The following is a 108895-nucleotide window of genomic DNA, read 5'->3' as shown; positions in this document are numbered from 1 at the left end:
GGCATGTTCCTGCAGAACGTCATGGTGATGGCGCGCGCGCAAGGCCTGCACACGTGCCCGCAGGCGGCCTGGAACCCGTTCGCGAAGATCATCCTGCCGCACATCGGCGCGGGTCCGGAGGAGATGCTGGTCTGCGGCATGGCGCTGGGCTACGCCGACGTGTCCCACAAGGTCAACACCTTCTACACGCCGCGCGCGCCGGTCGAGGAATTCACGCGCTGGCTCGATTAGGGGCTGGGGCCCTACGCCTGGTCGCGCGAGGGCGAGTCGTCCAGTTCCACGTCGCGGTTGCGATCCTCGAACTGCCGTACCTGGCGCTCGGCCTCGTCGCGGGCGATGCCATGGCGCTGCTGGATGCGGCCCAGCAACTGGTCGCGCTTTCCGGCGATCACGTCCAGGTCGTCGTCGGTGAGCTGGCCCCACCGTTCCTTGATCCGGCCCTTGACCTGTTTCCACTGGCCGCGCAGGCGATCGGTATTCATGGCGTCACTCTAGGAGCAGTCGAGCAGGCAGCGCCGTAGGCGCGTCACCCATCCGTCAGCCGGACGGGTCGCGCGTGCCCCGATAATCAGCCCAAGCACAACAGAAAAAGACGGAGACAACCTTGACCCTGGCCGGCATTCCCCTGGATTTCGTGTTGTTCGCCCTGACGCTGCTCGGGGTCGCGCTGTTCCACAACCAGACGCTGTATGTGGCGCTGATCGGCCTGGCGACCATCACGCTGTACAAGCTCGGCTTGGGCGACTTCGCCGGCGTGCCCGGCGTGGCGGGCCTCGCCGGGCTGCTGAAGCACGAGTGGGTGACGCTCGCGAACCTGCTGGGGCTGCTGCTGGGCTTCGCCTTGCTGGCGGACCACTTCGAGAAGAGCGGCGTGCCGACCCTGCTGCCCAACGTGCTGCCCGATGACTGGAAAGGCGGCTTCATGCTGCTGGTCATCGTCTTCGTGATCTCGAGCTTCTTGGACAACATCGCGGCCGCGATGATCGGCGGCGCGATGGCGCATGTCCTCTTCCGGGGCAAGGTCCACGTCGGTTTCCTGGCGGGCATCGTCGCGGCCAGCAACGCGGGCGGCTCGGGCAGCGTGGTCGGCGACACGACCACCACGATGATGTGGATCGCGGGCGTGCCGCCCATCGAGGTGCTGGAGGCCTACATCGCCGCGGTCGTCGCCGTCGCGATCTTCGGGGTCATCGCCGCCAAGCAGCAGCACCGGCTGCAGCCGATCATGAAGGATGACCCGGTCGACGCCTTCCTCGAGGCGCCGCGCCTGTGGATCGTGGCGATCATCCTCGTCACCGCGCTGGCCGCCAACGTGTTCTTCAACATCAAGGCACCCGAGGTGCTCGACCACTGGCCGGTGATCGGCATCGCCGTGTGGGTCGCGATCTTCGCGACCGCGCCCTGGCGCAAACCGACCTGGAACCTGCTGCCGGGCGCGCTCCGGGGAAGCATCTTCCTGCTCTCGCTGGTCACCTGCGCGGCGATGATGCCGGTGAAGGCACTGCCGGCCGCATCGTGGCAGACCGCGTTCGGGCTCGGGTTCGTGAGCGCCGTGTTCGACAACATCCCGCTCACCGCGCTGGCGCTGCACCAGGGCGGCTACGACTGGGGCTTCCTCGCGTACGCGGTGGGCTTCGGCGGCTCGATGATCTGGTTCGGCTCGTCCGCGGGCGTCGCGCTGTCGAACATGTACCCCGAGGCGAAATCGGTCGGTGCCTACCTGAAAGCCGGGTGGCACGTGACCGCCGCCTACGTCATCGGGTTTTTCGTGCTGCTGGTGATCCATGGGTGGCATGTCGACGTGCCCAACACCCGCATGGGCGGCAGCGAACCCGTCACCACGCCGCCTCCCGCCAAGACCCTGCCATGAAACCGAAGATCCTGGTCGCGCGCGCCGTTTTCCCCGAGACGCTGGACAAGCTGCGCGCGCATTTCGAGGTCGAGTCCAACCAGGCCGACGAGCTCTGGGCGAAGCAGCAGCTCGCGGCGAGGCTGGCGGACAAGGTGGGCTGCTTCACCACGGCCAGCGAGCGCATCGACGCCGACACCCTCGCGCAGGCGCCCCAGCTCAGGATCTGCGCCAACATGGCCGTGGGCTACAACAACTTCGACCTGCCCGCGATGACCGCGCGGCGCGTGCTCGCCACCAACACGCCCGACGTGCTGACCGAGACGACGGCGGATTTCGGCTTCGCGCTGCTGATGGCCATCGCGCGGCGCATCACCGAAGGCGAACACTTCCTGCGTGCCGGCAAGTGGGACCGCTGGAGCTACGACATGCTGGCGGGCGGCGACGTGCACGGCACGACGCTGGGCATCCTGGGCATGGGCCGCATCGGGCAGGGCATCGCGAGGCGCGGCGCCCACGGCTTCGGCATGAACGTGATCTACCACAACCGCTCGCGCCTGTCGCCCGAACTCGAGGCCCAGTGCAAGGCGCGGTACGTGAGCAAGCAGGAGCTGCTCGAGACGGCCGATCACCTCGTGCTGGTCCTGCCGTACTCGCCCGAGTCGCACCACGCGATCGGGAAAAAGGAGCTCGCGCTGATGAAGCCCACCGCCACGCTGGTGAACGTCGCGCGCGGCGGCATCGTCGATGACGCTGCTCTGGCGAAGGCGCTGCGCGAGAAGCGCATCGCGGGTGCGGCCCTGGACGTGTTCGAGGGCGAGCCCAAGGTTCATCCCGACCTGCTCACCGTGCCGAATGTCGTGCTCACCCCGCACATCGCCAGCGCCACGGTGCCCACGCGCCGCGCCATGGCCGATCTGGCCGCCGACAACCTGGTCGGCTTCCTCGTGCACGGCAAGCCGCTCACGCCCTTGAACCCGGAAGTGCTGTAGGGGACAACCGCTTGGAAACCTGGACCCTTGTCGCCCTGGCCATCGCCACCTTTGTCATCGTGGTGATGCTGCTGCTGCGCAAGCCCCCGACCAACGACGCCACGCGCGTGGAGCTGCTCGCCGCGAACGAGCGGCTCGAGCGCGAACTGCGGCGCGAGATCAGCGAATCGCAGCGGGGCGCGCGCACCGAGCTCACGCAACAGCTGGGCGTGTTCCAGGAGACACTGGTGGTGCAACTGCAAGGCCTGGCGGAATCGAATGCGCGCCGCATGGGCGAAGTGCGCGCCACGCTCGATGCGCAGCTCGCGCAGCTGCAGCAGCAGAACGCCGCGAAGCTGGACGAGATGCGCCGCACGGTGGACGAGAAGCTGCAGACCACGCTGGAGACGCGCCTGGGCGAGAGCTTCAAGCAGGTGGCCGACCGCCTCGAGCAGGTGCACAAGGGCCTGGGCGAGATGCAATCGCTCGCGCAAGGCGTGGGCGACCTGCAGCGCGTGCTGACCAACGTCAAGACGCGCGGCATGTTCGGCGAGGTGCAGCTCGAGGCGCTGCTCGAACAGGTGCTCACGCCCGAGCAGTACGCCAAGCAGGTCGAAACCAAGCCGCGCAGCAACCAGCGCGTGGACTTCGCGATCCGCTTCCCCGGCCGCTCGGACGACGGCGTGCCGGTGTGGCTGCCGGTGGACGCGAAGTTTCCACGCGAGGACTACGAGCGCCTGCTGGACGCGCAGGACCGGGCCGATCCCGCCGCTGCCGACATCGCGGCGCGTGCGCTCGAGTCGCGCATCCGCACGGAGGCGAAGTCGATCAGCGATTACTACCTGTGCCCGCCGTACACCACTGATTTCGCGATCCTGTTCCTGCCGATCGAAAGCCTGTACGCCGAGGTGTTGCGGCGACCGGGCCTGATGGATGCGTTGCAGCGCGACTATCGCGTGACGATTGCCGGGCCGACGACGCTGCTCGCCATGCTGAACAGCCTGCACATGGGTTTTCGCACCCTGGCGCTGGAACAGCGTGCCTCCGAGGTGTGGAAGGTGCTCGGCGCCGTCAAGACCGAGTTCGACCGCTACGGCAAGTGGGTCGAACAGATCCGTGACCAGGTCGAGCGCGCGGCCAAGACGCTGGAGAGCGCGCAGACGCGCACGAACCAGATGCGGCGGGCGCTGAAGTCGGTCGAGGCGCTGCCCGAGGGCGAGGCCCAGGCGCTGCTGCCGCCCGTGGGGGAAGGGGACGAGCCGACCGGATGACTGGCGGAATGAACCCGGCGCTCTTGCGGTTGATCGCCGGCCACGTCTTCCTGCACGCGTGCATGGCGGGCATGCGGATGGCCGCCCCGCTGTTCGCGCTTCACGAGGGGCAGAGCGAGGCCGCGGTCGGCGTCCTCCTGGCGTTGTTCGCTCTCACGCAGGTGTTCCTTGCGCTGCCGGCGGGACGCTATGCGGATCGTCACGGCCTCAAGCGCCCGATGGGTTTCGCGGTGCTGGCAGCCACGATAGGCGCGGGCGCCGCGGTGGTGTACCCAGCCTTCCCGGTGCTGTGTTTCGCGGCCCTGCTCACGGGGGGCGCGACGGGTGCGGCGTCGATCGCCCTGCAGCGCCACGTCGGCCGCGCCGCGGAGAACCCCACCCAACTCAAGCAGGTGTTCTCCTGGCTGGCCATCGGCCCGGCGGTCTCGAACTTCGTCGGGCCTTTCACGGCGGGGCTGGTGATCGACCATGGCGGCTACACGTTGGCCTTCCTCGTCCTGGCCACGCTGCCCACGGTCTGCTGGTTCTGGGTGCACGACGCGAAGGAACTGCCGCCGGTGGTCCCGCCTGCGGGCCACGTGCCCGGCAAGGCGTGGGACCTGCTGCGCGAGCCGCACTTCCGGCGCCTGCTGATCGTGAACTGGCTGCTCTCGTCCTGCTGGGACGTGCACACCTTCGTGGTGCCGGTGCTCGGGCACGAGCGCGGCCTCTCGGCTTCCGTGATCGGCACGATCCTGGGCTCGTTCGCCGTGGCCGCGGCGGGGGTCCGCCTGCTGTTGCCCGTGGTCGCGGCGCACGTGCGCGAATGGGCGGTGATCGCCAGTGCGATGGCCGCGACCACCGTGCTCTTCGCGATCTATCCCTTGCTGCACGCGCCGATTGCCATGGGCCTGTGCTCGGTGCTGCTCGGCACGGCCTTGGGCACGGTGCAGCCGATGGTCATGAGCACCTTGCACCAGATCACGCCCGAACATCGCCACGGCGAAGCGGTGGCGATGCGCATCATGGCGATCAACGCGTCCAGCGTCACCATGCCGATGCTCTTCGGCGTGGCCGGCGCCGTGATCGGCATCTCGGGCGTGTTCTGGGTCTTCAGCGCGGTGGTCGGCAGCGGCCTGCGCCTCGCCTTCAGGCTTCAGAGCCGGTAGAAGTCCCGGATGGTCCGCCACGCCGCTTCGGGCGTGTCGGCGTACTGGAACAGCTCCAGGTCCTGCGGCGAGATCACGCCTTCCTCGATGAGGAACTCGAAGTTGACGAGGCGTTTCCAGTAGTCGGAGCCGAACAGCACGATCGGCACCTGCTTGGACTTGCGCGTCTGCACGAGCGTGATCACCTCGAACAGCTCGTCGAGCGTGCCGAAGCCGCCAGGGAAAGCGACCAGCGCCTTCGCGCGCATCATGAAGTGCATCTTGCGCAGCGCGAAATAATGGAAGCGGAAGGACAGGGCGGGCGTCACGTAGTGGTTGGCGCCTTCTTCCATGGGCAGCGCGATCGACAGGCCTACACTGATCCCGTCGGCCTCGTAGGCACCCCGGTTGGCGGCTTCCATGATGCCAGGACCGCCGCCGGTGCAGATGAACAGCATGTCCTGCGGCTCCTTGCCCGCGCTGTACTGCGCGACCAGCTGGCCGAACGCGCGCGCCTTCTCGTAATAGTGCGCATTGCGCGCCAACGCGCGGGCACGGCGGATCAGCGCCGCGTCGCCACTGGCTTCGGCGTTCCTGACGAGCACGGCCGCGTCCTCCTCGCTGCGAAAACGCGCGCTGCCGAAGACGACGATGGTGTTCTCGATGCCCAGCGCCTGCTGTTCGAGGTCGGGTTTGAGCAACTCGAGCTGGAAGCGGATGCCGCGCGTCTCGCGCCGCAGGAGGAATTCAGGGTCGGCGAAGGCGAGGCGGCTGGCATCGGGGTCGAGCGGAAGACCCTTGTTCGCATGCGCCTGGAGCGTCGCCCAGGCATCCGCGAGCCGCCGGTCGTGGAGGTTTCTCGAAGAGGGCATGGCTGCATTGTGGGGCAAGCAGCGCGCCGTGGAGGCGGCGGGTGACCGTTGTGCTGATGCGGCGTCGGCCTAGGGCTTGCGCGGCAGCTGGATGGTCGAAATCGCGTGGTCGTTGGGAGTGATCACGAGCGGCGGCAGCGCAACAAGCGGGGTGGCATGCGCTTCCCGGAAAAAGGCGTTCATGACGACGTCGATTCCCGTGTTGGGAAAATTCCGGTTCAGGCCCCAGAAGTAAACGCTGCCCGGGGCGAGCGGAAAGCACCAGTCCAGCAGCTTGCGCGCGGTCGCCGGAGTCACGCTGTAGGCGGGGATGCCGAACGCGGCAAGCAAACGGAACAGCGACGGCTGAACCGCCTGGCGCGAGAAGGTGTTCGCCTGTTCGCGCATCTGCTCCTGGCTGAATTGCGCAACACAGGGGGACAGGTTGCCCGGCAGCATGAACGTCAGAAACGAATCGAAGTTCCAGCCCCAGTGCAGGTAGTCCCATTCGCCGAGTTCCCGGCAGGTTGCTTCGACCGCATCGAAGAAGTTGCCGCTCAATATCGCATCGTCCTCCAGGATGGTGATCGGCTCGTCCAATTCGATCGCGATCTCCCACAGCCGCCTGTGCGATAGCGCGGCCCCGACCGCGCCGTCGGTGTAATGCGGCAGACCCGCTTCCATGAGCCCCTGGGCGACCAGGGCGCCTCGATCCGTCGTGCGACCGTCCACCGCTTCGAAATGCCTGATCCGGTCGCGATGACCATTGACGGCGTAGAAGGCATCGAGCCGTTCGGGAGTGCGCCTCAGGCTGATGACGAAATATTGCATGGGCCGCGAGTGTAGTGCCAGCCTAGAGGGACAGAGCCAGTCCGAGCGGCACGAAGAGGACGGCCAGCGCGTTGCCGAGCAGGATCATCGCCGCCACGCGCTCGGGCTCCTGCCGGTAGCGCTCGGCGAGCATGAACTGCATCACGGCCGGCGGCAGTGCCGCGAACAGCAGCAGCTGCCCGCGCGCCATGCCGGTGAGGCCCAGCACGTGCGCGAGCGGCAGCGCCACGGCCAGGCCGATCAGCGGGCGCGCGAAGGCACCGAGCAGCCCGCGCGGCACGTCCTGGCGCTTCAATTGCGTCAGGCGCACGCCCAGCGAGAACAGCATGAGCGGCAGCATAGCCTCGCCGAGCATCTTCATGCCGGTGAAGATCATGTCGGGCGGGCGCACGCCCGTGGCGGCACTGGCGAAGCCCAGCGCGCTGGCGATCATCAAGGGGCTAAGGAGCAGTTCGCGCGTGCTCGCGTGCGCGCTGGTGACGCGCGCGCCCAGAGAGAAGTGAATCAGGTTGCTGATCGAGAACAGGCCCACCGCGGCGCCGAACCCCGCGGGACCGAAGGCGAGCAGGGCCAGCGGCAAGCCCATGTTGCCGCAGTTCGTGAACATCACGACCGGCACGAGGCTGCGCGCGTTCGTGTGCGTGAAGCGCGCGAGCAGCCATGCGACGGCGCCCGTGGCGAGGATCAGCGCCGCGCCGGCCCCGAGCAGGCCGGCGTGGTCGCCGAGGCGGAACTCCTTGCCCGCGAGCGCGGTGTAGACGAGCACGGGCGTCATCACGTCGAGCACGACGCGGTTGAAGGTCGTGAGGTCGGGCCGGGCGCGCCGGCCGTAGACGAAGCCGACGGCCACGATCAGGAAGACCGGGACGATGACCTGGGCGATGCGGGCCAGCAGCTCCATCATGCGACCCGGCTCGCCAGCCAGGCCAGCAAAGGTTCGCGCGCCGGCGCGAGGCCCTTGTACGCGAGCACATCGTTCGACATGGAGGCGATGGAGTCGTGCAATCTGCGCGCGACGCCGGGTGCGGCGACGGCTTCGCGCAAGGGCTGCAGCATCACGCGGATCGTGAATACGGCCTGCTGCGTGCCCGCGCCGACCGGGAAGAAGGTCTGGCGTTCGGCGCGCAGCCAGCAGCGCTCGCCGAAGGCTTCGATGCCGTTCGTCTGCGGCCAGGGCTCGCGCGCATGGCGCCTCGGATGCTGGTCGTAGCGGCCCGACGGGCTGACGGTCCACACGAACCGTTCCCAGCATTCGCCGGAGGTCGCGAGCTTCACGAGCTGCGACGAGGCCCCCACGAGCAGGCGGTTGTCGGCCACCGGCGTGTGGACCGCCGCGAAATCCAGGCCGATCTTGTCCTCCGGCGCCCAGTGCGAAGGCACGCACACGCACAGCCATCGCAGCGTGCCGCTCTCGCCGTCGAGCACCGCGAAATCCTGCTCGTAGGCGATTTCGGGCGGCAGCGCGCTGGGCAGCCGCTCGCGCATCGCGGCCAAGGCCATCGATGCGTCGAATCCCGCCACGGCGTGGCGCGAGGCGCCGGTCTCCATCACGGCGAGCTTCTCGCGGTACAGCGGGCTCGCGGGATCGAGGCGCGTCAGCTGCGGATCGGTCGCATCGAGCCGCCGCAGCCCCGGCTGCATGCGGAACGGGACGGCGACGATGTCGAAGTCGAACTGCATAGCCGAATGAAAAAGGGCCCCTTTCCGGAGCCCTCATTGTCGCAATTGCTGCGCGCCGTCAGACGCGGCGGCGGTATTCGCCCGTGCGCGTGTCGATTTCCACCTTGTCGCCCTGGGCCACGAAGATCGGCACGCCGATCTCGAAGCCGGTCGCGATCTTGGCGGGCTTGAGCACCTTGCCCGAGGTGTCGCCCTTGACGGCCGGCTCGGTCCAGGTGATTTCGCGCTCGACGCTGGTGGGCAGTTCCACCGAGATGGCCTTGCCTTCGTAGAACACCACCTCGGCGGGCATGCCTTCCTCGAGGTAGTTCAGGGCGTCGCCCATGTTTTCCTTCTCGACCTCGTACTGGTTGTACTCGGAGTCCATCCACACGTACATCGGGTCGGCGAAGTAGGAGTAGGTGCAGTCCTTCTTGTCCAGGACGATCTGGTCCATCTTGTCGTCGGCCTTGAAGACGATTTCCGTGCCCTGGTTGTTCAGGAGGCTCTTGAGCTTCATGCGCACGGTGGCGGCGTTGCGCCCGCCCCGGGCGTATTCGGTCTTCAGGACGACCCACGGGTTGCCGGATTGCATGATCACGTTGCCGGCGCGGATTTCTTGAGCGATTTTCATGTTCGTAAGCTTCGGGTGGGGGGCCGGCAACACGCGTCTCGAAGAAATCGGCTGGGTTGCGGCAGGGCGCGGGGTCCGCGCAAAGCCCTTAATTCTAACCTCTTCGCCGGCTTCATGCGAGGCAGGCATACTCGCCCGCCATGAAGTCCCGCCCCGCCGTTCATACCGAGACGCTGCTCGCCGGCGCGGCCGTGTTCATCCTGCTGGCCGGCAACGGGCCGTTCTGGCACGCGGCGCTCGCAAACCGGCCCTGGGCCGAGCCTGCGACCTGGCTCTTCGCCGGGGCGGTGTTCGTCTCGCTCGCCTCGATCCATTTCGCGATCACGGCGATGTTTTCAACGCGGCACACGGTCAAGCCGCTGCTCACCGTGCTGCTGCTGGTGACGGCCGGCGCGTCGTACTTCATGGAGCGGTACGCGATCTACCTCGACCGGACGATGGTGCGCAACGTCACGGCGACCAACTTCAAGGAGGCCAGCGAGCTGCTGGGCTGGGGCCTGGCCGTGCACCTGGCCGCGTTCGGGGTGCTGCCCTCTGCGCTGGTCTGGTGGACCACGATCAAGGATCGACCCTGGCGCCGGGCGGCGGCCATCCGCACCGGGGTCACTGTCTGCGCGCTCGTGCTGGGTGTCGGCAGCCTGTTGCTGGTATTCGCTGATTTCGCTTCGCTCATGCGCAACCATCGCGAGATGCGCTGGCTCATCACGCCGGGCAACGCGCTCATCGCGCTGGCGCAGAACGCGCTGGACCAGAGCCTGCCTGCGGGCCAGCCGAAGCTCGTCGTGGGGGCCGATGCGAAGGTGGTCGCGCCGCCGCGCGAGCGCCCGATGCTTTTCGTGCTCGTGGTCGGAGAAACGGCGCGTGCGCAGAATTTCTCGCTGAACGGCTATGCGCGCGAGACGAATCCGGAACTGGCCAAGCGCAGCGTGATCAATTTCCGCGACGCGACGTCATGCGGCACATCCACCGAGGTGTCGCTGCCGTGCATGTTTTCGCCTTTCGGCCGCGCGCATTACGACGAGTACCGGATCGCCTCGCACGAGTCCGTGCTGAACGTGCTGGCCCGCGCGGGCGTCGGCGTGCTGTGGCGCGACAACCAGTCCGGCTGCAAGGGGGTGTGCGACGGCGTGCCGGTGCAGCAACTGGACCACGAAACCGTCCCTGGCCTGTGCGCGGACGGCCAGTGCTTCGACGAGATCCTGCTGCGCGGCATGGACCAGGTAGTGCGCGACCGCCGGGGCAACCTGCTGGTGGTGATGCACCAGCTCGGCAGCCACGGGCCGGCCTACTACAAGCGCTACCCGCCCGCGTTCCAGCGCTTCCAGCCCACCTGCGATTCCGACGACCTGCGCCAGTGCGACGGCCAGGCCATCGTCAACGCGTACGACAACACGATCCTCTACGCCGACTTCTTCCTCGGCAAGCTGGTCGATTTCCTCGCCGAGGCCCAGAAGACGCACGATACGGCGATGCTGTACGTGTCGGACCACGGCGAATCGCTGGGCGAGCAAGGCCTGTACCTGCATGGCGTGCCGTATGCGATCGCTCCCGATGTCCAGAAGCACGTGCCATTCGTGGTGTGGCTGTCGCCGGCATTTCGGGCCGACGTCGGCGTGGACGAAGTCTGCCTTCGCCGCCGGGCCGGTCAGCCGGTCAGCCACGACAGCCTGTTCCACTCGCTGCTGGGCGTGTTCTCGGTGCAGACGAGCGCCTACGATCCGGCGCTCGACATCTTCGCGGGCTGCAGGACGAAGCGCGTCAACTGAGTGACCAGGTCGTCCTGGGCCAGCAGGCGGTCGCGCGCCTGGCGGGCCGTGTCTTCCCACAAGGAAGGCTCGAAGGACGATAGCCGAGGCGTCATCGCATTCCAGCCGCGGTGGAACTCGCGCAGCGAAGCCGGCGCGGCCAGCCAGTCGAGGAACGCCTCCAGCTTCGCGTGGTGCGCATCGTCGTGCTGCGGATAGAGCTGCCACGCGAACGGCTTGCCGGCCCACAGGGCACGCACCAGCGAATCCTCGCCGCGCACGAAGTTGAAGTCGCAGGACCAGAGCAGGTGGTCGAAGTCGGGCTGCGGCATCAGCGGCAGGAACTGCACCGACAGCTGGCCCTGGGTCGTCGCGTCGCCCAGCACGGCACGCATGGCGGCGGCGGCGCGCCCGGCCGTCACGAGCAGGCGAGTTGGCCTGGCGCCGAGTTGCGGGAGCAACTGCCGCAAGGCCTGCGGCTCATAGCAAAACAGGCTGACCATCCGCAGGCCGGGGGCCTGAATGCCCCGCGAGGCCAGCCAGGCATCCGCGTCGAAAGATTCCTGTCCGCGCAGCAGATCCTGTTCGCGAATCAACCCACCCGTGCCCGGCACGAATCCCGGATAGAAGAACCGCTTGGCCAGGCCGGCTGCGGGACCGGCAAGCACCGGCGACGGCAGGCCGTGACCGCGCTGCGCGAAGGATTCCGCCGTGAGGTACTCGAGATTGAGCCACGCCGGCTGCCGCCCTTCGGCCTTGGTGCGCGCGGCGATCAGCGCCTGGAAGGCCTGCGGCAGTTCGCAGCCGAAGGCCTCGATCACGACGTCGCCCGGCCCCGGTTCGCTGGCCCAGGGCAGCACCTGCACGCCGTCCTGGCCTTCGGGCGCCATCCACGCCAGCGCGCTCGCATCGTCGACGCGCAGCCGCACCGCCTCGCCGCGGCGCGCGAGCTCGGCGGAAAGCCGCCAGCACACGCCGATGTCGCCGTGGTTGTCGATGACGTTGCAGAAGATGTCCCAAAGCATGCTGCAAACAGGATAGCGATTGTGGCTCCGACATAACTTTGCTTCGCAAAGTGAGTCTGCGCCGCAATGATTTGCGCTTCGCTTCAAATCATTGTCCACAATACGGCCATGTCCGAGAGCCATTCCGAGGAACTGCTGGCGCAGGTGACGGCGTTGCCGCACCTGCCGGGCGTGTACCGCTATTTCGACGCGCAGGAGAACGTGCTGTACGTCGGGAAGGCGCGCGACCTGAAAAAGCGCGTCTCCAGCTACTTCCAGAAGAACCATGGCGGCACGCGCATCGGCCACATGATCGGCAAGATCGCGCGGCTGGAGACGACGGTGGTGCGTTCGGAAGCGGAAGCGCTGCTGCTCGAGAACAACCTCATCAAGACGCTCAACCCGCGCTACAACATCCTCTTTCGCGACGACAAGAGCTACCCGTACCTGAAGCTCGAATCGCACGAGTACCCGCGCGTCGCCTACTACCGCGGCGCGGTGGACCGCAAGCACCGCTACTTCGGCCCGTACCCGAACGCCTGGGCGGTGAAGGAATCGATCCAGCTGCTGCAGAAGGTGTTCCGCCTGCGCACCTGCGAGGACACGGTGTTCGCCAACCGCACGCGGCCCTGCCTGCTGTACCAGATCAAGCGCTGCTCCGGGCCTTGCGTGGGCCTGGTCGCGCCGGGGGACTACCGCAAGGACGTGGAGAACGCCGAGGCCTTCCTGCGCGGCGATACGCAGGCGGTGCTCGCCGAGCTCGAGAAGCGGATGATGGAACACGCGGAGAAGCTCGAATTCGAGCAGGCCGCGGAACTGCGCAACCAGATGAGCGCGCTCTCGCGCGTGCTGCACCAGCAGTCGGTGGAGACGATCTCGGACAAGGACGTCGACATCCTGGCCGTGCGCGTGGAGGGCGGGCGCGCCTGCGTGAACCTGGCGATGGTGCGCGGCGGGCGCCACCTGGGCGACCGGCCGTACTTCCCGACGCACATCGAGGACGCGAGCGCGGTGCAGGAGTTCGACGAGGCCATTGGGGAAGTCGAACGCATGCCGGTGGAAGCGCAGGTGCTCGAAGCGTTCATCGCGCAGCACTACATCGGAGTGCCGGTGCCCTCGACGCTGATCACGAGCCACCAGGTGACCCGCGAACTGATCGCGGCGTTGTCGGAGCAGACCGGCATCCGGATCAATGCGGTGCACGCGCCGCGCGAGCAGCGGCGCCTGTGGCTGGAGATGGCCGAGAAGAACGCCGAGATCCAGCTCACGCGCCTGCTGGCCGAGGAAGGCTCGCAGCAGGCCCGCACGCGTGCGCTGGTGGAGGCACTGGACCTGGCGCCGGACAACCTCGACACCTTCCGCATCGAGTGCTTCGACATCTCGCACACCGCGGGCGAAGCGACGCAGGCCTCCTGCGTGGTCTATCACCACCACAAGATGCAGAACTCGGAGTACCGCCGCTACAACATCGACGGCATCACGCCGGGCGACGATTACGCGGCGATGCGCCAGGTGCTGATGCGCCGCTACGCCAAGCTGGCCGAGGCGGGCCGCGACCCGCCGGAGGCGACCCCGAAATCGGCCGGGGGCAGCGCGCAACGTTTGCCGGACCTGGTGCTGGTGGACGGCGGCAAGGGGCAGGTGAGCATGGCGCGCGAGGTGTTCGCCGAGCTGGGGCTGGACCTCTCGGTGATCGTCGGGGTCGAGAAGGGCGAGGGCCGCAAGGTCGGCCTGGAGGAACTCGTGTTCGCCGACGGCCGGGACAAGGTCTACCTGGGGCGCGAGTCGGCGGCACTGATGCTGGTCGCCCAGATCCGCGACGAGGCGCACCGCTTCGCCATCACGGGCATGCGCGCACGGCGAGCCAAGGTGCGCGTGGGCGGCAGCCGGCTCGAGGAAATCCCGGGCATAGGCGCCAAGAAGCGCGCGCGCCTGTTGCAACGCTTCGGGGGCGTGCGCGGCGTCGCGGCAGCCGGCGTCGACGACATCGCCAGCGTCGATGGCATCTCGCGCGAACTGGCCGAAGAAATCTACCGGGCCCTGCACTAGCCGCCCCTAGAATCGGGGCATGTTCTTCACCATCCCCACGATCCTGACCTGGACGCGCATCGTCGCGATCCCGCTGATCGTGGGGGTGTTCTACCTGCCGATCGCGCCAACGACGCAGAACATGACGGCGACGGTGATGTTCGTCGTGTTCGCGCTCACGGACTGGCTGGACGGCTATCTCGCGCGGCGGCTCAATCAGACCTCGTCGTTCGGCGCGTTCCTCGACCCGGTGGCCGACAAGTTCCTCGTCTGCGCGTCACTGCTGGTGCTGGTGCACCTGAAGCGCGCCGACGTGTTCGTGGCGCTGATCATCATCGGCCGGGAGATCGCGATCTCCGCCTTGCGCGAGTGGATGGCGCACATCGGCGCCTCCAAGAGCGTGGCCGTGCACATGATCGGCAAGGTGAAGACGACGGTGCAGATGATCGCGATCCCGTTCCTGCTCTTCGACGGCCAGCTCTTCGATGTGATCGACACGCTGTTCTGGGGGACGCTGCTGATCTGGGTGGCGGCCATCCTCACGGTCTGGTCGATGGTCTACTACCTGCAGAAGGCGCTGCCGGAAATCCGCAGCCGCGTGAAGCACTAGCCGCCCGATGTCCACCGATTCGCGCCGGGACCGCCTGGTCGCGGCGATGCCCGCCGTGTTCGTGCTGATCTGGAGCACCGGCTTCATCGTCGCGCGCTACGGCATGCCGCATTCGCCGCCGTTCAAGTTCCTGGTGCTGCGTTACCTGTTCTCGGTGCTTTGTTTCGGCGTGTGGGCTTTCGCCGCGCGTGCGGCCTGGCCGCGCGACCGCTCGCAGGTCCTTCACCTGTCGGTCACCGGCGCGTTGATGCACGCGGGTTATCTCGGCGGCGTCTGGGCGGCGGTCAAGGACGGCATGGGCGCGGGCCTCGCGGCACTGCTCGTCGGCCTGCAACCGGTGCTGACGGCGGTATGGGTATCGGCGCGCGGCGGCGAGGTGCGTGGGCGGCAATGGGCCGGTCTCGTCCTGGGGTTGGCGGGCCTCGTGCTCGTGGTCTGGCAGAAGCTCGGGCTGGGGGAAGTGCACGCGCTCAACCTGCTGTTCGCTTTCGGTGCGCTGGTCAGTATCACGGCGGGCACGCTGTACCAGAAGCGCTTCGTGCAGCCCTGCGATGTGCGCACGGCCAACCTGGTGCAGCTCACCGCCGCACTGGTCATCACGCTGCCGATCGCGCTCGCGGAAAGCGAAACCATGCACTGGAACGGCCAGCTGGCAGGCGCGATGGCGTGGTCCGTGCTGGCGCTCACGCTCGGCGGCAGTTCGTTGCTGTACCTGCTGATCCAGCGCGGCGCCGCGACGGCGGTGACGAGCCTGCTCTACCTCGTGCCGCCCTGTACCGCCTTGATGGCCTGGGTGCTGTTCGGTGAGCCCATCACCGCGCTCACCGTCGCAGGCATGGCGCTCACGGCCGTCGGCGTGGCGCTGGTCGTGCGCTCGCGCGCTTGAGGCGCCAGGGTTCGTCGCGGAACCGCTCGGCGAGGAAGTCGACCAGCAGCCGGATGCGCCTCGGCACCTGCGCCTGGTGCGGCGCGAGCCAGTGGATGTCGGCATCGAGCATCGAGTACGACGGCAGCACGCGCTGCAGTTGCCCGGTCGCGAGCAGCGGCGCGATGTCCCACAGGCTGCGCAGCATGATGCCGCGTCCGGCCAGGCACCACTCGCGCACCAGCTCGCCCGAGTTGCTCGAGAGCGCCCCGTGCACGCGCACCCGCGACTCGGTGCGGTCGCGGTCCCTTTGCAGTCGCCACAGGTCGTAGCGCTCGTCGTGTTCGCGCACCACCAGGCATTCGTGCTGGGCAAGGTCCTCGGGTCGTGCGGGTGCGCCGTGGCGCTCCAGGTACGCGGGAGACGCGGCGAGCACACGCTGGTTGCGCGCGAGCCGACGGCCGGTCCAGGCCGAAGCCCGCTGGCCATGCACCGACCATAACCACACGGCGCCGTCGAATCCCTCGATCGCGAGGTCGGGCAGGCGTTCGGTGAGTTGCAGGTCGACCTGCACCTGCGGATGGAGCGCCTGGAAGTCCGCGAGAGCGGGTCCCACCCACTGGCGCCCGAACCCGAAGGTGGCGGCGATCCGGATCGTGCCGGCGGGCTGTCCGTGCCGCTCGCGCAGGTCGAGCTCCATCTGCGTGAACTGGCGCAACAGCTCCAGCGCGCGCTCGCACAGCGCCTCGCCTTCGGGGGTCGGTGCCACACGCCGCGTCGTGCGATGGAAGAGCTTCAGGCCGAGGCGTGTTTCGAGCGCGGCCAGGCGTTTCGTGATCACGGACGGCACGACGTCCGCCGCCATGGCCGCGGCGGCGAGCGTGCCGTGCCGCCGGATGGCCAGCAGCAGTTCGAGGTCGGAGCGGTCGAGCAGGGCGGTGGATTCTTGCATCAGCGGAAAGAATCGGTTGCCCGATTATTGCTTGTCCGCCGGGGAGGCGGGGGACAGAATGCGCCCATGCTGGAAGGCTTCGAGACATTGGCGGTCGAGCGCGCCGGGGTGCACCTGAATGTGCGCCGCGCGGGGGCGGGCGAGCCCCTGTTGCTGATGCACGGCCATCCCCAGACGCATGCGATGTGGCACCGCGTTGCTCCGCAGCTTGCGCGGCACTTCACGGTGGTGCTGATGGACCTGCGCGGCTACGGCGACTCGGCCCGACCCGCGCCCGGCGAAGGGAGCGGCCATTACAGCAAGCGCGAGATGGCGCTCGACGCCCTCGCGGTCATGCGCGCCTGCGGCTTCGAGCGCTTCGACGTGCTGGCGCACGACCGAGGTGCGCGCGTAGCACATCGCCTGGCCGTGGACCATCCCGCGGCGGTCGGCCAGCTGATGCTGCTGGACATCGCGCCGACGCTCGCGATGTACCAGCGCACGAGCGAGGCGTTCGCGCGCGCGTACTGGCACTGGTTCTTCCTGATCCAGCCGCCGCCGCTGCCGGAGGCGCTGATCGAATCCGATCCCGTGCGCTACGTACGCAGCGTGATGGGCAAGCGCCATGCCGGGTTGGCTGCGTTCGCGCCCGATGCGCTCGCCGAATACGAACGCTGCGCGAGCATTCCCGGCACTGCGCAGGCGATCTGCGCCGATTACCGTGCCAGCGCCGGCATCGACCTCGCGCACGACCGTGAAGACGTCGCCGCCGGACGGCAGCTCACCCAGCCGCTTCGCGTGTTATGGGGTGCCCATGGCGTGGTGGGGCAGTGTTTCGACGTGCTGGCGCTATGGCGCGAGCGCGCCACCCAGGTCACCGGTGCAGCCTTGCCGTGCGGCCACTACATCGCCGAGGAAGCGCCGCAGGCGCTGCTCGAACAAGCCATCCCATTCCTGAAGGAGCAATGAAATGAGCAAGAAGCGCATCGCAGTCATCGCCGGCGACGGCATCGGCAAGGAAGTCATGCCCGAAGGCGTGCGCGTCGTGGATGCCGCCGCGCGCAAGTTCGGCATCGACATCGCCTTCGACCATTTCGACTTCGGCAGCTGGGACTACTGCGAAAAGCACGGCAAGTACATGCCCGACGACTGGAAGGACCGCGTCGGCGGCCACGACGCGATCTTCTTCGGCGCGGTCGGCTGGCCCGAGAAGATCGCGGACCACGTCTCGCTGTGGCAATCGCTCATCCTGTTCCGGCGCGAGTTCGACCAGTACGTCAACCTGCGACCCGCGCGCCTGATGCCCGGCATCACCTGCCCGGTGGTGCGCAAGGATGGCAGCCGGCGCGAGCCCGGCGAGATCGACATGTACATCGTGCGCGAGAACACCGAAGGCGAGTACTCGGCCGTCGGCGGCCGCATGTTCCCGGGCACGGAGCGCGAGTTCGTGGTGCAGGAGAGCGTCTTCTCGCGAACGGGCGTCGACCGTGTGCTCAAGTTCGCCTTCGAGCTGGCCCAGAGCCGGCCGAAGAAGCACCTCACCAGCGCGACCAAGTCCAACGGCATCGCGATCACCATGCCGTACTGGGACGAGCGGGTCGAGGCGATGGCGAAGTCGTATCCCGGCGTGAAGACGGACAAGTTCCACATCGACATCCTCACGGCGCACTTCGTGCAGCGGCCCGACTTCTTCGACGTGGTGGTGGCCAGCAACCTGTTCGGCGACATCCTGTCGGACCTGGGGCCCGCATGCACCGGGACGATCGGCATCGCGCCCAGCGCGAACCTCAATCCGGATCGCAAGTTCCCGTCGCTGTTCGAGCCGGTGCACGGCTCGGCGCCCGACATCTACGGCAGGAACATCGCGAACCCGATCGGGCAGATCTGGTGCGGGGCGATGATGCTGGAGTTCCTGGGCCACAAGGATGCGCACGATGCGATCCTGCGCGCGATCGAGAAGGTGCTGGATCCCGCCAGTGGTGCACCGCGCACGCCGGACATCGGTGGCAAGGCGAGCACCACGGACCTGGGGCGCGCGATCGCTGCGGCCCTGTAAGGCTTCGCGGCCCCATTTCGCGACGAGAAATTTGCGCACTGCCGCACGGCTTCGGAACAACATTGCGCGCCGAGTTTGCGTCTAGAATCCGCCTCCTTGTGCACTGAAACGCACCCATCGTATTGACACGCGCTATGGCGCTGGCTCTAATCGGCCGGGTGCGCTTTCCAAGGCGCAGTGCAGAACGACGAAGAGACGCATCCTTCAACAATTTCTCTCCACGAGGGGCCCCGTGAACAAGACCGAACTGATCGAGCACATCGCCAAGCATGCCGACATTTCCAAGGCCGCGGCCACGCGCGCACTGGAATCGATGATCGGCGCCGTGAAGACCACGCTCAAGAAGGGCGGGTCGGTGTCGCTGGTCGGGTTCGGCACCTTCGCCGTGGGCAAGCGCGCCGCGCGCAGCGGCCGCAATCCCCGCACCGGCGCTGCGATTAAAATCAAGGCCGCCAAGGTGCCCAAGTTCCGTCCCGGCAAGGCGCTGAAAGACGCGCTGAACTGAAAGGTGAAGCCATGAGGGGTGCTTAGCTCAGCTGGTAGAGCGGCGCCCTTACAAGGCGTAGGTCGGCGGTTCGATCCCGTCAGCACCCACCAAGAGCGAAGAAGGCGAACGGCAGTTCGCCTTTTGTTCATTCGCGACAACCCGAGAAGACATGTTCGATTTCGTCCGTACCCACAACAAGGTCATGCAGGTCCTCCTGTTCCTGCTGATCTTCCCTTCGTTCGTGCTCGTGGGCATCCAGGGCTACAACCGGTTTCGCGAGAAGGGCGATGCGGTCGCGAAGGTCGACGGCCACGAGATCCTGCAAGGCGACTGGGATGCCGCGCACCGCCAGGAGACGGAGCGGCTGCGCGCGCGGGTTCCGAACATCGACCCGAAGCTGCTCGATTCGCCGCAGGCGAAGTACGCGACGCTCGAGCGCCTGGTGCGCGACCGCGTGATCGCGGCGGCGGGCGACAAGGCCAAGCTCACGGCGAGCGACGCGGCGGTGGCCCGCGAACTGCAGCAGAACCAGGTGATCCAGTCGCTGCGCGGGCCGGACGGCAAACTCGACATGGCGAAGTACCGCCAGCTCGTGGGCGCGCAAGGCATGAGCCCCGAGATGTTCGAGGAAAGCGTGCGCAGCGACCTCACGGCGCGCCAGGTGCTGCAGGGCGTGATGGCCACGAGTTTCGCCACGCCGGCGCAGGCCGCGCCGTCGCTCAACGCCTTCTTCGAAAAGCGCGAGGTCCAGGTCGCGCGCTTCGATCCGAAGGACTACGCCGCGCGCGTGAACCCGACCGATGCGGACCTGGAAGCGTTCTACAAGTCGCACCCCGAGCAGTTCCAGGCCCCCGAGCAGGCCACGGTCGAATACCTGGTGCTGGACCTCGACGCCGTGAAGAAGGGCATCGCCGTCAACGAGGCCGACCTCAAGACCTATTACGAGCAGAACATCGCGAAGTACGCCGTGCCCGAGCAGCGGCGTGCGAGCCACATCCTGGTGGCGGCCGCCGCGGGTGCGCCGCAGGCCGAGAAGGACAAGGCCAAGGTGAAGGCGCAGGAGCTGCTGGCGCAGGTGCGCAAGAACCCCGAGAGCTTCGCCGAAGTCGCGAAGAAGAATTCGCAGGACCCCGGCTCCGCGCCCAACGGGGGCGACCTCGACTGGCAGACCCGCGGCGCCTTCGTGAAGCCCGTGGAGGACACGATCTTTTCGCTGAAGAAGGGCGAGATCAGCAACGTGGCGGAGAGCGAATTCGGCTTCCACATCATCAAGCTGAACGACGTGCGCGAAGGCAAGCAGAAGACCTTCCAGGACGTGCGGCCCGAACTCGAGGCCCAGTTGCAGCAGCAGCAGGCCCAGCGCAAGTTCGCCGAAGTCGCCGAGACCTTCAGCAACACCGTTTATGAGCAATCGGACAGCCTCAAGCCCGCGGCCGACAAGCTGAAGCTGCAGGTGCAGACCGCGGCGAACGTGCAGCGCACGCCGCCCAAGGGTGTCACCGGTGCGCTCGCGAACCCGAAGTTCCTGTCCGCGCTGTTCTCGCCCGACAGTATCGAGAAGAAGCGCAACACCGAAGCCGTGGAAGTCGCGCCGAGCACGCTCGTCTCCGGGCGCATCGCCCAGTACGTGCCGGCGCACACGCTGCCGCTCGCCGAGGTGAAGGACAAGGTGCGTGAGCGCGTCGTCGCCGTGCGGGCCGCCGAACTCGCGAAGAAGGACGGCATCGAGAAGCTCGCGGCATGGAAGGCCAACCCCGCGAGCGCGCAGCTGCCTGCGGCGGTGCTCGTGTCGCGCCAGCAGACGCAGCAGCAGCCGGCCCCGGTGGTCGAATCGGCCCTGCGTGCGGATCCCGCCACGCTGCCGTCGTTCAACGGCGTGGACCTCGGCGAGCAGGGCTACGCGATCGTCAAGGTGGCCAAGGTGGTCCCGCGCGATCCGCCCACGCCGGAGCAGGCCAAGCAGGAGCTCGATCAGTACAACCGCTGGTGGGCGTCGGCCGAAGGGCTCGCCTACTACAACGTGCTCAAGACACGCTTCAAGGCGCAGATCCTGGTCGCCAAGCCGCAGGACACGGCGGCCAAATAAGCGATCGGGCGTTCAGCCCGTGTAGCGCTCGACGGTGCCGACGTCGCGCACCTGCGCGGAGTCGGCATCGTTGCCGAATTCGCGCTTCGCGCGGCGCTGCCGCAGCAGGTCCCAGCACTGGTCGAGCTGTTCGCCCACATGCTTCAGGCGCTCGGCCTTTTCCTCGGCCGACTGCGGGCCTGCGAGCAGCTCGTGTTCTTCCTGGACGAGCCTGGAGATATGCTGGAGAACGTTTTCGTCCTGCATGGGGCACCTCGATCGACTGACGGGAGGGCCAGCCTACATCAAATCGCAGGCGGCAGGTACTGGGAGGGGAGAGGGGGGTGGGGTGGCTGATGGGACTCGAACCCACGACGACAGGAATCACAATCCTGGACTCTACCAACTGAGCTACAGCCACCGTAGAAGGCAGCAATTATAGCTGCGCGGCGCTTCGCGTTCAGTTCACCATGACCAGTTTGCCTTTGACGGCACGCGATCCCATGTGCGCGTAAGCCGCCTTGAGCTCGGCCATCGGCATGGTGCGGTCGATCACGGGCTTGATCTTGCCTTCGCCGTACCAGCGCGCGAGTTCGGCGAGCATCGCCTGGTTGGCCTTGGGCTCGCGCCGGGCGAAGTCGCCCCAGAAGACGCCGACGATCGAAGCGCCCTTGAGCAGCGGCAGGTTGAGCGGCAGCGACGGGATCGGCCCGGAGGCGAAGCCGATCACCAGGTAGCGGCCGCGCCAGGCGATCGAGCGGAACGCGGGCTCGGCAAAGTCCCCGCCCACGGGGTCGTAGATCACGTCGGGACCCTTGCCATCGGTGGCGGCCTTGATCGCGTCGCGCAGGTTCTCGCGGCTGTAGTTGATCGTGGCATGGGCGCCTTCCGCCTTGCACAGCTCGCACTTCTCGTCGGTCGATGCCGCCGCGATCACGCGTGCGCCCGCGAGCTTCGCGATCTGGATGGCCGCCGTGCCCACGCCGCCCGCGGCGCCGAGCACCAGCACGGTTTCGCCCGCCTTCAACTGCCCGCGATCGAGCAGGGCATGGTGCGACGTGGCGTAGGTCATGATGAACGCCGCGGCATCGACGTGCGGGAAGTTCGGCGGCAGCGGCACGCATTGCGCCGCCTGCGCGATCACGTGCGTGGCGAAGCCGCCGGTGCCCGAGAGGCAGGCGACGCTCTGGCCGACCTTGAGTTGCGTCACGCCCTCGCCCACCGCCGCGACGATGCCGGCGTATTCCGAGCCCGGCACGAAGGGCGGCTGCGGCTTGAACTGGTACTTGTTCTGGACGATCAGCAGGTCCGGGAAGTTCAGGCTCGCGGCCCTGATCTCGATGAGCACTTCGCCGGCCTGGGGCTGCGGCGTCGGCAGTTCCTTCCATTGCAGCGCGTCGACGCCGGTGGGGTTCTCGCAAAGCCAGGCATGCATGGGCGAAGTCTCCGATACGCAAAAGGTCCGGCGGGATGATAGGCGCGTTGCGCCGATCGCGCGTGTCCCTGTCGCGACGCGACCCTACAATTTGGTGCTCACCCTTCACTCATGAAAATCCTCCTTTCGAACGACGATGGCTTCCAGGCGCCCGGGCTGGTCGCCCTGTACGACGCCATCCGGGACCTGGGCGAGGTGGAAGTGGTCGCGCCCGAACACAACAACAGCGCGAAGTCGAACGCGCTCACGTTGTACGCGCCGCTGTCGGTGCGCCAGGCGAACAACGGCTTTCGCTACGTGAACGGCACGCCTGCCGATTGCGTGCACGTCGCGCTCACGGGCCTGCTCGGCTACCGGCCCGACCTCGTCGTCAGCGGCATCAACAATGGCGCCAACATGGGCGACGACACGATCTATTCCGGCACCGTGGGTGCGGCGATGGAAGGCTACCTGTTCGGCATCCCCGCCATCGCGTTCTCGCAGACGCAGAAGGGCTGGGCGCACATCGAATCGGCGGCGCGCAAGGCACGCGACCTGGTCGCGCAAGTCCTGCCGCAGGTGTCGCGTGATCGGCCGTGGCTGTTGAACGTGAACATCCCGAACCTGCCGTACGAGGAGCTCGGCGCTTTCACGGCGTGCCGCCTCGGCCGACGCCACGCGGCGGAGAAGGTGATCGCGCAGCAGAGCCCGCATGGCGAGACGCTGTACTGGATCGGCGGCGCCGGGCCGGCGAAGGACGGCGGCGAAGGCACGGATTTCCATGCGACCGCGCACGGCGAGGTGTCCGTCACGCCGCTGCAGGTCGACCTCACTGACCACGATTCGCTGGGCGCGTGGTCGCAGCTGCTGCAGCGATGACGCGTCGGCCCCAGTTTCCCGCGCGGCTGGACGCGAAAGCCGCGCCCGCCGCGAAGCCTGCCGTACCGACGCCGGCCCGCTCGCTCGCCACCCCGAACGGTGTCGGCCTCGATTCCCAGGCCGTGCGGCGCCGGATGGTCGAGAAGCTCGCGGCGCAAGGTATCAGCGATTCGATGGTGATCGAGGCGATGGGCGCCGTCGAGCGGCACCGCTTCGTCGACACGGCGCTGGTCAACCAGGCCTACGAAGACACGAGCCTGCCGATCGGCCTGGGGCAGACGATCAGCAAGCCGAGCGTCGTCGCGCGCATGACGCAATTGCTGCTCGGGGGCCGGCGCGAGGCGTCGGGCAAGCTGGGACGCGTGCTGGAGATCGGCACGGGCTGCGGCTACCAGGCCGCGGTGCTCGCTCGCGTGGCTGCCCAGGTGTACAGCATCGAGCGCCTGCGCGGCCTGCATGAGAAGGCGCGCGACAACCTGCGGCACTTCCGCCTGCCCAACGTGCACCTGCTGTTCGGCGACGGGATGGTGGGCTACGCCAAGGGCGCGCCCTATGCGGGAATCATCGCCGCGGCCGGCGGTGACGCGGTGCCCGACGCATGGGTGCACCAGCTCGCGATCGGTGGCCGCATCGTCGCGCCGATGACGACGCACTCAGGACAGCAGGCGCTCGTCGTGCTCGAAAAGCGCAGCGCAAGTCAACTGCAACAAACTGTGCTTGAGGCAGTCCACTTCGTACCCCTAAAATCGGGCATCGGTTGAGAACATACGAGAAGGAATCAAGGAGATGATCGAGATGGGCGGATGGCGTTCCACTGCGGCTGCGGTGACAGTCGCATGCGTGCTCGCTGCATGCGCATCGAAGGTCAATCTCCGTACGCCCGCACCGGTCGAAGACCGCAGCAGCGGCAGGACCTCGGCGCCCGTCGCCGTCGAGCCCGCGAAGGGTCCCGGCGCGGAGAACGCGAACAAGCCCGGTTACTACACCGTGCGGCCTGGCGATACGTTGATCCGCATCGCGCTGGATGCGGGGCAGAACTGGCGAGACATCGCGCGCTGGAACAGCCTGGACAACCCCAACGTGCTCGAGGTCGGACAAGTGGTGCGCGTGACGCCGCCTGTGGCCACGGCCAGTGCCAATGCCCCGGCCAGCGCGGCCGCGAGCGTTCCCGCCGCGTCCGGCGCACGCGTGTCCACGGCACCGGCATCGCCGGCATCCGCCACCGCGTCGTCGACGATGGTCGCAACGGTTCCGCCCGTGACGCCGCCGGCCAGTGCGCCGGCGGGCGAAGACGAGATCGCCTGGAACTGGCCGATCGCCGGCGCCGGCCTGGTGCTCGCAGGTTTCGACGAGCAACGCAACAAGGGGCTGGACATCGGCGGCAAGGCCGGCGACCCGGTGCTCGCTGCCGCCGATGGCCGCGTCGTCTATGCGGGCGCCGGCCTGCGCGGCTACGGCAACCTGATCATCCTCAAGCACAACAACACATACCTCTCCGCATACGCGCACAACCAGGCCTTGCTGGTGAAGGAGGACCAGGCGGTGCGCAAGGGCCAGAAGATCGCGGAGATGGGGGCCAGCGACGCCGACCGGGTGAAGCTGCACTTCGAGATCCGCCGGCAAGGCAAGCCCGTCGATCCCGCACGCTATCTGCCCATGAGGTGATGCATGGCCAGGCGCAACGGAAACGGGCGTAACGCTGTTCCGGGCGCGAGAGAAGACGCGGGTGGTGCGCTGCCTGTCGCGCTGATCGATGGCGCGGTCCCCGAGCCGAACCCGCGCGACGTCCCGGCCGAGATCGCCGGCGAATCGAGCGACACGCTGACGCTGTACCTGCGCGATGTACGGCGCACCGAGCTGTTCACGGCCGAACAGGAATACGAGACCGCGATGCGCGCGCGCGCGGGTGACTTCGCCGCGCGCCAGTCGATGATCGAGCACAACCTGCGCCTGGTCGTGAGCATCGCCAAGGGCTATCTCGGGCGCGGCGTGCCGCTGTCGGACCTGATCGAGGAGGGCAATCTCGGCCTCATGCACGCGATCGAGAAGTTCGAGCCGGAGCGGGGCTTCCGTTTCTCCACGTATGCGACCTGGTGGATCCGCCAGGCCGTCGAGCGCGCGGTGATGAACCAGGGACGCGTCATCCGCCTGCCCGTGCACGTCGTGCGCGAATTGCAGCAGGTGCTGCGTGCCCGCCGCACGCTGGAGAACGATCCCGCGTTCGCGCAGCGCAAGGGCTTCGAAGGCGAAGGCGTGCGGGTCGAGGATGTCGCCGCGCTGCTGGGTCGCGAGGTGCAGGACGTTTCCGAACTGCTCGCGATGGCCGAGGTCCCGAAGTCGCTCGACGCCTCCACGGACCGCAACGAGGAAGACCACACGCTCAGCGACACGATCGCCGACGAACTGGCGGTCGATCCCACGGGTGTGACTCAGAACCATGAGGTCGAGCGCCTGCTGGAAAACTGGATCGAGGCGCTGTCCAACCGCGAACGCGAAGTGCTGGAAGGCCGCTTCGGCCTGCACGACCGCGAACCCGAGACGCTCGAGGTCCTGAGCGATCGCCTGGGCCTCACGCGCGAACGCGTGCGCCAGATCCAGAACGAGGCCCTGCTGAAGCTGCGGCGTCACATGGTGCGCAACGGCATCTCGAAAGAGGCGCTGTTCTAGCTGCTAAAGTCGGGTCACCATGGCGTGGCCCGTTCTCGTCTTCGACATCGAATCGATTCCCGACATCACGGGACTGCGCCTGCTGCGCTCGGATCCGGCGGACGCCACCGACCAGTGGGTCTACAACGCCTGGTGCGAGGAGCGCGCGGGCGAGGGCAAGACCGATTTCATGCCGCTGCACCTGCAGCGCGTGCTCGTGATCAGCTGCGTCTTCCGCAATGCCGAGGGCCTGCGCGTGCATTCCTTCGTCGATCGCGACAACGCGAGCGAAGGCAAGATCATCCAGACCTTCTTCAATGCCGTCGAAAAGCACGTGCCGCAACTCGTGAGCTGGAACGGCGGCGGCTTCGACCTGCCGGTGCTGCACTATCGCGCGCTGCGCCACGGCGTGGTCGCGAACAAGTACTGGGACATGGGCGAGGACGACCGTGACTTCAAGTTCAACAACTACATCGGCCGCTACCACAACCGGCACCTGGACCTGATGGACCTGCTGGGCATGTACCAGCCGAAGAACAACGCCCCGCTGGACGCGATGGCCAAGCTGTGCGGCTTTCCCGGCAAGCTGGGCATGGACGGCTCGAAGGTGTACGAGGCGTTCCTCCAGGGCCAGCTCGAGGACATCCGCCGCTACTGCGAGACGGACGTGATGAACACCTACCTGCTGTACTGCCGCTTCCAGAAGATGCGCGGCGGCTTCACCGAAGCCGAGTACGAGCAGGAGATCGCGTACGTCAAGGGCGCGCTCGGCGGGCTGGCACCGGCCGAAGCGCATTGGCAGGAATACCTCGCCGCCTGGGCCTAGTGTCTTTTGAGGGCCTCCAGCAGCGGCCCGAGCACATCCATCGGCAGCGGGAAGATGATGGTGGAGTTCTTGTCCGCGGCGATCACCGTGAGAGTTTCGAGATAACGCAGCTGCAGCGCCTGCGGCTGGTGCGAGAGGATCTCGGCGGCTTCGGCGAGCTTGGTGGAGGCCTGCAGCTCGCCCTCGGCGTGGATCACCTTCGCGCGCCGCTCGCGCTCGGCCTCCGCCTGCCTGGCGATCGCGCGGATCATGTTCTCGTTCAGGTCCACGTGCTTGATCTCGACGTTGGTCACCTTGATGCCCCATTCCTCGGTCTGGCTGTCGAGGATCTTCTGGATGTCCAGGTTGAGCCGCTCCCGCTCGGAGAGCATCTCGTCGAGTTCGTGCTTGCCCAGCACGGCGCGCAAGGTGGTCTGCGCGAGCTGGCTGGTGGCCTCGAGGAAGTTGAAGACGCGGATGATCGCGCGCTCAGGATCGACCACGCGGAAATACAGCACGGCGTTGACCTTCACGGCGACGTTGTCGCGCGAGATCACGTCCTGGCTGGGAATGTCGATCACCAGCACGCGCAGGTCGACGCGCACCATCTGCTGGATGCCCGGGATCAGCAGCACCAGTCCCGGTCCCTTCACCCGCCAGAAGCGGCCGAGCTGGAACACCACCCCGCGTTCGTATTCGCGCAGGATCCGGATGGTGGCCGCGGCGAGCATCGCCAGCAGTACCAGGATGACGATGAGGCCCGCGGAATAGATCATGGCTTCGCTCCTTTGTCCGGTTGCACGTGCAAGGTGAGGCCGTCCTGCGCAGTGACCATCACGCGCTGGCTGGGTGCCAGTGTCTCGGCCGCCCGGATGCGCCAGCGTTCGCCGCCGATCTCGGCCCAGCCTGTGCCGTCTTCGAATTCGATGACTTCGCCGACAGCGCCGATAAGCATCGCCGCGCCGCTGACCAGGGGCTGTCGACGCGTCCGGGCCGCCATCGTCGCGATGCCGATGGTGGCGGCGGCCGAGATCACGGCGATGGCGGCGACCATCGCGGGCGCCACCTGGAAGCCCGGCGCCTCGGTGTCCACCAGGAGCAGGGCGCCGAAGGCGAATGCCGCGACCCCCCCGGCGCCCAGCGCGCCGTGGCTGGGCAGGAAAGCCTCGGCCACGAAAAAGCTGATCCCGAGCAGGACCAGCGCCAGCCCGGCGTAGTTGATGGGCAGCATCTGCAGGCCCCACAAGGCAAGCAGCAGGCTCACACCGCCCACCACGCCCGGGAGCACGAAGCCGGGGTTCATGAACTCGAACAGCAGGCCATACACGCCCAGCATCAGCAGCATGAGCGCCAGGCTGGGGTCGCTCACGACGGCCAGCAGCCGGCCGCGCCAGTCGGGCGTCACGATCACGACCGGTGCATGGGCCGTGGCCAGTCGGACCGTCGTGCCCTCGGCCAATGGGACCGTGCGGCCGTCGAGCTGCCGCAAGAGGTCGGGCACGTCGGCGGCGATCAGGTCGACCACCTTGCGCGCCAGGGCGTCGCGCGCGGGCAGGCTGACGGACTCGCGCACCGCCTGTTCACCCCACGCGGGGTCGCGGCCACGCAGCTGCGCCAGCCCGCGCATGAAGGCGGCCGCATCGTTGATCCGCTTCGCGCCCATCGCGTCCTCGTGGGGACCGCTGGCCGCACCGCTCGCGCGCGGTGCGGGCGGTTCGGCGCCCGGTGTGGGCATGCCCACCGCCACCGGCGTCGCCGCGCCCAGATTGGTGGCGGGTGCCATCGCCGCGACGTGTGAGGCATACAGGATGTACGTGCCGGCGCTGGCGGCACGCGCGCCCTGCGGGCCGACATAGGCGGCAACGGGCACCGGCGACGAAAGAATCGCCTTGATGATGTCGCGCATGGCGCGGTCCAGGCCGCCGGGGGTGTCCATGCGCAGCACGACGAGTTGCGCTTTGGCCGCAGCGGCGCGCTGCAGCGCCCGCTGCACGTGCTCCGCCGTCGCGGGCCCGATCGCGCCATCGATGTCCACCAGGTACACAGCAGCCGTTTCCGCAGCCAAGACAGGTCCCATTGCCGCCAGGGCGGCAACTGCGAGCAGGCGCGCCAGCCAGTGGAACAGGTTGCTCATGCGCGAAGCCTACTCCCGCCCGCGGGCGCCGTGTTGGGCCCTGAGACAATCAGGGGCATGACGGAAGAAAGTGGCAAACCGGCGCTGCCCGAAGGCTGGCTGGCGGTCGACGCGCTCGATATCGAGGCGCAAGGGGTTGCGCGGCGACCCGACGGAAAGGTGGTGTTCATCGACGGCGCGCTGCCGTTCGAGCTCGTGTCCGCGACCATCCATCGCAAGAAGAACAACTGGGAGCAGGGGACGCTGACGCAGATCCATCGCGAATCGTCCCAGCGCGTGCGCGGGCGCTGCCCGCATTTCGGCCTGCACGAGGGTGCCTGCGGCGGCTGCAAGATGCAGCACCTGCACCCGGGGGCGCAGGTAGCGATCAAGCAGCGCGTGCTCGAGGATAACCTCTGGCATTTGGGCAAGGTGAAACCCGAGACGGTGCTGCGTCCCATCGAAGGCCCGGCCTGGGGCTACCGCTGGCGCGCACGATTCTCGGTGCGGCACGTGCGCAAGAAGGGCGCTGTGCTGGTCGGCTTCCACGAGCGCAAGAGCCGCTACGTGGCCGACATCCGCGAATGCCACGTCGTGCCCAGGCACGTGAGCGACCTGCTGCTGCCGCTGCGCGAGCTGATCGCCGGCATGGACGCGATCGAGACCGTGCCGCAGATCGAGCTCGCGTGCGGCGACGAGGTCACCGCGCTGGTGCTGCGGCACCTGGAGCCGCTCAGCGATGGCGATATCGCGAAGCTGCGGGCGTTCGCCGCCGAACACCCCGGCGTGCAATGGTGGCTCCAGCCCAAAGGGCCGGATTCGATCCGGCTGCTCGACGGGGGCGGTGCGGAACTGGCCTATTCATTGCCGGAATTCGGGATCCGCATGCCGTTCCGGCCGACGGACTTCACGCAGGTCAACCCGCACATCAACCGCGTGCTGGTCGCGCGGGCGCTGCGACTGCTCGATGTGCAGGGCGATGAACGCGTGATCGACTGGTTCTGCGGCCTGGGCAACTTCACCTTGCCGCTGGCCACGCAGGCGCGCGAGGTGCTGGGCATCGAGGGCAGCGACGCGCTGGTGCAGCGCGCGCGGGAGAACTGCGCGCGCAACCGGCTGTCCGGCCGCGCCGAGTTCGCCGCGCGCAACCTGTTCGAGATGACGCCCGAACAGCTCGTGGCGGATGGCCCGGCCGATCGCTGGCTGGTCGACCCGCCGCGCGAAGGTGCCTTCGCACTGGCGAAGGCATTGGCGGACCTTCACCAGCAGGCGCATGAAAAAGGAGGCTTCCAGACGCAAAAAGGCGGCTGGAAGCCGCCTTCGAGAATCGTCTATGTGAGCTGCAACCCGGCGACGCTCGCGCGGGATGCCGGGCTATTGGTGCACCAGGCCGGCTATCGCTGCACGGCGGCGGGCGTGGTCAACATGTTCCCGCACACCGCGCACGTGGAGTCGATCGCCGTCTTCGAGCTTGCTTAGTCCCGTTCCCCGCCGAACACGCCCAGCAGCGCGAGCAGGCTCTGGAACACGTTGAAGGCGTCGAGGTACAGCGCCAGCGTGGCGGTGATGTAGTTGGTCTCGCCGCCGTCCACGATCTGCTTCAGGTCGTACAGCATGTACGCGCTGAAGATGCCGATCGCCAGGACGCTGATCGTCACCATGCCGGCCATGGACGGCAGGAACACGGCGATGATGCTGCCGATCATCAGCAGCAGCGCGCCGACGAACAGGAACTTGCCCATTCCCGACAGGTCGCGCTTGATGAACGTGGACAGGCTCGCCATCACGAAGAACACGGCGGCCGTGCCACCGAACGCCGTCATGATCAGGCTGGAGCCGTTCTTGAACCCGAGGATCACCGCGATCAGGCGCGAGAGCATCAGGCCCATGAAGAAGGTGAACGCCAGCAACACCGGAACGCCGGCCGCGGAATTCTTGGTGCGCTCGATGGCGAACATGAAGCCGAAGGCGCCGCCCAGGAAGACGATCAGCCCCAGGCCGTTGCCCATGGCAGCCGTGATGCCCGTGGCCACACCCACCCAGGCGCCCAGCACCGTGGGGATCATGCTCAGGGCGAGCAGCCAGTACGTGTTGCGCAACACCCGGTTGCGCTGCTGCGCGACTGAACCGGCGTAGCCGTAGTCGAGGGTCTGGATCGGTTCGTTCATGTCCATCACTCCTTTGCCGATGGGCTTTAGATGCGCCCATTCTAGGTTGGTTCAAGGGCGGGCTATGCTCGCCGTGTCATGAAGAACAAACCCCTGCTCGAACTGGCCGACGTGAAGGCCGTCGCCGCCGCGGCCGAAGCCGAGGCATCGAAGAATTCCTGGGCGGTGACGATCGCCATCGTCGACGATGGCGGCCACCTGCTGTGGTTGCAGCGCCTCGATGGCGCGCCACCGATCTCGGCGCAGATCGCGCCTGCGAAGGCGAACACAGCCGCATTGGGCCGCCGCGAGAGCAAGGTCTACGAGGACTTGATCAATGGCGGTCGCGTGTCGTTCCTGTCCGCGCCGCACCTCCAGGGCATGCTGGAAGGCGGGGTGACCATCGTCAAGGACGGGCAGGTGCTCGGTGCGGTGGGCGTGAGCGGGGTGAAATCCAGCGAGGATGCGCAGGTCGCCCGCGCGGGGATCGCGGCGCTGGGGCTTTAGGCGCCTTGGGCGGCGCAGCCGCCCTCGATCTGCTTGGTCAGCGCGGCCACCGGCTGGGCCGAGCAGCACTGCGCGACGATGTCACGCGCGCAGCCTTCGCACTGACCGCATTGCGTGGCCACACCCAGCTCGAACTGGATGTCGTCGAAATCCATCCCGGCACGGGCGTGGCGGGCGATTTCGCGGTCGGAGACGCGGCGGCAGACGCAAACGATCATGATGGCAGCGATTATAAATACGAATCGCTCGCATTATCAAAGCCCCTGCCGAGGCCGGGTTGATCGCCGTCAGCTGGAAGGCTGGTCGCCCATCGCCGACTGGAGGTAGTTCGCCAGGCCCACCTTGGCCAGCAGGTCGAGCTGGGTCTCCAGCCAGTCGATGTGCTCCTCCGTGTCCTCGAGGATGCCCGAGAGGATCTCCCGCGACACGTAGTCGCGCACCTGCTCGCAATGCGCCATGCCGTCCTTGATGGTGGCCTGGGCGCCGCGTTCGCTGCGCAGGTCGCATTCGAGGATCTCGGGCACGTTCTCGCCGACGAGCAACTTGCCGAGGTCCTGCAGGTTCGGCAGGCCGTCCAGCATCAGGATGCGCTCCATCAGCCTGTCGGCGTGCTTCATCTCGCCGATCGACTCCTCGTACTCCTTCTTCGCGAGCCGCTCGAACCCCCAGTGCTTCAGGATGCGGTAATGCAGGAAGTACTGGTTGGTGGCCGTGAGCTCGTTGCGCAGTTGCGCCTGCAGGTGCTGGATGACGAGAGGATCGCCTTGCATGGGAAAGGTCCCGGGGGTTGTTGTTGTTCCCCGGGATTCTCGCGCAATCAGCTGCGCATCAGGTAATCGAATGCACCCAATGCGGCCTTGGCACCATCGCCGGCGGCAATGATGATCTGCTTGAATGGCACCGTGGTCGCGTCGCCCGCGGCGAAGACGCCCGGCACCGAGGTCTGGCCCTTGGCGTCGACGATGATCTCGCCATGGCGCGACAGCTCGACCGTGCCTTTCAGCCATTCGGTGTTGGGCACCAGGCCGATCTGCACGAACACGCCTTCCAGCTCCACCCGGTGCTCCTCGCCGGAAGCGCGGTCCTTCCAGGCCAGCCCATTCACCTTCTGGCCGTCACCGGTGATCCCGGTCGTCTGCGCGTTCAGCAGGACGGTGACGTTCGGCAGCGACCCGAGCTTCTTCTGCAGCACGGCGTCGGCGCGCAGCCTGGTGTCGAACTCGATCAGCGTGACGTGGGCCACGATGCCGGCCAAGTCGATCGCAGCCTCGACGCCGGAGTTGCCGCCGCCGATCACGGCGACGCGCTTGCCCTTGAAGAGCGGCCCGTCGCAGTGCGGGCAGTAAGCCACGCCCTTGTTGCGGTATTCCTGCTCGCCCGGCACGTTGACGTTGCGCCAGCGCGCGCCGGTCGTGACGATCACCGTCTTCGCCTTCAGCGAGGCGCCGCTTTCCAACTCGACTTCGACCAGCGGCCCGGGCTTGAGCGCCTTGGCCCGCTGCAGGTTCATGATCTCCACGTCGTAGTGGCGCACGTGTTCCTCCAGCGCCAGCGCGAACTTCGGGCCCTCGGTTTCCTTGACCGAGACGAAGTTCTCGATGCCCAGCGTGTCCAGCACCTGGCCGCCGAAGCGCTCGGAGGCGATGCCGGTGCGGATGCCCTTGCGCGCCGCGTACACGGCGGCGGCGGCACCGGCCGGCCCGCCGCCGACGATCAGCACGTCGAACGGCGCCTTGGCCGCGATCTTCTCGGCTTCACGCTTCGCGCCGCCGGTGTCGACCTTGGCCAGGATCTCTTCCAGGCTCATGCGGCCCTGGCCGAAGTGCGTGCCGTTCAGGAAGACCGTGGGCACGGCCATCACCTGGCGCTCCTCCACCTCGGCCTGGAACAGCGAGCCGTCGATCATGGTCGCCTTGATGCGGGGGTTCTGCACCGCCATCAGGTTCAGCGCCTGCACGACGTCGGGGCAGTTGTGGCAGGTGAGCGAGACATAGACCTCGAACTCGAGGTCGCCGTCGAGCTCGCGCACCTGCCTCAGCACGGCGTCGTCCACCTTCGGCGGGTAGCCGCCGACCTGCAGCAGCGCGAGCACGAGCGACGTGAACTCGTGGCCCATCGGCAGGCCGGCGAAGCGCACGCGGGGCGATTCGCCCGGGCGGTTCACCGAGAACGACGGCGTGCGATAAGGCCCGCCGCGGGTCTCGACGATCGAGACGAGCGGCGATGCCTCGGCGATGTCGCGCAGGAGCTCCTGCAGGCTGCTCGACGCCGGGGTGTCGTCGAGCGAGGCGACGAGCTCCACCGGGTTGGCGATGCGCTGCAGGTACGCAGCCAGCTGCGCCTTGAGGTTGGCATCGAGCATCTGTGGGTTCCTCAGATCTTTCCGACCAGGTCGAGCGACGGCTTGAGCGTCTCGGCGCCTTGCTCCCACTTGGCCGGGCAGACTTCACCCGGGTGCGCGGCGATGTATTGGGCGGCCTTCACGCGGCGCAGCGTTTCCTTCGCGTCGCGGCCGATGCCGTTGTCGTGCACCTCGATGGTCTTGATGCGGCCTTGCGGGTCGATCACGAACGTGCCACGCAGCGCCAGCCCCGCGTCCTCGCCCTCGGTGATCAGCACCTGGAAGAAGTTGGCCAGCTGGTGGTTCGGGTCGCCGACCAGCGGGTACTGCACCTTCCTGATCGTGTCGGACGTGTCATGCCACGCCTTGTGCGTGAAGTGCGTGTCGGTCGAGACGCCGTAGACCTCCACGCCCAGCTTCTTGAACTCGGCGTAGTTGTCGGCCAGGTCGCCCAGCTCGGTCGGGCACACGAAGGTGAAGTCCGCCGGGTAGAACACGACGACGGACCACTTGCCCTTGAAGTTCTCCTCGGTCACCGGGACGAACTTGCCGTTGTGGTACGCGGTGGCCTGGAACGGGGGGACTTGTGCGTTGATGAGAGACATAGACTTCCTCTGTTGAGTTTGATTTGTCGATTGACAGGGGCTATGGTACGGGCGCCCGTCCTGGATGGCCAATTCATTGGCCCAATCGCGGGATTAGGGGATGGCTATGCGGCCGAGCTTCAGTACTCCAGCCGCTCGGGCCGGATTTCCTGCAGGATCGTCGTCGCGATCTCTTCGATCGACTTCGTGGTCGTGCTGAGCCAACGGATGCCGGCGCGTCGCATCATGGCCTCGGCTTCGCTCACTTCCATGCGGCAGTTCTCCACGGCGGCATAGCGCGAGCCGGGCCGGCGCTCGTTGCGAATCTCGGCCAGCCGCTCGGGCTGGATGCTGAGCCCGAAGATCTTGGCCCGATGAGGGAGCAGGGCGCTGGGCAATTGCTGGCGATCGAAGTCTTCGGGGATCAGCGGGTAGTTGGCGGCCTTCAGGCCGTATTGCATCGCCAGGTAGAGCGAAGTGGGCGTCTTGCCGCTGCGGCTCACGCCGACGAGGATCACGTCCGCCTGGGCCAGGTCGGTATTGGACTGTCCGTCGTCGTGCGCCAGGCTGAAATTGATGGCTTCGATGCGGTCGTGGTAGGCCTTGCTCTTGCTCACGTCCGAAAAGCGGCCAATGCGGTGGTTGGACTTCATGCCCAGCTCTTCTTCGAGCGGGCGGACGAAGGTGCCGAACATGTCCAGCAGCATGCCCTTGCAGCCCGACTCGAGCACGGCCAGGATGTCGCTGTTGACCAGTGTCGTGAAGACCAGCGGCCGCTTGCCCTCCAGCTCGGCCACGTGGTTGACCTGGCGCACGACCTGGTGCGCCTTGTCCACGGTATCCACGAAGGGCAGCCGGACGTGCCGCGGCTTGAATTCGAACTGGGCCAGGATGGCATTGCCGAAGGTCTCGGCGGTAATGCCGGTGCCGTCGGAGATGAAGAACACGGTGCGGGAGTGCATGCGATGGCGCTTTCAGGTCAGCGCAAGCCCCACGACGGGTCCCACGCCTACAATGGCGGCAATTTATCGCATTCCCGCGCATGCACCCCGCCAGCCCATTCGAACAAGCACAAAGCTGCTTCGTGCTGCATGCCCGCGCGCGCTCGCCGAGCGCAGATACGGTTTCAAACTCTGGAGCTTTCCCATGTCTGCACTCTTCGACGCGGCCGCCCTGGTCGTACCGTTTGAGAACCTGAGGATGACCGACGTCGAGGCGGTCGGCGGCAAGAACGCCAGCCTCGGCGAAATGATCTCCCAGCTGCCGCAGGGTGTGCGCGTGCCCACCGGCTTCGCGACCACGGCCCATGCGTTCCGCGAGTTCCTCGCCAACGGCGGCCTCGCGCAGAAGATCGAACAGCGCCTGGCCGAGCTGAACGTCGACGACGTGCGCGCGCTCGCGCAGGCCGGCGCGCAGATCCGCGGCTGGATCGAGCAGCAGCCGTTCCCGGCGGATCTGGAGCGGGACATCCGTTCGCACTTCGAGAAGCTCGCCGCGGGCAACCCGAACGCCAGCTTCGCCGTGCGCTCGTCGGCCACGGCCGAGGACCTGCCGGACGCCTCGTTCGCCGGCCAGCAGGAGACCTTCCTGAACGTCGTCGGCATCGACGCCGTGCTGCACAAGATGAAGGAGGTGTTCGCCTCCCTGTACAACGACCGCGCGATCAGCTACCGCGTGCACAAGGGCTTCGCGCATTCGAACGTGGCGCTGTCGGCGGGCGTGCAGCGCATGGTGCGCAGCGACCTCGGCGCCGCGGGCGTGATGTTCACCATCGACACCGAGTCGGGCTTCGACCAGGTGGTGTTCATCACCTCCAGCTACGGCCTGGGCGAGACGGTGGTGCAGGGCGCCGTGAACCCGGACGAGTTCTACGTGCACAAGCCGATGCTCAAGGCCGGCAAGAAGGCGGTGATCCGCCGCAACCTCGGCTCCAAGCTGATCCAGATGGTGTTCGCCTCCGACGAGGAGAAGAAGGCCAGCGGCAAGCTCGTGAAGACGGCCGAGGTGCCGCTCGAGCAGCGCAACCGTTATTCGCTCACCGATGCGGACGTCGAGCAGCTCGCCCGTTACGCGCTCGTGATCGAGGAGCACTACGGCCGCGCCATGGACATCGAATGGGGCAAGGACGGCGCCGATGGCCAGATCTACATCCTGCAGGCGCGGCCCGAGACGGTGAAGAGCCAGGCGCGCGGCAAGTCCGAGATGCGCTACAAGCTCAAGGGCCGCGGCAACGTGCTGTCCGAAGGCCGCGCGATCGGCCAGAAGATCGGCACGGGCCCGGTGCGTATCGTGCACAGCACCGCCGAGATGGACAAGGTGCAGCCGGGCGACGTGCTGGTCACCGACATGACCGACCCGAACTGGGAACCGGTGATGAAGCGCGCCAGCGCGATCGTGACGAACCGCGGCGGGCGCACCTGCCACGCGGCCATCATCGCGCGCGAGCTCGGCATCCCGGCCGTGGTGGGTTGCGGCGACGCGACCGAGCGCCTGAAGGACGGCACGCTGGTCACGGTGAGCTGCGCCGAGGGTGACACCGGCCACATCTATGACGGCCTGCTCGAGACCGAAGTGAGCGAAGTCAAGCGCGGCGAGATGCCGCCGATCGCCACCAAGATCACGATGAACGTGGGCAACCCGCAGCTGGCTTTCGACTTCGCCCAGCTGCCCAACGAGGGCGTGGGGCTCGCGCGGCTCGAGTTCATCATCAACAACAACATCGGCGTCCACCCGAAGGCGATCCTCGAGTACCCGAACATCGACCAGGACCTGAAGAAGGCCGTCGAGTCGGTGGCGCGGGGCCATGCGTCGCCGCGCGCCTTCTACGTCGACAAGGTGGCCGAAGGCGTGGCCACCATCGCCGCGGCGTTCTGGCCGAAGCCGGTGATCGTGCGCCTGTCGGACTTCAAGTCCAACGAGTACCGCAAGCTGATCGGCGGCTCGCGCTACGAGCCCGAGGAAGAAAACCCGATGCTGGGCTTCCGCGGCGCGGCGCGCTACATCAGCCGCGACTTCCAGGAAGCCTTCGCGATGGAGTGCGAGGCGTTGCGCCGCGTGCGCAGCGAGATGGGCCTGACCAACGTGCAGGTGATGGTGCCCTTCGTGCGCACGCTGAACGAAGCGAAGAAGGTCACGGACCTGCTCGCCACCAAGGGCCTCAAGCGCGGGCAGGATGAGCTCAAGGTGATCATGATGTGCGAGCTGCCGAGCAACGCCATCCTGGCCGACGAGTTCCTGGAGTTCTTCGACGGCTTCTCGATCGGCTCGAACGACCTCACGCAGCTCACCCTGGGCCTGGACCGCGATTCGGGCCTGGACCTGCTGGCGGCGGAATTCGACGAGCGGGATCCGGCCGTCAAGGCGATGCTGTCGCGAGCCATCGCCGCGTGCCGCAAGCAGGACAAGTACGTCGGCATCTGTGGGCAGGGGCCCAGCGACCATCCGGATTTCGCGCAGTGGCTGGTGAAAGAGGGCATCACCTCCATCTCGCTCAATCCGGACAGCGTGATCGACACCTGGCAGCGCCTGGCGGCGTCCTGACGCCGGCCTTGCCGTAAACACCATGGCCCGCACCGCCTGTGCGGTGCCATGATTCACGCATGGGCGATCCCGAAGCACAGGAGCAGCACGACCCGCGCGTGCTCGCGCTCAAGGCGGCGTTGCTGCTCGTCTGGGCGCTGGTGAGCTTCGCGTTCTGCTTCTGGGCCCGTGACCTGCAGTTCATGGTGGGCCCGTGGCCGTTCGACTTCTGGATGGCGGCGCAGGGCGGGGTGCTGGTGTTTCTCGGCATCGTCGTGTGCTACGCCCGGCTGATGAAGCGCCTGGCGCCGGACGACAGCCTGCCGCCGACGCGGAAAGGCGTCGATGCCTGACGCCGCATTCGCCGCCTACAAGCGGCGCCTGCACCGCAACTTCGCGATCTACGTCTGCGGGGTGCTCGCGTTCCTGCTGCTCATGGCGTGGGCCGAGCGCAGGGGCCTTTCGCGCTTCTGGATGGGGCCCATCTTCCTGTTCGCGTCGGTGATGATGTATGCGGCCATCGGGATCTACGGCCGCACGACGGACCCGGAGGAATACTACGTCGCCGGGCGGCGCATTCCCGGCATGTACAACGGGATGGCCGCGGCGGCGGACTGGATGAGCGCGGCTTCGTTCATCAGTCTCGCGGGCGGCCTGTACCTTCAGGGTTTCGGCGGCTCGGGCGCGCAGGCCGGGGGCCTGGCCTACGTGCTGGGATGGACCGGCGGGTTCTGCCTGGTCGCGTTGCTCGTCGCACCGCACCTGAGGCGCCTGAACCTCTACACGGTGCCCGACTACTTCGGCGCGCGCTTCGGCGGCCGCTGGCCACGCGTCATCGCCGCCCTGGCCGCGATGCTGTGTTCCTTCACCTATGTGATCGCGCAGATCTACGGTATCGGCCTGATCGCCTCGCGCCTGACGGGCGTGCAGTTCGAGATCGGGATCCTGCTGGGCCTCGGGGGGGTGCTGCTTTGCTCGTTCCTCGGCGGCATGCGCGCGATCACCTGGACGCAGGTGGCGCAGTACATCATCATCCTGCTCGCCTTCCTGATCCCGGTGTCGTGGCTCGCGTACAAGCAGTTGGGCAATCCGGCGGCGCCGCTGGTCTACGGCGTGCAGCTGCAGAAGATCGCGGAGCTCGAGGACAAGCTCGCCAACGACCCGAAAGAGAAGGAGGTCGCCGCGATCTTCGCGAAGCGTGCGCAGGAGTACGAGGCGCGCCTGGCCGACGTCGAAGGCGCGCTGCGGCGCGAGCGCGCGCAGGCGCAGGAGCGCGTGCGGCGGCTGAAGGCCCAGGGCGCGGATTCGGCGCTGATCGTCGAGGCCAGCCGCGAACTCGCGGCCTTGCCGAAGGACGTCGCCGCGGCGCGCGAACGCTGGACGCGCGCGCTGCAGGAAAGCCAGGAGCGCGCGAAGCCGCTCGGCGGGTTCCCGCGGCACAGCCTGCCCTATGCGGGCGACCCGAACGGCACGGCCGCCGAGCGCGAGGCCTTCGACGTCTCGCGCCGCAATTTCCTGGCGCTGATGTTCTGCCTGATGGTCGGCACCGCCGGCTTGCCGCACCTGCTCACGCGCTACTACACGACGCCCACCGTGGCCGAGTCGCGGTCCTCGGTGGCGTGGTCGATCTTCTTCATCGCGCTCGTGTACCTCAGTGCGCCGGCGCTCGCGGTGCTCGTGAAGTTCGAGGTGATGAACAACCTCGTGGGCAGCAGCTTCGATGCGTTGCCGCCCTGGATTGCCCAATGGGTGAAGGTGGACCCGTCGCTCATCTCGGTGGCCGACGTCAACGGCGACCGCATCCTGCAGTGGGGCGAGATCCGCCTGGGCGCCGACATGATCATGCTGGCCACGCCCGAGCTGGGTGGCCTGCCTTACGTGATCTCGGGGCTGGTGGCTGCGGGCGGCCTGGCCGCGGCGCTGTCCACCGCCGACGGCCTGCTGCTCACGATCAGCAACGCCATGGTGCGCGACATCTACTCGCACGAAATCAACACGCGCGTGACGGCGGAACAGCGCGTGATCCTGTCCAAGTTCGCGCTGATGGCCGTGGCGCTGGTCGCGGCGTTCACCGCCTCCCTCAAGCCTGCCGAGATCCTGCCGCTGGTGTCGGCGTCGTTCTCGCTCGCGGCCTCGGCGTTCGTGCCGGCGATGGTGCTGGGCATCTTCTGGCCGCGCGCCAACCGGCGCGGCGCCGTGGCGGGCATGCTCGCGGGGCTCGGCGTCACCGTGTATTACATGACGATCAATGCGCCGCCGTTCCGCGCGTTCTTCGGCATGCCGCCCGGACAGACGCTGTGGTGGGGCATCCAGCCGGTGTCGGCGGGCACGTTCGGCGTGCCGGTCGGCTTTGCGGTGGCCATCTTCGTGAGCCTGCTCACGCGCCCGATCGTGGCGAGCCAGCCCGAGGGATTACCCTATCAGGGCTTCCCCTGAAAAGCGTCGTGGCGACGCCTCCATGCTCTGCCGAGTCAGCTTGCTGTCAGACGGGCTCCAAACACTGGCCCTACTTCAACCGAAGGAGACAACATGGCAACAGCATCGACGGCGACGGCTGGGAAGAGGATTGCCGCGGCCGCGCCCATGACGCGCGAAGAAAAGAAGGTGATCTTCGCTTCATCGCTGGGCACGGTGTTCGAGTGGTACGACTTCTACCTGTACGGATCGCTGGCCGGGATCATCGCGGGCCAGTTCTTCGCGGGCCTCGATCCCACGTCCGCCTACATCTTCGCGCTGCTCGCGTTTGCCGCCGGCTTCCTGGTGCGGCCGTTCGGCGCGATCGTGTTCGGCCGCCTGGGCGACATGATCGGTCGCAAGTACACCTTCCTGATCACGATCCTGATCATGGGCTCGTCGACCTTCATCGTCGGCCTGCTTCCGGGCTACAAGTCGATCGGCGTGGCGGCGCCGGTGATCCTCATCGCCTTGCGGCTGCTGCAGGGCCTGGCGCTCGGCGGCGAATATGGCGGGGCCGCGACCTATGTCGCGGAACATGCGCCGCATGGCAAGCGCGGCGCCTACACCTCCTGGATCCAGACCACGGCGACGCTCGGCCTGTTCCTGTCGCTGCTCGTCATCCTCGGCGTGCGTGAGGGAATGGGCACCAAGGACTTCAACGACTGGGGCTGGCGCATTCCGTTCCTGGTCTCGGTCGTTCTGCTCGCCGTTTCGGTGTGGATCCGCCTGTCGCTCAACGAGTCGCCGGCATTCCAGAAGATGAAGGCCGAGGGCAAGACTTCGAAGGCCCCCCTGGCCGAATCCTTCGGCCAATGGAAGAACCTCAAGATCATCATCCTGGCGCTGTTCGGGCTGACGGCCGGCCAGGCCGTGGTCTGGTACTGCGGGCAGTTCTACGCCTTGTTTTTCCTGACCACCATCGCGAAGGTCGATGCGACGACGGCGAACCTCTACATTGCGGCCGCGCTGGTGATCGGCACGCCGTTCTTCATCGTGTTCGGTTCCCTGTCGGACAAGATCGGCCGCAAGCCGATCATCATGGCCGGATGCCTGATCGCCGCGCTGACGTACTTCACCGTGTTCCCGATGCTGCTGCAGTACGCGAACCCGTCCATCGTCGCGGCCCAGAAGGCCTCCAAGGTGACGGTGACGGCCGACCCGGCCACCTGCTCGTTCCAGGGCAGCCCGATCGCGCGCGAGATCGACTTCACCTCGTCCTGCGACCTCGCCAAGCGCACGCTGACCACCTCGTACATCCCGTACGAGAACAAGGCCGCGCCCGCGGGCACGCCGGCGACCGTGAGCATCGGCGACAAGACCTTCACCGCGCCCACGGCGACGCTGAACGCCGAACGGCACGGCTTCTCGCCCGAGTCCGCCAAGGCGATCGCCGACTTCAAGAAGAGCCTGGGAGATGCCGCCAAGGCCGCCGGCCTGACGACCCCCGCGGACAAGGACAAGATGAACAAGGGGATGGTGCTCCTGATCCTCGTGTTCCTCGTCATCCTCGTGACGATGGTGTACGGCCCCATCGCCGCCATGCTGGTCGAACTGTTCCCGACCCGCATCCGGTACACGTCGATGAGCGTGCCCTACCACTTCGGCAACGGATGGTTCGGTGGCATGTTGCCGACGACCGCATTCGCGATGGTGGCCGCGACGGGCGATATCTACTACGGCTTGTGGTACCCGGTGATCGTCGCGGCGATGACCTTCGTCGTCGGCACGCTGTTCATCAGGGAGACCAAGGACGTGGACATCTACGCGCGCGACTGAGGCTGCGTTTCCTCGCGTCCATGAAGGCCCGCCGATGCGGGCCTTTTGCTTTGCCGCGCGGGCCACGCATGCACCAGAAAAACGCACCGCGCGCGCCGAGTTGGGCTAAAGTAGCTCCACAACCCTGAGGAGGCCGGGACAAGTTGAGGGAACCATGCTGATCGTCAAGACCGACCTGGGCCACCAGGTGATGAAGGACCGGTCCGTGCCCCTGACGCCGCGGCAGCGCTCCGCGTTCATCCTGTTCGACGGCAAGCGGACGCTGGACCAGGTGCTCGAGGCCACGGCCGTCACCGGCGTCACGCGCGAGGACGTCGACAAGCTGTTCGAACTGGGCTTGATCGTGGATGCCGCGCCCGAACAGACCGCGGCCGAGAACGCGGCCGCCAAGGCCCATGCCCAGGCCGTCGAGCATCACAAGCACCGCACGCCGCAGGAACGCTACGCCGAGGCCTACCCGATCGCCACCGCGCTGACGGCAAGCCTGGGCCTGCGGGGCTTCCGGCTGAACCTGGCGGTGGAGGCGGCCACCAATTACGAGGAACTGCAGGCCGTCGCGCCCAGGATCCTCGAGGCGGTCGGCCCCGAGAAGTTCAGGCCGCTGGACAGGGCCCTGAACGACCACTGAGTCCCGGTCGGCGGGCTTTCCCGCCCGCGGCTATAATGCCGGGTTCCCCCTTGCCACACCGCTACCGCTGACGCGGCGGGTGGCTCAACCCAAACGCCACGGGTACCACCGTGGCGTGATCCACAAGGAGAATCCATGCGTCATTACGAAATCGTGCTCCTGATCCACCCGGACCAGAGCGAACAGGTTCCGGCCATGCTGGAACGCTACAAGGGCATGATCACCGCCGGCAACGGCAAGGTGCATCGCGTCGAGGACTGGGGCCGCCGCCAGCTGGCCTACCAGATCAACAAGCTCGCGAAGGCGCACTACCTGTGCCTGAACATCGAGGCCGACCAGAACGTGATGGGCGAGCTGGAGCATGCCTTCCGCTTCAATGACGCCGTGCTGCGCCACCTGACCGTGGTGCGCAAGAAGGCCGACACCGGCCCGTCGTCGATGATGAAGACCGTCGAGCGCGAAGAAGCGCGCAAGGCCCAGCAGCAGGAGTTCCAGTCGTAAGCGGCGCGGCCGCGAACCCGTGAACCAGGTCGCCCTGGGCGCCCGCATCGCCGAGATCTCGGCCCTGCGGCACACGCCGGCCGGCATCCCCGCGATCGATCTCGTGCTCGAACACGAGTCCGCACAGGTCGAGGCGGGGCAGGCGAGGCAGGCGAAATTGGCGATCCGGGCGGTGGCTTTCGGCGCAGTCGCCGAAGCCCTCAGGGTGCAGGCCTTGGGTAGCCCCTGGCGGTTCGACGGATTCCTCGCGGCAACCCGTGGCGGCAGGCACCCGGTGCTCCACATCCAGTCATTCGTTCCAGTTCAAGATTCGTAAAGAGAGGTCCACCATGGCCACGTTCAAGAAATTCAACAAGGACAAGCGTCCGAAGCGCAACACCCAGTCGCTGCTGTTCAAGCGCAAGCGCTTCTGCCGCTTCACCGTCGCCGGCGTCGAAGAGATCGATTACAAGGACATCGACACCCTGCGCGACTTCATCGCCGAGAACGGCAAGATCATCCCCGCGCGCCTGACCGGCACGCGCGCGATCTACCAGCGCCAGCTCAACACCGCCATCAAGCGCGCGCGCTTCCTGGCCCTGGTCCCGTACAGCGACCAGCACCGCATCTAAGGAGCCCGGAACATGCAAGTCATTCTCCTGGACAAGGTCGTCAACCTGGGCGATCTCGGCGAGATCGTCAAAGTGAAGGACGGCTACGCCCGCAACTTCCTGATCCCGCAGGGCCGCGCCCGCCGCGCGACCGAGGCGAACAAGGCCGAATTCGAAGCCCGTCGTGCGGAGCTCGAGAAGGCCGCCGCCGCGAAGCTGGCCGAAGCGAAGGCGCAGGGCGAGAAGCTCGCCGGCACCAGCGTCAAGATCACGCAGAAGGCCGGCGTGGACGGCCGCCTGTTCGGCTCCGTCACCAACTACGACATCGCCGAAGAGCTCGGCAAGATCGGCTACAAGGTGCAGAAGGCGCAGGTGCGCATGCCCAACGGCCCGATCAAGCACGTGGGCGAGAGCGGCGTGCAGGTGGCCCTGCACACCGACGTGGTGGTGGACATCAACGTCACCGTGTACGGCGAAACGGCGTAAGAACAGGGCTGCCGCGCCAGCGGCACGCCAGCAGCGAAAAAGCCGCCCCCGGGCGGCTTTTTCCTTTTGCCCCACCGGATTTCCACAGCTTGCACCCAGCGTTATCCTGTCGATTCGTACAGGGCGGGGCTAACATCTCACGCTCGAGAAAAAGGATTCCATGTCCGCCGTCCTGACGCCCGTTGACGACGACCTCCCGCGCGACCGCCAGGTCGCGCAACTGCGCATCCCTCCGCATTCGATCGAAGCCGAATCCTCGGTGCTGGGCGGCCTGCTGCTGGACAACGGCGCGTGGGACCGCGTCGGCGACCTGCTCACGGATTCCGATTTCTACCGCTACGAACACCGGCTGATCTTCTCGGCCGTCGGCACGCTGATCAACGCGACGCGGCCGGCGGATGTGATCACGGTGTACGAGCAACTGCAGTCGCTGGGCAAGGCCGACGAGGTGGGCGGGCTCGCGTACCTCAATTCGCTCGCGCAGTACGTACCGAGCGCGAGCAACATCCGCCGGTATGCCGAGATCGTGCGCGAGCGCTCGATCCTGCGCAAGCTCGTCTCGGCGAGCGACGAGATCGCCACCGCCGCCTTCAACACCCAGGGCAAGGCCGTCGACAAGATCCTGGACGAGGCCGAGCAGAAGATCTTCCACATCGGCGAGGAAGGCTCACGCATGAAGCAGGGGTTCCAGGGCATGGACACCCTCGTCGTGCAGCTCCTGGACCGCGTGCAGGAGATGGCGGACAACCCGAACGACATCACGGGCGTGCCCACCGGCTTCTACGACCTGGACCGCATGACATCGGGCATGCAGGCCGGCGACCTGATCATCCTGGCGGCGCGCCCGTCGATGGGCAAGACCTCGCTCGCGATCAACATCGCCGAGCACGTCGCGCTGCACGAGGGGCTGCCGGTGGCGGTGTTCTCGATGGAAATGGGCGCGAGCCAGCTGGCCGTGCGTATCGTGGGCTCGATCGGGCGCATCGACCAGACGCACCTGCGGACGGGCAAGCTGACGGACGACGAGTGGCCGCGCCTCACCGAGGCCATCGAGAAGCTGCGCACCGTGTCCCTTCACATCGACGAGACGCCCGGCCTCACCACGAGCGAGCTGCGCGCCAACGCGCGACGCCTGGCGCGCCAGTGCGGCGGCAAGCTCGGCTTGATCGTCGTCGACTACCTGCAGCTCATGAGCGTGTCCTCGGGCATGAGCGACGAGAACCGCGCCACGGCTGTGGGCGAAATCTCGCGCGGCCTGAAGATGCTCGCCAAGGAGCTGGGCTGCCCGGTGATCGCGCTGTCTCAGCTCTCGCGCGGCGTGGAGTCGCGCACCGACAAGCGCCCCATGATGAGTGACCTGCGCGAATCCGGTGCCATCGAGCAGGACGCCGACGTGATCATGTTCATCTACCGCGACGACTACTACAACAAGGACTCCAAGGAGCCGGGCGTCTCGGAAATCATCATCAGCAAGCAGCGTAACGGCCCGACCGGCACGGTGAAGCTCGCGTTCATCAAGCCGCTCACCAAGTTCGAAAGCCTGGCCACCGGCGGCGGCGATTTCTAGCGCGATCCGGCACGGCCCCGCGCCGGCTTGACGCACCTCAACTCGCTGCCCGGACATCTCCTTATCGTCAGGACTCCAGCTCGAAAAGGAGCCCTGCATGAAGCCCGATACCCCCGCCGCGCCGGCGCTCGCCACCGACCAGTTCCAGCTCCTCGTCGAGCAGGAAGGCGGTTATCGCTTCCGGGTGCGTTTCGACGATCCCGCGATCCCGGCGCTCACCACCGACGAGCCGCCGCCGCTGGGGATGGGCGCCGGACCGAACCCGGCCCGCCTGCTCGGCGCGGCGGTGGCGAATTGCCTGGCAGCAAGCTTGCTGTTCGCGTTGAGAAAGTACGGCAACGAGCCTTCCCCGGTCCACGCGACGGTCATGGTGAGTCTTCGCAGGAACGAGCGCGGCAAGCTCCGGATCCCGTCCATCCTCGTGGATCTCCATCTGGGCGTGCCGCTTTCAGAGCTGCAGCGCGCCGATCGTGCGTTGGCGCAGTACGAAGACTTCTGTGTCGTCACGCAGAGCGTGCGTGGCGGCATCGACGTGGTGACACGTGTATGGGACAGCGAGGGCACCGAGCTCACGCCGCTCCAGGCGGTCCAACCCTGACCGCGGGGCTCAGCTCGTCGGTCGCGCGGGAGCGCCTGTCGCGCTGGGGGCCGAACGATATCGAAGCGAGCGAGCAGCGCGGCTGGGTAGCCACCTTGCGCGGGATCGCACGCGAACCCATGTTCGTGCTGCTGATCGCGGCGGCGGCGGTTTACCTGGTCATCGGCGATCTCGCGGAAGGCCTGCTGCTCGCCGCCTTTGCCGCGCTCACGGTGGCGCTGGTGTTCCTGCAGGAGCGCCGCAGCGAACATGCGCTGGACGCGCTGCGGGCGCTGGCCGCGCCGAGCGTGCGCGTGGTGCGCGACGGTCGCGTCGCGCGCATTCCGGCCCGGGAGCTGGTGCCGGGCGACGTCGTCATGCTCTCCGAAGGCGAGCGTGTGCCGGCCGATGCGGTGCTGCGCGAATGCGAGCAGGTGGCGGTCGATGAATCGCTGCTCAGCGGCGAATCCGTGCCGGTGCGCAAGGTCGCCAGCACCGCAGCCGTCGATGCCGAGGCGGGCGTGCCCGGCGGCGACGATACGCCGTTCGTCTTCGCCGGAACGCTTGTCACCGCCGGGCACGCCCTCGCCGAGGTGACGGCCACGGGTGCGCGTTCCCAGGCAGGGCGGATCGGTCTGTCGCTGGCTTCCATCGCGCCGTCGCCGACGCCGTTGCAGTTGCACTTGAAGCGCCTGGTCGCGTGGCTGGGAGCCGGCGCGATCTCGATGAGTGCGGTGCTCGTGCTGTGGTGGGGCCTGGCACGCGGGCAGTGGATCGACGGGCTGCTGTCCGGCATCGCGTCGGCGATGGCGATGCTGCCCGAGGAGTTCCCCATGGCGCTTTCGGTCTTTCTTGCCCTGGGCGCCTGGCGGCTGGCGCAGGTGAAGGTGCTTGCGCGCCGGCCGGCCGTCATCGAGGCACTGGGCGGTGCGACCATCTTGTGCGTCGACAAGACCGGCACGCTGACCGAAAACCAGATGCGGCTGCGACGCTTGCTCTCGGGGGGTGTCGAGACGGACCTGGCGACCGGCGCTGGCGCAGATATGCCCGAAGAAGCGCGCCGGCTGCTCGAGCACGCGGTGCTCGCTTCGCGGCGCGACGGTGTCGATCCCATGGACCGCGCGATCGTGCAAGCGGGCGACCGGGCACTCGCCGGCACGGATCGCCTGCATCCCTCGTGGTCACTGGAGCGCGAATATCCGCTGACGCCGCAGCTGCTCGCGGTATCGCACGCATGGAAATGCGAGGACGGTACGCGCCGTGTGGCCGCGAAGGGCGCGCCGGAGGCGGTGATCGATCTTTGCCAGCTAGGCCCGGAAGCGGCGGCGGCGATCACCGGCGACGTCGCCCGTCTGGCCGACGATGGGCTTCGCGTGCTCGCTGTTGCGTGGGCCGTCCCTGCACCGGGCGAGCTCGCGCGCGACCCGCACGACTATGAATTCCGTTGGCTGGGGCTGATCGCCTTCGAGGATCCGCTGCGGTCCAGCGTGCCGGAGGCCGTGGCCCAGGCGCATCGGGCCGGGATCGCGGTCGCGATGATCACGGGCGATCACGCGAACACGGCGCTGTCGATTGCGCGGCAGGCAGGAATCGAGACTTCGGCCGGAGCGCTCACCGGCGCGCGAATCGACGCGATGAGCGATCGGCGGCTCGCGGAAGCGGCAAGAAGCGTGCGCGTGTTCGCGCGCGTGCTGCCCGAGCAGAAGCTGCGCCTCGTGCAGGCGTTCCGCGAAAACGGCGAAGTGGTGGCGATGACCGGCGACGGTGTCAACGATGCGCCCGCGCTCAAGGCCGCACACATCGGCATCGCCATGGGTGTGCGCGGCACCGACGTCGCGCGCGAGGCGGCCGGTCTGGTGCTGCTCGACGAAGACTTCGGTCGCATCGTCGGTGGCGTGCGCATGGGGCGGCGCATCTTCGACAACCTGCGCAAGGTCATGACCTACATCACGGCGGTCCACGTGCCGATCGCCGGTCTGGCGCTGGTGCCGGTCGTGCTGGGCGCGCCGCCGTTGATGTTGCCCGCCCACGTGGTCCTCACCGAAATGGTCATCGACCCGGTGTGCTCGCTCGCGTTCGAGGGCGCCCCGGAACTGCCCGGGACCATGGATCGCCCGCCGCGCCGCTCCGATGAAGGGCTGGTCGGTTGGGAGATGCTCTCGCGCGGCTTGCTGCAGGGTGCATTCGTGCTTGCAGGCGCGCTCGGCGTCTACCTGCTCGCTTTGCCGGGCAATGGCGTGGAATCTGCGCGTGCGCAGGCGCTTGTCACGCTCACTGCCGGGAACCTCGGGCTCGTGTGGTTGAACGCGAGCCTGGGCGCGGGGTGGCGGTCGGTGTTCGGCGCGGGCTACGGTCCGTTCTGGCTCATTGCTGCGGCCGCGAGCACGGTGATCGCCATGTCGCTCGCATTCGAGCCGGCGCGGCAACTGCTGCACATCGCGGCGCCTTCAGCGGTCGAGTTGCTGATCGCTCTGCTTGTGGGCGTGGGCAGCGTGCTTGCGGCGGCCATGGGTGCCTCGTTGACCAGAGTCAACTCCCGCGTCGAGCCGCCGGAGCCAGCTGCGCTGGTGGGAAAGGATTCGCCATGACTCGCTGCCGGCGTCCTGGCGGCGGCCGCGGCCAGGAGCGCCGTCAGCCGCGAATCACCAATACCGGCACGGGTGCCATGCGGATGATCTGCTCCGCGCCGCTGCCCAGCAGGACCCGCTCCAGGCCCCGGCGGCCGTGCGTGCCGACCACGATCAGGTCGGCGTCCCACATCTTCGCCGCGTAGGCGACCGACTCACCGAGGCGTTGGGCCGGTTTGTCGATCAGCATGGTTTCACACGCCACGCCCGCGGCCTTCGCGATGTCGGCCGATTCGGCGATGACGCGCTCCGCGGCACGCCGCGCCGATGGATAGAGCTCGGCCGCGGCTTCGAAGCCGGTGAGATAAGCGAGTTCATCCAGCGCGTGGACGAGACGCACGCGCCCGTCTCCCTCGCGTGCGATGTCGAGCGCCGCGGTCACGGCCTTGTCGGAAGTCGGGCTGCCGTCAACCGGAACGAGGATGCGTCGATAGGTGCGCACGAAGCCTCCGGCGAGGGATCAGGCGACCGCGCTCGCGCGGTGCGAACTGCCGATCTGGAGCTTGTCGACGACGCGGGAAACCCCACTGGCCGCATAGGCCGTGCCGACCACGGCGTCGTGTTCCGGCAGCGAATCGACCTGGCCCGTGAGCGTGACCACACCGCCTTCGACGCCGACGCGGATGTGATTCGCCTCACGCAGGGCGTGCCGCCGCAACGCGGCGATGATCTGCGCTCCGATGTCATCGGCATTCGCTCGCGCCGTGATCGTGACCAGGTTGTGGACGCCGGTGACGCCGATGAGTGGGCGGATGCACTGCTCGGCGCTCGCGCGCTGGTAGTTCCAGTCCACTTCGCCCCGGAGGGTGACATAGCCATTCTCGACTTCGACCTGGACCTTGTCGTTGGGAACCAGCGAGTGCCAGCGCAGGGCATGCAGGGCCGCCTGCGCGATCTCCGTGTCCGAGCGCTTGCCATCGGGCGCCAGGTGCACTTCCACGTCGAGCGCGATACCGCGCACGCCCGCCACCCGCATCGCGGCGCGCTCGGCGGCATGCTTCTGCGCGTAAGTGTCCACCTGGCCGCTGAGCGTGACGATACCGTCGCGCACGGCTACACCGACCTTGGTGGCATCCACCGCCGGATCCCATCGCAGCTCGTCAGTGACATCGGTCTTGAGTTCGAGATCAGATTTCATGGGGTTGCTCCGCTCGTGCACACAACTGCGTGCGCCGCTTCACTGTAGGAGCGCGGTCCGTGTGCGAGTTGATGCAGGTCATATGCGACGCGTCGTGTATCCACCAAAGTGACCATGTCGATCCCGACTCGGCCTCGCAGGAGAAATCATGGATATCGGCTCCTTGTGCAAGTACCCTGTCATCGCCATCGCCGCGGATGCGCCCGTTGCCGAGGCCGCGGCGTTGATGTGCGAACACCACGTCGGCGCGCTGGCCGTCGTGACGAATGACGATCCGCCCAATGTCCTGGGCCTGGTCACCGATCGCGACCTTGCCCTGGAGATCGTCGGCCGCGCGCGGACGGCATCGGACGTGCGCGTCGGCGACCTGGCCAAGTCGCCGCTGCGGGCGGTCGGCAAGGATGCCAGCGTGCACGAGGCGATCTCGTCCATGCAGGTGGCCGGAGTGCGGCGGCTGCTGGTCGTGGACGCCGCGGGCAGCGTCGTGGGATTGGTGTCGTTCGATGACCTGGTGGGCGCGATCGCCGAAGAGCTCGCCGGGCTCGCGCGTGCGCTGCGTGCCGGCATCGCACGCGAGGCCGATGAACGCGCGGTGCTGAGCGTGCCGCAGGCCCGCCGGATCATGTATCCGGCCTTCGGGATGGTGGCGTCGCAATGAGTATGGGCATCATCGTTCTCGTGGCGATCGCGGCGCTCGCGATCTTGCTGCTCTGCGTCGTCCTGTACTGGTACCTGATGCCGTACTGAAGCCGCGCCTTGACAAGGATCAAGCCCGAGGGAATGACCGCTGCCCAGAATCGGTCTGCATGAGGTTGTCCATCGCCCGCGGGGTCATTCGCCTTGTGTTGCCGCTGTGCGCGCTCGCGCTGCTGGCCCCGCGTGTAACCGGGGCAGGCGTCGCGGTCGACGCCCTGGGTCAGGTGTACGCAGCCACCGTGGATCGCCGCCTCGAAGTGCCTGCGGCCGAGGTCAGCAGCTACGCGAAGCTGACCGAGGCGGCATTCGAGCGGGCGGGGATCGCTCTGGCCGGACCCCAGTACGTCGTGACAGTGGATCGCAGCCCGTGGGTGCAGGCACTATTCGTCTTCTGGCGTTCCGCCGAGGGCGATTGGCGGCTGGTGGGCGCGTCTCCCGTCTCGACGGGCCGGCCGGGTTCGTTCGACCATTTCGAAACGCCGCTGGGCGTCTTCGATCACACGCCGGCGAACATGGACTTTCGCTCGGAAGGCACTCTCAACGAGAATGGAATCCGCGGCTACGGCCGCAAGGGCATGCGCGTGTTCGACCTCGGATGGCAGCGCGTGCCCAAGGGCTGGGGCGACGGCGATGTCATCGAAATGCGGCTGCAGATGCACGCGACCGATCCGGACGCGCTCGAGCAGCGGCTCGGCACGGCGCAATCGAAGGGCTGCATCCGCATCCCGGCCACCGTCAACCGCCTGGTCGATCACTACGGCCTCATCGACGCCGCCTACGACCTCGCGGCCGAAACCGGGCAGCACCTGTGGGTGCTCGCGGCGGACCGCGAACCCGTCGATCAACCCGGCCGCTATGTCGTGGTGGTCGACAGCGACCGCACGGACCGACCGGACTGGGCGCCCGCGCCCTACCTGCCGCACCGCGCGCCCTCCATGCCTCCAACCGGGAGAAGACCATGATGAGCTCTTATCGACAACTGCTGGTTCACATCGACGACACGCCGCGTGCAGCGACGAGGCTGTCGCTGGCCCGACACCTGGCCGCGGCGCATGGCGCCTGTGCAGCGGCGCTGTATGCGGTGCGGCCGGCCTATGAAATGGCGCTGGCGGCTCCCGACGTCCCGGCGATCCTGATCGAACAGCTATCGGCCCTGGACGAGGAGCGGCTGGCCTCGGCGAGGCGCCTCTTCGATGCCGTGCTGGCCGAGCCCGGCCCGCAAGTGACGTGGGGCCGCGTCAAGGACGTGGACATCATCGGCGCGTTCACGCAGCAATCGCTCTATGCGGACCTGCTGGTCCTGGGCCAGCACGATGGTTCCGATGATCCGAAAGCGCTGGGGTCGCCGCCCGATTTCCTGTCCTCGGTCGTCACCGGCAGCGGCAAGCCGGCGCTGGTGGTTCCGTTCGCCGGAGAGCCTGGCAACCTCTCGAAAGTCGCGATCGCCTGGAAGCCCACGCGGGAAGCCGCTCGGGCCGTCAGCGGGGCGATGCCGCTGCTGCAGCGGGCGGACAGCGTCGTGGTGCTGGCGTGGGGCGAAGAAGATCAGTCCGCTGACGCGAGCCTGGACCTGAAGCACTACCTGCGCACGCACGGAGTCGAGGCGGACGTCCAGCATCAGGGACCCGATGAGACCGCGCACGTGGGCGAGCTGCTGCTGTCGCGCGCGTGCGACCTCTCGGTGGACCTGCTGGTCATGGGTTGCTACGGCCACAGCCGCGGGCGGGAGTGGCTGCTGGGCGGCGTCACGCGGACCGTGCTGGAATCGATGACCGTCCCGGTGCTGATGGCGCACTGATCGGTCTGCGATCTCAGTGGCCGAGCGACGCGACGGCCTGCATCACCTTGCCGCTGTCGACCATCTGCGTGCAGCACGCGGCCAACTGGGCCTGCATCTCGAGCGCCACCGAACCGATTTCCTCCCAGCAGCGCGCAGCCGCATTGACGTCTTCGCCCAACAGCTGCGCGTGCGCCAGCAGGAGGTTGGCCGGCTCGATCGGCGCCTTCATCCGGCGCGAGACCGCCGCGTGCCGCTTCAGCGATTCCTGCGCGGTGCGCTCCTGGAGTTTTCGTATCGCCTCGAAGCCGCGGAACATGATGTCGGTGGCCTGCGCGCCGACTTCCATTTCCGGGTGCTCGGCGAGGGCGAACGGGATGCGCTCGTCACCCGGGTGCCCGTGGCGGGTTGCGCGGATTCGTGTGTTCATGGTGAAGCTCCTTTTTCGAGGTGGCCAAAACAGTCTCGCCAATGTGTGCCGCGCGACCTTGACTTCGGTCAACCGGATCGTTCGCGCGCGCCCTAACGTCGGCGGATGGATCGAGCACGCATCGAGCCCGTGGACGCGGCATGGCCGGCCGCCGACTGGTGGCACCTGGACCCGCGCGAGCTTCTGCGCCTGCTCGCCAGCTCGAAGGCGGGGCTGGGCGCGGACGAGGCGGCGCGGCGGCTGAAGCAATGGGGGCCGAACCGCTTCGCGCCTGCGCGCCGCCGTCGGGTGATGCGCGAACTCGGGCGGCGCCTGCGCAACCCGCTCCTGCTGGTGCTGTTGGCAGCCGGGCTCGTGTCCATGTCCACCGGCGAAGGCGCGAGCGCCTGGATCATCGGCGTCGTCGTGCTGCTGAGCCTCGCGCTGGATCACTTCCAGCAAAAACGCGCGGAGGATGCCGCCGCGCGCCTGGGTGAGCAGGTCGCGCTCACCGCGCGCGTGTTGCGCGGCGGGGTGGAGCAGCGCGTGCCCGTTTCCAGCCTGGTCCCGGGTGACATCGTGCGCGTGGCCGCCGGCTCGCAGGTGCCCGGCGACGGCCTGCTGCTCGAATCCCAGGACCTCTTCGTGCAGCAATCCGCGCTCACGGGCGAGTCCTTCCCGGTCGAGAAGAAGGCGGGCGGGGCTGTGCCGCAGGTCGCGCTCGAGTCGTCGCCGGTCGTGCTCCTGATGGGCAGCAGCGTGCTGTCGGGCACGGGGACGTTCGTGGTCTGCCGCACGGGTGAGCTGACGCGCATGGGCGAAGTGGCCACGCTGGTCGAAGCCGATCGCGAAGACCTCGCCTTCGAGAACGACCTGCGCGCCTTCGGCCTGATGATCATGCGCATCACGGTGCTGCTGGTGCTCTTCGTGGTGCTGGTCGGCGGGCTCGCGCATCGGCCGTGGCTGGAGTCGTTCCTGTTCGCGCTGGCACTGGCCGTCGGCCTCACGCCCGAGCTGCTGCCCATGGTGGTCACCGTGAGCCTCTCGCGCGGGGCGCTGCGGCTGGCGCGCGAACAGGTGATCGTCAAGCGGCTGTCGGCCATCCACAACCTCGGCTCGATGGACGTGCTGTGCACCGACAAGACCGGCACGCTGACCGAAGCGCGCATCGGCCTCGTGCGGTGCGTGGACATCGCGGGCGCCGACAGCGCCGCGGTGCTCGAGAACGCGTTCCTCAACAGCCATTTCGAGTCGGGCATCCGCACGCCGCTGGAGGACGCAATCCTGGAACATCCCGGTGGGGATGCGAGCGGGTGGACGAAGATCGACGAAGTGCCGTTCGACTTCGAGCGACGCCGGCTGTCCGTGCTGCTGGAGAAGAACGGGCAGCGGCGCCTCAGCGTCAAGGGCGCTCCCGCCGACGTGCTGCTGCACTGCGACCGCTTCGAATCCGGCGGGCGCGAATGCATCTGGACCGACGCGGCGCGCGGCCAGGCGCAAGCCACCCTGGCCAAGCTGGAGGCGGCCGGTTTCCGGGTGCTCGGTGTCGCCTACAAGGCCGTCGCACCCACGCTGTCCGACGCGAGCATCCAGGACGAAGAGCAACTGGTGTTCGCCGGGTTCGCGGTGTTCCTCGATCCGCCGCGCCAGGATGCGGCGCAGGCACTGGCCAGCCTGCGCGCACACGGCGTTCGCGTGAACATCGTCACCGGCGACAGCGAACTCGTCACGTGCCACTTGTGCGAATCCCTCGGCATGCAGGTCAAGGGGGTGCTGCTCGGGCACGAGATCGCGACGCTGGACGACCGGGCGCTGGCGCGGCGCGTGCGCGGCGCGAACCTGTTCTGCCGCGTCGATCCCATCCAGAAGAACCGCGTCATCCGGGCATTGCGCAGCAACGGCCACGTCGTGGGCTATCTCGGCGACGGCATCAACGACGCACCCGCGCTTCACAGCGCGGATGTCGGCATCTCGGTGGACACCGCGGCCGACACGGCGCGCGCATCCGCCGATCTCATCCTGCTGCGTCATGGACTGGACGTCCTGAACGCTGCGGTCACCGAGGGCCGGCGCACCTTCGCCAACACGCGCAAGTACATCCTGCTGGGCACGAGCTCCAATTTCGGCAACATGGCCAGCATGGCCGCCGCGGCGGTGTTCCTCACGTTCCTGCCGATGCTGCCCGTGCAGATCCTGCTGAACAACCTGCTGTACGACTTCGCGTCCGCGGCCCTGCCGATGGATCGGGTCGATCCGCAGGACACTGCCGGTCCGCAGCGCTGGGACCTTCAGCTGGTGCGCCGCTTCATGTTCATCATCGGCCCGGTGAGCTCGCTCTTCGACGTGCTCACGTTCGGCCTCCTGCTGCTCACGCTGCACGCGAGCGTGCAGCAGTTCCGCTCGGGCTGGTTCATCGAGTCGCTCGCGACGCAGGTGCTGGCGGTGTTCGTCATCCGCACGCGCGGCCACGCGCTGCAGGGCCGGCCGCACCGGGTGCTGGTGGCCGCGGCCGCCGCCGTCCTTGCGCTGGCACTGGGGTTGCCCTTCACGCCCCTGGGTGCGGTCTTCGGGCTGGTGCCCTTGCCGCCGCTCTTCTATGCCGTGCTCGCCGCGATGACGGCAACCTACCTGGTCCTGCTCGAGGTCGTGAAGCTGCGGTTCTACGCCGCGGTTGACCGGCATCAAAAGCGCAGGCGTGCGCGCCGCCTATCGTGGACCCATTCATGAGACTTGCCGAGGAGGTTTCCCATGGCCGGCACCCTGATCGTCTTCTACTCCTACACCGGCAACTCGCGCCGCCTGGCGCAGTTGCTCGCCGCACAGCGCGACTGGCCCGTCGGCGAGGTGGTCGAGAAACATCCCCGTTCGAGCGGGACATGGGGATTCCTGCGGTGCGCGGCGGATTCCCTGTTCCACCGGCGCCCAGCGGTGTCGTACCAGGGACCGGAGATCGCGGACTTCGGCACCGTCGTGCTCGTCGCGCCGATCTGGCTGGGGCAGCTCGCCGGCCCGATGCGCAGCTTCGTCGCCGCCAACCGGGCATGGATCAAGCGCGCGGCCGTGCTCACGACGATGGGCGGCCGCGGTGCTTCGAATGCCGTGGCCGAAATCGCGCAAGTCCTGGGCAAGGACCCGGTGCTCGCCGAGGTCGTGACGGCCCGTGAGGTCGGCGACGGCAGTTGCGCGGCCGCGGTCGAGGCGTTCGGCAGGGCCCTGCAAGTGCCCGCGGACGCGCCGCCGGTGCGTCCGGTGACGTGGTCGCCCGAGGCGGTCTGACCCGAAGGAGACTCGCATGAAACTCAAGGTCAACGTCGGCAACCTCGACCTCATCATCAGGATCGGGGTGGGCCTGGCGCTCGTCACGTTGATGGCGCTGGGTGAGATCGGCGCCTGGGGCGTGATCGGCCTGGTGCTCATCGTGACCGGCGTGGCACGCTGGTGCCCGATCTACGGACTGCTTGGCATCAGCACCGGCCGGAAGCCGGATCACGCGCGACCGGCCGCCAAGGCCGGTGTCGCGGGCTCACGGTCGACGCGCTGAGGCGCGATCCGGCAGAGGGACACGGGACCGCCGTCCGCGGTCCGTGCGTCAGGGCCGGCGCACCTTCACGCGCTTGGCGTCCTGCAGGGCGGGCGGCGGATAGACGACCACTTGGTCGCCCGGGGCGAGCCCGCTGCGCACCCAGCCCGCCGTGCCGTTGCGGGCATGGAGCTCGACGGGCCGCAGCCGGGCGTGCGCGCCCTCGATGCGATAGACCGCCGTGCCGCCGTCGGCGTACGGAAAGAGCGCGCCCACCGGGACGAGCACGGCGCCGTCGGCGGCTGCGACGATCACCCGCGCCGTGACCCGGAAGCCATCGCCCATGCTGCGCCATGCGGGCGGCGGCTGCGGCACGTCCATCACCACGTTCACGCGCTGCTCCTCGATGCCCAAGGCCGACACCTTCGTGAATGCGGCCGGCTCGACGAGGCGCACGGTCGCTGCGACGGGCGGGCCACCCCACCGCTCGAGCGACACCGGCGTGCCCGGGCGGGCCTGCACGGCATCGGTGGTGAGCAGCTGCGCGATCACTTCCATGCGCGCCGGGTCGCCGACATCCAGCAGGGCCGTGCCGGCGGCCACCGTGCCTTCGCTCGGCTGCGGCACCCGCAGGACCAGCCCCGCCACGGGCGAGCGCACGACGAGCGGCTGGCCCGTCGCGACCGCATTCACGGGCTGCAGGATCGCCGCGGCCTGGGCGCGTTCGTGCGCCGCGACGTCGCGCTGGGCGAGGACGGCGTCGTATTCCCGCCGGGCGCCGTCCAGCGCGAGCCGCGCACTGTCCAGGCGCGCCGGCGACATGTAGCCCTCGCGGGCCAGCTTCTCGGTGCGCTGCAGTTCCAGCCGCGCTTCTTCCTGCGCGATGCGCGCGCGCTCGACGCGGGCCGAAGCGAGCGCGACGCCCGCATCGGCCGCGCGCAGGCGCGCCTGCGCCTCGCGCGAGGCGCGCTCGTCGACCATGCCGGGAACCACCGGCGTGAGCACGGCCACGGCATCGCCCGATGAAACGGCATCGCCTTCGCGCAGTGCGATGCGGGCGATGCGCGCGGTCACGGGCGCCGAGATGGTGTAGCGCTCCTTCAGGCGCGTGCGGCCGTCCTCCTCGATCGCCTGCTCGAAACGGCCGCGCTCGACCAGCGCGGTCTCGACTTCGACGGGGCGCGGCGCGAACGCGGCGGCGAGCGCGCCCGCAAGAGCGGCGGCGGCAACGGCGGCCAGCGCGTTGCGGCGGGTGAGCCAGGTGGGCATGTGCATCTTCATTCCCTTGTCTTGAGTGCGGCCACCATGTCCAGCCGGTCGATGCGGCGGCGCACGACGAGCGCGCTCGCCGCGCCCGCGCCGAGTACCGCGATCGCGCCCCACGCGTAGGTGCGGGCCCGGATGTCCACGGGGAACATGAACTGGTCGGATCGCACGGCCTGGACGAGCAGATGCGCCAGGCCCCATCCCATCGCCATGCCGACGGGCAGCGCGATCGCGATCACGATCGCCAGCTCGCCCAGCAGCAGCAGCGAAACCTCCGCCCGCGTGAAGCCCAGCACGCGCAGGCTGGCGAGCTCCCAGGTGCGCTCGGCCAGCGCGATCCGCGCGTTGTTGTAGACCACGCCCACCGCGATGACGGCGGCGAACGCCGTCAGGATGGAGCTCATGATCAGCACGTTGCGCGCGCTGATCTCGCGCATGTTGCGCACCATCGTCGCCTTGCTGAACGCCCCCGCGACCTTGGGCAGGGCCTGGGTCGACTCGAGCACCGGCGCCAGCGAGCCGGCGGCGATGCGCAGGCCGAAGAAGTTGACCGCGTCGCCTTCGCCGAGCAGCCGGTTCAGCGGCTCGCGCTCCATGAACGCGAACAGCCCCATCATGTTCGACACCGTGCGCTCGACCACGACGTCGCGCACCTCGCGCCGACCCTCGCGTACTTCCACGGTGACGGTGTCCCCGGGCCGAAGGTGCAGCTTCTCGGCCAGGCGGTCCGTCATCAGGAGCCCGCCCTGGCCGGGCAGCGCCCGGCGTCCGTCGGCGTCGATGACCCGCTGCAGCTGCGCGCCCGGCACATAGCCGTCGATCATGCCGTTCTCGCTGGCCGAGCCGTGGATGAATCGCACGGCGACCCGGCGGCCCGGCTCGACCTGCAGCACGCCGGGCACGCGGGCGAGCTCGCGCGCCGCGCCGGCCTGCACGGTGTCCATGGTCCAGACGATCACGTCGCTGCGCATCGAGAGATTGAACTGGGTGTCGACGATCACCTCGATCGCGTCGCGGAAGAAGTTGCCGAGGATCACGATCGCGACCGCGGCCGCGATCCCGCCCGTCGTCACCGCCGCGCGCAGGGGACGCCGCTCGATGTTGCGCAGGATCATGCGCAGGGCAGGACCGGGCCGCAGGTGCGGAATGCGCTCCAGCAGTGCGCGGCGAAACCGCCCCGGTGCGGGCGGCCGCATCGCCTCGGCCGGCGAGAGCCTCACGGTGGCGGCGATGGCGGTGAGCGTGCCCAGCATGGCCGTCGCGGCGACGATGAGCAGGCCGATCGCCGCCAGCGCGGGCGGGATGCGGTGCTCGAAGCTCGGGAAGCGGAAGAAGTCCGCGTACAGCCCGGTGATCAGCGAACCCAGCCCGTCCCCCAGGGCCAGGCCAAGCAGGTAGCCGCCCGCGACCATCGGCGTGACGAGCTTCAGGTAGTGCAGGGCGATGGCGCCGTTGCCATAGCCCAGCGCCTTCAGGGCCGCCACCTGCTCGCGCTGGGTGGCCACCAGCCGCGCGGTGACGACGTGCAGCAGGAATCCCGCGACCGCGACGAAGATCCCGGGCAGCACCGTGCCGAGCACGCGCTGCTCCTTGATCTCGTTGTTCAGCATGGCGTGCGACTGCTGCTCGTCGCGGCCATGCGCAGGCATGCCCCCCAGCGCCGACAGCCGCCGCGTGACGGCGTCGATCACGGCGGGCTCGGACGCGTGCGGCGCGAGCTTGATCGACACGCGGTTGAACGCGCCCGTCATGTCCATCGCGGCGGCGAGTTCGTCCTGGTCCACCCAGAACACGCCGAAGGCGCGCAGGTCGGGCATGCCCATGATGCCGCCGAAGATGTATTCGGGCGACAGCGCCGTGCCGGTGATGCGCAGCGTGCGGCGCTTGCCGTTCACGAGCGCCGACACCGTGCTGCCGGGCTCGAGGCGGTGCGCCTGCGCGAAGCTTTCGGTCACGACCGCCTGCAGTTCGGCGCCGTGCGAACCCGCTTCGGGCCACTGACCGGAGCGCAGCACGACGAGGTTCAGGCGCTGCGGCCGGCGCGGGTCGCGCCCGATCAGGTTCCCCATCGCGGGTTCCGTGCTGCCGGGCACCGAAATGCGCGCCGGTGCCTCCACGGTGGACTGCACGTCCAGCACGCCGGGAATCTCGGCCAGGCGCTGCGCGACGGCATCGGGCGCGCGCTTGACGCTTGCGAACACGTCGGCGAAATGCCCCGCCGCGTAGAAGCCGTCGCGAGCGCCCGCCAGCGACTCCACCGCCGACAGGCTCGCGACGAAGCCACCGATGCCGCTGGCGACGACCAGTGCGATGGTGAGCGCCTGGCTCCACAGGAGGCGCAGGTCGCGCAGGACCTTGCGATCGAGGGCTTTCATCACCACGACAGCTCCGCGGGCGTGAGGCGGCGCGCCGGTTTCTCCACGCTGGCGATGCGGCCGTCGGCCAGCCGCACGATGCGATCGGCCATGCCGGCGATCGCCGCGTTGTGCGTGATGATCAGGGCGGTGGTGCCCAGTTCACGGTTGATCTGGGCGATGACGTCCAGCACCAGCTTGCCGGTCGCGTAGTCCAGCGCCCCGGTGGGCTCGTCGCACAGCAGCAGTTGCGGCCGCTTGGCGATGGCGCGGGCGATGGCCACGCGCTGCTGCTCGCCGCCGGACAGCTGCGAAGGGAAGTGGTCGCGGCGCGGTGTGAGCGCGACCAGCGCGATCGCCTCGTCGACCGGCATCGGGTGCAGTGCGATGTCGGTCACCAGCGCGACGTTCTCGGCCACCGTGAGGCTGGGAATCAGGTTGTAGAACTGGAAGACGAAGCCGACGTGCTCGCGCCGGTAACGCGTCAGCTCGTCGTCGGTCGCGCTCGCGAGCGCATGGTCCTGGAACGAGATCTCGCCCGCCGTCGGGCGATCCAGCCCGCCGAGGATGTTCAGCAGCGTCGACTTGCCGCTGCCGGAAGCTCCGAGCAGCACCATGAATTCCCCGCTGAAGACGTCGAGGTCCACGGCCTGCAGCGCCTGCACGGCGGTTTCGCCGCTGCTGTAGGTTTTCGTGAGGCCGCGCGCCCGCAGCACCGGCTCGCCCAGCCTCCCCGGTGCCGCGTCCACGGCTGCCGTCCTACTGGATGGCGATCTTCTTGCTGCCCGCCGATCCGCGCTTGGGCAGCTGAAGGCTCAGGACGCCGTCGGCGTACTTCGCCTCGACCTTGGCCTCGTCGATGTCGTCGGCCACGCTGAAGGTGCGCGAGATCGTGCCGTAGTAGCGCTCGCTGCGCAGCACCTTCTCGCCGTTGGTCTTCTCTTCCTTCTCGCTCCGGGTCTGCGCATCGATCTGCACGACGTTGCCGTCGACGCGCACGCTGATGTCTTCCTTCTTCACGCCGGGAATGTCCGCCTTCACGGTGTAGGCGCCTTCGCTTTCGGTCACGTCGATACGCATCTTCAGCGGCTGGATGTCCGTGTCGAACGGCGTGGGCGCGAAGAAGCGTCGCATCGCCGCATCGAAGTTGTCGGAGAACAGAGGATCGAAAACGCGCAGGTTGCTCATGGCAGTTTCCTCTCGAAACGAAGTGGTAGGAGTGCGCCTCGCGACGCCGAACCCAATGTAGTCAGCGTCCGTTGGGGCGTGCTTGATCTCGCGCAACTCGCGTGGATCGGGCCGGGCTCAGCATTGCTTCATGTCAGTCTCCCCGTCAGGGCATGGGCCCGCGCCTCTGGACGTGCCGCTCAAGCTGGCCATTGCGCGACTGTTCAACGGCATCTCCCCGGCATCGCTCGCGCAGGCCGGCAGCGACTGGTTCGTCCACCTGCTGACCTCGCCTTCGAAGCGGATGGAGCTGGCCGGCAGCGCGGCACGCGAGGCGGCCCAATGGTGGCGCTTCGTCCTGCAGTCGATGCAGGGCCGGCGGTGCAAGGAGTGCGTGACACCGCGCGAGCAGGACAAGCGCTTCACCCGCGAGGAATGGGATGCGCTGCCATGGAGTGCGCTGGCGCAGGCCTTCCTGCTCCAGGAGCGATGGTGGGACGAGGCGACGGCCGGCGTGCGCGGTGTCTCGGCGCACCATGAAGACGTCGTGTCGTTCGTCGCACGCCAGTGGCTGGACATGTGCTCGCCGTCGAACTTCATCGCGACCAATCCGCAAGTGCTGGCAGAAACGTGGAGGACGGGCGGGCAGAACCTCGCGTCCGGCTTCGCGAACTGGACCCACGACGCCATGGCCGTGGCCACCGGCGGCAGCCCCCGCGGGGTGGAGGATTTCAAGGTTGGAGAGGCCGTCGCAGCCACTCCCGGCAAGGTGGTGATGCGCAATCACCTCGTCGAACTGCTGCAGTACGAGCCCGCCACCCCGCAGGTGGGCAAGGAGCCGGTCCTCATCATCCCGTCGTGGATCATGAAGTTCTACATCCTCGACCTCACGCCGCAGGATTCGCTGGTGAAGTACCTCGTGCAGCAGGGCCACACGGTGTTCATGGTGTCGTGGCGCAACCCGGACAGTGACGACGCCGGCCTGGGCATGCAGGACTACGTGGAGCAGGGCGTCCTCGAAACGGTCGCGGCCGTTCGCAAGCTGTGCCCGTCCGCGGCGATCCACGCGATGGGGTACTGCCTGGGCGGCACGCTGCTGGCGATCGCCGCAGCCATGCTGGCCGACGAGGGGCGGAATCTCCTGGGGACGATCACCCTGCTGGCCGCGCAGGTCGACTTCGAGGAGCCCGGCGAGCTGGGACTGTTCATGGACGAGAGCCAGATCGCCTTCCTCGAGGACCTCATGGCCGAGCACGGCTACCTGGACGGCGTGCAGATGGCCGGCGCGTTCCAGCTGATCAACTCGAAGGACCTGGTCTGGTCCAAGCTCGTGCACGAGTACCTGATGGGTGCGCGCTCGCCGATGACTGCGCTGCGCGCCTGGAACGCGGACGCCACCCGGTTGCCGGCGCGCATGCACGCCGAGTACCTGCGCCACCTCTACCTGCACAACGACCTCGCGCAAGGGCGCTTCCGGATCGACGGGCGCGCGGTCGATCTCACGCGCATCCAGGCGCCGATGTTCCTCGTGGGGACCGAGCGCGACCATGTCTCCCCCTGGCGGTCCGTCTACAAGATCCACCACCTCGTGCATTCGCCGGTGGACTTCGTGCTCGTCTCCGGCGGACACAACGTCGGCATCGTCAGTCCCCCGGAGGGCCCGTCGCGCAGCGCCGAAGCAAGCTATCGCCGTGCCCACACGGAGCCGCACGAGGCGCCGCGGGACCCGCAGGACTGGCGGCAGCGCAGCTCGGCGCACGCGGGCTCGTGGTGGCCCGCGTGGCACCGCTGGCTGCACGATCACTCGTCCGGCGAGGTGCGCGCCCGCCGCGTGCGGCCGCTGCTTCCGGCATCCGAAGCGACGGCCGCGCCCGGCACCTACGTGTTCCAACGATGATGCGGCACGTCGGTCCCTTTGTCCTCGCCGCGCTGCTTGCGCTTGCCGCCGGCGGCGTGGGCGCGGCGCCGTCCTGCGCAGCCACGGAAGCCGCCGCCTTGCCGCGCGAGGGCTTCGCCCGGGTCGTGCAGCGCAATGGGCCCGCGGTGGTGCAGGTGGTGGTGCTGCGCGCGAGCCGCGATCCGGCCGAGGAGGCGCAGGGCTTCGAGTTCTTCCAGCCGATGCAGGGATTGCCGCTGCCCGGCGGCGAGGCCGTCGAGCGCACGTTCTCCTCGGGCTTCTTCATCCGGCCGGACGGGCAGCTGCTGGCCAGTGCGCATGCGGTGTTCGATGCGCGCGAGATCTGGGTCGTCACCGCCGGCGGCCAGCGGCTGCGTGCCAGCGTGATCGCCATGGACCGCCCGCACGACGTCGCCTTGCTGAAGGTGCCGCTTGCGGGGGCACCCGTCGTGCAGATGTCGACCGGCGAGCCGGCGATCTGTCCGGGGGGATGGGTCGTTGCCATCGGCACGCCGTTCGGGTTCGACCGCACGGTGACCGCCGGCGTGGTGAGCGCGTATCCGCGGTACCTGCACGGCAGCAGCATCGGGCTGATCCAGAGCGACGTGGCCCTCAATCCCGGCAGCTCCGGCGGCCCGCTGTTCGACGCGCAGGGCGACCTGGTCGGCATGAGCACGATGATCTTCTCGGCGACGGGCATCTACGTCGGCATCTCCTTCGCGCTCCCGGTGGACGAGCTGATGCGCATCGCCGCTGCGCTCAGGACGAGCGGGCCGAGGCGCGGCGGCGAGATCGGCACGCATACGCAGCCCCTCACGCCGGACCTCGCGCGTGCGTTCGGGCTGGGCGACGCGGCAGGCGCACTGGTCGTGCGCGTGGACGCGCAAGGCTCGGCCGCCAGGGCCGGATTGCGCGCGGGCGACGTCATCCTCGGCTTCGCGAGCGGCGAGCGTCTGTCGCATGCCGCGGTCGAGGCGCGGCTCGCCGCCACCGCGCCGGGCACCCGGCTGCAGGCCCAGGTCTGGCGCGATGCCGCGATGCGGCGGATCGGGATCGACGTCGTCGCGGCGGATCCCGCGGCCAGCCCGTTGCCGGGGCTGGGCGAGCGACCCAAGGAGACGCGCCTGGGCCTGACCCTCGCCGTCCTGAAGGAGCAAGGCGGAATGCCCGCCGGCCTTTACGTGGAGAGCGCGACGGGCTCGGCGCTCCTGGCGGGGCTGGAGCGCGGCGACCGGATCGTCGGGATCAACGCGTTGCCGGTCGGCACGGTGGACGATTTCGATGCCGCGCTGGCCCGTTCATCCGGCGCGAGCATCGTGGCACTGCTCGTCGCGCGTGGTGGAGCGATGGCCTATGTGCCGGTCGCTCGCGAGGCGCCGGCGCTGCCCTGAGGACGCCCGCTTCAGCAGCCCGGCTTCGCGCCCAGCTTGCGCAGGATCGATTCCAGCAGGCACCAGCGCGTGAGCGAGCTTTGCAGCAGGTTCGCACCGACGAAGGCCGTGAACGCGAGCCACCATGGACTCACGAACAGCGGGCTGCCGGGCACGCCCAGCGCGAGTGAAACGAGGATGAACGTGCCCGCGGCCAGGCGGACGATCTGCCAGGAAGTCATGCCGAAGCTCCTTGTGTAACGGAAAGCGATGCGGCCCGCGCGCGCCGGCGCAGGGCCATGAAATGCAGCAGCGGGATCACGACCAGCGTGAGCACCGTGCTCGCGAGAATCCCGAAGATCAGGGAAATGGCGAGCCCGTTGAAGATCGGGTCGTCCAGGATGAAGAACGCGCCCAGCATCGCCGCGACGCCGGTCAGCAGGATCGGCTGCGCGCGCGCGGCCGCGGAGCGGACGACCGCATCGGCGAGCGGCACGCCCTGCGCGACCTGCAGGTTGATGAAATCGACCAGCAGGATCGAGTTGCGCACGATGATGCCCGCCAGCGCGATCATGCCGATCATGCTGGTCGCCGTGAACTGCGCGCCCAGCAGCGCATGCCCGGGCATCACGCCGATGAGGGTGAGCGGGATCGGCGCCATGATGACGAGCGGCGTGAGGTACGACCCGAACTGCCCGACGACGAGCAGGTAGATCAGCACCAGCCCGACGGCGTACGCGGCGCCCATGTCGCGGAAGGTCTCGTAGGTGACCTGCCATTCGCCATCCCACTTGATCGCGTAGTCGCGGTAGGTGTCCGAGGGCTGGCGGATGAAGTATTCGGCGAGGGTGCCGCCGCCCGGCGTGCGGACCTGCGCGATCGCACCGCGCATGCCGAACATGCCGTACAGGGGGCTGTCCACCGCGCCGGCCATGTCGCCGACGACGTAGTTCACCGGTAGCAGGTCCTTGTGGTAGACCGGCTGCTCCCGCAGGCTGTCGCTCTCGGCGACGAGTTCGCGGATGGGCACGAGCTGCCCGGCGGCGCCGCGCACCGCCAGCTGCAGCAACGCGTCGAGTTCGCCTTGCCGCTCGGCCGGCAACTGCAGCACCGCCGCGGCCGGGTACTTGCTCTGGTCGTGCAGGTACGCGGCGGCCTCGCCGGCCAGCCCCGCCCGCAGCGTCGAGACGATGGCCTGTTGCGGCACGCCCAGGGCCGCGGCCTTGCGGCGGTCCACGAGGAGCAGCTTGCGCGGCGCGGCCGCGATGCTGCTGTCGTCCACGTCCACCACGCCGGCCGTCCCCTCGAACACGGCCCGCACCGCTTTCGCCACCGTGCGGCGGCCTTGCGCGTCGGGGCCGTAGATCTCCGCGACGATGGGCGCGAGCACCGGCGGGCCGGGGGGCACCTCGACCACCTTGACATTCGCGCCGTGGCGCGCCCCCACCGCCTGCAGCAGCGGACGCACCCGCGTGGCGATCGCATGGCTCTGCTCCTTGCGCCGGTGCTTGTCCGCGAGGTTCACCTGGATGTCGCCCACCTCGCCGCCGGCGCGCAGGTAGTACTGGCGCACCAGGCCGTTGAAGTTGATCGGCGACGCGGTGCCGGCATAAGCCTGGTGATCGGTGACCTCGGGCTGTTTCGCGAGCACCGCGCCGAGGTCGCGCAATACGGCCGCGGTCTTCTCGACCGGCGTGCCCGCGGGCATGTCGACCACCACCTGGAATTCCGACTTGTTGTCGAAGGGCAGCATCTTGAGCACGACCAGCCCGAACGCGGGCAGCGCGACCGACAACGCGATGGCCAGCGCCACGCCCAGCCCGACGAGGCGGCGCTTGCGCGCGCCGGTCGCCTCGTCGAGCAGCGGACGGAACACCCGCTCGAACAACGGAGCGAGCTTGCCGGCCAGCCCGCCCGGCCGGGGACGCCCGTCGTGCGCGCCCGGCGCGTGTCCGATCCAGAGCCGCGCGAGCCAGGGCGTGACGACGAACGCGATCGCGAGCGACAGGAGCATGCCCATGCTCGCGTTGATCGGGATCGGGCCCATGTACGGGCCCATCAGCCCGCTGACGAACGCCATCGGCAGCAGCGCGGCGATCACCGTGAAGGTCGCGAGGATCGTCGGGCCGCCCACTTCGTCGGCCGCCTGCGGGATCAGCTCGCGCAGCGGCCGGTCCGGGTGCAGCGCCTGGTGCCGGTGGATGTTCTCGACCACCACGATGGCGTCGTCCACGAGGATGCCGATCGAGAAGATCAGCGCGAACAGCGAAACCCGGTTGAGCGTGAAGCCCCAGGCCCAGGAAGCGAAGAGTGTCGCAGCGAGCGTGAGCACGACCGCCGTGCCGACGATGGCCGCCTCGCGCCGGCCCAGCGTGAGGAACACGAGGGCGACCACCGAGGCCGTGGCGAACAGCAGCTTCTGGATCAGCTTCTGCGCCTTGTCGCCGGCCGTGGCGCCGTAGTTGCGCGTCTCGGCCACGCCCACGCCCTGCGGGATGACCGTGTTGCGCAGCTCGTCGACGCGTCGCGTCACCGCATCGGCCACCGCGATCGCGTTCTCGCCCGGCTTCTTGGTGATCGCGATCGTGACCGCCGGCGATTCGGCCGCGTTCTCGCCCGCGGTCCCGTACCAGACGTAGCGTTGCGCGGGCAGGGCGGCGTCGCGAACGCTCGCCACCTCCTGCAGGAACACCGGCCGGCCCTGCCGCACGCCGATGATGAGGTCCGCGACGTCGCGCGCATCGTGCAGGAAAGGACCGGCTTCGAGCGCGACCGAGCGGTTGCCGCCCAGCAGGTCGCCCAGCGGCACACCGGAATTCGCGGACTGCAAGGCCTGGCGCAGGTCCGCGACCGTGACGCCGGCGGCGGCCATGCGCGCGGGGTCGAGCTCGACCAGGATGCCGCGGCCGGGGCCGCCGATCGTGGTGACCTCGCGCGTGCCGGCCACGCGCTTCAGGTCCGCCTCGAGGCTGTGCGCGACGCGTTCCAGATCGAAACCGGCCAGCCGGTCGTCCCTGGCGTAAAGCGTCAGTGCGACGATGGGCACGTCGTCGATGCCCTTGGGCTTGACGACGGGCTCGAGTACGCCGAGGCCCCGGGGCAGCCAGTCGGCATTGGAGCTGATCGTGTCGTGCAGGCGCACCAGCGCCTCGGTGCGCGGCACGCCGACCTTGAATTGCACCGTGACCACCGCGACGCCCGGACGCGAAACCGACATGACGTGCTCGGTGCCGGCGATCTGCGCCAGCACCTGCTCGGCGGGCGTCGCGACCATCTGCTCGACGTCTGCCACCGACGCGCCCGGGAAGGGGATGATCACGTCGGCCATCGTCACGTTGATCTGCGGCTCCTCCTCGCGCGGGGTGACCAGCACCGCGAACGCGCCGAGCAGCAGGGCCAGGAGCGCGAGCAGCGGCGTGATGTGCGCTTCCTGGAAGAACGCCGCGAGGCGTCCGGTCGGACCGAGGGGGTGGTGCGGCATCGCTCGTTCCCTCAACGCACGGTGGCGGCGCCCTGCGGATCGAGGGCCACGCGCTCGCCCGCGGCCACGCCCGACAGCACCTCCACCCGGTCGCCCTCGGCCCGGCCCAGCCGTACCTGGCGCAAGACAGGCCGGCCCTGCTCGCCGATGACGTAGACCGCGGTCAGTTCCGCGCGCCGCACCACCGACCGCGCCGGCACGAACAGGCGCCCACCCTCGGCGGCACCGCCGGCGGGCAGCCACACGCGCGCGAACATGCCCGGCGTAACGCCGGTGGTGCCGGTCGGCAGGTCGAGCCGCAGCTCCTGCGTGTGCGTGGCGGCGTCGACCGCCGGCAGCAGTTGCACGTGTGCAGGCACGAAGCGTGGCGTGCGGGCGCCGGGCACTTCGGCTGCGGGGACCGCGTCCTTCGTCAGGAGCGCCGCGACCGTCTGCGGCACGGCCGCGCTCACGCGCAGCGCGGACGGGTCGTAGACCGTCACGAGCGGCCGGCCCGGCATCGCCATGTCGCCGAGCACGACGGGAACCTCCGACACGACGCCCGCGTACGGCGCGCGGATGACGTAGAAGTCCGTCTGCGTGCGCGCTGCGCCGGCGTTGGCCAGCTGGGCCGCCGCCTCGGCCTGCGCCGACTTGTACTGCGCTTCCGCACGGTCGAACGCAGCTTGGCTGATGAACTTGCTCTCCACCAGCTGCCGCTGGCGCTCGTACTCGCGCCGGGCGGCGTCCAGGGCCGCGCCGGCCGCGCGTCCCTGCGCGGCGCCGGCGGCGGCGGTCTGCTCGGCCGCTCGCGCGTCGAGGCGCAGCAGCAACTGCCCGGCCTTGACCGTATCGCCGGCCTTGACATCCAGTGCCACCACCGTCCCGGACACCTGGGCCGCGATCGTCGTCTGGCGCACCGCCTGCACCGCGCCGTCATAGACGACGAGGCCGGGCAGGGTGGACGAGGCGACGGCAGTGCTCGCCAGAAGCGGCGGCGCGGGCGCCGGCGGGCCGCCCGCCCCGTCGGGACGGGACATCGCCCACAGGAGCGCGGCTGCGAGCACGGCGGCCGCGGCGCCTGCCGCGCGCAACACCAGGGAAAGCTGTCGGTTCATGGATCTATTATTTGCGCAATTAAGCAAATAAGCAAGTGGTAGAATTTCAAGCATGCAAGGCCTTTCGTCCGAAGCCCTCGAACAGGTGGCCGCCTATTTCCAGGCGCTGGCCGAGCCGACGCGCCTGCGCATCCTCAACGAGCTGCGCGAGGGCGAGCGGAACGTGGGCGAACTGGCCGAGGCGGCGGGCTCGTCGATGGCGAACGTTTCGCGCCACCTGGCCTTCCTCACCCAGCGCGGGATGGTCGCGCGGGAGACGCGCGGCACCGCCGCGTACTACCGCATCGCCGACGCTTCCGTCTACCGGCTGTGCGACATCGTGTGCGGCAGCATCGCCCGCAAGCACGAGCGTGCGGCCCAGGAGGCGCGCGCGTTCTCCCGCGCCAGTCCCCGCTCCCGTTGATTCACGTCAACGCGGGGGGCCCCGGTCCGGACCAGACTGCCGCATGGACTGGCTCGCACACTACGGCTACGCCGCCGTGCTGGTGGGAGCGCTGCTCGAGGGTGAGACCATCCTGGTGCTGGCGGGCTTCGCGGCGCATCAGGGCTATCTCGACCTGCCTGTGGTGCTGCTGCTCGCGTTCTTCGGCGGAACCGTGGGCGACCAGCTGTTCTTCTGGTTCGGGCGCGCAGTGGGCCCGCCGCTGCTGAGGCGGCACGCCGTGCTGGGGCGCGCCGGCCGGCGCGTGGGCATCCTGCTGCAACGGTACGATGCCACGCTGATCTTCGGCATCCGCTTCATGTACGGGTTGCGCATCGCGGGACCGATCGCCATGGGCGCGCTCGGCGTCTCGCCGCGGCGCTTCGCCCTCTTCAATGTGCTCGGCGCCGCCGTGTGGGCGCCGCTCGTCGGCGGCGCGGGCTACCTCTTCGGTCACGCCGTCCAGCGCTGGCTGGGCGACGTGGAGCATTACGAGGCCATTGCCCTGGCGACGATCGTCGCGGGTGCGGCGGTGCTGTCGGCGGCGCACGCATGGTGGCACTCGCGTGCGCGTGCGGGAGGCGGCCGATGATGCGCCGCTCGCTGTTCGCGATCCTTGCACTCGCGTTTGCGCTCACCCTCGCGACGAGCGCCGAGGCGGGCGCGGCGCTCGGTGCCCTGGGCCTGCGCGCGCGCTACGGCAACCTGGGTGCGCAGCTGGCGAACAACCCGTTCGGCGGCCCCTTGGTGCTGCAGTCGCAGGAAGCGGGGCGACGGCTGGACGGCGACATCTATGCCGTCCTGGATCATCCTTTCCCGCTCGTGAGCGCGACGCTGTCGGACCCGGCGCGCTGGTGCGACGTGCTCATCCTGCACCTGAACACCAAGTACTGCCGCCGCACGGGCGAGGGTGGCGCGATCCGCATCCAGGTGCGCGTCGGCAAGAAGGAGGAACAGCCGGTGCACACGGCCTCGCTGCTGGACTTCGCCTGGAAGCCGGCGGTCGCGCGCGCCGACTACCTCGCCGTCGAAATGGAAGCGGACGACGGACCGTACGACACGCGCGACTACCAGTTGCTCGCCGAGGCGGTGCCGCTCGAGGGCGGGCGGACTTTCCTGCACATGGGCTATTCGTTCAGCTACGGCGGCGCGAGCAGCCTCGCGATGCGCGTGTACCTCGCGACCGTCGCTCGCGACAAGGTCGGCTTCACGGTGATGAGCCGTCCGCCGGCGGGCGAGGGGGCGGAATACGTGCGCGGCATGCGCGGCGTGACCGAGCGCAACACGATGCGCTACTACCTCGCGATCGACGTGTATCTGGACTCGCTGTCGGCGCCGCCGGGCCAGCAGCTCGACAAGCGCCTGGCCGCGTGGTTCGACGCGACCGAGCGCTATCCGCGGCAGCTGCACGAGGTCGAGCGCGAAGCCTACCTGCGCATGAAGCGCAATGAGTACCGTCGGCAGCTCGCGCAGCCTTGAGGCGGCTTGACCGACGTCAACTTGGCCGGTGAGGGCCGATGAAATACTGAAATCGGATTTGAGGACCCACTCAGGTCCGCTACTTCAACCTCTTCAACTGGAGAAGCCCTCATGAAAAAACTTGCGCTCACCCTGAGCATGGCCCTGGTCTCGCTGGTGGCCGCCAACGGCTACGCCCAGACCCAGGGCGGAGACGACGCCGACGAGGCCAAGGCCGCGCCCACCAAGGCCGTCACCAAAGAGGAAAAGGCCGCCGCCAAGCAGGCACGCAAGGCCGAAGCCCGTGCCGTCGCGAAGACGCATCCCGCGAATGCCGAAGCCGCCCCGCCTGCGCCGGAAATCACGAAGGTTTCCAAGCCCGAGCGCAAGGCCGCCGCCATCAAGCGCAGGGCTGAGGCCGCCGAGGCCCAGAAGTCCGGCGACATCAACCACGACGACAACCGGTAGGTCACCGTCCCTTCCCGATCGACATCCAGGGCCGCTTGCGCGGCCCTCGTCGCTTGTGCCGGCACGCATCAGCGGGATGTGAACTGGCGAACGGCGTGGGCCAGCGCGGGAGCGACCGTGATGCCGTTGGTGGCGTGCTCGACCGTGTCGCAGCTGACGAAGGTTTGCACGCCGGCGGCGCGCAGTGCGGCAAGCGACTCGTCGTCCATCAATGCGTGGACGGCGACGGCGACGGGACTGGCGAACCCGGCCCGACGCAGCGCGGCGGCCGCGGCGACGAACGTGCGTCCCGTCGAGGCGATGTCGTCGACCAGCACGGGCGACCAGCGGCCGGGAGGGACTTCGCCGGAAAGCCGGACGGCGACGTCGAGGTCTCCGCCGCGCGTCTTTTCCAGGACCATGCTGGGGACGTTCGCCTGCCGCGCGACTTCGGCCACCCACTGCCGGCTCTCCGAATCGGGGCCGACGACCAGGGGTGATGGCACGTTCCAGGTGATCCATTGCGCGATCGACGCGGCGGCGGGCGCCACGCTGGTGGGGATGGAATAGATCTGGGACAGGCTCGTCCAGCGGTGCAGGTGCGGATCGACCGTGACGAGCGCGTCGGCGGTGCTCGAGACGAGGCGTGCGAACGTGCGCGAGCTGATCGCCTCGCCGGGATGGAAGCGCAGGTCCTGCCGCATGTAAGCCAGGTAGGGGGCCACGAGGATGACCCGGCGTGCCCCGAGCTCCCGGGCCGCATCGCACGCGAATGCGACCGGCAGGAACTTGTCGCCGGGACGATCGAGGCTCGCGACGATGAGGGCGTCGTGGCCGGTGAGGCTGGCGTCGATGCGCACGAGCTGCTCGCCGTCCGGGAAGCGGTGGATGGCCAGCTCGCTGCATTCGCACTGGAGCTCCGCCGCGAGCGCCGCCGCCAGGCGGCTGCCGGGCCATGCCAGCACCGTCTTCATACGTCTTCCGCGACCCGCAGGGTGTCGGGCTGGGTCAGTGCATAGTCGACGGCATAGGCCAGGGCCCCCGGCGAGCCTGCGTGCAGCGTGAAGAGCGGCTCCCCCCGCTCCACGAAGTCGCCGTGCTGCACGTGCAGCTCGATGCCGGCGCACGGCGATTTCGGCGCGCCGGCCAGCTTGGCGATGCGGGCGAGCCGGCGGTTGTCGATGGCGATCACGCTTCCGCTGCGCGGCGCCGGGATCTCCTGGGTGAACGCGGCCCGCGGCGGCTCGCGCATGCCGCCCTGCGCCTCGCAGATTTCCTGAAACTTGCGCCACGCGCGACCGTCCGCGAGCACCGCCGCCGCGAGCGCGCGCCCCTCGCCGCGTGGCGCGGCTTCGCCGAACTCGAGCAGTTCGCCCGCCAGCTCGATCGCCCGCAGGGCGAGGTCCTCGGGGGCACGGGGCTGTCCCTGGAGCACCGACAGCACGTCGCGCGCTTCCAGCGCCGGGCCGATGCCGCGGCCCACCGGGACGCTGCCGTCGGTGTGCGCGACGCGCACGCGCATGCCCAGCGCCTCCCCGACATGCACGAGGCGCCTCTCCAGCGCGGCGGCTGCGTGCGCGCTGCGGACCTTCGCCGTGGGGCCGACCGGCATGTCGACCAGCACGTGCGTGGCGCCCGCCGCGCATTTCTTGGACAGCACCGACGCGACGAGCTGGCCGGGGCTGTCCAGGTCGAGCGGGCGCTCCACGCGGATCAGCACGTCGTCCGCCGGGCTGAGGCGCACCGCGCCGCCCCACACGATGCAGCCCCCGGTCTTCTCGACGATGGACTGGATGCGCGGAACGTCGAATTCGACCGCCGCCAGGGTTTCCATCGTGTCGGCGGTCCCTGCCGGCGACGTGATCGCGCGCGAGGACGTCTTGGGGATGCGCAGGCCGCACGCGGCGACGATCGGCACGATGAGCATGGTCGTGCGATTGCCGGGCAGCCCACCGACGCTGTGCTTGTCCATGACAAAGCCTTCGGCCCACCGCATGCGCTCGCCGACATCGACCATGGCCCGCGTCAGCGCCACGGTCTCGTCCGCATCCAGCGCGTCCGTGCACGCCGTGACGAATGCCGCGAGCTGCAGGTCCGAATACCGGCCCGCGGCGACGTCGCCGATCACGGCGTCGAAGGCGCCCTGCGTCAGCTTGCGCCCATAGACCTTCGCACGGACATGCCCCAGCGACTCGAGCGGGGGAGGGTGCCGCAGCAGGGCGATATCGCCTTCGCTGGCGCCCAGCAGGCGCCATGCCGCGTCCGACAGCCCGGCCTCGCATTCGGGAAGGAACGCCTCGTCGACGACGTTGAGCGTCGCCACGATCTTGCGCGCGCCGACCTCCACTTCCGCGCGCGACTGGGCCTCGAATCCTTCGGACAGGCAAACGGGACAATCGCGGCGCATGTACAGCACCGGCTCCTGGTACGTGTCGATGCCGACGCGCCGGATGCGCAGGGCGTTGTGTGCGAGGGCCGAGGCCATCTCAGTGGTGGTTGCGCGCGACCTTCTCGTGCGCGCCCTGGCAGGACGCGCAGCGGGGCGCCTCCGGCATCGCGGCAAGGCGCTGCAGGTCGATCGGATCCCCGCAGTCGATGCAGATGCCGTAGCTGCCGTCGCGGATCCTGGAAAGCGCCGCGCAGATCTCGTCGAGCCGGGTGGACGCCTGCGACGCCTGGATATCGAAGAGCCGGCTCTCCACGTCGCGTGCCGCCGCGTCCTTCTGATCGGCCACCTCCTGGGCGTCGTCGGCTGCGGCAAGGCGGACTTCCGCCGCGAGCCTCGTGTCCAGTTGCGATGCCTGCTCGAGGAGGGCGGCACGAAAGCGGGGAGCCATGGAGGCGTCGTAGGTCTTCATGCGAGCCATTCTGGAAGCAGCCGATTGCCTCCGGCTTGAGCCATGTCAATCCAGCCGGACGGCCGCGATCCACCATGGGCACCATGAGCATCCGACATCTCGAACACCTGTTCCGTCCGGCTTCGATCGCGGTGATCGGGGCCTCGGACAAGCCGGGCCGCATCGGCTCCATCGTGTGGCGCAACCTGCGCGGCGCCGGGTTCCGGGGGCCCGTCTGGGCGGTCAACACGAGGCACGACGCCGTCGCCGGCGAAAGGACATGGAGCGACGTGGCTTCGCTGCCGCAGGCGCCCGACCTGGCCGTCATCTGCACGCCGGCCGCAACGGTACCCAAGCTCATCGACGAGCTCGGGCGCCGGGGCACGCGCGCGGCCATCGTGATCAGCAGCGGGCTGAAGGAGCCCGCCTCCGACGACGGCGCAACCCTGGAGCAGTCGATGCTCGACGCCGCGCGCCCGCACTTGTTGCGCATCCTGGGGCCGAACTGCATCGGCCTGCTCGTGCCCGGACTGGGCCTGAATGCCAGCTTCGCGCCCGCCGACGCCCGACGGGGCAAGCTCGCCTTCGTCACCCAGTCGGGCGCGCTCGCCACGGCGATGCTCGACTGGGCGAACGGCCGCGGCATCGGGTTCTCGCACTTCATCTCGCTCGGCGACAGCGCCGACGTGGACTTCGGTGACGTGCTGGACTATCTCGGCAGCGATCCGGGCACGCGCGCGATCCTGATGTATGCCGAATCCGTGAAACACGGCCGCAAGTTCATGTCGGCAGCACGGGCGGCCGCGCGCAACAAGCCGGTGATCGTCGTCAAGTCCGGCCGTGCGCCCGAAGGCGCACGCGCCGCGGCGTCGCACACGGGGGCGCTGGCCGGCTCCGACATCGTTTTCGACGCGGCCGCGCGACGCGCAGGCATGTTGCGCGTGCCGACGCTCGAGGCGCTGTTCGACGCAGCGGAGAACCTGGCGCATCCCTGGCCCTACCGTGGCGAGCGCCTGGCGATCGTGACCAACGGCGGCGGCGCCGGTGTGCTCGCCGCCGATGCGCTCTCGCTGGGCGGCGGCAAGCTCGCCGGCCTGAGCGACGAAACCGTCGCTTCGCTGGACGCGTGTTTGCCCGCGGCATGGTCGCACGGCGATCCGGTCGACATCATCGGCGACGCCCCCGCCACAAGGTATGCCGAGGCGCTGGGCGTGCTCCTTGCGGCGCCGGAAGTGGACGGCGTGGTCCTGGCGCACGCGCCCACCGCCGTGGTGCCGGCAGCCGAGATCGCCAAGGCGTGCCTGCCGGCGGTGAAGGCCGCTCCCAAACCCGTGCTGGGCTGCTGGCTGGGCGGCCCGTCCGTGCAGCCCGCGCGCGACGCCTGGTGCGAGGCGGGATTCCCGTGGTTCGAAACGCCCGAACGCGCGGCGCAGGCCTGGCTGCAGATCGTCACCTACGCGCGCAACCAGCAGGCGCTGCGGCAGATTCCACCGGCGGCGCCGGAAGACGGGACGGTCGACCGGGCATATGCGCAGTCGCTGATCGACATGGCGGTGCGCGAAGGGCGCGGCTGGCTCGACGAAGTGCATGCCAAGGCGCTGCTGGGCGTCTGGGGCATTCCCGTCGTGGACACGAGGAAGGCCCACGACCCGGACGAGGCCGCCCGCCTGGCCGCGGAAATCGGCTTTCCCGTCGCGCTCAAGATCATGTCGCCGCAGGTGATCCACAAGTCGGACGTGGGCGGCGTGGTGCTCGATCTGCAAAGCGAGCACGAGGTGCGCAATGCCGCATTCCGCATGCGCCAGCACCTTGCGCGCGCGCAGCCCGATGCGCATGTCCTGGGGTTCGCGATCGAGGCGATGGTGCGTCGCCCCGGCGGAAGGGAAGTGATCGTCGGGATGTCGAACGACGCGGTGTTCGGGCCGGTCATCCTCTGCGGCCAGGGCGGCACGGACGTCGAACTCACGCAGCGCCATGCCGTGGCCCTGCCGCCGCTGAACACGCTGCTGGCGGACGACCTGGTCGAGCGCAGCGGACTGAAGCCGCTGTTCGCGCCATCGAGGGGGCGGGCACCGCTGGACGAGGCCGCGCTGCACGACGTGCTGCTCAAGGTGTCCACGATGGCGTGCGAGCTAGAGGGCCTGGCCGAGTTGGACATCAACCCGCTGGTCGTCGATGCCGGCGGCGTCATCGCGCTCGATGCGCGCGTGCGTGTTTCCGCGCCGGCCCTGCGCCGCCTCACGCCGCCTGCGATCCGTCCCTATCCGGCCCAGCTGCAGGAGCAGTTGCGCATCGGCGCTGCAACCGTGACGGTGCGACCGATCCGGCCGGAGGACGCCTCCCGCCTCGAGGCCTTCTACGCGAGCGCTTCGCCCGAGGACATGCGGCTTCGCTTTTTCTTCGCGCGGCGCGAAGTCCCGCGCTCCGAACTGGCGCGCTACAGCCAGATCGACTACGACCGCGAGATGACCTTCATCGCGTTGGCGCCCGACGGCACCATGGCGGGGGAAGTCAGGGCGGCGTGCGATCCCGACAACGAGCGGGCCGAGTTCGCCTTGCAGGTGGCCGGCGAATGGCAGGGCAGGGGCCTGGGCACGGCGCTGCTGCGCAAGATGCTGGTGCACCTGCGCGAGCGCGGCACCGGTGAGCTCATCGGATACTGCTTGCCGGACAACCACGTCATGGCGGCGCTCGCGCGCAAGTTCGGCATGGAAGTCCACGCCGAGCCCGCGACGCTCACGCTGCGCTTGCCGCTGTCTTCAGTTTCGCTGCCCACGCGAACCGGCAGCGAAGATGCGGGCGGCGCCGACGGTGGCGAGGATGCCGAGCGAGAGGCGCGTGAGCGCGCCGATGCGTGAACGCCCGGCGAGCAGCCGTCCGGCCGAGGCGGCGAGCATGGCGACGCCGACCTGCACGCGCAGGTCCGCCGCCCTCGCGGCGGCGCGCTTGCGGCCGGCCCCGATGTCGCGTCGGAGCTCGGTCCGGCGCTGCTGCAGGAGCTCGAGCTCTTTCATGACGGGCGCCTCAGGGCGTCAGCGTCCCGTCCGAGTTCCTGGAGCGTGGCGCCGAGGAACGGTGGCCGGGTGCGCAGCGTGCGGGCGAGCCGCCAGGCCAGCGCCCACGTGGCGGCAGCCAACAATCCGGCAATGAGCCATAGCGAAGCCACTCCGGCCCGGTCCCAGAACGTGAGGACGAAAGCCGCCGACACGCCCACGAGCGCCACCGTGGCCAGGACCGACACCGCGAGCATTCCCGCGATGCAGATCCCGGCGCGCAGCAGCTCCTCCTGCACGTCGAGCGCGGCGAGTTCGAGGCGTTGGCGGCCCGCGGTCACCAGCGAAGCGGCGAGTTGCCGCGCGCTGTCGGCCATGCTCATCGCCGGCCCAGCAGCAGCCCGATCACCAGGCCGAGGCCCGCACTGGCACCGATGACGGGCCACGGATGCTGGCGCACGTAGCTGTCCGCGGCGCGCCCGGCTTCGCCGAGTCCGTCGACGGCGGATTGCTCGATCGCCTCGAGCTGCGTTCGTGCCGCGTGCAGGCTTCGCTCCAGCCGTGCGCGCGCGTCGGCGTAGCCGGTGCCGGCGTCGCGCACAGCGTGCTTCAGCAGTGCTTCGGCGTCTTCGACGATGGTGCGCAGGTCGCGTGCGACGCGTTCGCCGCCTTCCGCCAGTCCCGTGTGTGAGGTGTCCATTGCGTGTGCTCCTGTTGATGGTGGCTTCAGTCTTGATCCCTTCCGTTGGGAGGCAGTTGATTCGGATCAAACGCCGGCGCGGCTCATCAGCCACAGTTCGAACATGACGACGCAAACCCGCCTGACCATGCTCGCGGCAGCCTTGGCGCTGGCGGGCTGCGCTTCCGTCCTGCCGCGCGGAAATGCCGAAACGCCCTCGCCCTTCGGAACGTTCAAGGAAGCGGAGGAGGCGGCCTCGCGCATCGTGCCGTTCCGCACCCGCACCGGCGAGTTGCGCGAGCTGGGGTTCGACCATGAGGCGGGCAGGAACGTGACGCTCGTGCCGTACCCGGACGTGATCGCCCGCCTGGTGCCCTATTCGGGCATTCCGGTGGATTCGCTGGATCCCGGGATCCGCGAATGCATCAAGGCCAGCACCGGTTGCCGCGGGTACGTGTTCCATTTCGAGAGCCAACGGCGCGAGCGAGAGGGGAATTTCTGGGCCGACTTCTTCAATCTGCGCCGGGTCACCGAAGTGACGGGCTGGTGGTTCGATGCGCTGGTGGTCGTCAGCGGGGATCGCGTGCTGTTCCGCAACGTCGCCGGGCAGGCGAGCACCAGCCGTACCGAGCGGCAGACGAATCCCCTGGGGCCCCTCCAGCCGGCCGGCGAGGGCGTGGGTGCGTTGCTGATCCGTTGATGGAACTCGCTCAGAAGAAGCGCTGCAGCTGCACGTAGGCGGTGTTGGGCACGCGACGGAACTCGCTGCCCGATGCGCCGCTGAATCGCTGCACGCCGGCGCGCAGCTCCAGGTTGGCGCTGACGGAATACGCCAGCGCCGCACCGAGGTAGCGGCTGCGGTCCCCCAGATTCACGACCGCGTCCAGTTCGCCCTTGAGCAAAGGGGTGATGTCGTAGCTTGCGTGCGCCGCGGCATACCGCCGGCCGACGGACTGGATGCGCCCGCTCATCAGGCCCGCAAAGTCGTAGCCGGCCTTGCTTGCCGAGCCCGCGCCGTTGAAATACAGCTCGCCCGTGAGCGTCAGCGAATTCGCGAAGGCATAGTCGAGGCCGGCGAGCGCGCGAGTGTATGAGCCCGCAGAGCGCGGGCTGAAACGGGCAAGCTCCGCACGCCATCCGGCTTGCCCGATCTGGCCCGCGAAATCCGCTCCGATGGCACGCGTGCCGGCAATGTCGCCGACCAGCAGCGAGTAATCCAGTGCCGACACGTTCCCGTGCCATCGCACAGCGCGAGTGTCGCGATCGGACCCGCGCCCGGCCGCATACACGAAGCTCGCACGCGACAAAGGCCCGAACTTGCGTTCGACCAGCACCGCGTCGGTACCCAGCCGCTCCTCGCGCTCGATCGAGATGGGGCTGATCGGGTTGAGCAGATCGAGCGGACTGAAGAACCGCCCCGTGCCCCACGCGATGCGCTGGCGACCGACACGAACATCGGTCTCGCCGAGCGACACGTTCGCCGACGCGCGATAGAGGCGCTGGCGACCATGGAAGCCGGGCGTCTCGCGCCAGTTCGCATCCAGCCTCCACAGCTGGGGCGGCGGCACGTCCTTCTGCTGCTGGAACTGAGGCGTTCGCAAGTAGTTCCCGAGCAGCACCTCGTTGTCGTACTGGAGATCGATGCTGACCGCATCCGACAAGGCTCCCTTGAGCGCCAGCCGCAACCGGTTCAGGTCCAGGGTGAAGGGCTGATCCAGCCACGTGCGCGATTCGATCAGCAGGTTCTTGTAGTAGCCCGAGAACTGCAGCTGCTGCGTTTGCGCTGCGACCGGATGCAGGCCCGCGGCGCACACGGCCGCGACAAGAGCGCGGCGCCAGCGAGCTCCATCAGACATGACGGATCGCAGCGACCGGATCCAGACGCGCCGCACTGCCCGCCGGATAGAGCGACACCAGCACACCGGACACGAAGAGAACCACGCCGGGAATGATCGTGCGGTCGAGGAGAAGCACCGGATGGACGATGCCGGTCAATCCCGGAATCGCGGCGTAGCCCTGAAAGAACGACGAGAAGTCGATCCCCGTCCTGCCCAGATGGACCGCCAGGCCGCCGCCGATCGCGTACCCGACGATGGACGCGAGCGCCATGAGTGCGGCCGTTTCGTACACCACCATGCGCTCGACCGCGCGCGGCGAGGCACCGAGCGCCATCATCACGCCGAACTCGCGGGTGCGCTCCGCCACCGCCATGAAGACGGTGTTCATCACGGCCATCGCCACCACCACGAAGGCGATCGCCAGCACGATATTGGAGATCACGCGCGTCATGCGAACCATCTCGTCGACCTGGGGCAGCAGGTCCTGCCAGGGGGCGAGCTCCACGCCCGGTGGCAACGTGCCTCGCAGCGCGGCCATCACGGTGGGCAGCTCGCCGCGATCGCGCAGCCGCACGTTGACCGTGGACACCCGGGTGTCCATCGCCAGCAGGTTCTGCCCGGCGCGCAAGGTGACGAAAGCCATCGTCGTGTCGAACGATGCGCTCTCGGTCGCGAAGATGCCGCCGACGCGAAAGGCGGCCGTGCCAAGTTCGCCGTTCGCCGCTTGCGACATGACGACGATCTTCTCGCCGAGCCGCACGCCCAGCTTCTGTGCCAGCTGCCGGCCGACGACGATCTCGCGGTCCGCGCCGGGAGAGAGCGCCCGTCCCTCGACGATGGTCTGGTGCACGAAGGTGATGCGCTGCTCCTCGATCGGATCGATGCCGAGCAGCATGATGCCCTCCGAGCGCGTGGCGCTGCTCGCGAGCGCTTGTGCTTCGATGCGCGGCGCGGCGGCTTCGACGCGCGGTTGTGACCGCAATGCGGCGAGGACCGGCGCCGGGTCGCCCAGCGCGAGTTCCGGCGCCAGATCGTGACGGAAGCCGGGCCGCCCGATCTGCAGATGACCGGTCAGGTAGCGCGTGCTGTTGCCGATGATCTCTTCGCCGAAACCGTCGAAGTAACTGAAGAGGAACACGTAGGCCGCAATTCCGAACGCGGTGCCGGCCACCGTGATCGCGGTGCGCCGCCGATTGCGCAGGATGTTGCGGGCGGCGATCAGCACGAACACCGGCCACGCGTGCGCTGCGATGTGGCCGTGCGAGCGCCCGTCGTCGGCGCCGAGCCGACCGCGAATCGCCGCTACCGGCTCGAGCAGCGCCGCCTTCGCCGCGGGATACAGGGCGGTGAGTCCCGCCGTTGCGAACACGACGACCGAGACCATCACGAAACGCCCCGGGCGGATCACCGGGTACACCACGTCTTCCAGGCCCGGCATCGTGCGCACGGCATTGCCAAAGGAGCCGAGGTCGATCCCGATGCGCGCGAACAGGGATGTGACGCCCAGCCCCAGCGCGTTCCCGAGCAGCAGTCCGCAGATCCCGAGCAGCACCGCCTCCATCAGCACGAGCCCGAGCAGGCGCGAGCGGCTCATGCCCACGGCGAGCATGATCCCGAACTCGCGCGTGCGCTCGAGCACGCCCATGAGCACCGGGTTGATGACCGCGGCCGCCACGATGCCGAAGAACACGACCAATACCACGTAGGCCATGACTTCGTGATAGCGCGAACTGACGGCCACCATCGGCAGCAAGCGCTGCCACGCGACAACCTCGTAGCGATCGCCGAGTCGGCGAGACAGCTCGCGGCCCACGGCGCCGACCTGTTCGCGGTCCTTCAGGCGCAGAGCGACCGCCGTCGCACCCTCGGGCGCCGAGAAGAACTCGCGCACCGTTTCGATCGACATCACCGCCATGAACCCGTCGAGCTCGTCGATGTGCGTGCGGAAGACGCCGCGGATCGGCACTCGCGCACTGGCCACCGAGCCGTCGTAGGCCTGGGCAACGAGAAGCAGCTCGCCGCCGGCCTTCACGCCCAGCGCTTCGGCCATCTGTTCGCCGATCATGACGCCTTTGTCGTGAGGCAGCAGCAGCGAGCCGGAGACGACCGCGTTGGACAGTTTCGTCACCTGCGGCTCCGTCTCCACGTCGATGCCGGTGACGAGAACGCCTCGTGACTTGTCTCCCTGGCTCGCGAGCGCCTTGCCTTCGAGTCGGACCGTGGCCGCCGCGACCGACGGCGTGGCGCCGATCGCCGACAGCACGGGCGGCGCCTCATTGATCGTCAGGTCCAGGCTCGGGTCATCGTGGTAGCCCTTCAGGTGAACCTGGATGTCGCCCGCGAGGTATCGAGTGGAGTTCTCGATCATCTGCTGGTTCATGCCTTCGACGAAGGCCCACAGGAAGCTCAGTGCGGCCAGGCCGAGGGCGATCGAGGCGACGGTGATCGCCGATCGGCGGCGGCTGCGAAGCACGTTGCGCCAGGCCAGGCGCGCGAGCATCACGCCGCTCTCCGCTCGTCCGCCTCGATGCGCCCGTCGCGCATGCGGATCACGCGCCGTGCGCGCTCGACCACCATCGCGTCATGGGTCGAGAACACGAAGGTCACGCCTTGCTCGTCGTTCAGGCGCCGCATCATGTCCATGAGGGCGCCGCCGGCCCTGGAATCGAGATTGGCCGTGGGCTCATCGGGAAGGACGATGATCGGTTGCGCTGCGATCGCACGTGCCACCGCGACGCGCTGCTGCTGCCCGCCCGACAGCTCCGAAGGCCGGCGATGTTCCATACCGGCCAGACCCAGCGCGGCGAGCAGCGCCGCGGCGCGCTCGCGCCGCTCCTTCTCCGGCGTGCCCTGCAGCAGCATCACGAACTCCACATTCTCCTGCGCCGACAGCACCGGGATGAGGTTGAACTCCTGGAAGACGAAGCCGATCTTGCGCAGGCGCAACTGCGACAGCTGCGACCTGGTCATGCCGCCGATCTCCTGGCCGTCGACCCACAGGTGGCCCGCTGTGGGAGAGTCCAAGCCGCCGATCAGGTTCAGCAATGTGGTCTTGCCCGAACCCGACGGGCCGACCAGCACGGCGAAATCGCCCTTGCGAATCTCGAGATCGATGCCATCGAGTGCATTGACCGCCACGCTCTCTTGCCGATAGACGCGCCGGATACCCTGAAGCTTGACGATGACGTCGCCGGCGGCGCTCATGGCTTCTGCAGGTTCCGTTGCGTGAAGATGGCTTCGTCGATCGGCTGGTTGAAGCGCGCGTCCTTCAGCACGATCGCCGTCGAGTTGCCGGGCTTGCCGACGGGGCGCATCTCCCAGCGCGCCGGCAGCACGCGCCCGCCGACGCTGCGCACGTCCGAGAAGGTCATGACGCGCACGAGTTCGCCGCGTTCGTCGTAGTACTCCTGCTTGAGCGGGATGAAGTCCACCTGGCGCACCCAGTAGACGACGCGGCCCCATACCACGGCCGCATCGGGTTTCGGGATCGCCTCCACTTGCCACGCCTGCTGTCCATCGAGCGCGGAGACGCCCAGGACTTTGTGCGTGTAGTCGTCCAGGATGCTGCTTTCCTTGACGAGGTCGTCGTTGGTGAAGTCCGAACCCATCCACGACTGCAGCATCATCGACGGCGGGATCTTGATGACGCGCTCCACGTTGGGCAGGTAGTTCCACATCTCGGCGCCGATGCGCAGCGAGCCGATGCCGGCCTCCTTTGCGGGCGCGACGATGCGGATGAACGAGCGCTTCGGCCGGTCCATCCACGCCTTGAGCACCAGCGTGCGGGTCCACCGCGGCGTGGTGATCGTCATCTCGTAGTCGCCCTGCACGGTGTTGCCCCACAGGAGCTTTTCGACGCGGTCGATGATGTCGCGGCCGGAAGGGTCGGCCGCGCGCACCGTCACCGCGGCGCAAGAAAGCAGCGACGCACCGAGAAGCACTGCGGTGCGTCGGGAGACATTGTTCGAGCGGGCAGGCGCTTCCATGGTCTTTCGCGAGCCTACGAAGCACGTACTGCGACTGGCTTGACCAGGGTCAAATCCGTTGAGAAAGACCGGGGGTGAGATTGAGCCCTTCACTCACAGCTTCGGAGAAAACAAGATGTACAAGCTCATCATCGTCGCCGGCGCGTGTTCCGTTGTGGCTCTGTCCGCGCTGGCCGCAACGCCCGGCGACCAGGATCACGCGGCTCACCATCCGGATGCCGCGGCGTCCGCAGCCAAATCCCCGGCCTCGAAGCCTGCGGCGCCGGCACCGAAGCCCGCCGCTTCGAAGCCCGCCACGCAAAGCTCGATGGCGATGGACAAGCAGATGCAGGCCATGCAGGAGATGCACGAGAAGATGATGGCAGCGAAGACGCCCGAGGAGCGCCAGGCGCTCATGGCCGATCACATGAAGATGATGAACGACGGCATGTCGATGATGAGCCAGTCCAAGGACACGGAAAAGCGCATGGAGATGATGGAGTCCATGATGCAGATGATGATGGACCGCATGGACGCCACGCCGCCGAAATGAAGTCCCGACGCGCCTAGCTCCGGATGTGCGCACGCTCGTCGTCGTCCAGCGGCTGTGCACCCGCGGCCAGCTTCGCCAATGTCGTCTCGTCCGCTTCCGAGGCATCGCGGGTGCGGGCGCGCAGGCGTTCGCGCAACACGTCGTCCGGCGCATCGCAATCCAGGATGTCGAACGGCACGCTCATCCCGAGCGCGAGCGTTCGTGCCTCGTCGCGCTCGGCGCGCCGCAGGAAGGCGGCATCGAGGATCACCGGCCAACCCGCCTCGAGGATCGTGCGCGCCTTCGCCAGCAAGGCGGCGTACGTGCGTTGCCCGGCCTGGGCGGTGTAGATGTCGATACCGAGCTTGCGCGACGGCTCGAGCATCGCCAGGCCGAACAGCCGCTTGCGTTCCACATCCGAGCGCAGGCGGATCGCACCTTCGCGCTCGAGCAGCGCCTGCGACCGGTAGGTCTTGCCTGAGCCCGGCAAGCCATGCGTGATGGTCAGGCGCGGTGCGCCGGGCCTCGTCCAGCGCAGTGCGGCCTCGAGATAGCGGCGCGCAAGCAGTGCATCGCCGCGGAGCGTCGCGACCTGCGCGCGCACCAGCGCGCGGTACGCGCAGGCGAAGCGCAATGCCGGCACGGCGGTGTGCTCGCCCGTGCGGTCCAGCCAGTCATCGAGCAGGCGAAAGGCGAGGTCCCCGCGCCCGCTCGCCTCGAAGTCCATCACGGCGAAAGCGACGTCGTCGAGGATGTCGATCCAGCGCAGCGCGGGGTCGAATTCGATGCCGTCGAAGGCCAGGACTTCCCCGTTCACGACGACGATGTTGGCCAGGTGAAGATCGCCGTGGCATTCGCGGATGCAGCCTCGCGCATGCCGTGCGGTCCACAGCGGCTCGAGTCGATCCGCCTCGCGGCGCAACCATACGTCCAATGCGGCCCGTTCGTCGACGCCCGCGTGCACGCGCGACCCGTCCAGGGTGGCGAGAGCGCATTCGCGTCGCCGGGCCGGCGATCCGTAGCTTGCGTCGGGCGGTTCGCGCGGTGCGTCCTGATGGAAGGCCGCGAGGCGCTCGGCCAGGGCGTCGACGTGCGGCGGGGCGAGCGTCCCGGCGGCCAGCATCTCGCAGAACAGCGCCCCGGCCGGAAACCGGCGCATGTGCACCGCGTACTCGATTGCGGGCCCGCCGCCACCCAGCCGCGGCCTGGTCTCGTCGCCGGTGATGGCCACGACGTCGAGGTACAGGGACGGGGCGAGACGCCGGTTCAGCCGCAACTCCTCCTCGCAGAACCGGTGCCGCGCCTCCAGGGTGCCGTAGTCCACGAACGCGAGCCGCACGGGCTTCTTGATCTTGTACGCGTCGCTCCCGCCGAGCAGCACCCACGAGATGTGCGTCTCGATGCAGGACGCGCCGAGCTGGGCGGCGAGGGCATCGACGAGGCGGTCTGGCATGCCGGGATCATGCCGTGATGCCACGCCTCGAGCACGTGGTTCATGGTTCAGCCAGGCCCCGATCCGGGCACCTGCGCTGGGGGGTGCGGGTACAGGCTTGCGCGAGATCCAACGCGGCGCGACGATCACACCTGGATTGCGTTTTGGGGCTGCCCGTTCTGGCGTAGGCGTACTGGAGTCGTCATGCATGGTTGATCCGCAGGCTCGCCCGGTGAACGCCGCCTTCGAGGCGGCGATCTTCGACATGGACGGAGTCATCACGCGCACGGCGCAGCTGCACGCGAATGCGTGGAAGGAGTTGTTCGACGGATTTCTCGCAAGGCGTGGCGGGCCGTTCCAGCCGTTCGATGCGCAGGCGGAGTACCGCGCGTACGTCGACGGCAAGCCTCGTATAGAGGGCGTGCGCAGCTTCCTGCGTGCGCGCGGCCTCGAGCTCGGCGAAGACGAGCAGGCGGCGCTCGCTGCGGGCAAGGACGAGATCTTCCAGCGGCGACTGCGCGAGCAGGGCGTGCAGACCTTCGCCTCGACGCTTCGCATCGTGCAAGTGCTGCGCGACCGCAGCGTCAAGACGGGCGTGGTGACCTCGAGCCGCCATGGCCGCGAGATCCTGAAAGTCGCGGGCATCGAGGGGCTGTTCGACGTGCGCATGGACGGCATCGACCTGGACGCCCTGGGCCTGAAGGGCAAGCCCGACCCCGACATGTTCCTGCGTTGCGCCCAGGCGCTGGGTGTCCCTGCCGCGCGGACGCTCGTGTTCGAGGACGCCGTGGCGGGGGTGCGGGCCGGGCGCCGCGGCGACTTCGGGCTCGTGGTCGGCATCGACCGTGGCGGTAACGAGTCGGCACTGCGCGGCGCCGGTGCCGACGTCGTCGTCCAGGACCTCGCCGAGCTCGATGCCGAACGCCTCGAGGCGGCGTTTCTCCGGCGTCGGGAGGAGGTGGCCTGGCGCATCGAGCAGGAAGGCTTCGACCAGGCACGCGAGCGCCAGATGGAGAGCCTGTTCGCCGTCGGCAACGGCTACATGGGCGTGCGCGGCGCGCTCGACACGCCGTTGCCGGTTTCCCAGGGCGATCTGTTCGTCGCCGGCGTCTACGACCGCAAGCGCGCCGACCTGCCGTATTCGGAAGTCGAATTACTGGCCCCCGAGCGCGGCGACGACCCGCACGCAGAACTGGTGCCGCTGCCCTCGCCGTTCCGGCTCGAACTCGCGATCGGGGGCGAACGCCTCGACTTCGCCGGACCTCACGGCCTGGAGCTGCGCCGCCTGCTCGATCTCAAGGCCGGCGTCCTGCACATCGAGGCGCTCTACGAGACAGCAGGTGGCCGGCGCACGCGCGTGCACACGCGGCGCTGCGCCTCGCTCGCGGATCCCCATCTGCTGCTGCACGAGGCGGTGATCAGCCCCGAGAACCACTGGGCCGAGATCGCGGCCTCCGCGACGCTGGACGATGCGCAGGCGCCCGAGCGCCATCCGCATGTCGAGCGCATCGAACATCTGCATGAAGGCGAACTCGAGCTGCTGCGCTACGCGACGCGCGCCTCCGGCATGGAGATCTGCATTGCTGCGCGCACGGAACGGACACCGGCCGGGCTGCGGCGCGTCATCTCGGTCTTCAAGAGCGGCGACGATGCGGACCCGCGTGCCGCGGCGCTCGCACACGTGCGCTCGCTCGACTGGAGCCGTTTCGACGCGGCCTTCGCCGCGCACGCGGAGGCCTGGAGCGCGTTCTGGCAGAAGGCCGACATACGGGTCGCCGGGCGGCCGGCGGTGGAGCAGGCCCTGCGGTTCGCCGCCTATCACTTGCGGCTGCCCGCCGGCGACGATGGACGCACCTCGATCGGCGCGCGCACGCTCACCGGCCGCGGCTACGAGGGGCACGTCTTCTGGGACACGGAGATCTTCATGCTGCCGTTCTTCCTGCACGTCGAGCCCGAGCGCGCGCGCAGCCTGCTGCTCTACCGGCACGGGACGCTCGATGGCGCGCGCCGGCGGGCGCGGAATTTCGGCTGCCGCGGCGCCTGCTTCGCCTGGGAGTCGACCGTGACCGGGGACGACGTGACGCCGTCGCGCATCGTGCTGAGGAGCACCGGCAAGGAGATTCCGATCTTCACCGGCCAGCAGCAGATCCATGTCACTGCAGACGTCGCTTATGCCGTGTGGCGCTACTGGGAGGCGACCGGCGACGACGCCTTTCTCGCCGGGCCGGGCGCCGAGATCCTCTTCGACACCGCCCGCTTCTGGGCGAGCCGCGCGGTGCGCGGGCCGGGCGGCTATCACATCCGCGGCGTCGTCGGCCCCGATGAGTACCACCACGGAGTCGACGACAACGCTTACACGAACTGGATGGCGCGCTTCAACCTCGAGCGTGCTGCCTGGGCGGCCGAATACCTGAACAAGGGCGGCGCGGAAGCGGACGAATGGAAAGGCGTGGCACGCGAGGTCCACTGCCCGGGGCCGGGCGCCGATGGCGTGATCGAGCAGTTCGAGGGTTTCTTCGCCCTGGACGAGCATGCGCTCGCGGGAGATGAGCGGTTCAAGGCGCCGGTCAACCGGCTCTTCGACTGGGAGCGGATCAACCGGGTGAAACTCATCAAGCAGGCCGATGTGCTGATGCTGCCGTTCCTCTTTCCCGAGTCGTTCTCCGACGACGTCGTCGCGGCCAACTATCGCTATTACGAGCCCCGCACCGACCACGGCAGCAGCCTCTCGCCACCCGTGCATGCGGCCATTGCGGCGCGCCTCGGGCTCGCAGAAGATGCGCAGCGCTACTGGGAGCGCAGCCTGTGGCTCGACCTGCAGAACGCGATGGACAACAGCATGCTCGGCGTGCATCCTGCGACGATGGGCGGTACCTGGCAGGCGCTCGTCTTCGGCTTCCTCGGCGTGCGCTTCGCCGATGGCGGGCCCAGTGCACACCCGCGCGCAGCCGACAGGCTGCCGCCGGACTGGCGGGCCATCGAGCTTCGCCTCGCCTGGCGCGGCAACACCTACCGCCTGCAGGTGGCACGCCCATGAGTGCGTTCCGATCCCTGCTGCTCCCGCTCGATGGCTCCCCGGAGGCGGCGAGGGCGGCCGGCTGCGCGATGTGGCTCGCCGAAGCGCTCGGCGCGACACTGCACGTTGTGCACGCGACAAGCCAGCCCCTGCCGGGGCGCGAAGCCCTCGCGCGCCTGCGGCTGCCCGAGGGCGAGCGCGCGCAGGTGGTTGTCCACCAGCCGGTGGAGAACGCGCAGGCGGCGGTGCTCGACGCGATTGCCAGCCAGGGCGTCCAGCTGGTCGTCATGAGCGCGCGCGGCGAGTCGGCCGCCGCAGGGGCTGCGCTCGGCAAGCGCCTCGGCAGCGTGGCGCAAGCGGTGATCCGGGCCAGTCCCGTGCCGGTGGTGCTGCTGCCCGTTCGTTACCGCGAGGCGCTGCCATGGCGGTCCATGCTCGCCGCCGCGAGCGGCGAGCCGCAGGGCGACGGCGCGCTGCAGGCCGCGGCACACCTTGCTTCTGCGCTGGGATTGACCGTCAAGCTCATGCACTCCGCCGACGGCGCCACAGGCGCGGGTGCTTACGCCGATGCGCCGCATCACGAGTACGGGCGTCGCCTGCAGGACATGGCCGAGCGGGGGCTCGCCTGCTGCAGCGCCGACGAGGCGCGCTGTGTGCGGGAGGTGCTCTTGCGGCGCGGTAATCCGGCCGATGCGCTCCTGGAGCACGTGGCGCGTGAAGGCACGAGCCTGCTTGCGCTGGGCTGGCACGGCGCGCTCGGCCGCGGGCGTGCTCCGGTGCTCAAGCGGCTGCTCGAGGAGGCACCTTGCGCGCTGCTGCTTGTGCGCGCGCCTGACACCTCGCCGGCGCGGCTGAAGGTCGGGCAGGCGATCGACGCGTGAGGCGCGCCTCAATAAGGCTGATCGCGCCAGCCGAGCCGGTGCCAGAGCTTCGCCAGCGGCGGCTCCAGCACCAGGAAGGCGAGCGCGGTGACGATCACCGTGCTCCATGCCAGGTCGATCCAGGGCCGCACCACGATCAAGGGGAGCAGCGCCTCAGGCACCTGGTCCAGGCCGAAGGCGCGGCTGCTTGGGCGCATTCCCATCCTGCGTTTGATGAAGCTGGCCAAGGCATCTCCCATCATGGCAGCAGCGCCGAGCATCGCGCCCGCGGCCGGATGGAGGCCCACAACCGGGGCTACGGCTGCCGACGCGCCCACCGCCGCCATCAGGCCCCGCCACGTCTTGGATGGTCCGAGGAGGGGTCGGCCGTCGACGTACACGCGGCCCCCATCGATCGGCGCGTTCCAGCGATCCTTCATCAGGCGTTTGGCCACCAGCGGCGCGGTGTTCGCCGCCGCCAGCACGAGCAGGAGCTTGATCGCGACGATGACCTGGGCATTCATGAGTGGCCGACGCGCTGCTCTTCGCGATGCCCGCCGAGCTGCGGGAAGAACCGCGGCGTCCTGGCCGCGTAAGCGCGCCATGCCTCGCCGAATGTACGCTCGGAATCGCGCTCCTCCGACAGCGCCAGGCGCACGTACATCAGTACCAGGACCGGGAACATCGCGAGCGTCAGCAGCGTCGGCCATTGCAGCAGGAACCCGAACATGATGGCCACGAAGCCGATGTATTGCGGATGCCTCACCCAGCCATACGGCCCGGCGGACGCCACTTCGTTCCGGCGCTGGGCGTGGTACAGCACGTGCCACGACTTCGCAAGCAGCGTGAACCCGCCGAAGATGAAAGCGAAGCTCAGAAGATGCATCAGCCCGAAGTGCGGGTCACCGTGCCGGCCGGTGAGCAGCCACCACAGGTGGCCGGCTTCATGCCCGTACAGGTTCACGCCCGGAAACTTCGAGCCCAGCCAACCCGAGAGCAGGTAGATGGTCAAGGGAAAGCCGTACATCTCCGCGAACAAGGCGACGATGAATGCGCTGTAGGCGCCGAAACCGCGCCAGTCACGGCGGTTGGCGGGTTTGAAAAAGCTGTAGGCAAAGCCGATGAAAACGATGGTGTTGAGGAACACCAGGCCCCACAGCCCATAGTCACTGCTCGTGCTGTCCATCGTCGCTGCTCCCTTGTCGCCCACGTGAATGAGAGTGATGGCCGTGGTGCATGAACACGTGCATCAACGGACAGGCCAGAATGATGAGATAGGGCAGGAGACCGAACACGTGGGCGGTGTGCTCGGTCAACAGGTAGAAGCCCAGCACGAGCAGTGCGACGCACAGCGCGATGCCGGCCGGGGACCTCCAGAACGTGCGAGGCTCTTGCTGCTGTTCGGGAAACATAAGTCACTAGGACAGAACGAACCAAGCCACCAGACCCAGCCCCGAGAGCACCACGCACGAGATCAGCGTGGCGATGACGGTCCTGGACTCGATGCGGTCGGGGACGCTGGTGTTCAGCAGCACGAGACCGAGCGCGACGAACAGCAGCACGTCCGCAATGCCATGGGTGGTCCAGTGGTGCCCCGTCAGCGAAGCCATGAAACCGTGCAGCGGCTCGTAGGCTTCCTTGGCCCACGTCAGCAGCGTGTTGAACACGCTCGTGGCCGCCGCGGACAGGCCGAACGCCGTGGATGCGCGGTCCATCTGCCCTTCGGACACGGCGGCGCGGCCGTGCACTTCGATGTAGGTGCTTTCCGTTCTCAGGACGTGGTTGGTCATGACGTCTCTCCTTCGATCATGCGTGCATCAATGCGGCCTTGGCGCCGAAGCTGATCAGCGCGCCACCGCCTTCCAGGGCCAGGGCCATCAGGGCGACCAGTGCCGCCACCGACAGGGCCATCGTGCGGGCGCCGGCATTCGCGAACAGGCGCTGGCGTGCGACGATCGGCAGATAGAGCGCCAGCACCAGCGCCACGAAGAACAGGTGCTCCTTCGTCTCCATGACGAGGCTGTGCGCCCAAGGCATCGGACCCTTCAGGATGAGTGCCTTGTCAGGGCCGTAGAAATGCGTGTACCAATAGCCGCCGGCCAGCCAGACCAGGCCCATGGACACCGCGACCGAGAGCGCGGCCCAGCGCAGGCGCTGGGCGTTGGCTTCGCTCGCATTCAGGGCTTCGACGAAGAACCAGACCGTGCTGAGCAAGCCAAGCACGCCGAATACCGGGTGGGACAGCAGGATGAGGTCGCTCATGGATCGCTCCTTTCGGTGGGTGACTCCATCTAACTGCGCTCCCGGTGCGGGATGTTGATGCCGATCAACTCACCCAATGACCAGGGTGCGCCTGTGCGGGAGCCAGGCCGCGAGTTGACGCGAGTCAAGTGCCTGGTGCCACCGGTGGCCCAGAGTGCATGTACGCGCACCTCAGGAGAAGTTTCATGGAGTACAGAGATCTCGCCCTCGTCATCGTGGTTCCGGTGTTCCTGCTTGCGGCATGCGAGACGGCGCCCGACCGCCAGAAGGAGCAGGCGGGCTCCGTCGTCGGCGCCGTCGTCGGCGGCGTGATCGGCTCGCAATTCGGCCAGGGCAGTGGCCGCAGTGCCGCGACCATCGTCGGCGCCGTCGCGGGTGGCGCGATCGGCAACGCGGTCGGGCGCAACATGGACGAGACGGATCGCCTGAAGGCCGCGCAGGCCCTGGAAATCTCGCGCACGGGCGAGCCGGTGAGCTGGCGCAACCCGGATACCGGCCGCGAGTACACGGTCGTTCCCACCCGCACTTACAAGACCAGCCAAGGACCTTGCCGCGAATACACGATGGATACGGTGATCGGCGGACGCGCGGAGAAGGTGCACGGCACCGCATGCCGCCAGCCCGATGGGAGCTGGCAGGCCCAGAACTGACGTGCCAACGCCACGCCGTTCCTCGGGTGGCTGCGCCGGCGCCTCGGGCCGTGACGCGCCGGCTTCAATGATGCGCATACTCGACGGCCGGCAGCGTGAGCTCCTTGCCCACCATCGCTCGGGCATACAGGTAGTTGTTGCGCGCGCGGTCGCCCAGCCGATCAAGGTCGACGTGCCCCTGCGCATCGCAGGGAAACGCGAATCCGCGACCTGGGTCGAAAAGGGAGCGGTAGTGGAGCTGGAAATCGGAAGCAGTGGCGGTTTGCATCTCACATCTCCTATACGCTGATGGCTGATGCAACTATGGGCGGGCCGCCTCGCAGCGGCCATCGGAACCGCCTGATTCGGACGCTCGGCAGATTCCGAACCGCTCCGGGATATTCGCCGGTATCCGCTAGGAATCCACCTATGCCGATCGCTGCGGCGCCCGAGGAAAGCTGACGCTTGCGCGCAGCCCGCCCCATTCTCCCGAGCGCGAAAACTCGAGCTTCGCGCGGTGCAGCTCGGCGATCCGCGACACGATGGACAGCCCGAGGCCGCTGCCTGCCCCATCGGTGCCGGGTGCCCGGAAGAATCGCTCCCCAAATCGCGTGACGTCCTGCTCGGAGGGCATGGGCCCGCTGTCTTCGACCACCAGCGCGATCCGGTCGGCCTCACGCTGGAGGGAGACGACGATCGTCGCCTTCGAAGGCGAGTAGCGGATCGCGTTGTCCGCCAGGTTGCGCAGGAGGACGCCGATCAGCGCCGGATCGCCGCAAACGACGCACGGCCGCTCATCGAGCGCGGCGAATCGCAAGTCCTGTTGCTTTGCAATGGCGCCGGTCGCGACCTGGGCGAGCACACCTCGCGCGAGGGCTCCAAGCTCGACGGGCTGACCTGTTGAATCCAGCCCGGCATCGAGCCGCGACAAGGCGAGCAACTGTTCCGCCAAGCGCGCCGCACGGTCACAGCCTTCGATGGTTGCTTCCAGCGCGTGCTGCCGCAGCCGGGGGTCGACTTCGGCCAGCGCCACCTGCGCATGCGCGCGGATCGCCGACAGCGGCGTGCGCAACTCGTGCGAAGCGTCCGCAATGAACCGCCGCTCCGATTCCATCAGCGTCGAGATGCGCGAGAGCAGGTGATCGAGCGCGTCCAGCATGGGCTGCATCTCGGTCGGCGCGTCGTTGCGGGCCACGGGGGAGAAGTCGTCGGGCCGGCGCGATGCGAGCGCACGGCCAATGTCGTTGAGGGGCAGCAAGCCCTGGCGCACGCTCCACCACAAGGCCAGGGCCAGCAGCGGAAGACCGAGCAGCAAGGGACCGAGCGTGGTGCGCATCACGGCGGCGAGGATGCTGGCGCGCCCGTGCACGTCTTCCGCCACCAGCACGAGGATGTCGCTTGCTGCACCGCGGGTGGCGAACACTCGCCATGAGCCCGTTTCCATCGGTACGGTCCTGAACTCATTGTTTCCGATGCCCTGCGGCGCGAGCATCGGTCGCGAAGGGGCATTGGCCGAACGCAGGGCGAGGCGGCCTTCGTGAAACACCTGAAAGGCGACCTTTGGCGCATAGCGGTGGAGGACCGGCGCGTCGATGCCGTGCCCCTCCTCGAGTTCCGGCAGCTGCTGCGCGACGAGCAGCGATGCGGCCTGGGCCAGATGCGCGTCGAGCAGTTCATCGAGCTCGTGCCGGGTGTCCACCCAGACGATGCCCGCGACCGACGCCCACAGCAGTCCCGACGCGGCGAACACCAGCGCGAGAACGCGGGCCTGGATCGACGAGGGAAGGCGCATCAGGAGGATTCCCTGGACAGCGTGTAGCCGATACCGCGGACGGTCCGGATCGCAGACGTTCCCAGCTTGCGCCGCAGGTGATGCACATGCACCTCGATGGCGTTGCTCCCCACTTCCTGTCCCCAGCTGTAGAGGTGCTGCTCCAGCTGCTCGCGCGACATCACCCGGCCCGCATTGAGCATCAGGGCGTGCAGCAGGTCGAACTCGCGCGCCGCCAGCGTGACGAGCTGGCCGCGGCAGCGAACCGTGCGCGCCGCCGGATCGAGCTCGATCGCGCCCACCCGCAGCCTGTCCTGCGCGACACCGTGCGCGCGCCGGACCAGCGCGCGCAGGCGGGCGCCGAGTTCATCGAGATCGACCGGCTTGACGACGTAGTCGTCGGCGCCCGTGTTCAGGCCTTGCACGCGATCCGGCACGGCGTCACGCGCGGTCAGGACCAGCACGGGCACCTTGATGCCGGCACGGCGGATGGCCGCCAGGACGTCCATGCCATCCAGGAGCGGCAGGCCGAGATCCAGCACGGCGGCCGAGTAGGGCTCGCTGCGCAGTTCGCGCTCGGCCGCGTCCCCGGTGCGCACCCAGTCCACCTGGAAGCCCTGCTGGCGCAGTCCCGCGCGCAGGCCGTCACCCAGCAGCGCGTCGTCCTCGGCCAGCAGGATTCGCATGTCAGTCGTCCTCCTGTTCGTGGACTTCCGTGCGTTGCGTGCCGGCCCTGGCGCCATCCACGACGCCTTGCGTCGACTGGAACCACCACACGCCCGTGACGATCGCCAGCAACGCCAGGGCCGTTCCCCATCGCGGTGACGCAATGGCATCGCTCGCCGCGCCGGCCTTGCGGCCTGTGAACATCGCAACTATGAGGTTTTCGCGGTGGAGGAAGCTGCCGACGACGACGCCGGCAACGTGCACGATCGCCACGCCGAGCATCGCATTCGCAAGCGCCTCGTGCGCCTCTTCGAGCCACTCGCCGCCGATCTCGTTGTAGCTGGCGTATCCGGTGACCGCGACCAGGGCGGCCAGCACCAGCAGCGCGATGATCGCGATCGCGCCTGCCGGGTTGTGACCGATGAAGTGCGCGGGCTTGCCCGCGAACATCGACTTCACATAGGCAACGACAGCGGACGGTCCCTTGACGAATTGCGCAAAGCGCGCGTAGCGCGTCCCGGCGAAACCCCAGACGATGCGGAAACACACCAGTGCAGCGACCGTATAGCCCAGAGTCACGTGCACGAGGCGCCACTGTTCGGATTCCGCGGTGAGCCATGCGCCTGCAAAGCTCGCGACCAGCAGCCAGTGGAAGATGCGCACCGGCAGGTCCCACACGAGGACGCGCTCAGCGCGGGATTCGGATGTTGCGTTCATTGAAATCTCCTTGATCGGCCTGGGTGTGGCACGCGGCGCAGTTCGACGCGCCCTTCACGGACGGACGCTTCCAGGCGCCGGCGGGCACCTCCGCGTGCTCGCGCACGAACCAGGCGCTTCGGGTGATCCGGTCCTCGGGCGGCGGTTCCCGCTGGGGCGCAGCACCCGCGGACAGCCAGCTCGCGAGCTGCTTCACCTGCGCATCGTCGATCGAAGCGTCGGTGCCGAAGTGATGTGTCAGGTTGGACATGATTCGCTGCCACGACGACGCAGGCAGCATCGAGCGCGGATAGGCGATATGGCAGGCCGAGCACTCCTGCTTGTAGGCAGGCAACATCGGCCCGGTCGGGCGTTCGCCGGCAAAGGCAGCGGGTGCCATCCACGGTGCGGCCAACAGCAACTTTAGGATCGCCGCCCGCTTCATGGCTTGAGCCTCGTCAACCAGAGGACGATGTCGGCCTTTTCCTGGGCGCTGCACTGGCGGCCGGCGACGTCGTTGCAGTTGCGGCGCAGCCATTTCTCCACGCGCGCCGGATCGGTGAGGCGGGCGGGATTGGCTGCGGGTGCGAGCGGCTCGATGGGCTTGCCGGTGCGGGCGTGCCGGCCCGTGCCGGTCGGCATCTCGCCGTGGCATGAAGAGCACGACCACTCGCGTCCATGCGTCGAGGCAAAGAACTGCTGGCCCCGTGCAACGGATGGCGGGGCTGCGGCTGCGGCGGCGTACGAGTCGGCGATCTGGGTGGGTGAGGCCGCGCCGCTCAACAGCGGCACGGCTGCCGCGAATGCGGCACACAGGATTTTCATGACGACCTCCTTGTGCCGCCATGGTGGGAAGCCCGCCTTAGGAAACTCTTAACGAGCGCCCGGGGGCAAGGTCCCGATGCCGGACGCGAAATTTGTATTCAGGATGGCGCTGCCTATACTGGATTCGCACGGTGTGTGCGACCTTGGCGGGAGGGCCCATCATGGACAGCATGAATCGTCGATCTGCGCTCGGCTTTGCCGTGACGGCTGTAGCCCTGTCGCCGGTGATCCCTGTGGCGGCGAATGCCGCCGGGCAGCGCTATGGCCCCGATGCGGGCGAACAAGTCGCCCCGGGCGTGCGGCGCGTGGATCTGTCCAAACGGAAATCGGAGATCGCGGCGTACGCGAACGTCAGCGCGCTCGACCTCGTATTCCAGCCGAAATCCAAGTATTCCAACCCATCCATGGCGAGCGACATGGTGTGCCAATGCCTGGAAGGCGAGCTGGCCGTCGACCAGGGTCCCGGCAAGCAGTTCGTCGCCAAAACCAACGACGTGTGGTCGTGCATGAAAGGCATGCCCGAGACGACGGAAAACCGCGGCGACTCGGTCGCCATCATGCGGGTCATTCCGCTGACAACCTGACGTTCGTTCAGGGCGTTTCGATCGGGGCGGGCTGCAAGCGCCGCACGCGCTCCGAGACGCGTTCGCGCAGGCGCAGGTGCCCGGCGTCGGTGAGCATGCGCCCCGCCCAGCGATAGACGTTGTGCTCGCGCACCGTGCTGCGCAAAGTGGCCATGCGCTCACGCTGCTCGGCCGCAGGCATGTCCAGCGCGGCACGGATCGCGTCGGCCACTTCCTCCACGTGGTACGGGTTGACGATCAGCGCCTCGGGCATTTCGCGTGCGGCGCCGGCGAAGCGGCTCAGGACCAGCACGCCGCGTTCGTCGTCGCGTGCCGCCACGAACTCCTTGCACACCAGGTTCATGCCGTCGTGCAGGCTGGTGACGAGGCACACGTCGGCCGCGCGGTACAGCCGCATGATGTGCTCGCGATCGTGGTGCGTGGCCAGCAGGCGCACGACGGGCCCGTCGCGCCGCGGGAAGCGCTCGTTGATGCGCGTGGCGGCCCGCTCGATGCGCTCGCGGAAGGTCCGGTATTCGTCCAGGGCCCCGCGCGTCGGCGCGGCGACCTGCACGAAGGTGAAACGCTCGCGCGCCGACGGGTACTTCTCCAGCAGGCGCTCCACGGCGTTCAGGCGCTCGAGGATGCCCTTGGTGTAGTCGAAGCGATCGACGCCGACCACCAACTGGTGGCCTTGCGGGATGCCCAGGCGCGTGCACAGCTGCGCGCGGCACTGCGACGGGCTCGGCCAGTGGCGCGTCTCCTCGGGCGTGGGCCACTCGATCGAGATCGGGTAGCTCTCGACCAGCGTCGGCGCTCCGCCGAAGCTCACCGTCGAATGTTCGTGTTCGATGCGCGCCTCGAGATGGCGGTCCACCGTGGCGATGAAATTCTGGCAGTGGAATTTCGTGTGGAAGCCGAGGATGGTGCTGCCCAGCATGCCTTTGAGCAGTTCCTCGCGCCACGGGCAGATGCCGAAGGATTCGGGGTTCGGCCACGGGATGTGCCAGAACATCAGGATGGTGGCGCGCGGCAGCTTCGCGCGCACCATGGCCGGCAGCAGCGCGAAGTGGTAGTCCTGCACCAGCACCACCGGGTCGGCGCTGCGGGCCTCGGCGACGACCGCATCGGCGAACATCTGGTTCACCTCGACGTAGCGCTCCCAGTCCGAGGCGCGGAACACCGGCCGCACGTGCGCCACATGGCACAAGGGCCAGAGCCCCTCGTTCGCGAAGCCGTCGTAATAGCCTTTCTCCTGTTCGGGCGTGAGCCAGATGCGACGCAGCTGGTAGTCGTTGCGTCCCGGGGGCAGGGCCACGCGGCCGTGACGGTCGACCGCGCGACGGTCGCCGCTGCCGCTGCCATGCGCGATCCACGTGCCTGCGCATGCGCGCATGATCGGCTCGACGGCCGTGACGAGGCCGCTGGCCGGGCGCTGCACGATGAGCTCGCCATCGAGATCCTCGTGGATGTACGGCTCGCGGTTCGAGACCACGATCACCTGGTCGCCGCGCAGGTGCGAGCGAAGCAGCGATTGCAGCCGCTCGGCGGTCCATTCCAGTCCCGGCCCTTGCGAGCGGCGATAGTCGTCCTGCAGGTCGCGCAGGCGCTGGCGCAGCTCCGCCGCGACCGGCGCGAGTTCGGGCGCAGCAGGCGTGAGCGGACGCACGAGACCTTCTCCGCGCAACAGGGCACGCGCGCCGGAGACCCAGCCGCGCCAGCTGAGCTGGGCCACGATGACGGTGATCAGCGCGATCACCGCGCCCAGGCCGCCGATCAGGGCGATCAGGTACTGGCGCGTGTCCTGGCTGCGGCGTTCGATGAAGCTCATGTCGTGCATCAGCACCAGGCTGCCCACCGGGCCCTCGTCGGTGGTGATCGGGTGCACGCTGACGTGAACCGGGCCGCCTTCGATCTTCAGCTCCGGCGCGGGGGCGGCCGCGACTTGCGCGGCGCGCTCGCAAGTGAGGTCCTTCGGGAACAGCTTGGTGCCGCGCAGCACCTCGCCATCGGGCGAGCACCAGCCCAGCGCCACCAGGCGCTCGTCCTGCACGACGCGGTCGAACAGGCCTTGCAGCTTGCGCAGCTTGTTCTCCTGCAAGGCCTCGGCCACCGAATCCGACAGCGTGTTGGCGACGAGCGCGCCGCGCATGTCGAGGTCGCGCGCGAACCAGCGCAGCGTGAGCTGGTCCATCAGCGGCACCGAGAGGTAGGCGGTGGCCGCGACGACAAGCGTGAGCGGCGCAAGGAAGCGGAGCTGGAGGCGGAAAGTCTTCATCGGCCCGTGCGTGATTGCATTGGCCCCAATGTATCTGCTTTCGGCCGAGCCTGAGCTTGCCCGGCCCCGCTGCAATGAAGAGTTACCTGCGGTTCTTCTGCCAGATCGCGAGGATGATCAGTCCATAGGCGAGCACCCGGGTGCCGTAGAACGCCGGGTTGTCGTCCGACAGGTACAGCATCACCGAGACGGCCCGGCTCGCGCCTTCAAGTGCAAACGACAGTGCGAAATACAGGAAGAATGTGTCGCGCGTCGCGCGCCAGAAACGCAGGAAGAAGAGTGCCACGACCAGCGATGCGAGCGAGATCGCGCCGCCGAGGAACGCCGAGAGCGGGCTCATCGCTCCTCCCCCCACACCAGGCCGAAGATGAGCAGCAGCAGCGCGCAAAGCGTGACGGTCGAGCGCAGCGGCGTGAGGTCGACGTCCGGCAGGGCGAGTTTGTCGATGACGAGCAGCACATTGCTGGCCGTGAGGCCGATGAAGCACAGGGCGCTCCAGAACAGGAGGCTCACGCGGTTGCCGCGCCACGCGCGCCACAGCAGTGATGCGCAGGCGAACGCCGTCAGCGCGCACAGGAAGTAGATCAGGGCGCCCATCGCTCAGTGCTCCGTGTCCCGGCCGTCGTTGCGCCAACGGAAAGCGTCGGCGAAGTGCTGTGCGCGCCGGTCTTCGCGCGAATGGATGAGCTCGGTGACGCCGAGCAGGTTGTCCGAGTAGGCCGCGGCGAGGCGGTCGATGCGCCGTGCCGCCTCGGGCTCGGGCCGCCACTGCCAGCCGGTGGCGCCCGGATGGATGAAGGCAGCCTCGGCCAGCTGCTTGAGCAGCTCTGCCGCCCGGGTTGGCGTCACGTACAGGCGCCGCGCGAGCATGGGCGCGTCCCATGGTGCGCCGGGCTCGGCGCGCAGCAGGAGCATCGCCTCCAGATACGGGACCGAAGGGATGCTGGTCAGGATGAAACGCCTGAGCTCCTCGGGGATCGGGGGTCGCATCGATGCAAAGTAAAGCGGCGCCCCAGCGCCGCTGCACCAATATAACGGAACCGGTCTACTCAGGCTGGCCCAGGGGCAGCCGTGCGGCGCGCCTGTCCGTGTCCAGCTCGGCGATCAGCCCCGCCAGGTCTCGGTCGAGGCGCATGAGCGTTTCGAGGTCCAGCTTGGACAGCGCATGCGGCAGGACACCGGTGACCGGCGCCGGCGCCTTCTTCAGCACAGCCGATCCGCGCGCGGAGATCTTCAGCCGCAGCGCGCGCCGGTCGGATTCGTCGCGGCTGGCGATCACCATGCGTTGTTCGATCAGGGGCTTGAGCAGGTTGCTCGCGGTGGACTGGTGGATGTCCATCGCCTTCGCGAGTTCGTTCACGCCGACGCCCGGCCGGTCGCGGATCACGCTCAGCGCCCAGACCTGCGCCCCTGCGACGCCGGCCTTTTTCTCGACCTCGCGGAAATGCCCCTTCACCGAGTTGAACAGCAGCCGCAGCTTGCGAAGCACGAGCACCGACGCGTCGGCGCGGGTCGGCGCCTTCTTGCGGGCGGTGGGACGGGCGGAAGCGCGCGTGGCGGGCATCGCCCGCATCATAAATGTTCAGCGCAGGACCAGGACAGGGATCGCGCTGTGGGTCAGCACATGTTGTGTCTCGCTCCCCAGGAGGACGCGCTTGATGCCCTTGCGGCCGTGCGATGCCATCACGATCAGGTCGCACTTGTTGCGGCGCGCCGCCGCCATGATGGACTCTGCGACGAGGTCCGAATGCGCGATGACGGACTTCGACTTGACGCCTTGCGCCTGGGCCTGGTCGCGCACGGCGTCGACGATCGCCTGCCCGTCCTGTGCCCAGCGCTTCTCGGTCCGCGCCACGGCTTCGACCGGGATGGAGATGCCGCCTTCGAAATAACTGGTGGGGTAACGCGGCACGACGTTCACCGCCACCAGTTCGGCGCCCGTGGCAGCCGCGAGCCCGATGCTGCTGGTGACGGCCTTCTTCGACAATGCCGAGCCGTCGGTGGCCACGAGGATCCTGCGGTACATGGGCGCTCCTTTCCTGTTGTCCAGAAGGGTAGGAGCTGCGGGCGGGGCTTCGTTTGATGGAAGTCAAACGGGCAGGGGAGCGGCGTCGTTAGCCTTGCTGCATGCAAGCCTTCGCCGTCGCGCTCGACGATCCCGCCGAGTGGCCCTCGTTCAGCCGCGAGCTGGGCGAAGCCGGCGCGTGGGAGTCGTACATCGCGATCGAAGGGATGCATTGCCCGGCTTGTTCGCTCGCCGTCGAAGAAGCGCTCGCTTCGTGCGCGGGGGTGAAGTCGGTGGAGGTGAATGGCGGTACGGCCACCGCGCGGCTGACGTGGCACGCGGCCGAGGGAAAGCCTTCGGCCTGGTGGCATTCACTCAGCCGCGCGGGCTATGGCGCCTCGCCGGCCGGCGACCTGTTCACCTCGGCGCCGCGCAGGCGCGCCCAGCGTGTGCTGCTGTGGCGCTGGCTGGTCGCCGGCTTCTGCATGATGCAGGTGATGATGTACGCGACGCCCGCGTACGTGGCGGCGCCCGGTGACATCACGCCGGACATCGAAGCCCTGTTGCACTGGGCGTCCTGGCTGATGACGCTGCCCGTCATCACTTTCTCGTGCTTCCCGTTCTTCCAGTCCGCGTGGCGCGACCTGCGCCATGCGCGCGTGGGCATGGACGTGCCGGTGGCGCTGGGGCTGGCGATCGCCTTCACGGCGAGCACGGCGGCGACCTTCGACGCGCAGACGGTCTTCGGACGCGAGGTCTGGTTCGACTCGATCACGATGTTCGTGTTCTTCCTGCTCTCCGGCCGCCTGCTCGAGCAGCGGCTGCGCGATCGCACGGCGGGTGCACTGGAGGCTCTCGCACGGCGCCTGCCCGACACCGTGGAGCGGCGTGGGCCTGACGGCGCGTTCGAGCGCGTGGCGGTACGCCGGCTCGCACCGGGCGACACCGTCCGCGTGCTGCCGGGTGAGGTGATGCCTGCGGACGGCGAGGTGCTCGACGGCGTCGGCGCGCTCGACGAAGCGCTGCTGACGGGCGAATCGAAGCCGGTCGCGCGCGGTGCCGGCGATGCCGTGGTCGCGGGAAGCCACAACCTCTCGAGCCCGCTGGTCGTTCGAGTCAGACGCTGCGGCGCGCAGACGCGCTTCGCAGAGATCGTGGCGCTGATGGAGCGCGCCTCGGTGGAGAAGCCGCGTGCCGCGCAACTGGCCGACCGCATCGCGACGCCGTTCCTCGTCGGCGTGCTGCTGGCGAGCGCCGCGGCCGGCGCGTGGTGGTGGTCCGCGGGAGCATCGCATGCGATCGGTGTCGCGATCGCCGTGCTCGTCGTCACGTGCCCGTGCGCGCTGTCGCTCGCGACGCCGGCAGCCACGCTCGCCGCGGCCGGTGCGCTGGCCCGCCGCGGCATCCTCGTGCGGCGGCTGCAGGCGCTCGAGGCCTGTGCCGAGATCGACGTCGTCGTCTTCGACAAGACCGGCACGCTGACGAGCCCGCACCTCGGCGTCGCGGCGGTGGTGACGCGCCCGGGCGCCGACCGCGCCCAGGTGCTCGCGCAGGCCTGCGCGCTCGCGCGCGAATCGCTGCATCCTGCGTCGCGTGCCATCGTGCAGGCGGCCGACCATGCGGGGGGCTGGCGCGCAGTCCAGGTGCGCGAGATCGCGGGCCGAGGCATCGAAGGCGACGTGAGTCGTGAGTCGGTGTCGCAGCCGCGCCGCATGCGGCTCGGGTCCGCGTCCTTCTGCGGCGCACCGGCGGCGCATTCGACGGCAGCGCCAGTGCACCTGGCCGATGATGCCGGCTGGCTCGCGAGCTTCGAGCTCGATGAAGCCTTGCGTCCCGATGCGCAGGATGCGATCGCCGCCTTGCGCGGCCAGCGATTGCGCGTGCAGCTGCTGTCGGGCGATCGGCGCCAGGCGGCCGAGCGCCTCGCGCAGCGCGTGGGCATCGAGGAGGTGCGGGCCGGCCAGTCGCCGGAAGGCAAGCTGGCGCACGTCGGGCTCCTGCAGGCCGAAGGCCATCGGGTCGCGATGGTGGGCGACGGCATGAACGACGGCCCCGTGCTCGCGCGCGCCGACGTCTCGATGGCCATCGATTCCGGCGTGCCGCTCGCGCAGGCGCGTTCCGATTTCGTGCTCCCGGCCGCGCATCTCGAGGCGGTACCGATCTTGCTGCGGCACGCGCGCCGCGCACGCGCCGTCGTGCGCCAGAACCTCGCCTGGGCCGCCGCCTACAACCTGGTGTGCGTGCCGCTCGCGGCGCTCGGTGCGATGCCGCCCTGGCTCGCGGGCCTGGGCATGGCCGCGAGTTCCCTCTTCGTCGTCGCCAATTCCGCGCGGCTTGCAAGTTTCGCGAAAGAAAACTGAATGGACATCCTGTTCCTGCTCATTCCGCTGTCGGTGGCGCTCGGCCTGCTCATTCTCGGTGCGCTCGGCTGGGCGGTGTGGCGCGGCCAGTTCGATGCGATCGAGGCCGAGGGCGAGCGCATTCTCCACACGGATTGACATCCATCAAATCCGACCCCGACGGCGGAAGGGAGACTCGGCACATCACGATCGAAGGTGTTCCCATGACAGACAACTCCGCACCCGCCGTCACCTACAACGATACCGTCGTCCGCCAGTTCTCGCTGATGGCGGTCGTGTGGGGCGTGGTGGGCATGCTGGTGGGCGTGTTCATCGCCGCGCAGCTCGCCTGGCCCGAACTCAATTTCGGCATACCGTGGCTGTCCTACGGGCGATTGCGCCCGCTGCACACCAACGCGGTGATCTTCGCGTTCGGCGGTTGCGCGCTCTTTGCGACCAGCTACTACTGCGTGATGCGCACGTCGCATGTGCCGCTCTTCATGCCCCGGCTCGCCTCGTTCACCTTCTGGGGCTGGCAGGCGGTGATCGTCGCGGCCGCGATCTCGCTGCCCCTGGGCTACACGACGTCCAAGGAGTACGCGGAACTCGAGTGGCCGATCGACATCCTGATCACGCTGGTGTGGGTCGCCTACGCCATCGTGTTCTTCGGCACGGTGGGCATGCGGCGGGTCAAGCACATCTACGTGGCCAACTGGTTCTACGGCGGCTTCATCCTGGCGGTGGCGATCCTGCACCTCGTGAACAGCGCCGAAGTTCCCGCGGGCTGGATGAAGTCCTACTCGGCGTACGCCGGCGTGCAGGACGCGATGGTGCAATGGTGGTACGGCCACAACGCGGTGGGCTTCTTCCTCACCGCGGGCTTCCTCGGGATGATGTACTACTACGTCCCCAAGCAGGCCGAGCGCCCGGTCTACAGCTACCGCCTCTCCATCGTCCACTTCTGGGCGCTGATCTTCACGTACATGTGGGCGGGCCCGCACCACCTGCACTACACGGCGCTGCCCGACTGGACCCAGTCGCTGGGCATGGTGTTCTCGCTGATCCTGCTCGCGCCGAGCTGGGGCGGGATGATCAACGGGATGATGACGCTGTCGGGCGCGTGGCACAAATTGCGCGACGACCCGGTGCTGCGCTTCATGATCGTCGCGCTCTCGTTCTACGGCATGAGCACGTTCGAGGGCCCGATGATGTCGATCAAGACGGTGAACTCGCTGTCGCACTACACGGACTGGACGATCGGCCACGTGCACTCCGGCGCGCTCGGCTGGGTCGGCCTGATCTCGATGGGCTGCCTGTACTTCCTGATCCCGCGCCTGTTCGGCCAGAAGAAGATGTATTCGACCCGGGCGATCGAGCTGCACTTCTGGATCGCGACGATCGGCATCGTGCTGTACATCGCCGCGATGTGGATCGCCGGCGTGATGCAGGGCCTGATGTGGCGCGCCATCAACGCGGACGGCACGCTCACCTACACCTTCGTCGAATCGGTGAAGGCGACCTATCCCTTCTACGTGATCCGCGTGATCGGCGGCCTGATGTACCTCGCGGGCATGGTGATCATGGCCTGGAACACGTGGATGACCGTGGCGGGCGGCCGCTCGGTGCGCATCGCGATCCCCATGCCGCAAGCCGCGTAAGGAAAACGACACCATGAGCAATACCACCACCGGTACCGGCGGCTTCTCGCACGAGAAGGTCGAGACCAGCAACTTCCTGATGATCGTGCTGATCCTGATCGTCGTCGCCGTCGGCGGCGCCGTCGAGATCGTGCCGCTGTTCTTCCAGAAGTCCACCACCGAGCCCGTGCAGGGCGTGAAGCCCTACACCGCGCTGCAGCTGGCGGGCCGCGACATCTACCAGCGCGAGGGCTGCTACAACTGCCACTCGCAGATGATCCGGCCGTTCCGCGCCGAGACGCTGCGCTACGGCCACTACTCGGTGGCCGGCGAGTTCGTCTACGACCACCCGTTCCAGTGGGGCAGCAAGCGCACCGGCCCCGACCTGCATCGCGTGGGCGGCAAGTACAGCGACGACTGGCACCGCATCCACCTGAACAACCCGCGCGACGTGGTGCCGGAGTCGAACATGCCGGCCTACCCGTGGCTCGAGAAGACGCCGGTCGACGCGGCCGTGATGCCCGCCCACATGAAGGCGCTGCGCACCGTGGGCGTGCCGTACACCGACGCCGAGATCGCCAAGGCCGCCGACGACGTGCGCGGCAAGACCGAACAGGACGCGCTCATCGCGTACCTGCAGAGCCTCGGGCTCGCACTGAAGTAGGAGCAGGGCATGGACATCAACACCCTTCGCATCGCCGCCACCGTGGCGTGCTTCGTGGTCTTCCTCGGCATCCTCGCGTGGACGTTCGCCCGCCGCAACAAGGACGGCTTCGACAGTGCCGCGCAGATTCCCTTCACCCAGGACTAGGGCAGACATCATGAGCGACTTCAATGCGGAATTCTGGTCGGTCTACGTGGCCGGCGCCACGGTGCTGGGTATCCTGGGCTGCGCGATCCTGCTGTGGGTGACGGCGCGCAAGAGGGTGGCCGCCCACGCCGACAACACCACCGGGCACGTCTGGGACGAGGACCTGATCGAGATGGACAACCCGCTGCCGCGCTGGTGGATGTGGCTGTTCGTGATCACGCTGGTGTTCGGCGCGCTCTACCTGGCCGCCTACCCGGGCCTGGGCACCTACCCGGGCCAGCTGAAGTGGACGAGTGTGAACGAGCACGCGACCGAGGTGGCGCAGGCCGACAGGGAGTTGGCCCCGCTGTACGCGCAGTTCGCGGCGAAGAAGATCGAGGAAGTGGCCGGCGACGCGAACGCCATGGCGATTGGCGAGCGCCTGTTCATGAACAACTGCGCGCAGTGCCACGGCTCGGACGCGCGCGGCAGCAAGGGCTTTCCCAACCTGACGGACCATGACTGGCTGCACGGCGGCACGCCCGACAAGATCGTCGAGACGATCACGAAGGGCCGCATCGGGCAGATGCCCCCGATGGCCGCGGCCGTGGGCTCGCCCGAGGACGTCAAGAACGTCGCCAACTACGTGCTGTCGCTGTCCAACGCGCCCCACGATTCCCTACGCGCCCAGCTGGGCAAGGAGAAGTTCACGGCGTGCGCCGCCTGCCACGGCGTCGACGGCAAGGGCAACCAGGCGATTGGTGCGCCCAACCTCACCGACGACACCTGGCTGCACGGCTACGGCGAGCAGGCCATCATCAACATGGTCAACAACGGCAAGACCAACGTCATGCCCGCGCAGCAGGGCAAGTTGACGGACGCGCAGATCCATGTGCTCGCGTCGTACGTCTGGGGGCTGTCGAACAAGGTGGCTTCTCGGCCCTAGTGCTTGTTGCGCCAGTGGGCGGGCTCATGCCGGCGAGGCGCCCTCCACCCTCCATGTCCCCCGCCGCCGGCGGCCCCTGCGGGCCGCCGGCGAGCTCCGCCTTTACTTCCGGGTGAAGGGCGCCTCACCGGCGTGAGCCGGGGCACACTCGTGGCAATCTGCCGAAGAACCGAACGGTACCGGCGACCTCCCTCACTGCCAGAAGCCCCTTCCGCATAAAAACCGCGACATGACAGAGTGCTATATGCGTTCGCGAATTGGGGAGTGCGTCAAGCCGCTTCGATAGGCTTGGCATCTAATGCTGCGCGCTCGTCGAGCAGTCCTTCGATCTTCGCGCCCGACAGTTGTGATTCCTCCGGCGCACCGGTCGGAGGCTGCGCCGTTCCCATTGCTCCAAGCTGGGCCAGGTTCGGGCCAGGGGTGACTGGCTTGAATAGTTCCTGTTCTACAGTGACCGTGGTTTGCCGGAAGATTGTTTGCCCAGACTTCTTTATGAACTTCGGAATGGTGGTCAGCCGCCGTGCGCCGTGTCGCCCGTCAGCACCGGGTACACGATCGGACGGGATTCTTTCTTATAGAAACACAAGGATTTTCTTTATTTTTTACGGGTTCTCGCGATCATTAACCGGCAGTTGGCCATTGGAACGTGAGGAGCTGGCATGGCGGAGCGCATCGAAGCGGCAAAGATGGCTGTACTCGGGCTGCACCTGCAGAAACACATGACGGACCCGGCATCTGCAGTCGCGCAACACACTGGTTTTGCCGAGATGGTGAAGAAGACGAACCTCTTCGACAACATCAATCGCGTTCTGAACGCGGCGCGCGAAAATGGCATTTTCATCGCGTATGTCAAACTGGATTTATCCCCCAGCGATTACCGGTACCCGCGGCGGGGCGATTTCTGCCAGTTCGTCGCCGCTGAACATGAGGCGGGCGAAGTCCTTCGTCCCGGTGCCTGGGGGTATGAACTTCACGACGCGTTGGTGCGCCAGGAAGGCGAACCCGTCATCCTGGGGCGTCATATCAGTGCGTTTGCCGGCTCGGGCCTCGATCATGCGCTTAAGACCCGTGGGATAACCGATCTGGTTCTCACCGGTGTCGCCACAAACTTTGTCGTCACCAATACGGCATGGTCGGCGATCGACCGCGGCTACAGCTGCCTCGTACTTGAAGATTGCTGCACCTCCGGCAGCGAAGAGATGCATCAGGATGCGATCGATCACCTTCGGCCGATCGCCGACGTCTGGCAATCCCACAGTTTCATCGACGCCATGACGCGATAGAGCGGGAGGCAAGACCGATGGCTGAAGGAACTGGGGATGTTCAGGATCAGTGGACGCGGCGTGGTGTGCTTGCACGGATCGACGCCGTTCTCACTGAATTGGGACACGACCCGCAGAACCTCACCCCTGACATACTGGCGACCGTCGAGCACCTCCATTCGGGCGGATTGGCGACCACACGCGACCAAGCGGAGCGGATTACGCTGAATCGGGATAGCCGCGTCCTCGATATCGGCTGCGGCATGGGTGGACCGGCACGCTACCTCGCGAACAGCTATGGCTGCCGAGTGGACGGCATCGACCTGACGCCGGAACTGATAGAGACCGGACAGGTCTTGACCGAGCGCTGCGGCCTTTCCGGCCGTGTCGTTCTGCAAATCGGCGATGCGCTCGATCTTCCATATCCC

115 protein-coding genes, 2 tRNA genes and 1 pseudogene (2 of these 118 cut by a window edge) are annotated in these 108895 nt (G+C 68.3%); 61 read left to right on the top strand and 57 right to left on the bottom strand.

The annotated features are described in order from the left end of the window. Positions 1-231 carry the final stretch of a nitroreductase gene (locus tag AC3EF3_RS11890; protein ID WP_488532358.1) on the top strand. The gene continues 495 nt to the left of window position 1, outside the view, so the window shows 231 of its 726 coding nt (coding positions 496-726); its start codon lies beyond the left edge, outside the window; it ends in the stop codon at positions 229-231. An 11-nt stretch (positions 232-242) separates the two neighbouring features. Here the strand turns inward: AC3EF3_RS11890 and AC3EF3_RS11885 are convergent, their stop codons facing one another. Then, positions 243-482 carry a CsbD family protein gene (locus AC3EF3_RS11885; RefSeq protein ID WP_488532357.1) on the bottom strand — a complete coding sequence of 80 codons (240 nt, stop codon included), beginning with the start codon at positions 480-482 and terminating at the stop codon, positions 243-245. Between the two features lie 122 nt (positions 483-604). On the opposite strand from AC3EF3_RS11885, the gene AC3EF3_RS11880 reads away from it, so the two are divergent. From AC3EF3_RS11880 to AC3EF3_RS11865, 4 genes are read left to right on the top strand one after another with little or no spacing between them, the layout of a single operon-like run. After that, the gene (locus AC3EF3_RS11880; RefSeq protein WP_488532356.1) at positions 605-1870 is read left to right on the top strand and encodes a citrate transporter; all 1266 of its coding nucleotides are present in this window, start codon (positions 605-607) and stop codon (positions 1868-1870) included. Further along, positions 1867-2841 carry a 2-hydroxyacid dehydrogenase gene (locus tag AC3EF3_RS11875; protein WP_488532355.1) on the top strand — a complete coding sequence of 325 codons (975 nt, stop codon included), beginning with the start codon at positions 1867-1869 and terminating at the stop codon, positions 2839-2841. The genes AC3EF3_RS11880 and AC3EF3_RS11875 overlap by 4 nt, the downstream gene beginning before the upstream one ends. Before the next feature lie 11 nt (positions 2842-2852). Further along, positions 2853-4091: a DNA recombination protein RmuC gene (locus AC3EF3_RS11870; RefSeq protein ID WP_488532354.1), complete on the top strand. Its 1239-nt coding sequence runs from the start codon at positions 2853-2855 to the stop codon at positions 4089-4091. A gap of 8 nt (positions 4092-4099) precedes the next feature. Further along, a complete protein-coding gene (locus AC3EF3_RS11865; RefSeq protein ID WP_488532353.1) occupies positions 4100-5239 on the top strand; it encodes an MFS transporter in 1140 nt (379 codons plus the stop codon). Here AC3EF3_RS11865 and AC3EF3_RS11860 read toward each other — a convergent pair. From AC3EF3_RS11860 to efp, 5 genes are all read right to left on the bottom strand, one after another. Further along, positions 5227-6090, bottom strand: a complete 864-nt coding sequence (locus AC3EF3_RS11860) for an LOG family protein (RefSeq protein ID WP_488532352.1) — start codon at positions 6088-6090, stop codon at positions 5227-5229. The two genes, AC3EF3_RS11865 and AC3EF3_RS11860, sit on opposite strands and share 13 nt — an antisense overlap. 69 nt (positions 6091-6159) lie before the next feature. Further along, positions 6160-6900: a glycosyltransferase family 25 protein gene (locus AC3EF3_RS11855; protein WP_488532351.1), complete on the bottom strand. Its 741-nt coding sequence runs from the start codon at positions 6898-6900 to the stop codon at positions 6160-6162. A 22-nt stretch (positions 6901-6922) separates the two neighbouring features. Then, positions 6923-7804, bottom strand: coding sequence for an AEC family transporter (locus AC3EF3_RS11850; RefSeq protein WP_488532350.1), 882 nt, complete (start codon positions 7802-7804; stop codon positions 6923-6925). Then, a complete protein-coding gene (locus AC3EF3_RS11845) occupies positions 7801-8580 on the bottom strand; it encodes a heme-dependent oxidative N-demethylase subunit alpha family protein (RefSeq protein ID WP_488532349.1) in 780 nt (259 codons plus the stop codon). The genes AC3EF3_RS11850 and AC3EF3_RS11845 overlap by 4 nt, the downstream gene beginning before the upstream one ends. Before the next feature lie 58 nt (positions 8581-8638). Next, complete coding sequence (gene efp, locus AC3EF3_RS11840) at positions 8639-9193, bottom strand: elongation factor P (RefSeq protein WP_488532348.1); 555 nt, start codon at positions 9191-9193, stop codon at positions 8639-8641. Positions 9194-9333: 140 nt separating this feature from the next. Here efp and AC3EF3_RS11835 point away from each other — a divergent pair, with 140 nt between their 5' ends. Continuing rightward, positions 9334-10959, top strand: coding sequence for a phosphoethanolamine transferase (locus AC3EF3_RS11835; protein WP_488532347.1), 1626 nt, complete (start codon positions 9334-9336; stop codon positions 10957-10959). Here the strand turns inward: AC3EF3_RS11835 and earP are convergent. Continuing rightward, positions 10905-11963, bottom strand: coding sequence for an elongation factor P maturation arginine rhamnosyltransferase EarP (gene earP / locus AC3EF3_RS11830; protein ID WP_488532346.1), 1059 nt, complete (start codon positions 11961-11963; stop codon positions 10905-10907). The two genes, AC3EF3_RS11835 and earP, sit on opposite strands and share 55 nt — an antisense overlap. Positions 11964-12071: 108 nt before the next feature. Between earP and uvrC the strand changes: the two genes are divergently transcribed. The 3 genes from uvrC to AC3EF3_RS11815 are packed head-to-tail and all read left to right on the top strand — an operon-like array spanning position 12072 to position 15466. Beyond that, positions 12072-13991 carry an excinuclease ABC subunit UvrC gene (gene uvrC / locus AC3EF3_RS11825; RefSeq protein WP_488532345.1) on the top strand — a complete coding sequence of 640 codons (1920 nt, stop codon included), beginning with the start codon at positions 12072-12074 and terminating at the stop codon, positions 13989-13991. A gap of 19 nt (positions 13992-14010) precedes the next feature. Next, positions 14011-14580 (top strand): CDP-diacylglycerol--glycerol-3-phosphate 3-phosphatidyltransferase, encoded by a 570-nt coding sequence (pgsA, locus tag AC3EF3_RS11820; RefSeq protein WP_488532344.1) that lies wholly within the window; start codon positions 14011-14013, stop codon positions 14578-14580. Between the two features lie 7 nt (positions 14581-14587). Continuing rightward, the gene (locus AC3EF3_RS11815; RefSeq protein ID WP_488532343.1) at positions 14588-15466 is read left to right on the top strand and encodes a DMT family transporter; all 879 of its coding nucleotides are present in this window, start codon (positions 14588-14590) and stop codon (positions 15464-15466) included. On the opposite strand, the gene AC3EF3_RS11810 is transcribed toward AC3EF3_RS11815, so the two are convergent. Continuing rightward, positions 15423-16397: a LysR family transcriptional regulator gene (locus AC3EF3_RS11810; RefSeq protein ID WP_488532342.1), complete on the bottom strand. Its 975-nt coding sequence runs from the start codon at positions 16395-16397 to the stop codon at positions 15423-15425. The two genes, AC3EF3_RS11815 and AC3EF3_RS11810, sit on opposite strands and share 44 nt — an antisense overlap. Before the next feature lie 66 nt (positions 16398-16463). On the opposite strand from AC3EF3_RS11810, the gene AC3EF3_RS11805 reads away from it, so the two are divergent. From AC3EF3_RS11805 to AC3EF3_RS11785, 5 genes are all read left to right on the top strand, one after another. Next, entirely contained in the window at positions 16464-17345 is an 882-nt protein-coding gene (locus tag AC3EF3_RS11805; RefSeq protein WP_488532341.1) for an alpha/beta fold hydrolase, read from the top strand. Between the two features lies 1 nt (position 17346). Beyond that, positions 17347-18432 (top strand): tartrate dehydrogenase, encoded by a 1086-nt coding sequence (locus AC3EF3_RS11800; protein ID WP_488532340.1) that lies wholly within the window; start codon positions 17347-17349, stop codon positions 18430-18432. Between the two features lie 232 nt (positions 18433-18664). Further along, entirely contained in the window at positions 18665-18937 is a 273-nt protein-coding gene (locus AC3EF3_RS11795; protein WP_048438803.1) for an HU family DNA-binding protein, read from the top strand. A gap of 16 nt (positions 18938-18953) precedes the next feature. Then, positions 18954-19029, top strand: a tRNA-Val gene (locus AC3EF3_RS11790). 59 nt (positions 19030-19088) lie between these two features. Continuing rightward, positions 19089-21005 carry a SurA N-terminal domain-containing protein gene (locus tag AC3EF3_RS11785; protein WP_488532339.1) on the top strand — a complete coding sequence of 639 codons (1917 nt, stop codon included), beginning with the start codon at positions 19089-19091 and terminating at the stop codon, positions 21003-21005. A 12-nt stretch (positions 21006-21017) separates the two neighbouring features. Here the strand turns inward: AC3EF3_RS11785 and AC3EF3_RS11780 are convergent, their stop codons facing one another. The 3 genes from AC3EF3_RS11780 to AC3EF3_RS11770 form a co-directional block, all read right to left on the bottom strand. Then, on the bottom strand, positions 21018-21251 hold the full coding sequence (locus AC3EF3_RS11780; RefSeq protein WP_488532338.1) for a DUF2630 family protein: 234 nt from the start codon (positions 21249-21251) through the stop codon (positions 21018-21020). Between the two features lie 78 nt (positions 21252-21329). After that, positions 21330-21405: transfer RNA gene (locus AC3EF3_RS11775), tRNA-His, on the bottom strand. A gap of 39 nt (positions 21406-21444) precedes the next feature. Next, positions 21445-22419, bottom strand: coding sequence for an NADPH:quinone oxidoreductase family protein (locus tag AC3EF3_RS11770; RefSeq protein WP_488532337.1), 975 nt, complete (start codon positions 22417-22419; stop codon positions 21445-21447). 111 nt (positions 22420-22530) lie between these two features. On the opposite strand from AC3EF3_RS11770, the gene surE reads away from it, so the two are divergent. The 5 genes from surE to AC3EF3_RS11745 are packed head-to-tail and all read left to right on the top strand — an operon-like array spanning position 22531 to position 26749. Then, entirely contained in the window at positions 22531-23277 is a 747-nt protein-coding gene (gene surE, locus AC3EF3_RS11765) for a 5'/3'-nucleotidase SurE (protein WP_488532336.1), read from the top strand. Continuing rightward, positions 23274-24038 carry a protein-L-isoaspartate(D-aspartate) O-methyltransferase gene (locus AC3EF3_RS11760; RefSeq protein ID WP_488532335.1) on the top strand — a complete coding sequence of 255 codons (765 nt, stop codon included), beginning with the start codon at positions 23274-23276 and terminating at the stop codon, positions 24036-24038. The genes surE and AC3EF3_RS11760 overlap by 4 nt, the downstream gene beginning before the upstream one ends. A gap of 34 nt (positions 24039-24072) precedes the next feature. Beyond that, positions 24073-24942, top strand: a complete 870-nt coding sequence (locus tag AC3EF3_RS11755) for a peptidoglycan DD-metalloendopeptidase family protein (RefSeq protein ID WP_488533780.1) — start codon at positions 24073-24075, stop codon at positions 24940-24942. Between the two features lie 3 nt (positions 24943-24945). Further along, positions 24946-25944: an RNA polymerase sigma factor RpoS gene (gene rpoS, locus AC3EF3_RS11750; protein ID WP_488532334.1), complete on the top strand. Its 999-nt coding sequence runs from the start codon at positions 24946-24948 to the stop codon at positions 25942-25944. 19 nt (positions 25945-25963) lie between these two features. Continuing rightward, entirely contained in the window at positions 25964-26749 is a 786-nt protein-coding gene (locus tag AC3EF3_RS11745) for a 3'-5' exonuclease (protein ID WP_488532333.1), read from the top strand. Here the strand turns inward: AC3EF3_RS11745 and AC3EF3_RS11740 are convergent. Further along, positions 26746-27459 (bottom strand): slipin family protein, encoded by a 714-nt coding sequence (locus tag AC3EF3_RS11740; protein WP_488533779.1) that lies wholly within the window; start codon positions 27457-27459, stop codon positions 26746-26748. The two genes, AC3EF3_RS11745 and AC3EF3_RS11740, sit on opposite strands and share 4 nt — an antisense overlap. Positions 27460-27500: 41 nt before the next feature. Beyond that, positions 27501-28862 carry an NfeD family protein gene (locus tag AC3EF3_RS11735; protein WP_488532332.1) on the bottom strand — a complete coding sequence of 454 codons (1362 nt, stop codon included), beginning with the start codon at positions 28860-28862 and terminating at the stop codon, positions 27501-27503. A 57-nt stretch (positions 28863-28919) separates the two neighbouring features. Here AC3EF3_RS11735 and rlmD point away from each other — a divergent pair, with 57 nt between their 5' ends. Then, positions 28920-30320, top strand: coding sequence for a 23S rRNA (uracil(1939)-C(5))-methyltransferase RlmD (gene rlmD / locus AC3EF3_RS11730; protein WP_488532331.1), 1401 nt, complete (start codon positions 28920-28922; stop codon positions 30318-30320). Here the strand turns inward: rlmD and AC3EF3_RS11725 are convergent. Next, positions 30317-31009, bottom strand: a complete 693-nt coding sequence (locus tag AC3EF3_RS11725) for a Bax inhibitor-1 family protein (protein ID WP_488532330.1) — start codon at positions 31007-31009, stop codon at positions 30317-30319. The genes rlmD and AC3EF3_RS11725 overlap by 4 nt on opposite strands. Before the next feature lie 78 nt (positions 31010-31087). Here AC3EF3_RS11725 and AC3EF3_RS11720 point away from each other — a divergent pair, with 78 nt between their 5' ends. Beyond that, complete coding sequence (locus AC3EF3_RS11720) at positions 31088-31495, top strand: GlcG/HbpS family heme-binding protein (RefSeq protein ID WP_488532329.1); 408 nt, start codon at positions 31088-31090, stop codon at positions 31493-31495. Here AC3EF3_RS11720 and AC3EF3_RS11715 read toward each other — a convergent pair. The 5 genes from AC3EF3_RS11715 to ppsR all read right to left on the bottom strand — a co-directional run bounded on the left by AC3EF3_RS11715 (position 31492) and on the right by ppsR (position 35382). Further along, on the bottom strand, positions 31492-31713 hold the full coding sequence (locus AC3EF3_RS11715; RefSeq protein WP_488532328.1) for a (2Fe-2S)-binding protein: 222 nt from the start codon (positions 31711-31713) through the stop codon (positions 31492-31494). The genes AC3EF3_RS11720 and AC3EF3_RS11715 overlap by 4 nt on opposite strands. 69 nt (positions 31714-31782) lie before the next feature. Further along, a complete protein-coding gene (bfr, locus tag AC3EF3_RS11710) occupies positions 31783-32265 on the bottom strand; it encodes a bacterioferritin (protein WP_488532327.1) in 483 nt (160 codons plus the stop codon). Between the two features lie 47 nt (positions 32266-32312). Beyond that, complete coding sequence (ahpF, locus tag AC3EF3_RS11705; protein WP_488532326.1) at positions 32313-33857, bottom strand: alkyl hydroperoxide reductase subunit F; 1545 nt, start codon at positions 33855-33857, stop codon at positions 32313-32315. An 11-nt stretch (positions 33858-33868) separates the two neighbouring features. After that, positions 33869-34441, bottom strand: a complete 573-nt coding sequence (gene ahpC / locus AC3EF3_RS11700) for an alkyl hydroperoxide reductase subunit C (protein WP_488532325.1) — start codon at positions 34439-34441, stop codon at positions 33869-33871. A gap of 119 nt (positions 34442-34560) precedes the next feature. After that, positions 34561-35382, bottom strand: coding sequence for a posphoenolpyruvate synthetase regulatory kinase/phosphorylase PpsR (gene ppsR, locus AC3EF3_RS11695; protein ID WP_488532324.1), 822 nt, complete (start codon positions 35380-35382; stop codon positions 34561-34563). A gap of 184 nt (positions 35383-35566) precedes the next feature. Between ppsR and ppsA the strand changes: the two genes are divergently transcribed. From ppsA to AC3EF3_RS11630, 13 genes and pseudogenes are all read left to right on the top strand, one after another. Beyond that, the gene (gene ppsA / locus AC3EF3_RS11690; protein ID WP_488532323.1) at positions 35567-37960 is read left to right on the top strand and encodes a phosphoenolpyruvate synthase; all 2394 of its coding nucleotides are present in this window, start codon (positions 35567-35569) and stop codon (positions 37958-37960) included. Between the two features lie 59 nt (positions 37961-38019). Beyond that, positions 38020-38292 carry a DUF4212 domain-containing protein gene (locus tag AC3EF3_RS11685; protein ID WP_488532322.1) on the top strand — a complete coding sequence of 91 codons (273 nt, stop codon included), beginning with the start codon at positions 38020-38022 and terminating at the stop codon, positions 38290-38292. Beyond that, positions 38285-40375: a VC_2705 family sodium/solute symporter gene (locus AC3EF3_RS11680; RefSeq protein ID WP_488532321.1), complete on the top strand. Its 2091-nt coding sequence runs from the start codon at positions 38285-38287 to the stop codon at positions 40373-40375. Before AC3EF3_RS11685 ends, AC3EF3_RS11680 begins: the two co-directional genes overlap by 8 nt. Positions 40376-40468: 93 nt before the next feature. After that, the gene (locus tag AC3EF3_RS11675; RefSeq protein WP_488532320.1) at positions 40469-42172 is read left to right on the top strand and encodes an MFS transporter; all 1704 of its coding nucleotides are present in this window, start codon (positions 40469-40471) and stop codon (positions 42170-42172) included. A gap of 154 nt (positions 42173-42326) precedes the next feature. Continuing rightward, entirely contained in the window at positions 42327-42800 is a 474-nt protein-coding gene (locus AC3EF3_RS11670) for a hypothetical protein (RefSeq protein WP_488532319.1), read from the top strand. Positions 42801-42935: 135 nt separating this feature from the next. Further along, entirely contained in the window at positions 42936-43301 is a 366-nt protein-coding gene (rpsF, locus tag AC3EF3_RS11665) for a 30S ribosomal protein S6 (protein ID WP_488532318.1), read from the top strand. A 19-nt stretch (positions 43302-43320) separates the two neighbouring features. Further along, the gene (gene priB / locus AC3EF3_RS11660) at positions 43321-43617 is read left to right on the top strand and encodes a primosomal replication protein N (protein WP_488532317.1); all 297 of its coding nucleotides are present in this window, start codon (positions 43321-43323) and stop codon (positions 43615-43617) included. Between the two features lie 13 nt (positions 43618-43630). After that, positions 43631-43912 (top strand): 30S ribosomal protein S18, encoded by a 282-nt coding sequence (rpsR, locus tag AC3EF3_RS11655; protein WP_488532316.1) that lies wholly within the window; start codon positions 43631-43633, stop codon positions 43910-43912. A gap of 12 nt (positions 43913-43924) precedes the next feature. Next, entirely contained in the window at positions 43925-44377 is a 453-nt protein-coding gene (gene rplI, locus AC3EF3_RS11650; RefSeq protein ID WP_488532315.1) for a 50S ribosomal protein L9, read from the top strand. Positions 44378-44537: 160 nt separating this feature from the next. Next, positions 44538-45944, top strand: a complete 1407-nt coding sequence (dnaB, locus tag AC3EF3_RS11645) for a replicative DNA helicase (RefSeq protein ID WP_488532314.1) — start codon at positions 44538-44540, stop codon at positions 45942-45944. A gap of 97 nt (positions 45945-46041) precedes the next feature. Continuing rightward, on the top strand, positions 46042-46542 hold the full coding sequence (locus tag AC3EF3_RS11640) for an OsmC family protein (protein ID WP_488532313.1): 501 nt from the start codon (positions 46042-46044) through the stop codon (positions 46540-46542). Beyond that, positions 46491-46634: pseudogene (locus tag AC3EF3_RS11635) on the top strand (cation-transporting P-type ATPase); the annotation flags it as partial. The gene AC3EF3_RS11640 and the pseudogene AC3EF3_RS11635, both read left to right, overlap by 52 nt. Before the next feature lie 27 nt (positions 46635-46661). Then, positions 46662-49109, top strand: a complete 2448-nt coding sequence (locus tag AC3EF3_RS11630; protein ID WP_488533778.1) for a cation-translocating P-type ATPase — start codon at positions 46662-46664, stop codon at positions 49107-49109. A 43-nt stretch (positions 49110-49152) separates the two neighbouring features. Here the strand turns inward: AC3EF3_RS11630 and AC3EF3_RS11625 are convergent, their stop codons facing one another. Together AC3EF3_RS11625 and AC3EF3_RS11620 are read right to left on the bottom strand one after the other, a co-directional pair. Then, positions 49153-49590, bottom strand: coding sequence for a universal stress protein (locus AC3EF3_RS11625; RefSeq protein WP_488532312.1), 438 nt, complete (start codon positions 49588-49590; stop codon positions 49153-49155). 18 nt (positions 49591-49608) lie between these two features. Further along, entirely contained in the window at positions 49609-50286 is a 678-nt protein-coding gene (locus AC3EF3_RS11620; RefSeq protein WP_488532311.1) for a BON domain-containing protein, read from the bottom strand. Between the two features lie 148 nt (positions 50287-50434). Here AC3EF3_RS11620 and AC3EF3_RS11615 point away from each other — a divergent pair, with 148 nt between their 5' ends. The 3 genes from AC3EF3_RS11615 (at position 50435) to AC3EF3_RS11605 (ending at position 52780) form a co-directional block, all read left to right on the top strand. Then, positions 50435-50944 carry a CBS domain-containing protein gene (locus tag AC3EF3_RS11615; protein WP_488532310.1) on the top strand — a complete coding sequence of 170 codons (510 nt, stop codon included), beginning with the start codon at positions 50435-50437 and terminating at the stop codon, positions 50942-50944. Between the two features lie 148 nt (positions 50945-51092). Continuing rightward, complete coding sequence (locus AC3EF3_RS11610; protein ID WP_488532309.1) at positions 51093-51944, top strand: L,D-transpeptidase; 852 nt, start codon at positions 51093-51095, stop codon at positions 51942-51944. Next, a complete protein-coding gene (locus AC3EF3_RS11605; RefSeq protein ID WP_488532308.1) occupies positions 51944-52780 on the top strand; it encodes a universal stress protein in 837 nt (278 codons plus the stop codon). Before AC3EF3_RS11610 ends, AC3EF3_RS11605 begins: the two co-directional genes overlap by 1 nt. Positions 52781-52793: 13 nt before the next feature. Here the strand turns inward: AC3EF3_RS11605 and AC3EF3_RS11600 are convergent, their stop codons facing one another. Next, positions 52794-53189 (bottom strand): hypothetical protein, encoded by a 396-nt coding sequence (locus AC3EF3_RS11600; RefSeq protein ID WP_488532307.1) that lies wholly within the window; start codon positions 53187-53189, stop codon positions 52794-52796. Positions 53190-53294: 105 nt separating this feature from the next. Here AC3EF3_RS11600 and mgtA point away from each other — a divergent pair, with 105 nt between their 5' ends. From mgtA to AC3EF3_RS11585, 3 genes are read left to right on the top strand one after another with little or no spacing between them, the layout of a single operon-like run. After that, complete coding sequence (gene mgtA / locus AC3EF3_RS11595) at positions 53295-55895, top strand: magnesium-translocating P-type ATPase (RefSeq protein ID WP_488532306.1); 2601 nt, start codon at positions 53295-53297, stop codon at positions 55893-55895. A gap of 21 nt (positions 55896-55916) precedes the next feature. Further along, positions 55917-56444 (top strand): flavodoxin family protein, encoded by a 528-nt coding sequence (locus AC3EF3_RS11590; RefSeq protein ID WP_488532305.1) that lies wholly within the window; start codon positions 55917-55919, stop codon positions 56442-56444. Between the two features lie 16 nt (positions 56445-56460). After that, positions 56461-56709, top strand: coding sequence for a YgaP family membrane protein (locus tag AC3EF3_RS11585; RefSeq protein ID WP_488532304.1), 249 nt, complete (start codon positions 56461-56463; stop codon positions 56707-56709). Between the two features lie 48 nt (positions 56710-56757). Here AC3EF3_RS11585 and AC3EF3_RS11580 read toward each other — a convergent pair whose 3' ends face one another. Genes AC3EF3_RS11580 through AC3EF3_RS11565 form a run of 4 tightly spaced genes read right to left on the bottom strand, consistent with a single transcriptional unit; the run spans position 56758 to position 61496 of the window. Continuing rightward, positions 56758-57957 carry an efflux RND transporter periplasmic adaptor subunit gene (locus AC3EF3_RS11580; RefSeq protein ID WP_488532303.1) on the bottom strand — a complete coding sequence of 400 codons (1200 nt, stop codon included), beginning with the start codon at positions 57955-57957 and terminating at the stop codon, positions 56758-56760. An 8-nt stretch (positions 57958-57965) separates the two neighbouring features. Then, complete coding sequence (locus tag AC3EF3_RS11575; protein ID WP_488532302.1) at positions 57966-60329, bottom strand: FtsX-like permease family protein; 2364 nt, start codon at positions 60327-60329, stop codon at positions 57966-57968. Further along, positions 60329-61057, bottom strand: a complete 729-nt coding sequence (locus AC3EF3_RS11570) for an ABC transporter ATP-binding protein (RefSeq protein ID WP_488532301.1) — start codon at positions 61055-61057, stop codon at positions 60329-60331. The genes AC3EF3_RS11575 and AC3EF3_RS11570 overlap by 1 nt, the downstream gene beginning before the upstream one ends. A 10-nt stretch (positions 61058-61067) precedes the next feature. Beyond that, positions 61068-61496, bottom strand: a complete 429-nt coding sequence (locus AC3EF3_RS11565) for an Hsp20/alpha crystallin family protein (protein ID WP_488532300.1) — start codon at positions 61494-61496, stop codon at positions 61068-61070. A 130-nt stretch (positions 61497-61626) separates the two neighbouring features. On the opposite strand from AC3EF3_RS11565, the gene AC3EF3_RS11560 reads away from it, so the two are divergent. Both AC3EF3_RS11560 and AC3EF3_RS11555 read left to right on the top strand, forming a co-directional pair. Then, positions 61627-63372: a PHA/PHB synthase family protein gene (locus tag AC3EF3_RS11560; RefSeq protein WP_488532299.1), complete on the top strand. Its 1746-nt coding sequence runs from the start codon at positions 61627-61629 to the stop codon at positions 63370-63372. Then, entirely contained in the window at positions 63369-64763 is a 1395-nt protein-coding gene (locus AC3EF3_RS11555; protein WP_488532298.1) for a trypsin-like peptidase domain-containing protein, read from the top strand. Before AC3EF3_RS11560 ends, AC3EF3_RS11555 begins: the two co-directional genes overlap by 4 nt. 11 nt (positions 64764-64774) lie before the next feature. On the opposite strand, the gene AC3EF3_RS11550 is transcribed toward AC3EF3_RS11555, so the two are convergent. The 3 genes from AC3EF3_RS11550 to AC3EF3_RS11540 are packed head-to-tail and all read right to left on the bottom strand — an operon-like array spanning position 64775 to position 69320. Next, entirely contained in the window at positions 64775-64984 is a 210-nt protein-coding gene (locus AC3EF3_RS11550; RefSeq protein ID WP_488532297.1) for a YgaP family membrane protein, read from the bottom strand. Beyond that, positions 64981-68223 (bottom strand): efflux RND transporter permease subunit, encoded by a 3243-nt coding sequence (locus tag AC3EF3_RS11545; RefSeq protein WP_488532296.1) that lies wholly within the window; start codon positions 68221-68223, stop codon positions 64981-64983. The genes AC3EF3_RS11550 and AC3EF3_RS11545 overlap by 4 nt, the downstream gene beginning before the upstream one ends. An 11-nt stretch (positions 68224-68234) precedes the next feature. Continuing rightward, on the bottom strand, positions 68235-69320 hold the full coding sequence (locus AC3EF3_RS11540) for an efflux RND transporter periplasmic adaptor subunit (protein WP_488532295.1): 1086 nt from the start codon (positions 69318-69320) through the stop codon (positions 68235-68237). A 52-nt stretch (positions 69321-69372) separates the two neighbouring features. Between AC3EF3_RS11540 and AC3EF3_RS11535 the strand changes: the two genes are divergently transcribed. The 4 genes from AC3EF3_RS11535 (at position 69373) to AC3EF3_RS11520 (ending at position 71667) form a co-directional block, all read left to right on the top strand. Next, a complete protein-coding gene (locus AC3EF3_RS11535; protein WP_488532294.1) occupies positions 69373-69723 on the top strand; it encodes an ArsR/SmtB family transcription factor in 351 nt (116 codons plus the stop codon). A 43-nt stretch (positions 69724-69766) separates the two neighbouring features. Then, a complete protein-coding gene (locus AC3EF3_RS11530) occupies positions 69767-70333 on the top strand; it encodes a DedA family protein (protein ID WP_488532293.1) in 567 nt (188 codons plus the stop codon). Further along, positions 70330-71220: a hypothetical protein gene (locus AC3EF3_RS11525; protein ID WP_488532292.1), complete on the top strand. Its 891-nt coding sequence runs from the start codon at positions 70330-70332 to the stop codon at positions 71218-71220. The genes AC3EF3_RS11530 and AC3EF3_RS11525 overlap by 4 nt, the downstream gene beginning before the upstream one ends. Positions 71221-71331: 111 nt before the next feature. Beyond that, positions 71332-71667, top strand: a complete 336-nt coding sequence (locus AC3EF3_RS11520) for a hypothetical protein (RefSeq protein ID WP_488532291.1) — start codon at positions 71332-71334, stop codon at positions 71665-71667. Positions 71668-71735: 68 nt separating this feature from the next. On the opposite strand, the gene AC3EF3_RS11515 is transcribed toward AC3EF3_RS11520, so the two are convergent. The 3 genes from AC3EF3_RS11515 to AC3EF3_RS11505 are packed head-to-tail and all read right to left on the bottom strand — an operon-like array spanning position 71736 to position 74504. Continuing rightward, complete coding sequence (locus AC3EF3_RS11515; protein WP_488532290.1) at positions 71736-72620, bottom strand: ribose-phosphate diphosphokinase; 885 nt, start codon at positions 72618-72620, stop codon at positions 71736-71738. After that, the gene (locus tag AC3EF3_RS11510; RefSeq protein WP_488532289.1) at positions 72617-74131 is read right to left on the bottom strand and encodes a thymidine phosphorylase family protein; all 1515 of its coding nucleotides are present in this window, start codon (positions 74129-74131) and stop codon (positions 72617-72619) included. The genes AC3EF3_RS11515 and AC3EF3_RS11510 overlap by 4 nt, the downstream gene beginning before the upstream one ends. Position 74132: 1 nt before the next feature. Continuing rightward, the gene (locus AC3EF3_RS11505; RefSeq protein ID WP_488532288.1) at positions 74133-74504 is read right to left on the bottom strand and encodes a TraR/DksA family transcriptional regulator; all 372 of its coding nucleotides are present in this window, start codon (positions 74502-74504) and stop codon (positions 74133-74135) included. Positions 74505-74587: 83 nt separating this feature from the next. Between AC3EF3_RS11505 and AC3EF3_RS11500 the strand changes: the two genes are divergently transcribed. Then, a complete protein-coding gene (locus AC3EF3_RS11500; protein ID WP_488532287.1) occupies positions 74588-77341 on the top strand; it encodes a bifunctional acetate--CoA ligase family protein/GNAT family N-acetyltransferase in 2754 nt (917 codons plus the stop codon). On the opposite strand, the gene AC3EF3_RS11495 is transcribed toward AC3EF3_RS11500, so the two are convergent. Genes AC3EF3_RS11495 through AC3EF3_RS11485 form a run of 3 tightly spaced genes read right to left on the bottom strand, consistent with a single transcriptional unit; the run spans position 77243 to position 78176 of the window. Continuing rightward, positions 77243-77497, bottom strand: coding sequence for a hypothetical protein (locus AC3EF3_RS11495; RefSeq protein ID WP_488532286.1), 255 nt, complete (start codon positions 77495-77497; stop codon positions 77243-77245). The two genes, AC3EF3_RS11500 and AC3EF3_RS11495, sit on opposite strands and share 99 nt — an antisense overlap. Further along, positions 77494-77853 carry a phage holin family protein gene (locus tag AC3EF3_RS11490; protein WP_488532285.1) on the bottom strand — a complete coding sequence of 120 codons (360 nt, stop codon included), beginning with the start codon at positions 77851-77853 and terminating at the stop codon, positions 77494-77496. Before AC3EF3_RS11490 ends, AC3EF3_RS11495 begins: the two co-directional genes overlap by 4 nt. A 2-nt stretch (positions 77854-77855) precedes the next feature. Continuing rightward, a complete protein-coding gene (locus tag AC3EF3_RS11485) occupies positions 77856-78176 on the bottom strand; it encodes an ElaB/YgaM/YqjD family protein (RefSeq protein ID WP_488532284.1) in 321 nt (106 codons plus the stop codon). A gap of 103 nt (positions 78177-78279) precedes the next feature. Here AC3EF3_RS11485 and AC3EF3_RS11480 point away from each other — a divergent pair, with 103 nt between their 5' ends. Then, positions 78280-78855, top strand: coding sequence for a hypothetical protein (locus tag AC3EF3_RS11480; protein ID WP_488532283.1), 576 nt, complete (start codon positions 78280-78282; stop codon positions 78853-78855). Between the two features lie 10 nt (positions 78856-78865). Here AC3EF3_RS11480 and AC3EF3_RS11475 read toward each other — a convergent pair whose 3' ends face one another. Genes AC3EF3_RS11475 through AC3EF3_RS11460 form a run of 4 tightly spaced genes read right to left on the bottom strand, consistent with a single transcriptional unit; the run spans position 78866 to position 83979 of the window. Continuing rightward, positions 78866-80011: a hypothetical protein gene (locus AC3EF3_RS11475; RefSeq protein ID WP_488532282.1), complete on the bottom strand. Its 1146-nt coding sequence runs from the start codon at positions 80009-80011 to the stop codon at positions 78866-78868. Further along, the gene (locus tag AC3EF3_RS11470; protein ID WP_488533777.1) at positions 80004-82493 is read right to left on the bottom strand and encodes an ABC transporter permease; all 2490 of its coding nucleotides are present in this window, start codon (positions 82491-82493) and stop codon (positions 80004-80006) included. Before AC3EF3_RS11470 ends, AC3EF3_RS11475 begins: the two co-directional genes overlap by 8 nt. Then, positions 82493-83197 (bottom strand): ABC transporter ATP-binding protein, encoded by a 705-nt coding sequence (locus AC3EF3_RS11465; protein ID WP_488532281.1) that lies wholly within the window; start codon positions 83195-83197, stop codon positions 82493-82495. Before AC3EF3_RS11465 ends, AC3EF3_RS11470 begins: the two co-directional genes overlap by 1 nt. Then, positions 83194-83979, bottom strand: coding sequence for an outer membrane lipoprotein-sorting protein (locus AC3EF3_RS11460; protein ID WP_488532280.1), 786 nt, complete (start codon positions 83977-83979; stop codon positions 83194-83196). The genes AC3EF3_RS11465 and AC3EF3_RS11460 overlap by 4 nt, the downstream gene beginning before the upstream one ends. A gap of 115 nt (positions 83980-84094) precedes the next feature. Between AC3EF3_RS11460 and AC3EF3_RS11455 the strand changes: the two genes are divergently transcribed. Next, the gene (locus AC3EF3_RS11455; protein ID WP_488532279.1) at positions 84095-84511 is read left to right on the top strand and encodes a hypothetical protein; all 417 of its coding nucleotides are present in this window, start codon (positions 84095-84097) and stop codon (positions 84509-84511) included. Between the two features lie 13 nt (positions 84512-84524). On the opposite strand, the gene AC3EF3_RS11450 is transcribed toward AC3EF3_RS11455, so the two are convergent. Then, a complete protein-coding gene (locus tag AC3EF3_RS11450) occupies positions 84525-85943 on the bottom strand; it encodes a bifunctional aminoglycoside phosphotransferase/ATP-binding protein (RefSeq protein WP_488532278.1) in 1419 nt (472 codons plus the stop codon). A gap of 187 nt (positions 85944-86130) precedes the next feature. On the opposite strand from AC3EF3_RS11450, the gene AC3EF3_RS11445 reads away from it, so the two are divergent. Both AC3EF3_RS11445 and AC3EF3_RS11440 read left to right on the top strand, forming a co-directional pair. After that, a complete protein-coding gene (locus tag AC3EF3_RS11445; protein WP_488532277.1) occupies positions 86131-88959 on the top strand; it encodes a beta-phosphoglucomutase family hydrolase in 2829 nt (942 codons plus the stop codon). Beyond that, complete coding sequence (locus AC3EF3_RS11440; protein WP_488532276.1) at positions 88956-89819, top strand: universal stress protein; 864 nt, start codon at positions 88956-88958, stop codon at positions 89817-89819. Before AC3EF3_RS11445 ends, AC3EF3_RS11440 begins: the two co-directional genes overlap by 4 nt. Before the next feature lie 8 nt (positions 89820-89827). Here AC3EF3_RS11440 and AC3EF3_RS11435 read toward each other — a convergent pair whose 3' ends face one another. From AC3EF3_RS11435 to AC3EF3_RS11415, 5 genes are read right to left on the bottom strand one after another with little or no spacing between them, the layout of a single operon-like run. Then, the gene (locus AC3EF3_RS11435) at positions 89828-90322 is read right to left on the bottom strand and encodes a CDP-archaeol synthase (protein WP_488532275.1); all 495 of its coding nucleotides are present in this window, start codon (positions 90320-90322) and stop codon (positions 89828-89830) included. Then, positions 90319-90984, bottom strand: a complete 666-nt coding sequence (locus AC3EF3_RS11430) for a methyltransferase family protein (RefSeq protein WP_488532274.1) — start codon at positions 90982-90984, stop codon at positions 90319-90321. Before AC3EF3_RS11430 ends, AC3EF3_RS11435 begins: the two co-directional genes overlap by 4 nt. Further along, the gene (locus tag AC3EF3_RS11425; protein WP_488532273.1) at positions 90965-91210 is read right to left on the bottom strand and encodes a DUF2933 domain-containing protein; all 246 of its coding nucleotides are present in this window, start codon (positions 91208-91210) and stop codon (positions 90965-90967) included. Before AC3EF3_RS11425 ends, AC3EF3_RS11430 begins: the two co-directional genes overlap by 20 nt. Positions 91211-91216: 6 nt before the next feature. Next, a complete protein-coding gene (locus AC3EF3_RS11420; protein WP_488532272.1) occupies positions 91217-91588 on the bottom strand; it encodes a hypothetical protein in 372 nt (123 codons plus the stop codon). A 16-nt stretch (positions 91589-91604) separates the two neighbouring features. Beyond that, positions 91605-92060, bottom strand: coding sequence for a hypothetical protein (locus AC3EF3_RS11415; RefSeq protein ID WP_488532271.1), 456 nt, complete (start codon positions 92058-92060; stop codon positions 91605-91607). Between the two features lie 185 nt (positions 92061-92245). On the opposite strand from AC3EF3_RS11415, the gene AC3EF3_RS11410 reads away from it, so the two are divergent. Then, positions 92246-92710 carry an RT0821/Lpp0805 family surface protein gene (locus AC3EF3_RS11410; RefSeq protein WP_488532270.1) on the top strand — a complete coding sequence of 155 codons (465 nt, stop codon included), beginning with the start codon at positions 92246-92248 and terminating at the stop codon, positions 92708-92710. A gap of 64 nt (positions 92711-92774) precedes the next feature. Here AC3EF3_RS11410 and AC3EF3_RS11405 read toward each other — a convergent pair whose 3' ends face one another. From AC3EF3_RS11405 to AC3EF3_RS11380, 6 genes are all read right to left on the bottom strand, one after another. Beyond that, the gene (locus tag AC3EF3_RS11405; RefSeq protein ID WP_488532269.1) at positions 92775-92978 is read right to left on the bottom strand and encodes a hypothetical protein; all 204 of its coding nucleotides are present in this window, start codon (positions 92976-92978) and stop codon (positions 92775-92777) included. A 138-nt stretch (positions 92979-93116) separates the two neighbouring features. Next, entirely contained in the window at positions 93117-94481 is a 1365-nt protein-coding gene (locus AC3EF3_RS11400; RefSeq protein ID WP_488532268.1) for an ATP-binding protein, read from the bottom strand. Further along, on the bottom strand, positions 94481-95146 hold the full coding sequence (locus tag AC3EF3_RS11395; protein ID WP_488532267.1) for a response regulator: 666 nt from the start codon (positions 95144-95146) through the stop codon (positions 94481-94483). The genes AC3EF3_RS11400 and AC3EF3_RS11395 overlap by 1 nt, the downstream gene beginning before the upstream one ends. A gap of 1 nt (position 95147) precedes the next feature. Further along, positions 95148-95843, bottom strand: a complete 696-nt coding sequence (locus AC3EF3_RS11390; RefSeq protein ID WP_488532266.1) for a cytochrome b/b6 domain-containing protein — start codon at positions 95841-95843, stop codon at positions 95148-95150. Beyond that, positions 95815-96267: a diheme cytochrome c gene (locus AC3EF3_RS11385; protein ID WP_488532265.1), complete on the bottom strand. Its 453-nt coding sequence runs from the start codon at positions 96265-96267 to the stop codon at positions 95815-95817. The genes AC3EF3_RS11390 and AC3EF3_RS11385 overlap by 29 nt, the downstream gene beginning before the upstream one ends. After that, the gene (locus tag AC3EF3_RS11380; protein ID WP_488532264.1) at positions 96264-96647 is read right to left on the bottom strand and encodes a DUF1924 domain-containing protein; all 384 of its coding nucleotides are present in this window, start codon (positions 96645-96647) and stop codon (positions 96264-96266) included. Before AC3EF3_RS11380 ends, AC3EF3_RS11385 begins: the two co-directional genes overlap by 4 nt. A 161-nt stretch (positions 96648-96808) precedes the next feature. Here AC3EF3_RS11380 and AC3EF3_RS11375 point away from each other — a divergent pair, with 161 nt between their 5' ends. Further along, entirely contained in the window at positions 96809-97231 is a 423-nt protein-coding gene (locus AC3EF3_RS11375) for a hypothetical protein (RefSeq protein ID WP_488532263.1), read from the top strand. Positions 97232-97238: 7 nt separating this feature from the next. Here the strand turns inward: AC3EF3_RS11375 and AC3EF3_RS11370 are convergent, their stop codons facing one another. The 6 genes from AC3EF3_RS11370 to AC3EF3_RS11345 form a co-directional block, all read right to left on the bottom strand. Beyond that, positions 97239-99488, bottom strand: a complete 2250-nt coding sequence (locus AC3EF3_RS11370; protein ID WP_488532262.1) for an alpha,alpha-trehalose-phosphate synthase (UDP-forming) — start codon at positions 99486-99488, stop codon at positions 97239-97241. 82 nt (positions 99489-99570) lie between these two features. Further along, on the bottom strand, positions 99571-99828 hold the full coding sequence (locus AC3EF3_RS11365) for a DUF5985 family protein (protein ID WP_488532261.1): 258 nt from the start codon (positions 99826-99828) through the stop codon (positions 99571-99573). Beyond that, positions 99825-100085, bottom strand: coding sequence for a DUF5985 family protein (locus tag AC3EF3_RS11360; RefSeq protein WP_488532260.1), 261 nt, complete (start codon positions 100083-100085; stop codon positions 99825-99827). The genes AC3EF3_RS11365 and AC3EF3_RS11360 overlap by 4 nt, the downstream gene beginning before the upstream one ends. Positions 100086-100088: 3 nt before the next feature. Next, positions 100089-100478, bottom strand: coding sequence for a hypothetical protein (locus tag AC3EF3_RS11355; protein ID WP_488532259.1), 390 nt, complete (start codon positions 100476-100478; stop codon positions 100089-100091). A gap of 55 nt (positions 100479-100533) precedes the next feature. Beyond that, complete coding sequence (locus AC3EF3_RS11350; RefSeq protein ID WP_488532258.1) at positions 100534-101052, bottom strand: MarR family winged helix-turn-helix transcriptional regulator; 519 nt, start codon at positions 101050-101052, stop codon at positions 100534-100536. A gap of 18 nt (positions 101053-101070) precedes the next feature. After that, positions 101071-101514: a universal stress protein gene (locus tag AC3EF3_RS11345; protein WP_488532257.1), complete on the bottom strand. Its 444-nt coding sequence runs from the start codon at positions 101512-101514 to the stop codon at positions 101071-101073. A gap of 101 nt (positions 101515-101615) precedes the next feature. On the opposite strand from AC3EF3_RS11345, the gene AC3EF3_RS11340 reads away from it, so the two are divergent. The 8 genes from AC3EF3_RS11340 to AC3EF3_RS11305 all read left to right on the top strand — a co-directional run. Then, the gene (locus AC3EF3_RS11340) at positions 101616-103853 is read left to right on the top strand and encodes a heavy metal translocating P-type ATPase (RefSeq protein WP_488532256.1); all 2238 of its coding nucleotides are present in this window, start codon (positions 101616-101618) and stop codon (positions 103851-103853) included. Continuing rightward, positions 103854-103991: a cbb3-type cytochrome oxidase assembly protein CcoS gene (gene ccoS, locus AC3EF3_RS11335; protein WP_488532255.1), complete on the top strand. Its 138-nt coding sequence runs from the start codon at positions 103854-103856 to the stop codon at positions 103989-103991. 65 nt (positions 103992-104056) lie between these two features. Beyond that, positions 104057-105490 (top strand): cytochrome-c oxidase, cbb3-type subunit I, encoded by a 1434-nt coding sequence (ccoN, locus tag AC3EF3_RS11330; RefSeq protein WP_488532254.1) that lies wholly within the window; start codon positions 104057-104059, stop codon positions 105488-105490. Positions 105491-105503: 13 nt separating this feature from the next. Next, a complete protein-coding gene (ccoO, locus tag AC3EF3_RS11325) occupies positions 105504-106133 on the top strand; it encodes a cytochrome-c oxidase, cbb3-type subunit II (RefSeq protein WP_488532253.1) in 630 nt (209 codons plus the stop codon). Between the two features lie 9 nt (positions 106134-106142). Then, positions 106143-106280 carry a cbb3-type cytochrome oxidase subunit 3 gene (locus tag AC3EF3_RS11320; protein WP_488532252.1) on the top strand — a complete coding sequence of 46 codons (138 nt, stop codon included), beginning with the start codon at positions 106143-106145 and terminating at the stop codon, positions 106278-106280. Between the two features lie 10 nt (positions 106281-106290). Next, on the top strand, positions 106291-107205 hold the full coding sequence (gene ccoP, locus AC3EF3_RS11315) for a cytochrome-c oxidase, cbb3-type subunit III (RefSeq protein WP_488532251.1): 915 nt from the start codon (positions 106291-106293) through the stop codon (positions 107203-107205). A gap of 659 nt (positions 107206-107864) precedes the next feature. After that, positions 107865-108488 (top strand): cysteine hydrolase family protein, encoded by a 624-nt coding sequence (locus AC3EF3_RS11310; protein ID WP_488532250.1) that lies wholly within the window; start codon positions 107865-107867, stop codon positions 108486-108488. A gap of 17 nt (positions 108489-108505) precedes the next feature. Beyond that, positions 108506-108895, top strand: partial view of a methyltransferase domain-containing protein gene (locus AC3EF3_RS11305; RefSeq protein ID WP_488532249.1) — the 5' end (the start) only. Its footprint extends 429 nt past the window's final position; 390 of the gene's 819 nt are visible here — the first part of the coding sequence; it begins with the start codon at positions 108506-108508; its stop codon lies beyond the right edge, outside the window.

The sequence above is a fragment of the Ramlibacter sp. GS1-15 genome (assembly GCF_057785015.1).
Note: the sequence above shows the minus strand (reverse complement) of the source record. Positions and strands in the feature narration are given on the sequence as shown.

Coding starts and splice junctions, on each gene's coding strand:
- AC3EF3_RS11885 (WP_488532357.1), bottom strand. CDS start 482: ATGAATACCGATCGCCTGCGCGGCCAGTGGAAACAGGTCAAGGGCCGG.
- AC3EF3_RS11875 (WP_488532355.1), top strand. CDS start 1,867: ATGAAACCGAAGATCCTGGTCGCGCGCGCCGTTTTCCCCGAGACGCTG.
- AC3EF3_RS11865 (WP_488532353.1), top strand. CDS start 4,100: ATGAACCCGGCGCTCTTGCGGTTGATCGCCGGCCACGTCTTCCTGCAC.
- AC3EF3_RS11860 (WP_488532352.1), bottom strand. CDS start 6,090: ATGCCCTCTTCGAGAAACCTCCACGACCGGCGGCTCGCGGATGCCTGG.
- AC3EF3_RS11855 (WP_488532351.1), bottom strand. CDS start 6,900: ATGCAATATTTCGTCATCAGCCTGAGGCGCACTCCCGAACGGCTCGAT.
- AC3EF3_RS11850 (WP_488532350.1), bottom strand. CDS start 7,804: ATGATGGAGCTGCTGGCCCGCATCGCCCAGGTCATCGTCCCGGTCTTC.
- AC3EF3_RS11845 (WP_488532349.1), bottom strand. CDS start 8,580: ATGCAGTTCGACTTCGACATCGTCGCCGTCCCGTTCCGCATGCAGCCG.
- efp (WP_488532348.1), bottom strand. CDS start 9,193: ATGAAAATCGCTCAAGAAATCCGCGCCGGCAACGTGATCATGCAATCC.
- AC3EF3_RS11835 (WP_488532347.1), top strand. CDS start 9,334: ATGAAGTCCCGCCCCGCCGTTCATACCGAGACGCTGCTCGCCGGCGCG.
- earP (WP_488532346.1), bottom strand. CDS start 11,963: ATGCTTTGGGACATCTTCTGCAACGTCATCGACAACCACGGCGACATC.
- uvrC (WP_488532345.1), top strand. CDS start 12,072: ATGTCCGAGAGCCATTCCGAGGAACTGCTGGCGCAGGTGACGGCGTTG.
- pgsA (WP_488532344.1), top strand. CDS start 14,011: ATGTTCTTCACCATCCCCACGATCCTGACCTGGACGCGCATCGTCGCG.
- AC3EF3_RS11815 (WP_488532343.1), top strand. CDS start 14,588: ATGTCCACCGATTCGCGCCGGGACCGCCTGGTCGCGGCGATGCCCGCC.
- AC3EF3_RS11810 (WP_488532342.1), bottom strand. CDS start 16,397: ATGCAAGAATCCACCGCCCTGCTCGACCGCTCCGACCTCGAACTGCTG.
- AC3EF3_RS11805 (WP_488532341.1), top strand. CDS start 16,464: ATGCTGGAAGGCTTCGAGACATTGGCGGTCGAGCGCGCCGGGGTGCAC.
- AC3EF3_RS11800 (WP_488532340.1), top strand. CDS start 17,347: ATGAGCAAGAAGCGCATCGCAGTCATCGCCGGCGACGGCATCGGCAAG.
- AC3EF3_RS11785 (WP_488532339.1), top strand. CDS start 19,089: ATGTTCGATTTCGTCCGTACCCACAACAAGGTCATGCAGGTCCTCCTG.
- AC3EF3_RS11780 (WP_488532338.1), bottom strand. CDS start 21,251: ATGCAGGACGAAAACGTTCTCCAGCATATCTCCAGGCTCGTCCAGGAA.
- AC3EF3_RS11770 (WP_488532337.1), bottom strand. CDS start 22,419: ATGCATGCCTGGCTTTGCGAGAACCCCACCGGCGTCGACGCGCTGCAA.
- surE (WP_488532336.1), top strand. CDS start 22,531: ATGAAAATCCTCCTTTCGAACGACGATGGCTTCCAGGCGCCCGGGCTG.
- AC3EF3_RS11760 (WP_488532335.1), top strand. CDS start 23,274: ATGACGCGTCGGCCCCAGTTTCCCGCGCGGCTGGACGCGAAAGCCGCG.
- AC3EF3_RS11755 (WP_488533780.1), top strand. CDS start 24,073: ATGGGCGGATGGCGTTCCACTGCGGCTGCGGTGACAGTCGCATGCGTG.
- rpoS (WP_488532334.1), top strand. CDS start 24,946: ATGGCCAGGCGCAACGGAAACGGGCGTAACGCTGTTCCGGGCGCGAGA.
- AC3EF3_RS11745 (WP_488532333.1), top strand. CDS start 25,964: ATGGCGTGGCCCGTTCTCGTCTTCGACATCGAATCGATTCCCGACATC.
- AC3EF3_RS11740 (WP_488533779.1), bottom strand. CDS start 27,459: ATGCTCGCCGCGGCCACCATCCGGATCCTGCGCGAATACGAACGCGGG.
- AC3EF3_RS11735 (WP_488532332.1), bottom strand. CDS start 28,862: ATGAGCAACCTGTTCCACTGGCTGGCGCGCCTGCTCGCAGTTGCCGCC.
- rlmD (WP_488532331.1), top strand. CDS start 28,920: ATGACGGAAGAAAGTGGCAAACCGGCGCTGCCCGAAGGCTGGCTGGCG.
- AC3EF3_RS11725 (WP_488532330.1), bottom strand. CDS start 31,009: ATGAACGAACCGATCCAGACCCTCGACTACGGCTACGCCGGTTCAGTC.
- AC3EF3_RS11720 (WP_488532329.1), top strand. CDS start 31,088: ATGAAGAACAAACCCCTGCTCGAACTGGCCGACGTGAAGGCCGTCGCC.
- AC3EF3_RS11715 (WP_488532328.1), bottom strand. CDS start 31,713: ATGATCGTTTGCGTCTGCCGCCGCGTCTCCGACCGCGAAATCGCCCGC.
- bfr (WP_488532327.1), bottom strand. CDS start 32,265: ATGCAAGGCGATCCTCTCGTCATCCAGCACCTGCAGGCGCAACTGCGC.
- ahpF (WP_488532326.1), bottom strand. CDS start 33,857: ATGCTCGATGCCAACCTCAAGGCGCAGCTGGCTGCGTACCTGCAGCGC.
- ahpC (WP_488532325.1), bottom strand. CDS start 34,441: ATGTCTCTCATCAACGCACAAGTCCCCCCGTTCCAGGCCACCGCGTAC.
- ppsR (WP_488532324.1), bottom strand. CDS start 35,382: ATGCACTCCCGCACCGTGTTCTTCATCTCCGACGGCACCGGCATTACC.
- ppsA (WP_488532323.1), top strand. CDS start 35,567: ATGTCTGCACTCTTCGACGCGGCCGCCCTGGTCGTACCGTTTGAGAAC.
- AC3EF3_RS11685 (WP_488532322.1), top strand. CDS start 38,020: ATGGGCGATCCCGAAGCACAGGAGCAGCACGACCCGCGCGTGCTCGCG.
- AC3EF3_RS11680 (WP_488532321.1), top strand. CDS start 38,285: ATGCCTGACGCCGCATTCGCCGCCTACAAGCGGCGCCTGCACCGCAAC.
- AC3EF3_RS11675 (WP_488532320.1), top strand. CDS start 40,469: ATGGCAACAGCATCGACGGCGACGGCTGGGAAGAGGATTGCCGCGGCC.
- AC3EF3_RS11670 (WP_488532319.1), top strand. CDS start 42,327: ATGCTGATCGTCAAGACCGACCTGGGCCACCAGGTGATGAAGGACCGG.
- rpsF (WP_488532318.1), top strand. CDS start 42,936: ATGCGTCATTACGAAATCGTGCTCCTGATCCACCCGGACCAGAGCGAA.
- rpsR (WP_488532316.1), top strand. CDS start 43,631: ATGGCCACGTTCAAGAAATTCAACAAGGACAAGCGTCCGAAGCGCAAC.
- rplI (WP_488532315.1), top strand. CDS start 43,925: ATGCAAGTCATTCTCCTGGACAAGGTCGTCAACCTGGGCGATCTCGGC.
- dnaB (WP_488532314.1), top strand. CDS start 44,538: ATGTCCGCCGTCCTGACGCCCGTTGACGACGACCTCCCGCGCGACCGC.
- AC3EF3_RS11640 (WP_488532313.1), top strand. CDS start 46,042: ATGAAGCCCGATACCCCCGCCGCGCCGGCGCTCGCCACCGACCAGTTC.
- AC3EF3_RS11630 (WP_488533778.1), top strand. CDS start 46,662: ATGTTCGTGCTGCTGATCGCGGCGGCGGCGGTTTACCTGGTCATCGGC.
- AC3EF3_RS11620 (WP_488532311.1), bottom strand. CDS start 50,286: ATGAAATCTGATCTCGAACTCAAGACCGATGTCACTGACGAGCTGCGA.
- AC3EF3_RS11615 (WP_488532310.1), top strand. CDS start 50,435: ATGGATATCGGCTCCTTGTGCAAGTACCCTGTCATCGCCATCGCCGCG.
- AC3EF3_RS11610 (WP_488532309.1), top strand. CDS start 51,093: ATGAGGTTGTCCATCGCCCGCGGGGTCATTCGCCTTGTGTTGCCGCTG.
- AC3EF3_RS11605 (WP_488532308.1), top strand. CDS start 51,944: ATGAGCTCTTATCGACAACTGCTGGTTCACATCGACGACACGCCGCGT.
- AC3EF3_RS11600 (WP_488532307.1), bottom strand. CDS start 53,189: ATGAACACACGAATCCGCGCAACCCGCCACGGGCACCCGGGTGACGAG.
- mgtA (WP_488532306.1), top strand. CDS start 53,295: ATGGATCGAGCACGCATCGAGCCCGTGGACGCGGCATGGCCGGCCGCC.
- AC3EF3_RS11590 (WP_488532305.1), top strand. CDS start 55,917: ATGGCCGGCACCCTGATCGTCTTCTACTCCTACACCGGCAACTCGCGC.
- AC3EF3_RS11585 (WP_488532304.1), top strand. CDS start 56,461: ATGAAACTCAAGGTCAACGTCGGCAACCTCGACCTCATCATCAGGATC.
- AC3EF3_RS11580 (WP_488532303.1), bottom strand. CDS start 57,957: ATGCCCACCTGGCTCACCCGCCGCAACGCGCTGGCCGCCGTTGCCGCC.
- AC3EF3_RS11575 (WP_488532302.1), bottom strand. CDS start 60,329: ATGAAAGCCCTCGATCGCAAGGTCCTGCGCGACCTGCGCCTCCTGTGG.
- AC3EF3_RS11565 (WP_488532300.1), bottom strand. CDS start 61,496: ATGAGCAACCTGCGCGTTTTCGATCCTCTGTTCTCCGACAACTTCGAT.
- AC3EF3_RS11560 (WP_488532299.1), top strand. CDS start 61,627: ATGTCAGTCTCCCCGTCAGGGCATGGGCCCGCGCCTCTGGACGTGCCG.
- AC3EF3_RS11555 (WP_488532298.1), top strand. CDS start 63,369: ATGATGCGGCACGTCGGTCCCTTTGTCCTCGCCGCGCTGCTTGCGCTT.
- AC3EF3_RS11550 (WP_488532297.1), bottom strand. CDS start 64,984: ATGACTTCCTGGCAGATCGTCCGCCTGGCCGCGGGCACGTTCATCCTC.
- AC3EF3_RS11545 (WP_488532296.1), bottom strand. CDS start 68,223: ATGCCGCACCACCCCCTCGGTCCGACCGGACGCCTCGCGGCGTTCTTC.
- AC3EF3_RS11540 (WP_488532295.1), bottom strand. CDS start 69,320: ATGAACCGACAGCTTTCCCTGGTGTTGCGCGCGGCAGGCGCCGCGGCC.
- AC3EF3_RS11535 (WP_488532294.1), top strand. CDS start 69,373: ATGCAAGGCCTTTCGTCCGAAGCCCTCGAACAGGTGGCCGCCTATTTC.
- AC3EF3_RS11530 (WP_488532293.1), top strand. CDS start 69,767: ATGGACTGGCTCGCACACTACGGCTACGCCGCCGTGCTGGTGGGAGCG.
- AC3EF3_RS11525 (WP_488532292.1), top strand. CDS start 70,330: ATGATGCGCCGCTCGCTGTTCGCGATCCTTGCACTCGCGTTTGCGCTC.
- AC3EF3_RS11520 (WP_488532291.1), top strand. CDS start 71,332: ATGAAAAAACTTGCGCTCACCCTGAGCATGGCCCTGGTCTCGCTGGTG.
- AC3EF3_RS11515 (WP_488532290.1), bottom strand. CDS start 72,620: ATGAAGACGGTGCTGGCATGGCCCGGCAGCCGCCTGGCGGCGGCGCTC.
- AC3EF3_RS11510 (WP_488532289.1), bottom strand. CDS start 74,131: ATGGCCTCGGCCCTCGCACACAACGCCCTGCGCATCCGGCGCGTCGGC.
- AC3EF3_RS11505 (WP_488532288.1), bottom strand. CDS start 74,504: ATGAAGACCTACGACGCCTCCATGGCTCCCCGCTTTCGTGCCGCCCTC.
- AC3EF3_RS11500 (WP_488532287.1), top strand. CDS start 74,588: ATGAGCATCCGACATCTCGAACACCTGTTCCGTCCGGCTTCGATCGCG.
- AC3EF3_RS11495 (WP_488532286.1), bottom strand. CDS start 77,497: ATGAAAGAGCTCGAGCTCCTGCAGCAGCGCCGGACCGAGCTCCGACGC.
- AC3EF3_RS11490 (WP_488532285.1), bottom strand. CDS start 77,853: ATGGCCGACAGCGCGCGGCAACTCGCCGCTTCGCTGGTGACCGCGGGC.
- AC3EF3_RS11485 (WP_488532284.1), bottom strand. CDS start 78,176: ATGGACACCTCACACACGGGACTGGCGGAAGGCGGCGAACGCGTCGCA.
- AC3EF3_RS11480 (WP_488532283.1), top strand. CDS start 78,280: ATGACGACGCAAACCCGCCTGACCATGCTCGCGGCAGCCTTGGCGCTG.
- AC3EF3_RS11475 (WP_488532282.1), bottom strand. CDS start 80,011: ATGTCTGATGGAGCTCGCTGGCGCCGCGCTCTTGTCGCGGCCGTGTGC.
- AC3EF3_RS11470 (WP_488533777.1), bottom strand. CDS start 82,493: ATGCTCGCGCGCCTGGCCTGGCGCAACGTGCTTCGCAGCCGCCGCCGA.
- AC3EF3_RS11465 (WP_488532281.1), bottom strand. CDS start 83,197: ATGAGCGCCGCCGGCGACGTCATCGTCAAGCTTCAGGGTATCCGGCGC.
- AC3EF3_RS11460 (WP_488532280.1), bottom strand. CDS start 83,979: ATGGAAGCGCCTGCCCGCTCGAACAATGTCTCCCGACGCACCGCAGTG.
- AC3EF3_RS11455 (WP_488532279.1), top strand. CDS start 84,095: ATGTACAAGCTCATCATCGTCGCCGGCGCGTGTTCCGTTGTGGCTCTG.
- AC3EF3_RS11450 (WP_488532278.1), bottom strand. CDS start 85,943: ATGCCAGACCGCCTCGTCGATGCCCTCGCCGCCCAGCTCGGCGCGTCC.
- AC3EF3_RS11445 (WP_488532277.1), top strand. CDS start 86,131: ATGGTTGATCCGCAGGCTCGCCCGGTGAACGCCGCCTTCGAGGCGGCG.
- AC3EF3_RS11440 (WP_488532276.1), top strand. CDS start 88,956: ATGAGTGCGTTCCGATCCCTGCTGCTCCCGCTCGATGGCTCCCCGGAG.
- AC3EF3_RS11435 (WP_488532275.1), bottom strand. CDS start 90,322: ATGAATGCCCAGGTCATCGTCGCGATCAAGCTCCTGCTCGTGCTGGCG.
- AC3EF3_RS11430 (WP_488532274.1), bottom strand. CDS start 90,984: ATGGACAGCACGAGCAGTGACTATGGGCTGTGGGGCCTGGTGTTCCTC.
- AC3EF3_RS11425 (WP_488532273.1), bottom strand. CDS start 91,210: ATGTTTCCCGAACAGCAGCAAGAGCCTCGCACGTTCTGGAGGTCCCCG.
- AC3EF3_RS11420 (WP_488532272.1), bottom strand. CDS start 91,588: ATGACCAACCACGTCCTGAGAACGGAAAGCACCTACATCGAAGTGCAC.
- AC3EF3_RS11415 (WP_488532271.1), bottom strand. CDS start 92,060: ATGAGCGACCTCATCCTGCTGTCCCACCCGGTATTCGGCGTGCTTGGC.
- AC3EF3_RS11410 (WP_488532270.1), top strand. CDS start 92,246: ATGGAGTACAGAGATCTCGCCCTCGTCATCGTGGTTCCGGTGTTCCTG.
- AC3EF3_RS11405 (WP_488532269.1), bottom strand. CDS start 92,978: ATGCAAACCGCCACTGCTTCCGATTTCCAGCTCCACTACCGCTCCCTT.
- AC3EF3_RS11400 (WP_488532268.1), bottom strand. CDS start 94,481: ATGCGCCTTCCCTCGTCGATCCAGGCCCGCGTTCTCGCGCTGGTGTTC.
- AC3EF3_RS11395 (WP_488532267.1), bottom strand. CDS start 95,146: ATGCGAATCCTGCTGGCCGAGGACGACGCGCTGCTGGGTGACGGCCTG.
- AC3EF3_RS11390 (WP_488532266.1), bottom strand. CDS start 95,843: ATGAACGCAACATCCGAATCCCGCGCTGAGCGCGTCCTCGTGTGGGAC.
- AC3EF3_RS11385 (WP_488532265.1), bottom strand. CDS start 96,267: ATGAAGCGGGCGGCGATCCTAAAGTTGCTGTTGGCCGCACCGTGGATG.
- AC3EF3_RS11380 (WP_488532264.1), bottom strand. CDS start 96,647: ATGAAAATCCTGTGTGCCGCATTCGCGGCAGCCGTGCCGCTGTTGAGC.
- AC3EF3_RS11375 (WP_488532263.1), top strand. CDS start 96,809: ATGGACAGCATGAATCGTCGATCTGCGCTCGGCTTTGCCGTGACGGCT.
- AC3EF3_RS11370 (WP_488532262.1), bottom strand. CDS start 99,488: ATGAAGACTTTCCGCCTCCAGCTCCGCTTCCTTGCGCCGCTCACGCTT.
- AC3EF3_RS11365 (WP_488532261.1), bottom strand. CDS start 99,828: ATGAGCCCGCTCTCGGCGTTCCTCGGCGGCGCGATCTCGCTCGCATCG.
- AC3EF3_RS11360 (WP_488532260.1), bottom strand. CDS start 100,085: ATGGGCGCCCTGATCTACTTCCTGTGCGCGCTGACGGCGTTCGCCTGC.
- AC3EF3_RS11355 (WP_488532259.1), bottom strand. CDS start 100,478: ATGCGACCCCCGATCCCCGAGGAGCTCAGGCGTTTCATCCTGACCAGC.
- AC3EF3_RS11350 (WP_488532258.1), bottom strand. CDS start 101,052: ATGCCCGCCACGCGCGCTTCCGCCCGTCCCACCGCCCGCAAGAAGGCG.
- AC3EF3_RS11345 (WP_488532257.1), bottom strand. CDS start 101,514: ATGTACCGCAGGATCCTCGTGGCCACCGACGGCTCGGCATTGTCGAAG.
- AC3EF3_RS11340 (WP_488532256.1), top strand. CDS start 101,616: ATGCAAGCCTTCGCCGTCGCGCTCGACGATCCCGCCGAGTGGCCCTCG.
- ccoS (WP_488532255.1), top strand. CDS start 103,854: ATGGACATCCTGTTCCTGCTCATTCCGCTGTCGGTGGCGCTCGGCCTG.
- ccoN (WP_488532254.1), top strand. CDS start 104,057: ATGACAGACAACTCCGCACCCGCCGTCACCTACAACGATACCGTCGTC.
- ccoO (WP_488532253.1), top strand. CDS start 105,504: ATGAGCAATACCACCACCGGTACCGGCGGCTTCTCGCACGAGAAGGTC.
- AC3EF3_RS11320 (WP_488532252.1), top strand. CDS start 106,143: ATGGACATCAACACCCTTCGCATCGCCGCCACCGTGGCGTGCTTCGTG.
- ccoP (WP_488532251.1), top strand. CDS start 106,291: ATGAGCGACTTCAATGCGGAATTCTGGTCGGTCTACGTGGCCGGCGCC.
- AC3EF3_RS11310 (WP_488532250.1), top strand. CDS start 107,865: ATGGCGGAGCGCATCGAAGCGGCAAAGATGGCTGTACTCGGGCTGCAC.